This window comes from Myroides sp. C6-3, assembly GCF_050522425.1.
In the GTDB taxonomy this organism is placed as follows: domain Bacteria; phylum Bacteroidota; class Bacteroidia; order Flavobacteriales; family Flavobacteriaceae; genus Flavobacterium.
Genome location: NZ_JBMVQP010000002.1, coordinates 56,604 through 171,946, shown reverse-complemented (window position 1 = coordinate 171,946; position 115,343 = coordinate 56,604). Strand labels below are relative to the sequence as shown.

The 115,343-nt window shown below is 37.3% G+C and carries 97 protein-coding genes, 6 tRNA genes and 1 pseudogene (1 of these 104 only partly in view); 68 read left to right on the top strand and 36 right to left on the bottom strand.

What is annotated here, in order from left to right; translation table 11 throughout:
• Positions 1–2,036: the 3' portion of a polyribonucleotide nucleotidyltransferase gene (locus tag ACPDG9_RS01860; RefSeq protein WP_430526121.1), read on the top strand. The gene continues 145 nt to the left of window position 1, outside the view; only the last 2,036 of its 2,181 coding nucleotides appear in the window; its start codon lies off the left edge, out of view; its stop codon occupies positions 2,034–2,036.
• Between the two features lie 115 nt (positions 2,037–2,151).
• Entirely contained in the window at positions 2,152–3,090 is a 939-nt protein-coding gene (locus ACPDG9_RS01855) for a ketopantoate reductase family protein (RefSeq protein WP_430526120.1), read from the top strand.
• A 32-nt stretch (positions 3,091–3,122) separates the two neighbouring features.
• On the opposite strand, the gene ACPDG9_RS01850 is transcribed toward ACPDG9_RS01855, so the two are convergent.
• Complete coding sequence (locus ACPDG9_RS01850; RefSeq protein ID WP_430526119.1) at positions 3,123–3,413, bottom strand: hypothetical protein; 291 nt, start codon at positions 3,411–3,413, stop codon at positions 3,123–3,125.
• 396 nt (positions 3,414–3,809) lie between these two features.
• Here ACPDG9_RS01850 and ACPDG9_RS01845 point away from each other — a divergent pair, with 396 nt between their 5' ends.
• The 3 genes from ACPDG9_RS01845 (at position 3,810) to ACPDG9_RS01835 (ending at position 6,906) form a co-directional block, all read left to right on the top strand.
• Complete coding sequence (locus tag ACPDG9_RS01845; protein ID WP_430526118.1) at positions 3,810–5,195, top strand: NAD(P)-binding domain-containing protein; 1,386 nt, start codon at positions 3,810–3,812, stop codon at positions 5,193–5,195.
• Between the two features lie 188 nt (positions 5,196–5,383).
• Positions 5,384–6,247 (top strand): sigma-70 family RNA polymerase sigma factor, encoded by an 864-nt coding sequence (locus ACPDG9_RS01840; protein ID WP_002987652.1) that lies wholly within the window; start codon positions 5,384–5,386, stop codon positions 6,245–6,247.
• A gap of 134 nt (positions 6,248–6,381) precedes the next feature.
• Positions 6,382–6,906, top strand: coding sequence for a hypothetical protein (locus ACPDG9_RS01835; RefSeq protein ID WP_430526117.1), 525 nt, complete (start codon positions 6,382–6,384; stop codon positions 6,904–6,906).
• Between the two features lie 128 nt (positions 6,907–7,034).
• Here the strand turns inward: ACPDG9_RS01835 and lysS are convergent, their stop codons facing one another.
• Complete coding sequence (gene lysS / locus ACPDG9_RS01830; protein ID WP_430526116.1) at positions 7,035–8,735, bottom strand: lysine--tRNA ligase; 1,701 nt, start codon at positions 8,733–8,735, stop codon at positions 7,035–7,037.
• A gap of 197 nt (positions 8,736–8,932) precedes the next feature.
• Between lysS and ACPDG9_RS01825 the strand changes: the two genes are divergently transcribed.
• From ACPDG9_RS01825 to rpe, 3 genes are all read left to right on the top strand, one after another.
• Positions 8,933–9,097 (top strand): YqaE/Pmp3 family membrane protein, encoded by a 165-nt coding sequence (locus ACPDG9_RS01825; protein ID WP_182626851.1) that lies wholly within the window; start codon positions 8,933–8,935, stop codon positions 9,095–9,097.
• A gap of 12 nt (positions 9,098–9,109) precedes the next feature.
• Positions 9,110–9,814, top strand: coding sequence for a lipoyl(octanoyl) transferase LipB (lipB, locus tag ACPDG9_RS01820; RefSeq protein WP_430526115.1), 705 nt, complete (start codon positions 9,110–9,112; stop codon positions 9,812–9,814).
• 70 nt (positions 9,815–9,884) lie between these two features.
• Complete coding sequence (gene rpe, locus ACPDG9_RS01815; RefSeq protein ID WP_430526114.1) at positions 9,885–10,544, top strand: ribulose-phosphate 3-epimerase; 660 nt, start codon at positions 9,885–9,887, stop codon at positions 10,542–10,544.
• A 158-nt stretch (positions 10,545–10,702) separates the two neighbouring features.
• On the opposite strand, the gene groL is transcribed toward rpe, so the two are convergent.
• The 7 genes from groL to miaB form a co-directional block, all read right to left on the bottom strand.
• Entirely contained in the window at positions 10,703–12,331 is a 1,629-nt protein-coding gene (gene groL, locus ACPDG9_RS01810; RefSeq protein ID WP_430526113.1) for a chaperonin GroEL, read from the bottom strand.
• Between the two features lie 37 nt (positions 12,332–12,368).
• Complete coding sequence (locus ACPDG9_RS01805) at positions 12,369–12,644, bottom strand: co-chaperone GroES (RefSeq protein WP_060873958.1); 276 nt, start codon at positions 12,642–12,644, stop codon at positions 12,369–12,371.
• A 154-nt stretch (positions 12,645–12,798) separates the two neighbouring features.
• Positions 12,799–13,170: a preprotein translocase subunit SecG gene (secG, locus tag ACPDG9_RS01800; RefSeq protein WP_430526112.1), complete on the bottom strand. Its 372-nt coding sequence runs from the start codon at positions 13,168–13,170 to the stop codon at positions 12,799–12,801.
• Positions 13,171–13,172: 2 nt separating this feature from the next.
• Positions 13,173–14,183: a tetratricopeptide repeat protein gene (locus tag ACPDG9_RS01795; protein WP_430526111.1), complete on the bottom strand. Its 1,011-nt coding sequence runs from the start codon at positions 14,181–14,183 to the stop codon at positions 13,173–13,175.
• Positions 14,184–14,196: 13 nt separating this feature from the next.
• Positions 14,197–14,700, bottom strand: a complete 504-nt coding sequence (locus tag ACPDG9_RS01790; RefSeq protein ID WP_430526110.1) for an LptE family protein — start codon at positions 14,698–14,700, stop codon at positions 14,197–14,199.
• A gap of 3 nt (positions 14,701–14,703) precedes the next feature.
• Positions 14,704–15,996, bottom strand: a complete 1,293-nt coding sequence (locus ACPDG9_RS01785) for a sigma-54 interaction domain-containing protein (RefSeq protein ID WP_430526109.1) — start codon at positions 15,994–15,996, stop codon at positions 14,704–14,706.
• Positions 15,997–16,035: 39 nt separating this feature from the next.
• The gene (gene miaB / locus ACPDG9_RS01780; RefSeq protein WP_430526108.1) at positions 16,036–17,484 is read right to left on the bottom strand and encodes a tRNA (N6-isopentenyl adenosine(37)-C2)-methylthiotransferase MiaB; all 1,449 of its coding nucleotides are present in this window, start codon (positions 17,482–17,484) and stop codon (positions 16,036–16,038) included.
• A 513-nt stretch (positions 17,485–17,997) separates the two neighbouring features.
• Here miaB and topA point away from each other — a divergent pair.
• The 9 genes from topA to ACPDG9_RS01735 all read left to right on the top strand — a co-directional run bounded on the left by topA (position 17,998) and on the right by ACPDG9_RS01735 (position 30,176).
• The gene (topA, locus tag ACPDG9_RS01775; protein ID WP_430526107.1) at positions 17,998–20,517 is read left to right on the top strand and encodes a type I DNA topoisomerase; all 2,520 of its coding nucleotides are present in this window, start codon (positions 17,998–18,000) and stop codon (positions 20,515–20,517) included.
• Between the two features lie 9 nt (positions 20,518–20,526).
• Positions 20,527–21,675 carry a formimidoylglutamase gene (locus ACPDG9_RS01770; protein WP_430526106.1) on the top strand — a complete coding sequence of 383 codons (1,149 nt, stop codon included), beginning with the start codon at positions 20,527–20,529 and terminating at the stop codon, positions 21,673–21,675.
• 128 nt (positions 21,676–21,803) lie between these two features.
• Complete coding sequence (gene gldK / locus ACPDG9_RS01765; protein WP_430526105.1) at positions 21,804–23,204, top strand: gliding motility lipoprotein GldK; 1,401 nt, start codon at positions 21,804–21,806, stop codon at positions 23,202–23,204.
• Positions 23,205–23,259: 55 nt separating this feature from the next.
• Positions 23,260–23,931 carry a gliding motility protein GldL gene (gene gldL, locus ACPDG9_RS01760; protein WP_430526104.1) on the top strand — a complete coding sequence of 224 codons (672 nt, stop codon included), beginning with the start codon at positions 23,260–23,262 and terminating at the stop codon, positions 23,929–23,931.
• Positions 23,932–23,958: 27 nt separating this feature from the next.
• Complete coding sequence (gldM, locus tag ACPDG9_RS01755) at positions 23,959–25,524, top strand: gliding motility protein GldM (protein ID WP_430526103.1); 1,566 nt, start codon at positions 23,959–23,961, stop codon at positions 25,522–25,524.
• Positions 25,525–25,560: 36 nt separating this feature from the next.
• Positions 25,561–26,448 carry a gliding motility protein GldN gene (gene gldN, locus ACPDG9_RS01750; protein WP_430526102.1) on the top strand — a complete coding sequence of 296 codons (888 nt, stop codon included), beginning with the start codon at positions 25,561–25,563 and terminating at the stop codon, positions 26,446–26,448.
• 66 nt (positions 26,449–26,514) lie between these two features.
• Positions 26,515–27,570, top strand: coding sequence for an NAD(P)/FAD-dependent oxidoreductase (locus tag ACPDG9_RS01745; protein ID WP_430526101.1), 1,056 nt, complete (start codon positions 26,515–26,517; stop codon positions 27,568–27,570).
• A 5-nt stretch (positions 27,571–27,575) separates the two neighbouring features.
• Positions 27,576–29,492 (top strand): ABC-F family ATP-binding cassette domain-containing protein, encoded by a 1,917-nt coding sequence (locus ACPDG9_RS01740; RefSeq protein ID WP_430526100.1) that lies wholly within the window; start codon positions 27,576–27,578, stop codon positions 29,490–29,492.
• A gap of 96 nt (positions 29,493–29,588) precedes the next feature.
• The gene (locus tag ACPDG9_RS01735; protein ID WP_430526099.1) at positions 29,589–30,176 is read left to right on the top strand and encodes a hypothetical protein; all 588 of its coding nucleotides are present in this window, start codon (positions 29,589–29,591) and stop codon (positions 30,174–30,176) included.
• A 119-nt stretch (positions 30,177–30,295) separates the two neighbouring features.
• Here ACPDG9_RS01735 and ACPDG9_RS01730 read toward each other — a convergent pair.
• The 4 genes from ACPDG9_RS01730 to ACPDG9_RS01715 all read right to left on the bottom strand — a co-directional run bounded on the left by ACPDG9_RS01730 (position 30,296) and on the right by ACPDG9_RS01715 (position 33,013).
• Positions 30,296–30,368, bottom strand: a tRNA-Met gene (locus ACPDG9_RS01730).
• Between the two features lie 138 nt (positions 30,369–30,506).
• The gene (locus ACPDG9_RS01725; protein ID WP_430526098.1) at positions 30,507–31,106 is read right to left on the bottom strand and encodes an NAD(P)H-dependent oxidoreductase; all 600 of its coding nucleotides are present in this window, start codon (positions 31,104–31,106) and stop codon (positions 30,507–30,509) included.
• A 4-nt stretch (positions 31,107–31,110) separates the two neighbouring features.
• Positions 31,111–32,064: an alpha/beta hydrolase gene (locus tag ACPDG9_RS01720; RefSeq protein ID WP_430526097.1), complete on the bottom strand. Its 954-nt coding sequence runs from the start codon at positions 32,062–32,064 to the stop codon at positions 31,111–31,113.
• 1 nt (position 32,065) lies between these two features.
• Complete coding sequence (locus tag ACPDG9_RS01715; protein WP_430526134.1) at positions 32,066–33,013, bottom strand: NADP-dependent oxidoreductase; 948 nt, start codon at positions 33,011–33,013, stop codon at positions 32,066–32,068.
• An 87-nt stretch (positions 33,014–33,100) separates the two neighbouring features.
• Between ACPDG9_RS01715 and ACPDG9_RS01710 the strand changes: the two genes are divergently transcribed.
• Entirely contained in the window at positions 33,101–33,931 is an 831-nt protein-coding gene (locus tag ACPDG9_RS01710; protein ID WP_430526096.1) for a helix-turn-helix domain-containing protein, read from the top strand.
• A 73-nt stretch (positions 33,932–34,004) separates the two neighbouring features.
• Here ACPDG9_RS01710 and ACPDG9_RS01705 read toward each other — a convergent pair whose 3' ends face one another.
• From ACPDG9_RS01705 to fabF, 6 genes are all read right to left on the bottom strand, one after another.
• Entirely contained in the window at positions 34,005–34,655 is a 651-nt protein-coding gene (locus tag ACPDG9_RS01705; RefSeq protein ID WP_430526095.1) for a peroxiredoxin-like family protein, read from the bottom strand.
• Positions 34,656–35,132: 477 nt separating this feature from the next.
• Positions 35,133–35,978, bottom strand: coding sequence for an RteC domain-containing protein (locus ACPDG9_RS01700; RefSeq protein WP_055131121.1), 846 nt, complete (start codon positions 35,976–35,978; stop codon positions 35,133–35,135).
• Positions 35,979–36,120: 142 nt separating this feature from the next.
• Positions 36,121–36,981, bottom strand: a complete 861-nt coding sequence (gene estT, locus ACPDG9_RS01695) for a macrolide hydrolase EstT (protein WP_077782102.1) — start codon at positions 36,979–36,981, stop codon at positions 36,121–36,123.
• 17 nt (positions 36,982–36,998) lie between these two features.
• Complete coding sequence (gene tet(X), locus ACPDG9_RS01690) at positions 36,999–38,135, bottom strand: tetracycline-inactivating monooxygenase Tet(X) (protein WP_044502094.1); 1,137 nt, start codon at positions 38,133–38,135, stop codon at positions 36,999–37,001.
• Between the two features lie 23 nt (positions 38,136–38,158).
• Positions 38,159–38,536 carry a hypothetical protein gene (locus tag ACPDG9_RS01685; RefSeq protein ID WP_044502095.1) on the bottom strand — a complete coding sequence of 126 codons (378 nt, stop codon included), beginning with the start codon at positions 38,534–38,536 and terminating at the stop codon, positions 38,159–38,161.
• A gap of 154 nt (positions 38,537–38,690) precedes the next feature.
• Entirely contained in the window at positions 38,691–39,935 is a 1,245-nt protein-coding gene (gene fabF / locus ACPDG9_RS01680) for a beta-ketoacyl-ACP synthase II (protein ID WP_294964881.1), read from the bottom strand.
• A gap of 96 nt (positions 39,936–40,031) precedes the next feature.
• Here fabF and ACPDG9_RS01675 point away from each other — a divergent pair, with 96 nt between their 5' ends.
• A complete protein-coding gene (locus ACPDG9_RS01675) occupies positions 40,032–40,856 on the top strand; it encodes an IS5 family transposase (protein WP_280571830.1) in 825 nt (274 codons plus the stop codon).
• On the opposite strand, the gene ACPDG9_RS01670 is transcribed toward ACPDG9_RS01675, so the two are convergent.
• The 3 genes from ACPDG9_RS01670 to mobA form a co-directional block, all read right to left on the bottom strand.
• Entirely contained in the window at positions 40,853–41,407 is a 555-nt protein-coding gene (locus ACPDG9_RS01670; RefSeq protein ID WP_294964888.1) for a TetR/AcrR family transcriptional regulator, read from the bottom strand. The genes ACPDG9_RS01675 and ACPDG9_RS01670 overlap by 4 nt on opposite strands.
• A 74-nt stretch (positions 41,408–41,481) precedes the next feature.
• A complete protein-coding gene (gene mobB / locus ACPDG9_RS01665; RefSeq protein ID WP_055131133.1) occupies positions 41,482–42,744 on the bottom strand; it encodes a conjugal transfer protein MobB in 1,263 nt (420 codons plus the stop codon).
• Between the two features lie 4 nt (positions 42,745–42,748).
• Complete coding sequence (mobA, locus tag ACPDG9_RS01660) at positions 42,749–43,183, bottom strand: conjugal transfer protein MobA (protein WP_055131134.1); 435 nt, start codon at positions 43,181–43,183, stop codon at positions 42,749–42,751.
• Positions 43,184–43,710: 527 nt separating this feature from the next.
• Between mobA and ACPDG9_RS01655 the strand changes: the two genes are divergently transcribed.
• Complete coding sequence (locus tag ACPDG9_RS01655) at positions 43,711–44,157, top strand: DUF3408 domain-containing protein (protein ID WP_055131135.1); 447 nt, start codon at positions 43,711–43,713, stop codon at positions 44,155–44,157.
• 225 nt (positions 44,158–44,382) lie between these two features.
• On the opposite strand, the gene ACPDG9_RS01650 is transcribed toward ACPDG9_RS01655, so the two are convergent.
• The gene (locus ACPDG9_RS01650) at positions 44,383–45,615 is read right to left on the bottom strand and encodes a TCR/Tet family MFS transporter (RefSeq protein ID WP_055131136.1); all 1,233 of its coding nucleotides are present in this window, start codon (positions 45,613–45,615) and stop codon (positions 44,383–44,385) included.
• A gap of 346 nt (positions 45,616–45,961) precedes the next feature.
• Here ACPDG9_RS01650 and ACPDG9_RS01645 point away from each other — a divergent pair, with 346 nt between their 5' ends.
• Both ACPDG9_RS01645 and ACPDG9_RS01640 read left to right on the top strand, forming a co-directional pair.
• The gene (locus ACPDG9_RS01645; RefSeq protein WP_165353002.1) at positions 45,962–46,123 is read left to right on the top strand and encodes a hypothetical protein; all 162 of its coding nucleotides are present in this window, start codon (positions 45,962–45,964) and stop codon (positions 46,121–46,123) included.
• A gap of 59 nt (positions 46,124–46,182) precedes the next feature.
• A pseudogene (locus ACPDG9_RS01640) lies at positions 46,183–46,578 on the top strand (recombinase family protein); the annotation flags it as partial.
• 26 nt (positions 46,579–46,604) lie between these two features.
• Here the strand turns inward: ACPDG9_RS01640 and ACPDG9_RS01635 are convergent.
• Entirely contained in the window at positions 46,605–46,844 is a 240-nt protein-coding gene (locus ACPDG9_RS01635) for a hypothetical protein (RefSeq protein WP_430526094.1), read from the bottom strand.
• Here ACPDG9_RS01635 and ACPDG9_RS01630 point away from each other — a divergent pair.
• Entirely contained in the window at positions 46,729–47,748 is a 1,020-nt protein-coding gene (locus ACPDG9_RS01630) for a recombinase family protein (RefSeq protein WP_430526133.1), read from the top strand. The two genes, ACPDG9_RS01635 and ACPDG9_RS01630, sit on opposite strands and share 116 nt — an antisense overlap.
• On the opposite strand, the gene ACPDG9_RS01625 is transcribed toward ACPDG9_RS01630, so the two are convergent.
• Positions 47,708–47,780, bottom strand: a tRNA-Met gene (locus tag ACPDG9_RS01625). The two genes, ACPDG9_RS01630 and ACPDG9_RS01625, sit on opposite strands and share 41 nt — an antisense overlap.
• A gap of 142 nt (positions 47,781–47,922) precedes the next feature.
• Positions 47,923–48,582, bottom strand: coding sequence for a CatB-related O-acetyltransferase (locus ACPDG9_RS01620; RefSeq protein WP_430526093.1), 660 nt, complete (start codon positions 48,580–48,582; stop codon positions 47,923–47,925).
• 163 nt (positions 48,583–48,745) lie between these two features.
• Between ACPDG9_RS01620 and era the strand changes: the two genes are divergently transcribed.
• The 3 genes from era to ACPDG9_RS01605 all read left to right on the top strand — a co-directional run bounded on the left by era (position 48,746) and on the right by ACPDG9_RS01605 (position 53,819).
• On the top strand, positions 48,746–49,633 hold the full coding sequence (era, locus tag ACPDG9_RS01615; protein ID WP_430526092.1) for a GTPase Era: 888 nt from the start codon (positions 48,746–48,748) through the stop codon (positions 49,631–49,633).
• A 66-nt stretch (positions 49,634–49,699) separates the two neighbouring features.
• On the top strand, positions 49,700–51,013 hold the full coding sequence (gene der, locus ACPDG9_RS01610; protein ID WP_430526091.1) for a ribosome biogenesis GTPase Der: 1,314 nt from the start codon (positions 49,700–49,702) through the stop codon (positions 51,011–51,013).
• A 61-nt stretch (positions 51,014–51,074) separates the two neighbouring features.
• Positions 51,075–53,819, top strand: a complete 2,745-nt coding sequence (locus ACPDG9_RS01605; RefSeq protein WP_430526090.1) for an outer membrane beta-barrel protein — start codon at positions 51,075–51,077, stop codon at positions 53,817–53,819.
• A 50-nt stretch (positions 53,820–53,869) separates the two neighbouring features.
• Here ACPDG9_RS01605 and ACPDG9_RS01600 read toward each other — a convergent pair whose 3' ends face one another.
• From ACPDG9_RS01600 to ACPDG9_RS01580, 5 genes are read right to left on the bottom strand one after another with little or no spacing between them, the layout of a single operon-like run.
• The gene (locus tag ACPDG9_RS01600) at positions 53,870–54,688 is read right to left on the bottom strand and encodes a TPM domain-containing protein (protein ID WP_430526089.1); all 819 of its coding nucleotides are present in this window, start codon (positions 54,686–54,688) and stop codon (positions 53,870–53,872) included.
• Between the two features lie 6 nt (positions 54,689–54,694).
• Positions 54,695–55,135, bottom strand: a complete 441-nt coding sequence (locus ACPDG9_RS01595; protein ID WP_430526132.1) for a TPM domain-containing protein — start codon at positions 55,133–55,135, stop codon at positions 54,695–54,697.
• 6 nt (positions 55,136–55,141) lie between these two features.
• A complete protein-coding gene (locus tag ACPDG9_RS01590; protein WP_430526088.1) occupies positions 55,142–55,726 on the bottom strand; it encodes a LemA family protein in 585 nt (194 codons plus the stop codon).
• Between the two features lie 14 nt (positions 55,727–55,740).
• Positions 55,741–56,070: a MerR family transcriptional regulator gene (locus ACPDG9_RS01585; RefSeq protein WP_430526087.1), complete on the bottom strand. Its 330-nt coding sequence runs from the start codon at positions 56,068–56,070 to the stop codon at positions 55,741–55,743.
• Positions 56,070–57,047, bottom strand: a complete 978-nt coding sequence (locus ACPDG9_RS01580) for a M23 family metallopeptidase (RefSeq protein ID WP_430526086.1) — start codon at positions 57,045–57,047, stop codon at positions 56,070–56,072. Before ACPDG9_RS01580 ends, ACPDG9_RS01585 begins: the two co-directional genes overlap by 1 nt.
• Positions 57,048–57,266: 219 nt before the next feature.
• Here ACPDG9_RS01580 and alaS point away from each other — a divergent pair, with 219 nt between their 5' ends.
• The 3 genes from alaS to ACPDG9_RS01565 all read left to right on the top strand — a co-directional run bounded on the left by alaS (position 57,267) and on the right by ACPDG9_RS01565 (position 61,568).
• Positions 57,267–59,903, top strand: a complete 2,637-nt coding sequence (alaS, locus tag ACPDG9_RS01575) for an alanine--tRNA ligase (protein WP_430526085.1) — start codon at positions 57,267–57,269, stop codon at positions 59,901–59,903.
• Between the two features lie 61 nt (positions 59,904–59,964).
• Positions 59,965–60,921, top strand: a complete 957-nt coding sequence (locus ACPDG9_RS01570; RefSeq protein WP_430526084.1) for a GSCFA domain-containing protein — start codon at positions 59,965–59,967, stop codon at positions 60,919–60,921.
• A 14-nt stretch (positions 60,922–60,935) separates the two neighbouring features.
• Positions 60,936–61,568 carry a DUF4230 domain-containing protein gene (locus tag ACPDG9_RS01565; RefSeq protein ID WP_430526083.1) on the top strand — a complete coding sequence of 211 codons (633 nt, stop codon included), beginning with the start codon at positions 60,936–60,938 and terminating at the stop codon, positions 61,566–61,568.
• Here the strand turns inward: ACPDG9_RS01565 and ACPDG9_RS01560 are convergent, their stop codons facing one another.
• Complete coding sequence (locus ACPDG9_RS01560; protein WP_430526082.1) at positions 61,569–63,317, bottom strand: aromatic amino acid hydroxylase; 1,749 nt, start codon at positions 63,315–63,317, stop codon at positions 61,569–61,571.
• Between the two features lie 345 nt (positions 63,318–63,662).
• Here ACPDG9_RS01560 and ACPDG9_RS01555 point away from each other — a divergent pair, with 345 nt between their 5' ends.
• Complete coding sequence (locus tag ACPDG9_RS01555) at positions 63,663–64,862, top strand: hypothetical protein (protein ID WP_430526081.1); 1,200 nt, start codon at positions 63,663–63,665, stop codon at positions 64,860–64,862.
• Positions 64,863–65,276: 414 nt separating this feature from the next.
• Here ACPDG9_RS01555 and ACPDG9_RS01550 read toward each other — a convergent pair whose 3' ends face one another.
• Both ACPDG9_RS01550 and ACPDG9_RS01545 read right to left on the bottom strand, forming a co-directional pair.
• Positions 65,277–65,837: a DUF4136 domain-containing protein gene (locus ACPDG9_RS01550; protein WP_430526080.1), complete on the bottom strand. Its 561-nt coding sequence runs from the start codon at positions 65,835–65,837 to the stop codon at positions 65,277–65,279.
• A 23-nt stretch (positions 65,838–65,860) separates the two neighbouring features.
• Positions 65,861–67,849, bottom strand: coding sequence for a urocanate hydratase (locus ACPDG9_RS01545; protein ID WP_430526079.1), 1,989 nt, complete (start codon positions 67,847–67,849; stop codon positions 65,861–65,863).
• A gap of 216 nt (positions 67,850–68,065) precedes the next feature.
• Here ACPDG9_RS01545 and ACPDG9_RS01540 point away from each other — a divergent pair, with 216 nt between their 5' ends.
• The 3 genes from ACPDG9_RS01540 to hemL are packed head-to-tail and all read left to right on the top strand — an operon-like array spanning position 68,066 to position 71,159.
• Positions 68,066–68,950: a 1-aminocyclopropane-1-carboxylate deaminase/D-cysteine desulfhydrase gene (locus ACPDG9_RS01540; protein ID WP_430526078.1), complete on the top strand. Its 885-nt coding sequence runs from the start codon at positions 68,066–68,068 to the stop codon at positions 68,948–68,950.
• Positions 68,951–68,975: 25 nt separating this feature from the next.
• Positions 68,976–69,872, top strand: coding sequence for a glucosaminidase domain-containing protein (locus ACPDG9_RS01535; RefSeq protein ID WP_430526077.1), 897 nt, complete (start codon positions 68,976–68,978; stop codon positions 69,870–69,872).
• 6 nt (positions 69,873–69,878) lie between these two features.
• On the top strand, positions 69,879–71,159 hold the full coding sequence (gene hemL / locus ACPDG9_RS01530) for a glutamate-1-semialdehyde 2,1-aminomutase (RefSeq protein WP_430526076.1): 1,281 nt from the start codon (positions 69,879–69,881) through the stop codon (positions 71,157–71,159).
• 63 nt (positions 71,160–71,222) lie between these two features.
• Here the strand turns inward: hemL and ACPDG9_RS01525 are convergent, their stop codons facing one another.
• On the bottom strand, positions 71,223–71,822 hold the full coding sequence (locus ACPDG9_RS01525) for a ribonuclease HII (RefSeq protein ID WP_430526075.1): 600 nt from the start codon (positions 71,820–71,822) through the stop codon (positions 71,223–71,225).
• A 445-nt stretch (positions 71,823–72,267) separates the two neighbouring features.
• On the opposite strand from ACPDG9_RS01525, the gene ACPDG9_RS01520 reads away from it, so the two are divergent.
• The 9 genes from ACPDG9_RS01520 (at position 72,268) to ACPDG9_RS01480 (ending at position 88,044) form a co-directional block, all read left to right on the top strand.
• On the top strand, positions 72,268–75,321 hold the full coding sequence (locus tag ACPDG9_RS01520) for a SusC/RagA family TonB-linked outer membrane protein (protein ID WP_430526074.1): 3,054 nt from the start codon (positions 72,268–72,270) through the stop codon (positions 75,319–75,321).
• 6 nt (positions 75,322–75,327) lie between these two features.
• A complete protein-coding gene (locus ACPDG9_RS01515; RefSeq protein ID WP_430526073.1) occupies positions 75,328–76,848 on the top strand; it encodes a RagB/SusD family nutrient uptake outer membrane protein in 1,521 nt (506 codons plus the stop codon).
• A 606-nt stretch (positions 76,849–77,454) separates the two neighbouring features.
• On the top strand, positions 77,455–80,502 hold the full coding sequence (locus ACPDG9_RS01510) for a SusC/RagA family TonB-linked outer membrane protein (protein WP_430526072.1): 3,048 nt from the start codon (positions 77,455–77,457) through the stop codon (positions 80,500–80,502).
• Positions 80,503–80,507: 5 nt separating this feature from the next.
• Entirely contained in the window at positions 80,508–81,938 is a 1,431-nt protein-coding gene (locus ACPDG9_RS01505; RefSeq protein WP_430526071.1) for a RagB/SusD family nutrient uptake outer membrane protein, read from the top strand.
• Between the two features lie 337 nt (positions 81,939–82,275).
• Entirely contained in the window at positions 82,276–84,306 is a 2,031-nt protein-coding gene (locus tag ACPDG9_RS01500) for a putative porin (protein WP_430526070.1), read from the top strand.
• A 101-nt stretch (positions 84,307–84,407) separates the two neighbouring features.
• The gene (locus ACPDG9_RS01495) at positions 84,408–85,694 is read left to right on the top strand and encodes a DUF2851 family protein (protein WP_430526069.1); all 1,287 of its coding nucleotides are present in this window, start codon (positions 84,408–84,410) and stop codon (positions 85,692–85,694) included.
• Positions 85,695–85,721: 27 nt separating this feature from the next.
• Positions 85,722–85,943: a PspC domain-containing protein gene (locus tag ACPDG9_RS01490; protein ID WP_430526068.1), complete on the top strand. Its 222-nt coding sequence runs from the start codon at positions 85,722–85,724 to the stop codon at positions 85,941–85,943.
• A 44-nt stretch (positions 85,944–85,987) separates the two neighbouring features.
• On the top strand, positions 85,988–86,890 hold the full coding sequence (locus ACPDG9_RS01485) for a ComEA family DNA-binding protein (RefSeq protein ID WP_430526067.1): 903 nt from the start codon (positions 85,988–85,990) through the stop codon (positions 86,888–86,890).
• Between the two features lie 11 nt (positions 86,891–86,901).
• The gene (locus ACPDG9_RS01480) at positions 86,902–88,044 is read left to right on the top strand and encodes an acyl-CoA dehydrogenase family protein (protein WP_182647172.1); all 1,143 of its coding nucleotides are present in this window, start codon (positions 86,902–86,904) and stop codon (positions 88,042–88,044) included.
• A gap of 72 nt (positions 88,045–88,116) precedes the next feature.
• On the opposite strand, the gene ACPDG9_RS01475 is transcribed toward ACPDG9_RS01480, so the two are convergent.
• Entirely contained in the window at positions 88,117–89,331 is a 1,215-nt protein-coding gene (locus tag ACPDG9_RS01475) for a dicarboxylate/amino acid:cation symporter (RefSeq protein WP_430526066.1), read from the bottom strand.
• A gap of 340 nt (positions 89,332–89,671) precedes the next feature.
• Between ACPDG9_RS01475 and ACPDG9_RS01470 the strand changes: the two genes are divergently transcribed.
• The 26 genes from ACPDG9_RS01470 (at position 89,672) to ACPDG9_RS01345 (ending at position 115,334) form a co-directional block, all read left to right on the top strand.
• Entirely contained in the window at positions 89,672–91,804 is a 2,133-nt protein-coding gene (locus ACPDG9_RS01470) for a TonB-dependent receptor (protein WP_430526065.1), read from the top strand.
• Between the two features lie 79 nt (positions 91,805–91,883).
• Positions 91,884–92,525 carry a tetratricopeptide repeat protein gene (locus tag ACPDG9_RS01465; protein ID WP_430526064.1) on the top strand — a complete coding sequence of 214 codons (642 nt, stop codon included), beginning with the start codon at positions 91,884–91,886 and terminating at the stop codon, positions 92,523–92,525.
• A 36-nt stretch (positions 92,526–92,561) separates the two neighbouring features.
• Complete coding sequence (locus tag ACPDG9_RS01460) at positions 92,562–93,638, top strand: sensor histidine kinase (RefSeq protein ID WP_430526063.1); 1,077 nt, start codon at positions 92,562–92,564, stop codon at positions 93,636–93,638.
• Positions 93,639–93,643: 5 nt separating this feature from the next.
• The gene (locus ACPDG9_RS01455) at positions 93,644–94,390 is read left to right on the top strand and encodes a LytR/AlgR family response regulator transcription factor (protein WP_430526062.1); all 747 of its coding nucleotides are present in this window, start codon (positions 93,644–93,646) and stop codon (positions 94,388–94,390) included.
• A gap of 159 nt (positions 94,391–94,549) precedes the next feature.
• Positions 94,550–94,744, top strand: a complete 195-nt coding sequence (gene rpsU, locus ACPDG9_RS01450) for a 30S ribosomal protein S21 (protein ID WP_430526061.1) — start codon at positions 94,550–94,552, stop codon at positions 94,742–94,744.
• A 68-nt stretch (positions 94,745–94,812) separates the two neighbouring features.
• Positions 94,813–95,712, top strand: coding sequence for a tyrosine-type recombinase/integrase (locus ACPDG9_RS01445; RefSeq protein ID WP_430526060.1), 900 nt, complete (start codon positions 94,813–94,815; stop codon positions 95,710–95,712).
• A gap of 22 nt (positions 95,713–95,734) precedes the next feature.
• Positions 95,735–96,034 (top strand): ribosome hibernation-promoting factor, HPF/YfiA family, encoded by a 300-nt coding sequence (hpf, locus tag ACPDG9_RS01440; RefSeq protein ID WP_182647165.1) that lies wholly within the window; start codon positions 95,735–95,737, stop codon positions 96,032–96,034.
• 93 nt (positions 96,035–96,127) lie between these two features.
• Positions 96,128–96,201, top strand: a tRNA-Thr gene (locus ACPDG9_RS01435).
• A gap of 31 nt (positions 96,202–96,232) precedes the next feature.
• Positions 96,233–96,313, top strand: a tRNA-Tyr gene (locus tag ACPDG9_RS01430).
• 23 nt (positions 96,314–96,336) lie between these two features.
• A tRNA-Thr gene (locus ACPDG9_RS01425) sits at positions 96,337–96,408 on the top strand.
• 58 nt (positions 96,409–96,466) lie between these two features.
• The gene (gene tuf, locus ACPDG9_RS01420; protein ID WP_131540232.1) at positions 96,467–97,654 is read left to right on the top strand and encodes an elongation factor Tu; all 1,188 of its coding nucleotides are present in this window, start codon (positions 96,467–96,469) and stop codon (positions 97,652–97,654) included.
• Positions 97,655–97,711: 57 nt separating this feature from the next.
• A tRNA-Trp gene (locus tag ACPDG9_RS01415) sits at positions 97,712–97,782 on the top strand.
• A gap of 15 nt (positions 97,783–97,797) precedes the next feature.
• Positions 97,798–97,995, top strand: coding sequence for a preprotein translocase subunit SecE (secE, locus tag ACPDG9_RS01410; protein WP_430526059.1), 198 nt, complete (start codon positions 97,798–97,800; stop codon positions 97,993–97,995).
• Between the two features lie 13 nt (positions 97,996–98,008).
• Positions 98,009–98,563 (top strand): transcription termination/antitermination protein NusG, encoded by a 555-nt coding sequence (gene nusG / locus ACPDG9_RS01405; RefSeq protein ID WP_002987569.1) that lies wholly within the window; start codon positions 98,009–98,011, stop codon positions 98,561–98,563.
• Positions 98,564–98,617: 54 nt separating this feature from the next.
• On the top strand, positions 98,618–99,055 hold the full coding sequence (gene rplK / locus ACPDG9_RS01400; RefSeq protein WP_182626779.1) for a 50S ribosomal protein L11: 438 nt from the start codon (positions 98,618–98,620) through the stop codon (positions 99,053–99,055).
• Positions 99,056–99,073: 18 nt separating this feature from the next.
• Positions 99,074–99,763 carry a 50S ribosomal protein L1 gene (gene rplA, locus ACPDG9_RS01395; RefSeq protein WP_002987567.1) on the top strand — a complete coding sequence of 230 codons (690 nt, stop codon included), beginning with the start codon at positions 99,074–99,076 and terminating at the stop codon, positions 99,761–99,763.
• A 22-nt stretch (positions 99,764–99,785) separates the two neighbouring features.
• Complete coding sequence (rplJ, locus tag ACPDG9_RS01390; RefSeq protein ID WP_430526058.1) at positions 99,786–100,274, top strand: 50S ribosomal protein L10; 489 nt, start codon at positions 99,786–99,788, stop codon at positions 100,272–100,274.
• Between the two features lie 85 nt (positions 100,275–100,359).
• Positions 100,360–100,728 carry a 50S ribosomal protein L7/L12 gene (gene rplL / locus ACPDG9_RS01385; protein WP_430526057.1) on the top strand — a complete coding sequence of 123 codons (369 nt, stop codon included), beginning with the start codon at positions 100,360–100,362 and terminating at the stop codon, positions 100,726–100,728.
• Positions 100,729–100,855: 127 nt separating this feature from the next.
• On the top strand, positions 100,856–104,668 hold the full coding sequence (gene rpoB / locus ACPDG9_RS01380; RefSeq protein ID WP_430526056.1) for a DNA-directed RNA polymerase subunit beta: 3,813 nt from the start codon (positions 100,856–100,858) through the stop codon (positions 104,666–104,668).
• 70 nt (positions 104,669–104,738) lie between these two features.
• The gene (gene rpoC, locus ACPDG9_RS01375) at positions 104,739–109,034 is read left to right on the top strand and encodes a DNA-directed RNA polymerase subunit beta' (RefSeq protein WP_430526055.1); all 4,296 of its coding nucleotides are present in this window, start codon (positions 104,739–104,741) and stop codon (positions 109,032–109,034) included.
• A 3-nt stretch (positions 109,035–109,037) separates the two neighbouring features.
• Positions 109,038–109,349, top strand: coding sequence for a DUF3467 domain-containing protein (locus tag ACPDG9_RS01370; RefSeq protein ID WP_430526054.1), 312 nt, complete (start codon positions 109,038–109,040; stop codon positions 109,347–109,349).
• A 975-nt stretch (positions 109,350–110,324) separates the two neighbouring features.
• Positions 110,325–111,323: a pyruvate dehydrogenase (acetyl-transferring) E1 component subunit alpha gene (gene pdhA / locus ACPDG9_RS01365; RefSeq protein WP_430526053.1), complete on the top strand. Its 999-nt coding sequence runs from the start codon at positions 110,325–110,327 to the stop codon at positions 111,321–111,323.
• 9 nt (positions 111,324–111,332) lie between these two features.
• Positions 111,333–112,958, top strand: a complete 1,626-nt coding sequence (locus ACPDG9_RS01360; protein ID WP_430526052.1) for a pyruvate dehydrogenase complex dihydrolipoamide acetyltransferase — start codon at positions 111,333–111,335, stop codon at positions 112,956–112,958.
• 117 nt (positions 112,959–113,075) lie between these two features.
• Positions 113,076–114,023: a M28 family metallopeptidase gene (locus tag ACPDG9_RS01355; RefSeq protein WP_430526051.1), complete on the top strand. Its 948-nt coding sequence runs from the start codon at positions 113,076–113,078 to the stop codon at positions 114,021–114,023.
• 1 nt (position 114,024) lies between these two features.
• Entirely contained in the window at positions 114,025–114,702 is a 678-nt protein-coding gene (locus ACPDG9_RS01350) for an SDR family NAD(P)-dependent oxidoreductase (RefSeq protein WP_430526050.1), read from the top strand.
• 11 nt (positions 114,703–114,713) lie between these two features.
• Positions 114,714–115,334 carry a SprT-like domain-containing protein gene (locus ACPDG9_RS01345; RefSeq protein ID WP_430526049.1) on the top strand — a complete coding sequence of 207 codons (621 nt, stop codon included), beginning with the start codon at positions 114,714–114,716 and terminating at the stop codon, positions 115,332–115,334.
• Positions 115,335–115,343 lie beyond the last annotated feature (9 nt).

The following is a 115,343-nucleotide window of genomic DNA, read 5'->3' as shown; positions in this document are numbered from 1 at the left end:
CAAGAACAGCAAACCCTGGTGTAGACTTCCTTCCTTTAACTGTAGATTACAGAGAAAAATTCGCTGCTGCTGGACGTTTTCCAGGAGGCTTTTTTAAACGCGAAGCGCGTCCTAGTGATCAAGAGGTATTAACCATGCGTCTAGTTGACCGTTGTTTACGCCCATTGTTCCCAGACGATTATCACGCGGAAACACAAGTGATGATTCAGTTAATGTCTCATGACGAAAACGTAATGCCTGATGCATTAGCTGGTTTAGCTGCTTCTGCAGCATTAGCTGTATCAGATATTCCTTTTTACAATTCAATCTCTGAGGTAAGAGTTGGACGTATCAACGGACAATTCATTATCAACCCTTCAAGAGAACAATTAGATCAATCGGATATCGATATGATGATCGGAGCGTCTAAAGATTCTGTTTGTATGGTAGAGGGTGAAATGAGAGAAATCTCAGAACAAGAAATGATCGATGCAATTAAGTTTGCGCATGATGCTATCAAAGTTCAAATCGAAGCACAAGAGAAAATGCGTGCAGCTTTAGGTCTTACTTTCCGCGAGTACGAACCAGAAGTTACAGATGCTGAGGTAGAGAAAATCGTTCATGATGCAGCTTATGCTAAATTGTATGATATCGCTTCACATGCAAGTGCTAAAAACGAACGTGGAGAGAAATTTGCTGAAGTATACGAAGAAGTTAAAGCGTTGTTTTCTGAAGAAGATTTAGAAGAAAAAGCGGAATTAATCAGTACGTATTTCAAGAAAACACAAAAAGAAGCGGTACGCAACTTGATTTTAGATCAAAATATCCGTTTGGATGGTCGTAAAACAACAGAAATTCGTCCAATTTGGAGTGAAGTAGATTATTTACCTTCTGTACACGGATCGTCTATCTTTACACGTGGTGAAACGCAAGCTTTAGCAACAGTTACACTAGGTACATCAAGAGACGCAAACATCATCGACTTACCAAGTGAACAAGGTGAAGAAAGATTCTATTTGCACTATAACTTCCCACCATTCTCAACAGGTGAAGCAAAACCTTTAAGAGGTACTTCACGTCGCGAGGTTGGACATGGAAACTTGGCACAACGCGCATTGAAAAACATGATTCCTGCGGATTGTCCTTATACAATTCGTTTAGTATCTGAAGTGTTAGAATCAAACGGTTCGTCTTCAATGGCAACGGTTTGTGCGGGTACTTTAGCGCTAATGGATGCAGGTATTCAAATGGTAAAACCCGTTTCTGGTATTGCAATGGGATTAATTTCTGATGCTAAAACAGGACGTTGGGCTGTATTGTCTGATATCTTAGGAGATGAAGATCACTTAGGAGATATGGACTTTAAAGTTACGGGAACAAAAGACGGTATCACTGCTTGTCAAATGGATATTAAAATCGATGGACTAGCTTATGAAATCATGGAACAAGCATTAAAGCAAGCTCTTGATGGTCGTTTACACATCTTAGGATTGTTAGAAGAGACCATTGCTGCTCCTAATGCTACAGTGAAACCTAAAGCTCCAAAAATTGTTACGGTTACAATCCCTAAAGATTTTATCGGTGCAGTTATCGGACCTGGTGGTAAAAACATTCAAGCACTTCAAGCAGATACAGGTACGACTATCGTTATTAACGAAGAGGGGGACTTTGGTTTAATTGAAGTATTGGGTACTGATCAAGCAGGTATGGATAGAGCTTTAGCTACAATTAGCAATACGATCTTCTCTCCAGTTGAAGGAGAAGTGTATAAAGTGAAAGTAGTGAAAATGCTAGATTTTGGTGCGGTTGTAGAATTCGTACCAGGAAAAGAAACCTTACTTCATGTATCTGAATTTGATTGGAAACGTATTGAAAATCCTTCAGATGTATTGAAAATTGGAGATGAGTTAGAGGTGAAATACTTGGGTATTGATCCGAAAACGAAAAAACCAAAAGTTTCTAAAAAAGCGCTTATGCCGCGTCCTCCAAGAGAAAATAAACCAGAAGGCAACAAGCCAGAAGGAACACAAGGAGCAAAAAAAGAAGAGAAGAAATAATTCTGATCATCATATAAAAACACCTCAATTGAGGTGTTTTTTTGTTTTATTCCCTTTGAAAATAACGGGTTTTCTGGGTTTTTGAGTATCTTTAAAAATCAATACATAATACAGGATGAGTAAAGTAAATATAGGAGTTATAGGTCTAGGAGGTGTAGGTGGTTTTTATGGCGGGTTATTGGCACATTATTATGAAAGTGACGAGCAAGTAGATATTCATTTTGTTGCTAGAGGGGAACACGGGACCCAGATCAAAAAAGAAGGACTAACGGTGTTGTCTAAAGATCGCGTTATCGTTGGAAAACCAACTCGCGTAGTTGAACACGTACAAGAGTTGGGGAGAATGAATTTTATCTTGCTTTGCACGAAGGAATATGATTTGAATGAGGTAATTGTAGACTTAAAGAAGAACGTCTCTAAAAACACGGTTATTTTACCGCTGCTGAATGGGGTAGAGGCTTTTGAAAAGCTCGATTTCGAATTGGAGGCTGAGGTGTGGCAAGGATGTACGTATATGGTGTCTCGTCTGAAAGATCCTGGAGTAATTGACAATCCAAGTGGAAGACAAAAAATTGTGTTTGGTCGAACGGAGGGAGTAACTCCTTTAATGATTCAAGTCAATCACTTTTTACAAGCTGCTGGGATTACTTCTTTTTGTACCCAAGATATCGCTAGAGAAGTATGGGAAAAGTATATCTTAGTTTCTTCTTCTGCTGTCGCTACTACATTTTATAACAGCTCTTTTGGTGTAGTGATGCGTGATCATGCGCCTACTATATATGCATTAGTAACAGAAGCTAGTGTTGTAGCTAAGGCGAAAGGCGTTCCTTTAGCGGAAGATGTTGTTGAGGTAATTATGCAGCGTTTGGCAGCGATTCCCTTTGACTCTACTACATCGATGCACAGTGATTTCATAAGTAATAAGCCCCAAACAGAACTGGAAGTGATGGCAGGTTATTTACTTCGAGAAGGAGAACGTTTACAAACAGAAGTTCATACCTATCAAAAAATGTATACGGTGTTGAAAGACAAGCAAGGTAATTATAAGATATAATAAATAGAAAGAGCCGTTTACGGCTCTTTTTTTTATTGTGATACTATGAGATACAATATCGTTATTCCTGATAAAATACAAGGTAGAATTAATTTACTCCAGGCTGTTTTTTTCTGTATGGCTAATACAAGCCATACCAAAGGAATTCCCAATAAGAATGCAAGTAGTGGTAACCATAGGAGTTCGTATGCTACACCGATAAGCGTATACGTGTAGATTCCGTTCGTTCCCATGTGACTTAAAAGGGCGAAGCCTATAATCAACAAGGTGCTAAGAAGAGAAAGGCTGTAGAGTGCAAGGGTAAGTTTCGGTTTTTGATTCATTTATTTTTGATTAAATTAGGATAAAGATACACTTTTTTATAAGACGTCCCCCTTTTTTTTGAGGAGTAAGAGTTGATTTTTAGCTAGTTAAAAACAAATCGATTTGGCAATGTCTAAAAAAATGCTTATATTTGCTCTATCAGCTGTAAAGTGATTGATTCAAATCACTTGCAATTAGGCAGTAATATATAGAGGCTTTTCCTCTTTGTCTAGTAAGAACCCGCTATGGGTTCTCCTATTAGTAGGTTGTTCTTCGTGATGACCTATCAAATCACTCAGCAAGAGTGTCTGTAAGAATCTGTATACAGGATTCTTTCTTTGATGAAATCTAAAATATCGTTTATTAATTAGCTCCATTTCGCAAGAAAGTTAGGGGCCTAAAAATAGTAATATATAATGACTAATTTTAAAGTAGGAATTATTGGAGCAGGTCCAAGTGGGCTTGCTATGTTAAGAGCTTTCGAATCAGAACAGAAAAAAGGGAATCCAATTCCAGAAATTAAGTGTTACGAAAAACAAGATAATTGGGGTGGAATGTGGAACTATACTTGGCGTACAGGTGTAGGGAAATACGGAGAGCCTTTGCACGGGAGTATGTATAAGTACTTATGGTCTAACGGACCTAAAGAGTGCTTGGAGTTTGCGGATTACACCTTTATGGATCACTTTAAACAACCTATTTCTTCTTATCCTCCAAGAGAAGTGCTTTTTGATTATATCGAAGGACGTATCAAACAAAGTAATGCTCGTGACTATATTAAATTTAATACTGTTGCTCGTTGGGTAGACTATTTAGAAGATAAAAAGCAATTCCGCGTTATTTTTGATGACTTGGTTGCTAATAAGACGTTTGAAGAATTTTTTGATTATCTCGTTGTAGGTACAGGACATTTCTCAACTCCTAATATGCCATTCTTTAAAGGAATTGACAACTTCCCAGGAACAGTTATGCACGCCCATGACTTCCGTGGAGCGGATCAATTTATTGACAAAGATATTCTGTTGATTGGAAGTAGTTATTCAGCGGAAGATATTGGAGTACAGTGTTTTAAGCACGGAAGTAAATCCGTGACTATTTCGTATCGTACCAACCCAATTGGTGTGAAATGGCCTAAGGGAATCGAAGAAAAGCCGATCGTGACTCACTTCGAAGACAATGTAGCCTTTTTTAAAGATGGTACAACAAAAGAATACGATGCTGTAGTTTTATGTACAGGTTATCAACATAAATTCCCTTTCTTACCTGATAATTTGCGTTTAAAAACAAAAAACTGCCTCTATCCAGACAATCTGTATAAAGGAGTAGTGTTTAATGAAAATGAGCGTTTAATTTTCTTAGGTATGCAAGATCAATATTATACGTTTAATATGTTTGATGCACAAGCTTGGTTTGCGCGTGATTATATGTTAGGCCATATTGCGCTTCCTAATAAGGAAGAGCGTGAAGCTGATATTGCTAAATGGCTTGCGGCTGAAGAGCGCACAGAAACAGGTAATGATCATGTGGACTTCCAAACGGCTTATATTAAAGAACTTATTGACTTGACAGATTATCCAAGTTTTAATATTGATAAGGTTTCTGAAATGTTTAAGACGTGGTTAAATTCAAAAGAAGATAATATTTTAGCTTATCGAGATAAAGTTTATACTTCAGTGATGACGAATGTCTGTGCAGAAGAACACCATACTCCTTGGATAAAGGAGTTAGACGATAGTTTAGAACGCTACTTGGATGAAGTAGAAGTAGATGAAAAGGAATTGAGTAAAACAAACTATTACTAAGAGATATTTATTTATTCCTAGTATAAAAGATTCGCATAAAGCCTTGAAAACACTGTTTTTAAGGCTTTATATTTTTCAATTAGATGTGTGAGAAAAATTATTTTTTCAAATATTGTAACTTTTTGGGTAAAGGATACGTATAACTAATGTAGACCATAAGAACAAAGACAAATAAGGAGTAAAATAATATGAGACAACTTAAAATTACCAAGCAAGTTACGAATCGTGAAACTGCTTCACTTGATAAGTACTTGCAAGAAATTGGTAAAGTAGATTTGATTACTGCAGATGAAGAGGTAGAATTAGCACAGCGAATTAAGGCCGGTGATCAAAGAGCGTTAGAAAAGTTAACTAAGGCGAACTTGAGATTCGTGGTTTCGGTAGCAAAACAGTACCAAAACCAAGGATTGACTCTTCCGGATTTAATTAATGAAGGAAACTTAGGTTTGATCAAAGCTGCACAGCGTTTTGATGAAACTCGTGGATTTAAATTTATTTCTTACGCAGTTTGGTGGATTAGACAATCTATTTTATCCGCTTTAGCTGAGCAATCGAGAATTGTACGTTTACCATTAAACAAAATTGGTTCGATTAATAAAATTAATAAGATGTACGCGTTATTAGAACAGTCAAACGAGCGTCCGCCTTCTGCAGAAGAGATTGCTGTTGAGCTGGATATGACTGTCAATGACGTAAAAGAGAGTATGAAAAACTCTGGTCGTCACTTATCTATGGATGCGCCTTTAGTTGAAGGGGAAGACTCTAACTTATACGATGTCTTGCGTTCTGGTGAATCACCAAATCCAGATCGTGAATTAATCCATGAATCGCTGCGTACTGAAATTGAAAGAGCATTAGAAACTTTGACTCCGCGTGAGGCTGATGTGGTTCGTTTGTATTTTGGCTTGGGCGATCAACACCCAATGACGCTTGAAGAAATAGGAGAAACGTTTGATTTGACAAGAGAACGCGTCAGACAAATTAAAGAAAAAGCAATCCGTAGATTGAAACATACATCAAGAAGTAAAATACTGAAAACGTATTTAGGATAATAAAAAAGCACTGCAAAATTAGCAGTGCTTTTTTTATTTGCATGGAGAGTAAAAAAGTGAAAATGTTTTTTTGTTTTTATCTACAAATAAAATTAACTTAATTTTTATTAGTTTTACGCAGAAATTTTAGCGCAATGAAACAAGGGTATAGAGGAATAAAAACTATAGTTGGATGTATTGCATGTTTGAGTATGTTATCTTCCGCCTATGCACAATCAAAAGAAGATGTGAAGCTTGGGCTAGGTCTTCACGGAATTGAATTATCAGCAAACAAAAATATTTATGGTAAATTTTACGCAGAAGGGGCTGTTGGATACGGTGTGGGATATGATGTATTTGACGGTTTTACCATGACCTTAGATTACAAGCATTTGATCCCCTATACGAAGGGAATTGTTAAATGGAATTACGTAGATCTTGATCGAAAGAGAAATTTCGTCTCCCTACAAGCGAAATACTCTTTTGGAGATTCTTCCTTTTACAATTTGAACCGCGTGCTCTTAACGGAGATTAATTGGGGAATTGAACGCCATTTTTCGAACAGATTCCTTTTTGATTTACACTTGGGAATTGGCCATGTAAGCGATTTTGATGTAAAAGAGTCGCAGGTTATTCCCACAATCGGATTTAGTCTGAAATATCGCTTGTTTGAGCTGTAAGAAGAGAGCTCGTTATTTCGAAGTAGTTTGTGCTATTTCTATAGGCAATAAAAAAAGCAGTAGAAAAATTCCTACTGCTTTTTTATTTTATGATTTTCGATAAGACAATGTTGCTTATCAGTCATCTCTTATTGTTGATAAACAACGTATTTTGTTTCTTCTTCAGTAACTACTTTTGTCAAGTTATGTGAAGAAAGTGCTTTCATTGCTTTATCCCATTTTTTGCCACTCAAAGCCGCTTGTTCTTTTAACGAACCTAGTTCTACTTTGTTTTCGTTGTTTTCTAGAATTTGGATGATGATTTTTTCTTCTTCTGATAATTCTACCGTTGGTGCTGTTTTCTCTGGTCTCATTTGAGGGAAAAACAACACTTCTTGAATTGATGGATTGTTTGTTAAGAACATGGCTAAACGATCCATTCCAATTCCCATTCCAGACGTAGGAGGCATTCCGTATTCTAAAGCACGCAAGAAGTCTTGATCAATAAACATCGCTTCGTCATCTCCGCGATCTGCCAAAGCCATTTGAGCTTCAAAACGCTCTCTTTGATCAATCGGGTCATTTAACTCCGAGTAGGCATTTGCAATCTCTTTTCCGCAAACCATTAACTCAAAACGCTCCGTTAACTCTGGATTATCTCTATGTGCTTTGGTTAAAGGCGACATCTCTTTTGGATAATCTGTGATAAACGTTGGTTGGATGTAGTTCCCTTCACATTTTTCACCGAAAATCTCATCAATTAATTTTCCTTTACCCATAGTTGCATCCACTGGAATTCCCATGCCTAAAGCCGCTTGGCGAATTTCGTCTTCCGTTTTTCCTGTAATGTCAAAACCAGTGAATTCTTTAATCGAATCTGCCATCGTGATTCGTTTATAAGGGGCTTTAAAATCAATTTCATGTTCGCCAAAAATAGCTTTTGAAGAACCGTTTACTGCAATTGCACAGTACTCTAATAAGCGTTCTGTGAAGTCCATCATCCAGTTGTAGTCTTTGTACGCTACATAGATTTCCATTACGGTAAATTCCGGATTGTGGGTTCTGTCCATTCCTTCATTGCGGAAGTTTTTAGCAAACTCATAGACTCCGTCAAAACCACCTACAATTAAACGTTTTAAATACAATTCGTTTGCGATGCGCAAATACAATGGAATATCCAAGGCGTTATGATGCGTCATGAAGGGGCGTGCAGCGGCTCCGCCAGGGATAGACTGTAGTACAGGTGTTTCAACCTCCATATAGCCAGACTCATTGAAGAACTGACGCATGGCGTTAAACAATTTCGTACGTTTGATAAATGTTTCCTTGATTGAAGGATTAACAACTAAATCTACATAACGCATTCTGTAGCGCAATTCTGGATCAGTAAAAGCATCAAACGTATTCCCTTCTGCATCCGTTTTAGGTAAAGGTAGTGGACGCAAGGCTTTGCTCAATAAAGAAAGTCCTTGTACGCGTACCGTTTTTTCTCCAACTTGCGTTGTGAATAACTCTCCTTCGATACCAATGATATCTCCTAAGTCAATTAGTTTTTTGTAAACTTCGTTATATAAATCTTTGTTCTCACCTGGGCAAAGTTCGTCTCTGTTGATGTATAATTGAATCTTTCCTTCACTGTCTTGAATGGTTGCGAAAGAAGCTTTTCCTTGAATACGGGAAGACATTAATCTCCCTGCCACAATTACCTTCTTACCTTCTTCAAAACCGTTCTTTATCTGCTTGGATGTATGATTTACTGGAAATAAGTTAGCAGGATAAGGATTCACACCAAGCTCTTGCAATTTTGCGAGCTTCTCTCTTCTGATGATTTCTTGTTCTGAAAGTTGCATAATAATTGTGAATTATGAATTAATTTATAAAGTGCAAATATAGGTAATCTTTAAAAATTAGGGGCAATTCTATTGCTCCAAATGTCAGTTAATTAGTCATTTGATGATTTATAGGCAGTTCTAAACAAGGCTTTAGCTGAAATTTTTGTGGTTATTGATAAAAAATGACGAAATTTGTCTTTTATAAATATGTGATTATGAGTGTTTGGAGAGTTATTCTATCGATTATTTTTCCGCCTATAGCTGTTTATGACAAAGGGTGTGGTTCTATACTAATTGTGTTGTTATTAACCCTTGCTGGGTGGATTCCTGGGGTTATAGGTGCATTAGTCATCCTCAATAATCCAAAATACAACCGCTAAGTTTTTCGAAAAATGAATAAAGAAGTAACCTTAATTGATCTAGGTGAGAAAGATTATCAAGATACGTGGACGTATCAAGAGGAGCTTTTTCAGTCAATCTTAGACATTAAAATTAACAATAGACGCGAAGAAAAAGAGGAGGCAACACCGAATTACTTTTTGTTTGTCGAACACCCCCATGTTTATACGTTGGGAAAAAGTGGACATATAGAAAATCTATTGCTCAATGAAGAACAATTAGAAGCAAAAGGAGCTACCTTTTACAAGATCAATAGAGGAGGAGATATTACCTATCATGGCCCTGGGCAGATTGTAGGTTATCCAATTTTGGATTTGGAAAATTTCTTCACTGATATTCACAAGTATTTGCGTTTGCTAGAGGAAACGATGATTCTCGTGTTGAAAGACTACGGAATCGAAGCAACGCGTAGTGAAGGGGAAACGGGAGTTTGGTTAGATGTAGGTACGCCATTTGCGAGAAAAATTTGCGCAATGGGCGTGCGTGCTTCTCGTTGGGTAACGATGCATGGTTTTGCTTTAAATGTCAATTCTGATTTAGGGTATTTTGACAATATTATTCCTTGTGGAATTCGCGGTAAAGGTGTCACGTCTTTGCATGTTGAGCTTGGTGTAAACTATGTTGATGAAGATGAGGTGCGCGCTAAGATTATCACGTATTTTGCTGCGCTTTTTGAAGCTACAATAAAAGAACAATAATAGAATTATAAAATCCTGAGCGGAATTTCCTCTTAGGATTTTTTTATCTTTGTACAAACAACACGATAGTATGAAAAATATAAAAATTGCACCTTCCGTTTTGGCAGCGGATTTTGCAAACCTACAACGCGATATTGAAATGGTGAATGAAAGCCAAGCAGATTGGTTCCACATCGATATTATGGATGGAGTTTTTGTTCCTAATATTTCATTCGGTATGCCGGTATTGGCTGCAATTAACAAATATGCAAAGAAAACATTAGACGTGCATTTGATGATCGTAGACCCTGATCGCTATATCAAAACGTTTAAAGACTTGGGAGCTGATATTTTAACGGTACACTATGAAGCGTGTACGCATTTACACCGTACTATACAAGCAATTAAAGCTGAGGGAATGCAAGCTGGAGTTGCTTTAAATCCACATACGCCCGTTTCTGTTTTGGAAGATATAATACAGGATTTAGATCTAGTTTTGATTATGAGTGTAAACCCTGGCTTCGGTGGACAAAGCTTCATTGAAAATACATACGATAAAGTGCGTAAATTAAAAACAATGATCGATGCGAAGGGTGCGAATGTTATTATTGAAATCGATGGTGGTGTAAACAGTAAAAATGCAAAAGCTTTAGTGGAGGCTGGTGCTGAAGCATTAGTAGCAGGTAATTTTGTGTTTAGTGCAGCAGATCCTATGGCAACAATTGCTGATTTAAAGGAAATTGTAAAATAGTTAACAGTGATCAGTTGGGGGGATGAGAAGATTAGGGGTTGGAAAACAATTTGTTTTTTAATTCAATAAATCGACAACTGCACAACGTACAAACCTATTATAAAAAAAAACGGCTTGAAGAATTCTTCAAGCCGTTTTTTTTATAATAGGGTGTGATTTTACATCATACCTGGCATTCCGCCTCCCATTGGCATTCCACCACCGTTTTCGTCTTTAATATCAACCAAAGCGCATTCTGTGATAAGGATCATACCTGCAACTGAAGCTGCATTTTCTAAAGCAACTCTAGTTACTTTTTTAGGATCGATTACACCTGCTTGTAACATATCGATGTATTCGTTTGTTTTTGCGTTGTATCCGAAGTTATTACTTCCTTCTAATACTTTAGCTACAACAACAGAACCTTCTAAACCTGCATTTTCTACGATAGTTCTCAATGGAGATTCTATCGCTTTAGCAATGATTTGGATTCCTGTTTCTTCGTCTGCGTTTACTGCTTTAATTGAATTAAGGTTCGCCTTTGCACGAAGTAAAGCAACTCCACCTCCAGCAACGATTCCTTCTTCAATTGCCGCTCTAGTAGCGTGTAAAGCGTCATCTACTCTGTCTTTTTTCTCTTTCATCTCTACTTCCGTAGCAGCACCTACATACAATACAGCGACACCACCCGCTAATTTAGCTAAGCGCTCTTGTAATTTTTCTCTATCATAGTCAGATGTAGTTGTTTCCATCTGAGCTTTGATTTGGTTTACGCGGTTTTGAATCATATCTGAAGCTCCACTTCCGCTAACAATTGTTGTATTGTCTTTGTCGATGTTTACACGTTTACACGTACCTAACATTTCTAATGAAGTGTTTTCTAACGTGTACCCTTGTTCTTCAGAGATTACTACACCACCAGTTAAGATAGCGATATCTTCTAACATTGCTTTTCTTCGATCTCCAAATCCTGGTGCTTTTACAGCAGCAATTTTTAAAGCTCCTCTCAATTTGTTTACTACCAAAGTAGACAAAGCTTCCCCGTCAACATCTTCAGCTATGATTAATAAAGGTTTCCCTGATTGAGCCACTGGCTCTAGTACTGGAAGTAATTCTTTTAGAGAAGATACTTTTTTGTCATATAGTAAAATGTAAGGAGAATCTAATTCTACTTCCATTTTCTCTGAATTGGTCACGAAATAAGGAGATAAGTATCCTCTGTCAAATTGCATTCCTTCTACAACATCAACAAATGTTTCTGTTCCTTTTGCTTCTTCAACAGTGATTACACCTTCTTTTCCTACTTTTTCGAAAGCTTGTGCAATTAATTCTCCAATAAATTCGTCGTTGTTCGCTGAAATAGAAGCAATCTGTTGGATTTTATCCATGGATCCACCTACTTCTTGTGCTTGATCTTTTAAATGGTTCACGATTACTTCAACCGCTTTGTCCATTCCGCGTTTTAAATCCATTGGATTTGCCCCAGCAGCCACGTTTTTCAATCCTTCTTTAACAATAGCTTGTGCTAGTACAGTAGCGGTAGTTGTTCCGTCTCCTGCTAAGTCATTGGTTTTAGAAGCAACTTCTTTTACCATTTGAGCACCCATATTCTCAAGTGCATCTTCTAACTCTACTTCTTTTGCTACAGAAACACCATCTTTGGTTACTGTTGGTGCACCAAATGATTTTCCAATAATTACGTTTCTTCCTTTTGGTCCTAACGTTACTTTAACAGCATTTGCTAAAGCATCAACACCGCGTTTTAAGCCTTCGCGTGCTTCAATGTCGAATTTAATATCTTTTGCCATGATCTAGTCTTGTTTTACTTTGTTATTATTCAATTTATTAAACAATCGCTAAGATGTCATCTTCACGCATGATAAGGTAATCTTTACCTTCTAATTTTAGCTCTGTTCCTGCATATTTACCATAAAGTACTGTATCACCTACTTGTACTGTCATGTTGTGGTCCTTTGTACCGTTTCCTACAGCGACTACTGTCCCTTTTTGTGGTTTCTCTTTCGCTGTATCAGGAATGAAAATACCAGAAGCAGTTTTTGTTTCTGCTGGTTGAGGTTCAATAAGAACTCTATCCGCAAGTGGTTTAATGTTTAATGCCATAGTGTTATAGTTTATGAAATTGAATTATTTATATTAGTTCTAAACGATATAGAACTAGTCATAAAGTGTGCCAAACCTTGTATTGGCACCTATCGAGCAAAAAAAAATGCCAACTTGACAGCTGGCATTTTTGTATTTTAAAAAAACTGATTTTTTATTCTTGTGTAGTTTCTGGTGTTGATGTCTCAGAAGTTACCGGTGCTTCCGTTGTGTCTTCTGTACTAGCAGCAGGAACAACTGTTTGCTGTACTGGAATTTCTGCATTTGGATCTAAAAGTTTAGAATCTCCAATTGCACCACCACTAAAGCTAATGCTTGACATTAAAATAAGGATGATTAACACCGCTCCTAAAGTCCAAGTACTCTTATCTAAGAAGTCATTCGTGTTTTTTACACCTCCTGCAACAGTAGATCCTCCAAAAGAGGAGTCTAAACCTCCACCTTTAGGATTTTGTACCATAATAACCACAATTAATAAAAAACATACGATAGCAATCAATACTAAAAATACTGTAAATGTGTTCATGCTTATAAACTATTATGTTGTTGTAACGCTTTTATATCTAATATTTGGTTTGCAAAGAAACTACTTTTTTCTGGATATTTCAAAATTAAAATCTCATAAGCTTGTATTGCTTTTTGATATTTTTTTTGCTCCAAATAAATTTTGGCTAAAGTCTCCGTCATTAAACTTGTGTTCTCTTGTACGGATAATTCAATATTGATAGGACTTGCCGTGGCTTTTTTTGTTGGGATAATTTTAGGATTTGCCTCGATGAATTTGTCAATTAACGCTTGTTTTTTTTCTAAAGTTTCTTGAAATTTTTTTTCATCTTCTGTAAATTCTTTCTTTTTTTCTTCCTGTTCTTGCGGTGTATCGTCGCTTTTTATATTCGATTCTCTGAGAATTGGCTGTTGTTTGGACAATTGTAACCACTCGTGGAAAGAGTATTTTTCACCAGTTTCAAATGCTAAAGGTTTGCCAATTTCTAGTTTGTTCTCTAAGGATTCAACTGTGTTATCGATGGAATTTGTCTCCGCTGTTAAATTTGAATCATCTATCTCTAGAAGAAGGTCAGCTTCGGTAGCTGTTTCTTTCTTGATTTGTTTTTCTTCTTCGAGCTGTTCTGCTGACGTAGATCTGTCTTCTTGTGTTATGGCGTATGCTACTTTAGAAATGTTTTCCAGTAGTGCACTGATGTTTTGTTCTACGACCTTTTCTTTGGGTATTACAACAGGGTCTTCTTGCGTTTCCGTTATTTCTTCCCCTTCAGAAGCTAACGGTAACGGACGATATGCCGTAAAGTCGTCCGAAACAATGAAGTTAAACAACATATCGCGATCTAGCGTATAGGCTGCTGTTTTCTTGAGTTCCTGATTATAAGAGGTGCTTTCGTTTGAATATAAAGCTTTGAGATATAAACTTCTTATCGCTTGTACATAGGGATACTGTTCCAATAATTGTTTCAATTCATGGATATCTGATCGCTGTAATAGTGTGGGATCAGCTAAGTAGGTATGTAGTGTGTTTATATTCAATTTGATTTGTTTTTTACCATTTCGCTAAGGACTCATTGAAAACATCTTGTGTAATGCGTTCAAAAATCTCGTCTAAAGCAGTGTTTAATGTACCTCCAACTAATTGTGCATTAGCATCGTAGTCGTAGTAAAAAGAGAAGCGCTTTTCAAAATCGTCATCTGGATTTCTTTTGTTTGTAAAGCGTACATTTACTGCAATATACAAACGGTTCTGCGCAGCTCTCTGATCTGCTGTTGCCGTCATTGGGCTAATTCTATAATCGACAATTTCTCCTTCATATAGGAGATCCGCATCCGAATTGGTCAATGTCAAACTCGTTTGTCCTTGGATAAGATCTTGTAAAGCCAAGGTAAACGTACGCTCAATACCGGGTTCAACTAATGGAGCATTATTTTGAAAGTAATTCACTTGAAATGAATCAGCGTCAATTTTTCCTGTACCTGTAAAGTTATAATATTTACAGCTTTGTAAGCCTAATGCGATAAAAAGAATCGCAATGATCGGTTTTAACTTCATTTTCTATAAGTTATATTGTTTGATCTTTCGATATAGTGTTCGCTCGGAAATCCCCAGTTCTTCTGCAGCGGCTTTGCGCTTGCCTTTGTTTCGATCTAAGGCTTTTCGAATTAATTCTACCTCTTGCTCTTCTAAATTTAAAGGTTCGTCCTCTATTGTTTCTGCAATGAGGTAATCCTCTTCGTCGTCATCGTCTTCGATAAGGGTCGGATGAAACGTTGAATGTGCAGGTTGACTAGGGTGCAAGTTGTTGTTCTCCAGCTGTAAAATATCCGAAGCACTTGTAGTATAGTCTGTTGGTTCATTCGATTTGCTTCCGTAAATACGCTGAATCAAGAGCTGATTACTTTCCTGTACTTGTCCTTTATCCTGTTTTAAAAGCTCTAAGGTAAGCTTTTTTAAATCTGTGATGTCATTGCGCATGTCAAAGAGAATTTTATATAAAATCTCTCGCTCTGTACTAAAATCGCTTTCTGCCTTTTTACCTTGTACGACAGAAGGTAATTGCCTGTCGTGATTGGGTAAGTATGACTGCAAGATGGGAAGTGTGATTTCGCGATTGGTTTCCAATACGGAAATCTCCTCCGCTACATTTCGCAGCTGTCGGATGTTCCCATCCCAACGGTATCGAATTAAAAAATTAGCGGCGTTAGCATCTAAGCGAACAGGAGGCATTTTGTATTTATGAGCAAAGTCAGAAGCGAATTTTCGAAACAACAAGTGAATGTCTTCCCCTCGTTCTCGAAGAGGAGGGAGTGCAATTTCTACTGTGCTTAGTCGATAGTATAAATCTTCTCTAAATTTGCCTTTCTGAATAGCGTCAATCATATTGACATTTGTAGCTGCAATAATGCGGATATCTGTTTTTTGAACACGAGAAGAACCTACTTTGATAAATTCCCCATTTTCTAGTACACGCAGTAAACGCACTTGCGTGGTTAGGGGTAATTCTCCTACTTCATCTAAAAAGATGGTTCCTCCATTTGCTTCTTCAAAATACCCTTCACGTGTACCAATGGCCCCTGTAAAGGCTCCTTTTTCGTGACCAAAAAGTTCGCTGTCAATGGTTCCTTCCGGAATAGCGCCACAATTGACAGCAATGTACTTCCCGTGCTTGCGATGCGAAAGGGAATGGATGATCTTGGGAACACTTTCTTTCCCAACCCCACTTTCTCCTGTTACTAAAACTGAAATATCAGTTGGAGCAACTTGAATTGCCTTCTGAATCGCACGGTTTAGTTTAGGATCATTTCCTATAATTTCAAATCGTTGTTTTATCGCTTGAACGTTTTCCATGTAGTAAACTTTTTGAGAGAGCTATTTCAACAAGAGGGATTAAGCTTGCATTGGAGAGTAGCCTACTGCTTTTCCAATAAGCGTTGCAGAAGTGCAATCTTCAATGTACACTTCGACAAAGTCTCCCACTTTATAATTTTCTTTCGGGAACACAACTGTTGTGTTTTGCGAGTTTCTACCGCTCCATTCTAAATCTGAACGCTTCGATGACTTTTCGATTAACACTTCAACGGTTTGACCAACAAAGCGCTTTGTGCGTTCTAAACTGATCTTACCTTGAACAGCAATGATCTCGCTTAAACGACGTTTTTTAGTTTCTTCAGGAACGTCGTCTTTTAATTTACGAGCCGCTAAAGTACCTGGTCGCTCCGAATAAGCAAACATAAAACCAAAGTCATAACGCACGTGTTCCATTAAAGAAAGCGTGTCTTGATGATCTTCTTCGGTCTCTGTAGGGAATCCCGTAATCATATCTTGTGACAAGGAGATATCTGGAATTAACGCGTAGATTTTGTCAATTAATTCGATGTATTCTTCTCTTGTGTGTTGGCGATTCATCTCTTGCAAAATACGAGTACTTCCCGATTGTACAGGTAAGTGAATGTATTTGCAAATATTGTCATGACGGGCAATAACCTCTATTACTTCCATATGCATGTCTTGCGGGTTGGAAGTCGAAAAACGAAATCTCATTTTCGGAAATTTAGTTGCACATAGCTCTAATAATTGAGCAAAATCAACCGCAGTAGCTTTTTGAATTTCAGTTGCCTTATCAAAGTCTTTTTTCAATCCACCCCCATACCACAGGTAGCTATCTACATTTTGACCTAATAAGGTAATTTCTTTAAAACCTCTTTCGTATAGGTCTTGGATTTCAGAGATAATACTATGGGGTTCTCTACTGCGTTCGCGTCCTCTAGTAAAAGGAACAACACAAAAGGTACACATATTATCACAGCCTCTTGTAATTGATACAAAAGCAGTAACGCCATTACTTTGTAAGCGAACCGGTGAAATGTCTCCATAGGTTTCATCTTTCGATAAAATTACGTTGATCGCATCTCTTCCTTCGTCTACTTCTTTTAACAAGTTTGGTAAATCTTTGTATGCATCAGGACCTACCACCATGTCTACAATTTTTTCCTCCTCTAAGAATTTGCTCTTTAAGCGTTCTGCCATACAACCCAATACCCCAACTTTCATTCCTGGGTTTTTTCTTTTAATACGGTTGTATTGATCTAAGCGTTTGCGCACTGTTTGTTCGGCCTTATCTCGAATCGAGCAAGTATTTACTAAAACTAAATCAGCTTCTTCTAGGTTATTGGTTGTGTTGTATCCTGCGTCAGATAAAATTGAGGCAACAATCTCGCTATCAGAAAAGTTCATTTGACAACCGTAACTTTCAATAAAAAGCTTCTTCGTATTGTCTTTATTCTGTGTTAGCTGTAAGCTTGTTCCTTGTTTATTTTCGTCAATTACCTTTTCCATATGATTATTTAAAAGGGAGTTTTATTTTAAGCCACAAAGATAGTTTAAATTTATTTACTGACAAGTTGACAGCTTTATATTTAATAGTATTTTGAGAATAGGACCAAAAGAAAAGAAGAGCTTTGTTTACAGGTAAAAAAGACCATGTATTGACCTATTCTTAACAGGTGATAAAGCTTTTTTTTGAGAATAATGTGTGAATATTTCTAAAAAAGTTGGATGTTTGCAGTCTAAAGTGAGAAATGAATTGCTAAGATAGGAGCTGTTTATAAGTGTATACTTGCTAAAATACGACCTTGGTACAACTAAATTGCTTTTGTTTCTTTACTTTTGAGCAATTTTTCTTAGTGAATGTTGTTTGGTTATAAAAGAGGATCTTTTGATAATCAACGTTAAAAAAATGTGTATTTTTTAAAGCATTGTAGGGGAATTTAAGAGAAAGTGTGAATTATATCGGTTGGAGTGGAAATATTAAGAAAAAACGCATATTTTTGCTTCACAAAATAATGAAGTATGGCAAAGAATTTAGTGATCGTGGAGTCGCCTGCAAAGGCAAAAACAATTGAAAAATTTTTAGGAAAAGATTATCAGGTGGAATCTAGTTATGGACATATAGCGGATTTGCCTTCTAAAGAGATAGGAGTAAACGTAGAGGATAATTTCAAACCCAAGTATGAGGTTTCTAGTGATAAAAAAGCAGTAGTTAAAAAGTTAAAAGACCTTTCTAAAAACGCAGAGGTTGTTTGGTTAGCTTCCGATGAGGACCGAGAGGGGGAGGCTATTGCATGGCATTTAGCTGAAGAATTGAAATTAGATCAGACGAAGACAAAGCGAATTGTTTTTCACGAAATTACTAAGTCAGCGATATTAAAAGCAATTGAAAACCCAAGAGGGATTAATTATAATTTAGTAAATGCTCAACAAGCTAGACGTGTGTTAGACCGTTTGGTAGGGTATGAGTTATCTCCTGTCTTGTGGAAAAAGGTCAAAGGGGGATTGTCGGCAGGACGTGTTCAATCGGTTGCTGTTCGATTAATCGTGGAAAGGGAAAAAGAGATTAATGAATTTAACGTGGAATCCTCTTATGTGATTACGGCCGAGTTTAAAACAGGAGAAGGCAAGGTAGTGAAAGCGCGTTTGTCGAAAAGTTTTGCTAGTGAACAAGAAGCTAAAGATTTTTTAACGCTTAATATAGGAGCAGCCTATGCGATTAAGGATCTTGAAACAAAACCGGCAAAGAAATCTCCGGCTGCACCTTTCACGACATCTACATTACAACAAGAGGCGGCGCGTAAGCTTTACTATTCGGTTGGACAGACCATGATGTTAGCGCAGCGATTATACGAGGAAGGGTTTATTACTTATATGAGAACGGATAGTGTAAACTTGTCCGAGGAAGCAACTAAAGCAGCAGCAGCAGAGATTGCAAAATCCTACGGTGCGGAATATGTTCAGTCGAGAAGCTATGTGACCAAGAGCAAGGGGGCGCAAGAAGCGCACGAAGCTATTCGTCCGACTAATATGGCTTTGCATAGCGTACCTTTAGATAGGGATCAGGCGCGTTTATACGACTTGATTTGGAAGCGTACTTTAGCTTCTCAAATGAGTGATGCAAAACTAGAGCGTACCAATGTGAAAATTGGGGCGAATAAATACAGTGAGTTATTCGTTGCAACAGGTGAAGTGCTTTTGTTTGATGGATTTTTAAAAGTGTATCTGGAAGGACATGATGATGAAGAGGAGGAAGTAGAAGGAATTTTGCCCCACTTGAAAGTAGGGGAGTCACTTTTGTCTAACGGGATCGTGGCAACACAGCGTTTTAGTAAACCTGCCGCTCGTTATACGGAGGCGTCCTTAGTTAAGAAATTAGAAGAACTAGGAATCGGAAGACCGTCTACCTATGCACCGACCATTTCGACTATTATTGCGCGAAATTATGTTGAGAAAGGGACAACAGAAGGAAAAGAACGTCCATATAAAGTAATGACACTTGCGCAGGAAGCGCTAACCGAAAAGGTATTAGTCGAGAAGACAGGTTCAGATAAAGGCAAGATGATTCCAACTGATATTGGGATTATTGTGAATGACTTCTTGGTTAAGAATTTTAAAACCATCTTAGATTATAACTTCACGGCAAAGGTGGAAGAAGACTTTGATGCAATTGCTGCAGGAGAAGAAGATTGGGCGAAGATGATGCGTGAGTTTTACGATCATTTTCATCCAACCGTAAAAGATGTAGAGGAGAATGCTGAGCGCGAATCAGGAGAGCGTATCTTAGGAACGGATCCGGCTTCTGGAAAACCAGTATTGGTGCGTTTGGGTAAGTTTGGGCCAATGGCACAAATTGGAGATGCAGAAGATGAAAACAAACAGTTTGCCAGTTTGGCACCTGATCAAAATATTGGAACAATCACGCTAGAGGAAGCGCTGAAACTGTTTTTATTACCTAAAATGTTAGGTGAGTATAAGGGAGAGGATGTAGAAGTGAATAACGGACGCTTTGGACCTTATGTTCGCGTAGGTAAAACGTTTATTTCACTTCCTAAAGGATTGGAGCCGTTGGATGTCTCTTTTGAAAAAGCAGTAGAGTTTATTCAAGAAAAAGAAGAAGCTGATCGTCCTATTGCAACGTATCAAGATCTACCAGTACAAAAAGGTGTGGGGCGATTTGGTCCTTACTTAAAGTGGAATAATATTTTTATCAACGTCAATAAGAAGTATAATTTTGACAATCTCTCTCATCAAGACATAATTGAATTGATTGAGGATAAAATTCAGAAAGAAAAAGATAAGGTTATTCACGATTGGATTGAAGAGGGAATTCGCGTAGAAAAAGCAAGATGGGGTAGATCTGTTATTTTAAAAGGGAAAACTAAGATTGAGCTTTCGAAAGAGGTAGATGCACAGGCGTTGACCTTAGAGGAAGTAAAGGCGATGATTGAGGTAAAGGCACCGGCTAAAAAGACAAAAACGGCGGCTAAAAAACCAGCGGCTAAGAAAACAACGACAAAAAAAACGACGACTAAGAAATAATAGAGTAGTATGTTAGAACTTTTACGTCCAGTTAGTGTTGAATTCAGAAATTATATCGATGGATTGCCTAGTCAGAGTCTAGGAAAAAAGGTTCATTTTCACTCCGGAGGTGACTTTGATAAGTATAGCCAATATAAAATTGCACTTATCGGGGTTACGGACAACAGAGGGTTAGAGTCGGAAGTCGATACGGTAGATTTACTGAAGGTCAGAAAGTCCTTTTATACGTTGTTTCCTGGAAATTGGCATGTTCGAATCGTGGACTTAGGGGATATTATGCCTGGGGACACTATGGAAGATACTTATTTTTTGCTTGGTGCAGTTGTAGAGGATTTAGTTAAGAATGGCGTAATTCCAGTTGTTATAGGAGGAAGTCAAGATTTGACCTATGCGATGTATCGAGGTTATGACAAACTCGAACAAATGGTAAATTTAGTTTGTATTGATCATAAATTAGATGTCGCAAAAGATGGGGGATGTGCTGCAGAAAGTTTCATATCGCGAATTATTCTGGAAGAACCCAATAATTTGTTTAATTTTTCAAATTTAGGCTACCAAACGTATTATAATTCTCAAGAAGAAATCGATTTAATTGAAAATTTATTCTTCGAAGCCTATAGAGTTGGAGAAATTATTAATAATATTGCATTGTCGGAGCCGGTGTTGCGAGATGCTGATATTGTGAGTGTTGATATCAACGCGGTAAAGTCTAGTGATTCGGGTAATTTTTCGACTTTTAATCCCAATGGCTTTGATGGACGAGAAATTTGTTCTTTAGCAAGGTATAGCGGTTTAAGTGATAAAGTTAGTACATTTGGTATATTTAATTACAATAATCAAATAAACGAAACGTTATTATTGGGACAGGTTTTATGGTATTTTATAGAGGGCGTAAATTATCGCTATAATGAATATCCATTTGCCTGTAAGGAGAATTATATCAAATATATCGTGCCATTTGATGATTATGAGAATTTAGTTTTTTACAAGAGTGATATCTCAGGAAGATGGTGGATAGAGGTGAATGTTGGGGCGAGTGTTAATGAAAAGTTAACAAAAAGAACGTTGTTGCCTTGTAGCTATGAAGATTACGAAAATGCTACTGCACAGCAATTACCCGACAGGTGGTGGAGGGCATTTAAAAAGAGTTTAGTATAGGTGAAAAAAATTTAACATTTTTATATGTTAAATATAAACTAAATTTTTTTTAGCTTTGTTTTTGAAAATTAAAAATAATTGAATACGTTTACATTTTTAAGAAGTATATAAGAAAACCTAAATAATATATGAAGAAGATCATTACGTTAGGAGCAGTTTTAGCTTTGGTATGCAGCTGTGGTACTGGAGATCGAGGTGAGTTGTTAGGAGGAGTAGAAGGAAAGAGATGGTCAACTACGAAGCCTCATGGTATGTCTTTAGTTCCTGGTGGGACTTTTACAATGGGACAGTCGAATGAAGATTTCCTTGGTGCACAGGATGCTCCAACAAAAACAGTAACAGTTGGTTCGTTCTATATGGATGAGACGGCAGTTACAAACAACCAGTATAGAAAATTCGTTGAATGGGTAAAGGATTCGGTTATCCGAACACGTTTAGCTATTGCAGCTGATGATATGGGGTTAACTCCCGATGGTGGTGGTATTGGGGCTTATGCGTTTTTAGATAATGAAGAAAATCTAGATCGTATGACACCTTATCAAAGATACATGTATGAGAACTACTACAGCATGGATAGTAGTGATGATATGTACGCTGGAAGAAGATTGAATAAAAAAGTAAACTTGCCTACATCTGTAGATCGTTATCCAGATGAATACTATGTTGAAGTGATGGATTCATTGTATATTCCAGCTTCTGAAACGTACAATGGATTAGGTATGTTCGACGCTTCTAAAATTAAATTCAAGTACACATATGTGGATTTAGAAGGAGCAATGAAAGATAAAGGAGCGGATCCTCGTGGAAAACGCAACAGACATTTAAAAACTGAAACGTTGTTGATTTATCCTGATACAACGCGTTGGATTAAAGAATTCCAATATTCGTACAACGAGCCAATGCACAACGATTACTTCTGGCATGAAGCGTTTGGTGAATACCCAGTAGTAGGTGTAAACTGGCATCAAGCTAGAGCGTTTGCTGCATGGAGAACCTTGTATAAAAACACGTTCTTACGTTCAAAAAATATGCCGTCAGAAGTACATGAGTATAGATTGCCAATGGAGAGCGAATGGGAATTTGCTGCTAGAGGAGGTTTAGAAGGAGCAATGTATCCTTGGGGTGGTCCTTACACAACAGATGAAAAAGGATGTTTCATGGCTAACTTCAAACCAAGTCGTTTTGATTATGCAGCAGATGGAGCTACTTATACAGCTGAAGCACGTGCTTATCCACCAAACGGATATAACTTATACAATATGTCTGGAAACGTAGCAGAGTGGACAAGCTCACCATATGATTCATCATCTTATGACTTCATGTCAAGTTTAAAACCAAAAAATAGAAGATCAGATACGCCATTAAAAGTAATCAGAGGAGGTTCTTGGAGAGACCCTGCTTATATGTTACAAGTTGCTACACGTGATTCAGAGTATGCAGATTCTGCTAGATCTTACATCGGATTTAGATTAGTACAATCTGTTTCGGGATCGATGTCAAGAAGTAACATGACCAAAATGGCTAAATAAACAGAACCAAAACAATTATAGATTATAGACAAACAATTAAAACATTTAAAAAATTATGGCAATACCTAAAAAAGTAATGAACTTCTGTTATGGAATGGGGGCTTCAGTTGTAATTATCGGTGCATTATTTAAAATTACGCACATGGAGTTAGGTCCAATTAATGGAAATAATATGCTAACTTTAGGATTGGTTGTAGAAGCTCTTATTTTTGCGATATCTGCTTTTGAACCAGTTGATGACGAGTTAGACTGGGCAAAGGTCTATCCTGAATTAAAAGGAGGAGAACCAACACAAGTTAGAGGTGGTGGTAGTGCTGTAGGGTTTGTTGGTGGTGGATCAACAGAAGAAGAAGGTATGTTATCTAAAAAATTAGATGATTTATTAAAAGAAGCAAAAATTGATGGAGAATTAATGAGTAGCTTAAGTAGAAGCATCAGAAACTTCGAAGCAGCATCTAAAGAAATTGCTCCAACAGTTGACTCTGTTGCATCTACTAAAAAATATGCTGAAGAAATGTCAATGGCTGCAGCTCAATTAGAATCTTTAAACTCAATGTATAAAGTTCAGTTGGAGAGTGCTACTCGCAATGCTGAAATCAACAAAGAGGTTGCTGAAAATAACATCAAACTAAAAGAGCAAATGTCTGCTTTAACAAGCAACTTATCTTCTTTAAACACGGTTTATGGAGGTATGCTTTCTGCAATGGGTAACCGCGGTGCTAATTAATTTATAATCCAGATAAAGTTATAAATAATGGCAGGAGGAGCAAAATTGACGCCTAGGCAAAGGATGATTAACCTTATGTATCTTGTGTTCATCGCGATGATGGCACTTCAGATGTCAAAGGAGGTTTTATCAGCTTTTGGTATGGTAAACGATAAATTTGAATCGGCGAATACTTCGGCGGTTGAAAATAATGACAGGTTATTAGGAGGATTAGAGGCTAAATCAGCAGATGATCCAACTCGTTTCGGCGAGCCTTATAAGAAAGCGAAGCAAGTAGCAACAGTTACAAAAGAGTTTTATGATTTTGTGGCAGGTGTTAAAAAGCAAATTACAGATCCTTTAGAAGCACAACGTATCGATGGTAAATTACCTGCAGAGCGTATGGAAAAAGGAGATGTAATTGATCAAGCTTGGTTTAATGGCGATAAATATTCTGCAGAAGGAGAAGAATTTATCGGTGCAATTGAAAAATATAAAAGTGAAATCTTAGGGATTGTTGGAGAAGACGTTAAGTTTCAACCAATTGTTGTAGATTTGCAAAAAAGATTTGATATCTCTGATGTAAAAGACGGAGAAGGTGTTGTAAAACCATATTTGAATTACAACTTCCAAGGTTTTCCCGCAATTGCGTCTTTGACTAAATTATCTACAATGCAAAATGACGCTATGGTTATTGAGCATGAGATCTACAATAGCTTATTAGGGAATACATTAAGTCAAGCGGCTTCTATGCGTAACTATGCGGCAATTGTTATTCCTGAGAAATCAGCTTTCTTTGCTGGAGAACAGTTTAAAGGAAAAGTTGTATTAGGACGTTATGACAAATCAACAGTACCTACGGAAGTGGTAGTGAACGGTCAAAAAGTAGATTTAACAAAAGCGTTAGAAGATGGTCAAGTTAACTTGAGCTTTGGTACAGGTAACGTTGGTGAACATGATGTAAAAGGTAAATTTACATTTATGGAAGACGGAAAACCTGTCGAAATCGACATCAAAGGAAACTATGTTGTTGTGCCAAAACCAAATTCAGCGAATATCTCTGCAGACAAAATGAACGTTGTATACCGTGGGGTGATGAACCCAATGACAATTTCATTTGCTGGTATCTCTGACGATAAGGTAGTAGCTTCTGCTCCTGGTTTATCTAAAGGAGGAAAAGCAGGGCAATATAATATGCGTCCTCAAGCTGGTAGAGAAGTTACGATTAACGTAACAGGTAAATTACCTGACGGAACATCGGTAAGTGACAAAAAAGTATTTAGAATTAAAGATATTCCTGCACCTCGTGGTACAGTTCGTGGAGAATACGCTGCGAAAGGTCCTAAGTCTAACTTAGAGATTGTAACAATTGGTGCAAAATTAGAGGATTTTGATTTTGAATTAGGGTTAACAGTTACAGGATTTGTATTGCAAGTTCCAGGACAACCTTCAGTGGTCGTTCAAGGAAATAGAATGAACGAAAGAGCAAAAGCTGCGATTTCAAAAGCAAGACTAGGAGATGTAGTTGTTATTTCTGATATCAAGGTACGTTTAGACGGTGCGGGTGATTATGCACTGAAGAAAACAGCACCTTGTACATTCGAAATCATGTAATTTCGAAATAAATAAAAGAAGAAAACTTTGAATAATATGAACTGGAAAAAAATTTCACTATTTGTAGCATTTTCGATATTCTCAGTGCAATCATTTGCACAAAGCAACTTATTAAACGCTAAGTCTGCTGAGGAAATTGGAATGAAAAGTATTCAAGAAATATACGTACAAAGCGAAGGACCAATTCCATACGGGTATGTAGCAGATAAGGACATCTTATTTGGTATTAAAGTATGGGAAAATATTTCTCTAGAAGAGAAAGCTAATGAGTCTTATTACTATCCAATTGAAGAAGTTTCTGGAGATGGAAGAAAATCTATGTTCCAAGCTTTAATTGACGGTATTAAGTCTGGAGCTATCACAGAAGTATATGATGATAGCGACTTTAAAAGAAAAAGATCGTTAAAGGAGCTTGAAACATCTTTCGTTAAAATTGATACTACAGATGCTGGTATTGAATACTATAATGCTGGTGAGAAAATTCCAGAAGAATATATTCAACGTGTAGAGTTACGTCCATCGGATGTGAAATCTTATCACGTAATGGGTATGTGGTATTTTGACCGTAATGAAGGTCAATTAAAATACCGCTTATTGGGAATAGCACCAGTAGTAGTAGATTTATATACGAAAGGGGCTGAAGTTGAAAACGCGGTTGAACTTTTCTGGATATTCTTCCCGGATGCTAGAGGTACACTGTTTGAAGCGCAAGTTTTCAACTCGAAAAATCCAATGAATCCTATGAACTTTGATCATCTGTTAAACGCTAGAAGATTTAGTTCTACGATTTACAAAGCAGATAATCAATATGGTGATACTCGTATTAACGATTATATTAAAGGTGGAGAGTTAAGTCAATTATTTGAAGGCGAACGCATCAAAGAATTGATCAGAAACCTTGAAGATGATTTATGGAATTACTAATTTTGTAATTACTAATTTATAAAGCTCTTATCTAAATTAGATAAGAGCTTTTTTTATGGATTGATTATGGTGGATTATATCGTTGTAGGGACTGGTTTAGCGGGTATTGCTTTTACTGAGAAATTAGCGCAGGAAGGAAAGACGTTTATTGTTATTGATGCAGAACAACGCTCATCCTCTTTGATTGCTGGTGGAATGTATAATCCGGTCGTTCTAAAGCGCTTTACGGATGTTTGGAAAATTAAAGAACAACTAGCTATAGCTGAAGTTTTTTATCCAGCATTAGAGGCAAAATTACAAGTTAAATGCTGGTATCCCATGGATCTCTATCGTCGTTTAGCCTCTGTTGAAGAACAAAATAATTGGTTTCAAGCGGCAGATCGACCTAATTTACAGGAATTTTTAGCTCCGGAAATAGAAAAGAAAAAAATAGATGGAGTAGATTTGTCTTTTGGTTTAGGAAAGGTTCGCTCAACAGGATATTTGGAAACAGATGAATTAATTCCGGCTTACCGACAATACCTTACTCAATTGGGATGTTATAAAGTTGAATCTTTCGATTACGAGGCTTTAGCATATGATGAGGATGGTGTTTCTTATAAAGGAATCCGCGCTAAGCGTATTGTTTTTGCAGAAGGCTTTGGCCTGTTGCGCAATCCGTTTTTCAATCAATTGCCACTCGATGGTACTAAAGGAGAGCTAATGATTGTAAAAATACCGCACTTAGCTTGTGATTTTATGCTGAAAGCAGGTGTCTTTTTGATTCCCATTGGTGAGGATTGTTACAAATTGGGAGCAACGTATAATTGGGAGGATAAAACAGATGAGCCAACTAAAGCTGGAGGAGAAGAGTTGCTAGATGGCTTGCGCAGTTTTGTGTCTCTCGATTTCGAAGTGGTGAAACACTTGGCGGGTGTGCGTCCGACGGTTAAAGATAGACGGCCTTTGCTCGGAAGAAGTTTAGAGTCAGCTCGTATTTTGGTGCTCAATGGTTTGGGAACACGAGGTGTTTTATTAGCCCCTTACTTAGCCGAACAACTCTATAATTATGCAGAAAATAATAGAGCATTGGATGAAAATGTATCTATCCACCGCTACAAAAAGTTTAAATTAAAGAAGTAATATTTATGTTGAATATACATAATTTGTCTGTTTCATTTTCTGGAGAGTTTCTCTTTGAAAGTGTGACATTCAGAATTGGAGCTGGCGATCGCGTAGGATTAGTAGGGAAGAATGGTGCAGGAAAGTCGACCATGCTGAAGCTTTTATCTAGAGATATGGAACCCGATACGGGAAGTATCGCAATGGAAAAAGAGTTGAAAATAGGTTTTTTGCGTCAAGATATTGATTTTATCCCTGGTCGTACAGTTTTAGAAGAAGCCTATCAAGCGTTCGTTGAAATTAAAGAAGTCGAGGCTGCTTTAGATAAGGTAAATAAAGAATTAACCGAACGCACCGATTATGAGTCAGAATCGTATAGTGAATTGATCGAAAAATTAAGTGATCTAACCCATCGGTTTGAAATTATTGGCGGGTATAATTACGTCGGTAATACAGAACGTGTTTTACAAGGTCTTGGATTTAAACGAGAGGATTTTGATAATTTGACAGATACTTTTTCTGGAGGGTGGCGTATGCGTATCGAATTAGCGAAGTTGTTATTGCAGGATAATGATGTGTTATTACTTGATGAGCCGACGAACCACTTAGATATTGAGAGTATTATTTGGTTAGAAAATTTCTTAAAAGGATATCCTGGAGCAGTCGTGATTATTTCACACGATAAAATGTTCTTGGATAATGTGACAAATCGTACCATAGAGATTTCTTTGGGTAAGATTTACGACTTTGATAAACCTTATTCGGAGTACCTTGTGTTGCGTGAAGAATTGCGAGAAATGCAATTAGCTGCACAAAAGAACCAAGCAAAGAAAATAGAGGAAACCGAAAAGTTAATCGAGCGTTTTCGCTATAAAGCAACAAAAGCCTCTATGGCGCAATCCCTGATCAAGAAATTAGATAAAGTAGAGCGAATTGAGGTTGATGAAGATGACAATGCTGTTATGAATATTTCCTTTCCTGTGAGTATTGATCCGGGTAAAGTGGTATTGGAAATGGAACAAGTAACCAAGCGATTTGGCGATAAGGTTATTTTTAAAGATGTCAATTTCTTAATTGAACGCGGTAGTAAAATTGCTTTTGTCGGTCAAAACGGTCAAGGAAAGTCAACGTTGATTAAAGCAGTAATGAAAGAATTTGAATTTGAGGGAACTATTAAGTTAGGACACAATGTTCAGATTGGGTACTTTGCTCAGAATCAAGCGGATTATCTAGACGGTGAAAAAACGCTTTTAGATACTATGTTGGATGCTGCTACGGATGCAAATCGCGTAAAAGTTCGCGATATGTTGGGTGCCTTTTTATTTAGAGGCGATGACGTAGAGAAAAAAGTGAAAGTACTATCAGGTGGTGAGCGAAATCGCTTGGCTTTGTGTCGTATGTTATTGTCGCCGATTAATGTATTGCTGATGGATGAGCCGACCAACCACTTGGATATTAAGTCGAAGAATGTGTTGAAACAGGCTTTACTTAACTTTAAAGGGACGTTGGTTTTAGTTTCTCACGACCGTGATTTTTTACAGGGATTAACGAATTTAGTTTACGAATTCAAAGATCAAAAAATCAAGGAATATCTCGGTGATATCAATTATTTCTTAGAAGAACGCAAAGCGCAAAATATGCGTGAAATTGAAAAGAAGAGCGTGAAGCAAGAAGCGCCTGCTGCTAAAGTAGAGGAGAAAAAAACGGTAGTACTTTCGTATGAAGATCAGAAAAAACAGAAGACATTACAGAATCGATTGAGTAAAATTGAAAGTGAGATCAGTACATTAGAAAAGAAAATAGCAAAAGACGATGAACGCTTGGCTGTAGACTATGAAAAGTTAATGCAGGACGAAGCTTTTTTTAAGACCTATGAGCAAAATAAAAAGAAAGTAGAGTCGTTGATGCAAGAATGGGAAGATGTGGCTGCAGAGCTAATGTAAATAGATTAAGAAAAAGGTTTGTGTGATTTACACAAACCTTTTTTATTGATTAAGGTTAAGGATACGCCGTTTTTGTTTACATTTAATAAAAAAAACATGAAGATACATCGATCATTTTGGCTCTTAGGGGCAATCTGTTTTGGATTAACAAGTACACCGGCAATTGCACAAAATAAGCAGAAGGTAGATGTATCTGCGGCAATGCCATCACAAGTCAAACCAAAGGATCTAGATAAATTGAGTTATACTTACGCAATTGAGGTAGAAAATAAATTGTACAGTGGCTATAGTTTACTCGGGATTAATCCCAAGAGCATAGAAGAGACACAAGTAGATACTGGTTTATTTCAGGTTGGTACAATGAACTTTGATAAAAAAATAGCGTTGACCTTTAAAGAAGGATATAAGTCAGATTTAGTGCCTTTAGATCAATGGGAAAAGGGAAATATTAGTTTTAAAGGCAATTTAATTTACATGATTGATGGCGTTATTGTAAATGCATTGGCTAGCACTATATTGTTAGATAAATATTATATTATTGACTATACCGTAATTCCCTTGGATAAAATTGGATTTGCAGAAACAACCGCAGTTGTTCAATTGAGAATGAAATCAGCCGCGAATTTCAAAACTGTCGTTGGAGAAAAAAAGAAAAAACGTGAACAAGAGCGAGATGTTAAGTAGGTTTTGTTCAATTACAGATCTAGAAAGTGAATAATGATGAATTTATAGAATAAGGCGAATGACAATTCGCTTATAGCATAAAAAAAGACTTAATCGTTGGATTAAGTCTTTTGGCTTAGTAGCGGGAACAGGACTCGAACCTGTGACCTTCGGGTTATGAGCCCGACGAGCTGCCTACTGCTCTATCCCGCGCTATTGTGGTGCAAATATACAAACTAATAATGATATAAAACAAATAAAGATAGGTGAAAAAGTAAATTAAAATGGTTTTATATAATTAATAGGTTGTTTATGAGTTAGTTGTGTTGTTTTTTTATTTTGCCTTTTACCTTAGATTTCCTTTTTTATATGCTTTTCAACATCGTTTTGAGCTTTTTTCTTTACTTCTTCTTTGAGTTGTTCAAAATCAGATGTGGCGTAATCATTTAATGGACCCACTACTTCTGCATTTTCAATTTGTACTCCACAGTAGGATAAGATACCTTCTTTCAAGGGGATTAATCCACTAGATTGATAGCTCGATTGATGTACTTCGGGGGATAAGTCCCCCATGGTTACTAGAATACGTGCTGTTTTACCTTGTAATAAACCTTCAGTATGTGTAGTGGAATGATGTTTAAAAACAAATCCGGGTAGAAATAGACGGTCAAAGAATCCTTTCATAACTGCAGGCATGCCTACCCACCACATCGGGTGAATCCAGACTTGATGCGTGCTCCAGTAAAGATCTTCTAAAGCATCTAGTAAATCAGGTTCTAATTCCATGCGTTGCGCATAACCATGTTGTAAGTTGGGATTAAAGTTCAATTCACCAATAGCGAGATAACGCACGGTTGCTCCCAAAGCTTGTGCGGTTTCAATGTATACTTGTGCTATTGTTGCATTGAGACTAGTTGGATTGGGATGTCCGTTAATAACTAAAATATTCATATTATTATCGAGTAAAAATGGTTTTTAAATACGTGATTTGTGTTTGCCAAAATTCTCTAGCCATTTGGATAGGAAAAAAATCAAAGACATGGGTAGCTCCTTTTACTTCAAAAATAGTTGTTGAAATTTTGGCTCGTTGCAGACGTTGACCATATTGCAAAGCTTCATCTTTGAGCGGATCAAATTCGGCAACGACAATTGTCGTTGGCGGAAGTTGGCTTAAATCTCCTTGTAACGCGGGTACCGCATAGGGCAGAGGAGCACTTCTATTTTCTCCTAAATAATGGTGCCACATCCAAGTCGCCGCTCGTTTGCTCTGCATGGGAGCATCACCTAATAATTCCATAGAAGACGTTTGTAAACGATGATCTAATGGTGGGTAAATCAAATACTGATGGCGGATAGTAATTTCTTTTTGATCTAAGGTATATTGAGCAAGAGAAGCAGCAATCGTTCCTCCCGCGCTACTGCCTCCAACACTGAGGTTGTTGTTATTTCCACCTAAAGTATGCGCTTGTGTGGACAACCAGCGCAATGCATCATATCCATCGTGTAAAGCTGCAGGAAAAGGATGTTCAGGTGCTAGGCGATAGTCCACCGATACAACAATAAGTTGAAGGGCGGATGCTAACTCGTAAAAAATAAAGTCATATTGTTCGGGTGTACCATAAATAAAGGCTCCTCCGTGAAAATACAAAAGTACGGGTAGTTCTGTTTGATCCGTTGGACAATAGGTTCTTAAACGTATGTTTCGCTCCACATGACGAGAGGGGATTTCTATATTGGCAACCGTTAACCCCACTGGAATAGGGAGTGGTTCTTCTGTTTTTGCTATCTTTTGTTCTTCTAAGCGAATTTGTGTTGGATTAAACGCTAATAAATAATCGTAATCTATTTCGCTGTAAGGACTTTCGTTGATTGCCTGTATTAATTCTAAGGGAATGTCTTGGTGTATCATATTAAAATTCAATTACTATTTTTCCCACAGTATGTCCACTTTCTTGTTGTAGATGAGCTTGAGGTATAGTTTCAAACGAATAAATATGTGACAGATGTGGTTTGATATGACCTGCGGCTAATAGTTGAGCAATCTGCTTCATATCTTCCTGACTAGAATACACCGACATAAAATAGCAAGCGTGTAAAAATTTTGCTTGTGCTTTTTGTTCATCTTCTTTTGTATGTCCAGAAGGCAAGGTAACAATGGTTCCAAAAGGCTTAAGAACCGAAATGGATTTTTGAAAATTGGTTCCTCCTATGGATTCTAAAACAAAATCAAGGGAACTCAATTTTTTTTCAAAGTCAACTTTGCGGTAATCTAGATGTTCGTTTGCCCCTAAAGAAAGTACAAAATCTTTGTTAGACGATGAGGACGTAGCAATGACGTATGCCCCAAGGTATTTTGTGATTTGTACGGCGAAATGTCCCACACCACCAGCGGCGGCATGTATGAGCAAACGATCATGAGGACGTAATTTTCCATAAGATGTAAAAGCTTGCCAAGCTGTAAGAGCAGCTAGTGTACTTGCCGCTGCCGCTGCATGCGAAATATTTTTAGGCTTTAATGCTACATGATGGGCGGGTGCAGCTACGTATTCCGCATAGGTTTGTCCGTGTCCTACAAAGTTGACCATACCAAATACTTCATCTCCAACAGAAAAATCACTCACTGTATCTCCTACTTGTACTATAATTCCTGAAATGTCCCATCCTAAGATTAAGGGATGATGTTGAAGAAGCTGTTCTGCTAGAGGAGCTTGACGGGTGCGCACTTTAATATCTACAGGATTTATACTAATCGCTTTGGTCCGAATGAGCACTTCATTCGCTTTGGGTTGGGGAATAGGAATCTCTTTATAATGGAGGTGTTCAACTCCTCCAAATCCTTCTAATGTAATGGCTTTCATCATTCTTTATTTTGTTTTAGGTAAAAATAGACTGATATAATAAGGTTTGTTGGGTATAAAACGGGTGTTTTTCGGTATCTTTACAGTATGGCAAAAGAAAATATGTACCAAGCCCTTGAGGTGTATTATGAAAAAGTAGAGGTTTGCCCTTTGCGAGACAGGCAGTTTAATTTTTTTGAATTAGTCTATGTGCTTTCTGGTAGTGGAAGCTATGGTATTAATGGCAATTGCATTTCATTTACTCCAGGTGATTTATTTTTGATTACCCCTCATGATTGTCATGAATTTGATTTAGAGGGTATGTGTGAGTTTATGGTGATTCGCTTTGGTGAATCCTATGTCAAAGAATATCAGTGGAAGAGTATTGATCATATTGAATGTTTGCTCCATTATGCCTCTCAGTTAGCAGCTTCTGTTTTGGTAAATGAAGAGGATAAACGTTTTGTGCAACAACTCATGCAAACGTTGAAAGAGATCATCGCTGTAAAAACCATGTATAATGAAGATTTGGTTCGCCATTTGGTTAATGCTCTTTTAGTAATAGCTGCAAGAAACATTGCTATGATTCAATTGAAGCCTTTGTCAGACAAGGCAGATACGAAGATGGTGTCTATTTTAAACTACATTCAGGAACATATTCGTAAGCCTGAACAGTTAAAGGTAGCAGTGGTAGCCAAGCAATTTGATATGTCTCCGACTTATTTAGGGAGCTATTTTAGAAAGCATTGCGGAGAATCTTTCCAATCTTATATTTCAGCCTATAAAATCCGATTAATAGAACATCGCTTGTTGTTTAGCGAATATCGCATTAATGAAATTGTCGATGAATTTGGTTTTGCAGATGAAAGTCACGGTAATAAATTTTTTAAACGCCACAAAGGAATGAGTATGTCTGCTTTTCGCAAGGGAAAGGTGTGAGGGTTTTTGGATGATTGTCATTTTCTTTAAAAAGATAGGAGGGGTATGGGGCGGATAGCCATCCGCCCTTACTTTAAACGTTGTGGGATATGAGTTTTGATAATTCATTGATATCCATTCGGTTCATATAGTTTGCGTCTACAAATTTATACGTTACACACCCTGTTGAATCTAGTGCGAAAACAGCTGGAATTGGCAATTCTTGTTGTGTAGTACCATTGTAACTAGTTAGATCAATTCCTAGGTTTTGGTAGATGGGGATAACATAATCTTGTAGTTCAAAAGCAATTCCAATTTGTTTCGCTAAACGATTGTCTTGATCTGTTAAAAGTTCAAATGTTAAGTCCAGGTTTTCTTTTACTAAAGCACTATGCGAAGGGAGTTGAGGAGCAATGGCTATAAGTGTAACAGCCTTTGCTTCTAGTGCATATAGCTCTTGCTGTAAGGCTCGTAATTCTAAATTGCAATACGGACACCAAGAGCCGCGAAAGAAGCTAATAATTACAGGTCCTTTTTGTAGCAAGTCATTTAATTCAATACATTGATCGCTTGTGTTTTGAAGTTTGAAATTGGGAAAAGTCTCTCCTAGCTTAATACAGTGATTTTCGAGTTGTAAATGTTTAACCTCTTCAATGGATTGGCTGAAGCTGTTCAAAACTTCAGGAGGAACTTGTTGTACTAAATTCTTGTTTAATTCGTCAATTTGTTGTGCTAATGTATTCATGTTTACTGTGTTTTGTGGCAAAGATTTTAAATTAAACGCACAGAAACAATACCGCATATTTTTGTCTCTAAGGGATAAAAAAGTCACTATTGGATAAATACGGAGACGAAGTGGCAAAAAATATTTTACTGTAGAAGTAAAAAAACTTCTTAGTGGAAAAGTAAAAAAATAGAGCAAAAAAAAGACTTAATCGTTAGATTAAGTCTTTGGGCTTAGTAGCCGAAACCGAACAAATCTCGAAACATTTTCTTGAGGATTTAGAAAGGCTAACCTCCCTAAGTGCGGAAGTTACTGCTATGGAATATTAAAAACTAAAATTCATTCCAAAAGAAAAAAACAGAAAAAAAAGAAAGCCTTTATGCTAACGGATATAAGATAACGAAGCACTGTAAGTCCCGAAGGGTGGCGAAGCCATTATGCGTGCGCAGTTATCGTTATCCATTATCTTTGCTTCCCTTTTTGTTTGTTTTGATAACTCTATAAATCCTTGTCCATATATTCCTCCAAAGAAGATTTCAGTTGGTCTAAAAATGCGGTTCGTGAATTGGCACGATATTTCATTCGATGGAAAGCATTATGTAAATCCCCTAAGGTAATCTGAAACAGTTTTTCTAAAACCAAACTGATTTTTCGTATTCCTACTTTACCGTATGAAAGAGAGCCGTTCGCATACAGAGCATAAATCAGTTCTATCAAGGCATTTTTACTGTCCGTCCAAAGAATACCATCGGATGAAATATCCCTTGCAGAAAGAGAGCCTGCTATTTCATCATTATTGATTTTTTGGAGTATGTAGGTATAGAGTAGCTCATTTGCTATTATCCGAGCCACTTTGTAATCATAGTAGGTTGAAAACAGAGGGTCAATTTCAAAGACGAAGCTATTCAGTCCATCGTGGAAATTAATGTTGCCCAACCTAAAGTAAGTTTCATCACGGTCTGTTCTTCCTGAACGGTAATATCTGTAAAAATCGGAATTATAGATATGCTCCCTGTATTCCTGTTTTAATTCCCTTAATTGTTCTGAAAAATAACTTGCGTACATCTTTCCTCCATCAACAGGACAAGCTGTCTGTATGCGAAATATTTTATTGTGGTAAATGAGTTTGGAGAGAATGTATGGCTTAATGTTGCGAAAGAAATTGATTTCCTCCCAATGGTTTTTAAAGCCCTGCTGGGTAATATCCTCTCTTATTGACCATAAGTATTCTTGCAGGTATATCGTCGTTTGATATGCTTCATCAATTTCATTAGATGCAGACAGCGAAATAGCATTTTCTTTTCGCTGTATCTCCGAGATGATATGATTTAATGAAGATACCATTTCGTATTTAGTTTACAATATTTCCTTTTATAAAAGAAAATTGCGTAGTATGATTATTAAAAAACACCAAAAGATGTTATTCAAAGAACACATTGATATTAGCTTCAATCTCTAAACCGTTGATTTGGAAATACATAATACCCTATTTGTTCATTCTTTTGTTATTTGTTGTATGTTGCGTTATTCCATCAATAATTTTATTCCAATCTTCGAAATGTAGTTCGTGTCCGGTTCCATCAAGCGTTATTAGTTTTGAGCCGTTTATCTTTTCAAGTAAAACTGCTGAATTCTTAAAATGCCATATTTTATCGTCCGTTCCGTGTACAATTAAGGTTGGTTGATTGATTTCGCTCAATCTGTTCCAGTATTCTTCACCACCTTGCAGTGCCGCATGATTGAACATACTTATATAGTTATTAGCTCTTTTAAATTCGGCTCTAATCAGTTTTTCACTTCTTTGTTTGTCAAATTGTTTCCTGCCGCTCATCAATTCAGCACCTTGAATTAAATAATTTGCCACACTGTCTTCATTTGTCCAATCTACGGTTTCAGCTTTTCCGTGAAAATCTAAAATACGCGTATCCATTTCAGGAATTGTGGGGTCTGAGTCGCCCCAAGGACCTGATGAGATTAGTGTTATTGAACTTACCCTGTCGGCATATTTTATTGATGCTATTTGAGAAATCAGTCCGCCCAGTGAAATTCCCACAAAATTGGCTTTGACTATTTTATAGCCGTCCAAAATTGAAATAGCATCATGGGTTAAGTCAACAATATCATAGGGGGTTGAACCCGGTTCGTAATTAGTAGATTTTCCTACGTCCCTATTGTCGTAGCGAATAACAAAAAATCCCTTTTCAGATAGTTTCTGGCAAAATTCAGCATCCCAATACAACATGGATACCGTTGCTCCCGCAATCAAGAGTATTGCCGGATCTTTTTCACATCCAAAACTTTCGGTAAAAAGTCTTATTCCGTTTTTTTTAACTATTTTCTCTTTCATTTCCTCGCCTTTCTGTTTTATAGATTCATTAGTTTTTGGAAAGAAAAGTCGAGGCTGAACATTTCCGTTTCGTTTATTATTGATTCTGCCTGTGCTTCTCTTCCATAAGCAAACATTTGCTGTTCATAATTTTCAATAGCCTCTTCAATGCTGTTAAATTTCCCATTGGTCAGATTATCCGACAATATCAAGGCATCCATCAACCCACTGTTTACGCCTTGTCCTGCAAAAGGAGGCATCAAATGAGCAGCATCTCCAATCATCGTTATGGGTAATGGACGCTTACTTTTCCAAGACTTATCTAAGGGAAATATTCGTGTCGCTAACCCTACAAAAGATGATGTCAAACGAATCAGTTCTTTGTAGCGTTCGTCCCAATCGGAAAATTTTTTCAGGAGAAAATCAACGACACTATTTCTGTCTTGAAAATCTACCCGCGTTTTGCTTTTCCATTCATCAGGTGTTTTAAAACTTATTCCAAAATGCAATGCACCATTATTATTAGGATTCGCAAATAATAAATTACCTTGATGAGCAGCCATTAGCCGGTTTCCATTGCAAAGCTGAAAAAATCCAGGACAGTTCACCTCCGGTTGATGAATATCGGCTTGTATATTGAAAGTACCTGTTTCTTCAACTTCCGTGTCGGTAACAAATTTTCTTACTTTAGACATTCCACCATTGGCAATAATAACCAGATCTGCTGTTTCACTCGATTTATCCTCAAAAGTTAGTATCCACTTCTCCTTATCAGGTTCAAGGGTAACAAGTTTTCTATCCCAAATGACGGTATCATTTTGTAAACTATTTAATAGGATAGTCCTTAAGTCATTTCTGTTTATTTCAGGATTGTCAAAACGATTTTCGGGTCTTACATTTTTTGTGGTTAAAATATTGCCCTTTTCATCAACAATATTTACACCCATTGGTAAAGCTAAGTCATAATAAGTTTGTAACAATCCCGCTCTTTTCATTGCTTCCTGTCCCGAATCCCTGTGCAGATCAAGTGTCCCACCAAAAATCCTTGCATCTTGGTCTTTGTCTCTCTCGTAAACTGTAATGTCCACGCCGTTTTGCTGTAACAATCTCGCCATTGTTAATCCAACAGGCCCGGCACCAATTATTGTAATTTTTTTATGTTTTAGTAAAGTCATATTCTTGTTCGCTGGTTTTAATGTCAACTAATGTCTGTCAATTTAATCACTTTGTTTTTTTTAAATTCAAACACGGATTTTCCTGATAACTTTAGCTTTTGCCCTTTTTTTAAGCCGTTCGGAAAGTCAATTGCTAAAATTGCTGTATAATCAATTTCTATTTCAGTGCTGTTGTCAAAATGCCTAAACGATTTAACTGTCTGTGTTCTCTTTGCAAAGTATGTTTTTGCTGTTTCTGCCTGTTGTTTAAACGCTGTTAACCCTTTCAGCGATAAACTTATATCATTATTTTGAATGTTTTCAAAAACAATATTATCGTCAAGGTCTGCAACCATTTTTTTGATATCAAATTGGTTGTATCCATCGATGTAGTTATTGATGATGTTTACTCTGTCGGTCATATTTTGTAATTATTTATCGGTTACATATTGGTGTTGTCTGTAGGTTGTTCTACGATAATTGCCAACTTTTAACTTCTATACGAAGGAACATGTTGGGATACTTGAACTTTCGATTTAGCGCCAACACGAGCAAACCGAAGTTAGCACCTACTCTCTATTCAGCATATTTTTTAAAAATACTTGTGGCAATGTGTCCGCCAAAACCAAAAGTATTACTCATTGCGTAATTCACTTGCCGTTGTTGTGATTGGTGTAACGTCAAGTTAAATATATCCCTATATTCAGGTTCAATATCTACCGAATTGATTGTTGGCGGAACAATGTTATTCTGAACAGCTTTAATACAAGCGATTGCTTCGATAGCCCCCGCAGCACCTAACAGATGTCCTGTCATTGATTTTGTCGCACTAATATTTAATTTGCCTTGTCTGCCGAAAAGTCTTGCTATTGCTTTTAATTCGCTCATATCGCCTTGTGGTGTTGATGTAGCGTGTGTGTTCAGATAATCTATTTCATTGGCGGAAATATTTGCGTCTTCCAATGCTAAAACCATACCTAAATATGCCCCTTCTCCCTCTGGGTGCGTACCAGTTAAATGATATGCGTCTGAAGCCATGCCACCGCCTGCAATCTCGGCAATAATCGGAGCATTTCGTTTTATAGCGTGTTCATAGTTTTCCAAAATAATTGCACCTGCTCCCTCGCCCATAACAAAACCGTCTCTGTTGATGTCAAAAGGACGTGATGCCATTTGCGGATTTTCATTTAAGGTTGACAATGCTTTTGACGCGTTGAAACCACCAACGGCACTTTCGTTAATAGGCGCTTCCGAACCGCCTGTTATTATCATATCTGCTTTGCCCCAACGGATATAATTAAAGGCATCAATGATTGCGGTATTGGAAGTTGCACAAGCTGAAACAGTTGTAAAATTTATGCCCCGAAGCCCGTATTTTATCGAGATGATGCCCGAAGCAATATCGACTATCATCTTCGGGATGAAGAAAGGGCTAAAACGTGGTGTTCCGTCCCCTTGCGCAAATTCAGTTACCTGCTGTTGAAATGTGCCGATACCACCATTTCCCGACCCCCAAATAACGCCAATACGGTTTTTGTTCAGCGTTTCAAAATTAATGTTGGCATTTTTAACGGCTTCTTCAACGGAAATTAAAGCATACTGCGTAAACAAATCGTATTTTCTTGCTTCTGCTTTTTCAATATGGTTTAATGGGTCAAAGCCTTTGAGTTCGCAAGCAAATGTTGTTTTGAATTTTGATGTGTCAAATTTTGTAATGGGGTTAGTTCCGTTAACGCCTGTTAAAAGCGACTGCCAAAAATCGTCTACATTATTTCCAATGGGCGTTAATGCTCCAAGCCCTGTAACTACTACTCTTTTCATTATTTTTTCTCTATGAAGTGATTTAAACTTTTTTTGAAAAAAACAAGCAGTTCAAAATTAGTAATTTAGAGTTGACAACCAATAAATTACAATTCGGTGAACTGCAAGTACACAAATTTACAAAAAGAGCTAATAGAAAACTGCATTTTATGCTTTATTCCGAAAAATAAAAGAGGATTTTCCAGTCAGTTTGATATGGCGGATATTTTCAAATGTATCGTCCATAAACTCAAAACGGGCTGTCAGTGGAGTTTCTTATTTGTTGATATAGAATGTTGTAAGCCACCATTTTCTTGGCAAACGGTTTATTATTACTGCCGGAAATGGAGTAAAATGGGTGTTTTTAAAGAAATGTTTGAAACGTATTTGGAAATACAGAAAGATAAATTGGACACCGAGAAATTGAACCTCGATGGCACACATAGTTTGGTTAAAAAATCAGCACAGAGCGTTGCTTACCAACACAGAAAGAGAGGTCGGACTTCTAATATTTTGATTATGACCGATGGCAGAGGCATACCCATTGCCAATGGTGGAATCATCAGTGGAAATCACAATGATTTGTACCAAATAGTTCCACAATATGCACAGATGATCAAAGATTTGAAGAAAAGTGGAATATGTGTTCAAAACAGCATTCAAAATGCAGACAAAGGGTTTGATTCCAAGAAATTAAGGAGAGCTATTCACAGACGAAAGATGATTGCCAATATTGTTGAAAATAAGCGAAATAGAAAAGGAAAGAAAAGAGGAAAAAAACGATTTTTCAATCAAGATGTTTACGACCAAAGATTTGTTAACGAAAGAACTTTTGCTTGGATGGACAGCTTCAGAACGCTTCTAATCAGATTCGACACTTTGGACAATTCCTGGTTGAATTGGCATTATTTGGCTTTTGCACTTATCTTGCTAAAAGTTTAAATGAGTTCTATGTCAATTATTATTTGTCGGGCTACGTCTTCAAAATATATTTCCTTCGTTATCATCGATATTCTTGAAATAGCCAATAAATTTGTCAATATCATTAAAGCCTGAATACGTGGAGTTGCTTTATAAACGAATAAGTTTTCTTTTTCTCCTTTATTCAGAATTTGTGCTAAGTAATCTATCTCTTCTTCTATATAGTTGTTTAATATCGCTTTGATTTGAGGCTCTAAAGTGTTTATATCTGCCGCTAATGCAGCAATTACTGAGACTTTATTTTGCTCTCTTATTAAGACATGTTCATCTATATAACCCCTTAAAGCCGATTTCATATTGCTGTAATTGTTTCGTTTTCTGTCTTCTTTATTTTTTTGAATAACATGTTCTAAAACAGCTACAATCAAATCATTTTTCGTCGGAAAATAATAATGGATGGAAGAAGTTTTAATGCCAATTTCTTTAGATATATCCTTGTAACTAAAAGCATTTGTCCCTCTTGTCGTGATAAATGTTATGGCTTCGGTTACTATTTTTTCTTTTGTTTCCATAAAGCAAAGATATAAATTTCTATCTACTAATAGGTAGATTAACTTTTTTTGTTCAAACAAATTTTCCATTGTACTTACAACCTCCTGCGTTTCTTCTTTTTCTTCATTCGTTTGGCAAACTGTTCTTCCTCATAATCCACACCCTGTGCATCGGGTAACAGACTGAACAATCCCAAATCGAAATTAGGCGAGTGTTTCTGTGGGATAAACTCAAAGAAGTCTTTCGTTGGTTGGTTGTCCATTGTATTCGTTTTGGAAACAGGGTTATCCTGTGTTTTCAGTTCAGGTTTGTTGCCGTTGTTCCACCAATCGTTAAATACGTTTGCCGAGAGATTTCTATCCAATTGCGAACCGTTCCAAACGCTACGGCTTTCGTGGTCGATAAACGTTATACCGTAAATCCGTCCTTCACTATTACGTCTTACAACTGTATTAATACCCTGTTCGGTCAATTGTTTTCTAAATTCACTTTCGTTGGTTGTGGTGTGTATTGCTAATTCAACGGTGTTCTTTAATACAGACCTTGCAGGGCTGGTTTTCATTTTATCTTTGGACTGCTCGAAGTGCTTTTGCAATCCCAAAATCCCTGCATCTTTTTCGAAAAGCGATGCTTTGAACGGATTGTTTGCCTTGTTCCCGTTCTCGTCCAATGCCATATAGACCAATCCGTTTACGGTCTGACCGTTCCGTTCGCCTTTGACTTCCTCTGCTGTGATATTGAAAAGAGAAAGTAACGCATTGTACGTTCCCAAATTGGTGTATTGATAATACTTCGGCAAATGACGTATTACTGAAGCCATTTGACTTTTAATATCGCCTTTCTGCTGTTCTACCTTTTTGAAAATCTTGTCGGCTTGTTTCTGTTCCTGCTCGGTGGCTTTGTGCAGGTTGTATTTCTGCTCCAAATCCCGACAGATTGCCATTGAACGTGGGTGGTCGTAATCATCGGGGATTTTCCGGCCGTCAATGCCCACGCAGGTTGAAACGATATGGATATGCGTTCGGTCAATGTCCGTATGTTTGAAAACAATATAAGGCTGATTGCCATAGCCCATACGTTCCATATATTCCTGTGCCATTTCCGTAAACTGTTCATCGCTAACCTTGTCTTTCGGGTCAGGGTTCAATGAAATATGCCGTACTGTCTTTTCCGTTTTGATGTTTGCCGACAAATAAGGCTCAAAACATTTATTGAAATACGCTACAGAATACCTGCCATTCATTGTGTCGGGTATCTTGTTCAGCAACAAAATCGCTCCGTTTTCCGTTTCCACTTTCTGCTGATTGTACAAAATCGCTCCGTACATATTGCTCCCTTTTCCGATTTTTGCAATCATAATTTCACTCTTTATTTAGATATTTCTTTTCAAATCTGTCGGTAAGAATTAAAACCTTTAGCAATAGTTCTTTCATTTCTGCTGTCTGCTTTTCCAATTTATAGAGATATGCAGATGCTTTTTTCTCCGAAAAATTGGCGTTCAATAATCTTACAATCTGATTGTAATTGGTTGCTATTCCCCGAAACTGACCGAAAAATTTGGTCAATCCTGTGTGGTATTCTACCGCATTCATATCAATTTTTACGGTCTTTACCGTCTTCTGAAAGATACAGGCTGTAATGAAATGTGCCTTTACGTTCATTCCTGATTGGTCAAACAGGGCAAGGAACTTGGTGTTTTCCTCTGCATTCAGGTTAATGGAATACCGATGTACGGCAGGGTCGTTCTTCGGTTTTCTACCTGTTTTCCTAATCTGCTTACTGTTCTTTTCTTCCATAATAAATCCATTTTAATGTTAAACCAAAACTGCGACTTCGGAGCGGTTTTCAGCCCCCTGCAAGGGCAAGTGCTTTTGAGGTACTGAAATTCATTTCGAGTACCTCAAAAGATAACTTGCTCTGAACAGGAGTTCAGAAAAATCCGTTTTGCAAACGGATTGGAGTTAGCCGAAAAAAACAACCGCTTCCGTTTACAAAGTTCGACAAGACTATTTGAATAACAGCGATTTACAACCACGACAATGAACGCCAAATAGTGCCACTGACTGCCACGTTTATGCGGATTGGGATTGCTTTTATTTCCTTTGTATGGTTAGCTGGCTGATTGGTTAGAGTCTTAATGAAGTAACTAATCAGCATAAATCCCGACAGCAAATTTGCGTGATTGATTGCAGATGAATTACGGATTTTTCAGCTAATGAAACAGTTAATTAAGAGTATGCAGATGCATAGGTACAACAGTATATGCAACTGACTGTTCAGGTAACCAAACAGCTAATTTGAGATAACATTAAAATTAAATGATATGATACACGAAAACGACAAAAAACCGCAACCCGAAGAACAGGATTTTATGGAAATGATTATCGGTAACGACAAGAAAAATCCCCAACAGGAACAGCAAACCGTAACACCTCGGGACGACTTTACCGCAGACGAAAAATCCGTAGAAACGGAAGATACAAAACCGACTGCAAGTAATACCAAAAGAACGACCTCAAAGCCAAAGAAGCTGACCAAAGAGGATTATTGCGGACAGTTCTTTAAAATCCCTACGACAACGGCAAGCAAAGGCAAATCGGTCTATGTTCGGCAGGAACACCACGATACGTTCAACAGGCTTACCAATATTATGGGCATTGACAAACTGACGATTTATGCGTATCTGGACAACATTATCGAATACCATTTTCAGGAGTTCGGGGAGTTGATTAAGGAAATCTATAACCAAAAGCACAAGCCGTTGTTTTGATAGCGGTGCGTTGGTGGGTGGTGCGTTTCTTCTTCTTAAAATTGTTTCCAAAAGAAAAAAACAGAAAAAAAAGAAAGCCGTTCAATCAAGGCGGACAGGCGGAAAAACCAAAAGGAAACGGAATAAGTCCCGAAGGGTGGCAGGGTAACCTTCTTTGCCGTGCCATTATGCCGTAGTCTTTTGGTTGGGTGGTGCGGTGGGTGTCGCCTTACCTTTGCTACCTTTTTATTCTTTTTTGGGGATAGTTTTTCTGCTTTTGTAATTTGTAAGCATTATAATCAAACTTATTATTGTCAAAAACAATGCAATCAAATACGGTACTCCTGCAAAATAAATGTCTGAATTTTTATCTTTTGTGAAATATGTAAAAACCATTGTCAATAATGGTGGGGCAATAATGGTAGCCAAACCAAGAAGACTGCTTAAACCTCCTTGCAATTCCCCTTGTTCGCTTTTTGATACTTGGGAAGAAATGATACTTTGAAATCCCGTTCTCTGTACACTTCCAATCACATTGATAACCATTGCCGGAAAAAGAAGCCATTCCACATTTGAAAATGCGATAAGTAAGTATCCTATGATTGAGAATAACAATCCAAAAATGGTCATTTTATCATCGCCAAGTCTTTTGGCTAATATTCCCACAAACCAAGATTGAACGATAATTGAAAGTAAGCCTAAAAAGGCTAATGAATAACCTATTAACTCCGCATTCCAATCAAATTTTTCAATAGTAAAATATGCCCAAATACTTGGCATACTATGCCCTGCAATTGCCATTAAGAACATTGCTACAATAAGCGACATTATTGTTGGAAACTTGCTTAAATGCTTAAAAGCTCCAAAAGGATTGGCACGTTTTAATTCAAATTTTCTTCTATCGGATTTTTCCAATGTATCAGGAAATACAAAATAGCCAAAAACAAAATTTCCAAAACTTAAAATAGCCGCCGCAATAAAAGGAATATGTGTGCCAAATTGCCCGAGCAATCCACCGATTACTGGTCCGATGATTAAGCCCGAACTGTAAGCGGCGTTTATATATCCAAAATTTTTCGTTCTATTTTCATCGGTGCTTATATCTGCGATTGAAGCCGCTGCAACCGAATAACTTGCTCCTGTTATTCCTGCAATTATTCGACCTATGAAAAGCCAAATTATATTTTGTGCGAATGCGAGAAATAGGTAATCAATCGTAAAACCTAATAAAGAAACCAGCAAAACCGACCTCCTGCCATATCTATCGCTCAAATTTCCTAAAACAGGTGCAAAAAAGAACTGCATTAACGCATATGCAAAAGTTAGCCAACCTCCATACGTTGCCGCTTTACTGATATCCGTATTTGCTAAATCTTCTATAAGTTGTGGTAAAACGGGATAGATAATTCCTAATCCTGTCGTATCCAAGGCGGTAACGATTAGGACAAATATTATACTTTTTCTTTGGGGTTTTACCATTTAAAAATTGAAATTATCTTTTGCGGTTTAATGAAAAAAAACAGACTTTTTCATTCACAAAATTAAACAATTATTTCTATTGCCGTCCGTTTTTGCGTGAGGGATAGAAGCGGAAAGCCCACAGCGAAGTGCAACGGAGCGAGGACTTGTAGCGGATAGCCCGACAGCGATTGCATTTTTGCGTTGGGGTTTTGGAGCGTTGTGAAAATGCAATCGGTGGCACGCCCAAAATAAAACCAAAAACCCGAGTATTTGGCAACTGCACGCCAAATGCAACCTTTGACTACAACATTGGAAGCCTGACTTGCTTACCCGACTAATTTAGCTGGGACAAAAAAGTTAGGCGATGCAGGAGAGAAAAGAAATAGATAAAATACCTATCGAAGAAGCAATGGTACTTCTCCGTGAGGTCGGTATTGATGTGGAACAGGAAAAAGCCGAACTGATTATGGAGTTTCTGTACAACCTCACAATGATAATTATCCGTGAATGCTTTGATACCGAATGATTTATTTCGTACTTTAGCTAATCCCACAAAACATTAATACCCACTCAAAAAGATTAGCTATGAAAAGAGCCGATTTATATATACGAGTTTCCACGGACGAACAGGCAGACAAGGGATATTCACAGCGTGACCAAGAGGAACGTCTGAAAAGGTACTGTGCGACCAATAAGATTGCTGTTGGACAGGTTATCTACGAAGACCATTCCGCCAAAACCTTTAACCGACCCGAATGGACAAGATTATTGAACAGTCTTAAAAAGAGAAGTTCAAAGACCAACCTTATCCTGTTTACCAAATGGGATAGGTTTAGCCGTAATGCAGGTGATGCCTATCAGATGATTAGCACACTTAACAAACTTGGCATAGAACCACAAGCGGTAGAACAGCCTTTAGACCTTTCCATTCCTGAAAACAAGATGATGCTTGCGATATATCTGTCCGCTCCCGAAGTGGAAAATGACCGCAGGGCATTGAATACGTTTTACGGTATGCGTAGGGCAAGGAAAGAAGGGCGTTTAATGGGTAGAGCACCTTTTGGATATATCAACAGAAGCAAAGAGGACGGACGAAAATACATTGCCCCAAAAGAACCTGAAGCATCAGCTATGCGTTGGGCTTTCAACGAAATAGCAAAAGGCGTGTTTGCCTGTGACCAAGTACGACAAAAAATGAATATGTTGTACAATACAACTATAAGCCGAAGTGCTTTCCACGTAGCCATACGTAATCCTCTGTACTATGGAAAGATATTCATTGCCAAATTCAAGGACGAAGAAGCACATTTGGTACAGGGTCAGCACGAACCGCTTATATCCAAAGAACTTTTTGACAGGGTGCAACTGATATTGGACGGAAACAAAAGGGTGGAACGTCCCAATACCAAAATACTTTCAGATGAGAACCTGCCCCTGCGGGGTTTCTTGGTATGTCCCGAATGTGGTCGCAACCTGACAGGAAGTGCTTCCAAAGGAAGGACAAGCCGATATTACTACTATCATTGTGTTTCTTCCTGTGGTTTCCGTCAGAAAGCCGAAGTTGCCAACGATATTTTTGAAAAAGGAATGCGACAGTTTGCTTTAAACGGTTCTGCCCAAATAGTGAAAAGACTGCTGTTAGATAACTACAAGAAATTTGTAAAGAATCCGTTTGACGAAAAGAAACAGATTGTACAGGAAATAGATAAATTGAATGCAAGGTTATCAGTAGCACGCAACAAACTGCTATCTGAAATTATTGATGATGAGGAATACCTTGAAATTAAAGATGAGTGCAAGACACGACTTGAAAGTCTGGAAGAACAGTTGAGCAAGGACGGTTCTGATGCCAAGAAAATCAATATAGAAAAGTCTTTGGACAGGGCTTTAAAGTATATAGAAAACATTCCTAAAATGTACAGCGAAGGCGAAATCAATACAAGGAGAGGTATAATTGGTTCGATATTCCCCGAAAAATTGGAGTTTGACGGAAAAACTTATCGAACCGCCCGAATGAACATAATCGCAAACTATATCTTTCAGATAAACAACGAATTAGCCCTAAAAAAGAACAGGACAAATGAAAATCAATTTCATTTGTCCTGTTTAGTAGCGGGAACAGGACTCGAACCTGTGACCTTCGGGTTATGAGCCCGACGAGCTGCCTACTGCTCTATCCCGCGCTATTGTGGTACAAAGATACAAACTAATATCAGTACAAAACAAGTAAATGAAACAAAATCTTTTGATTGTTCGAGGTTGAGACAGTTAATTTGGTTGTAATGTGCTGTGCGGTAGGAGTATGTCTAGGTTATTTTTTTTACTTTATTTAGTCGATGGATTCAATTGATCGTATAATTGACTTTGTTCTTCTAATAGATTTATGTTATTGGCGGTAATATAAGACTGTAATGCCTTGAACTTTGCTTCTTCCCAATTGTATAGGTTTAATTGAAGTAATCGTGTTATGGTCTTTTCGTCAAATCTCGTTTTAATGGGTTTGGCTGGATTTCCTGCAACAAGGGTATAAGGGGCAACATCTTTTGTTACTATTGCTCCTGAGGCTATAATCGCTCCTTCACCAATTGCAATGCCAGGCATGATCATGGCGCGCATTCCAATCCATGCACCATCACCAATAATTGTATCACCTTTCCCTTCATAAGAATCTACAATTGTTTCTATAAAAGGATATAGGCTAAACCAATCGGTGCGATGTGTATTATTTCCACCCATTAGAATTACAGCTTCAGCTGCAATACAGGCATAGGATCCTATATGCAACTGATCAATAGGCCAGGCAGGTTCCCACTGATTGCTACTATAAGAGTCTCCATATAAGTAACGCACAACACTCTCTTCAAAGGATCCACTCCAAGCCGGACTGTAATAACTCGTTTTACCTTTGACATGTATATTGGGATTTGTTACGGTTTCGTGTAAATACTCTACTTTAGACCAGTGTTTTTGGTTTTCATTTATCATGCTCTATATTCACTTTAAAAAGCATAAAGCTAGTAAAATTGGATATAAATCAAAATTTACTGCTGTATAAAAACGAAGGAAGAAGGAATTACGTCGAGTTCTTTCTTTTTTTTACAACTATCTCATTGATAAAAACTACCTTTGTAGTGAAAAATATATTTTTATGGCACATAAAGCTGGATTTGTGAATATTATAGGTAATCCCAATGTAGGGAAATCAACCCTAATGAATGCATTAGTGGGAGAGCGATTATCAATAATAACTTCAAAAGCGCAAACAACAAGACATCGTATTTTGGGAATTGTAAATGAAGAGGATTATCAAATTGTATTTTCTGATACACCTGGTATTATTAAACCAGCTTATGAGTTACAAGCGTCGATGATGGATTTTGTTAAATCTGCTTTTGAAGACGCGGATGTACTGATCTATATGGTTGAAGTGGGGGAAAAAGAATTGAAAGACGAGGCTTTTTTTAATCGAATTATCCACTCTAAAGTGCCAATTTTGCTGTTGTTGAATAAAATCGATAAATCGAATCAACAACAATTAGAAGAACAAGTGGAATTGTGGAAGTCTAAGGTGCCTAATGCAGAGATTTTTCCTATTTCTGCATTAGAGAAATTCAATACACAAGCAGTTTACGATCGCATTATTGAATTACTACCTGAATCTCCACCATTTTATGCGAAAGATGCTTTGACAGATAAATCAGAGCGCTTCTTTGTCAATGAAATTATACGAGAGAAGATCTTATTGAATTACGAAAAAGAGATTCCTTACGCTGTAGAAGTAGAAACAGAGGAATTTAAAGAAGAAGAGGAAATTATTCGCATCAAAGCCATTATCATGGTTGAGCGCGACACACAAAAGGGAATCTTGATTGGCCATAAAGGTGCTGCTTTGAAAAAAGTAGGTATCGCTGCCCGTGAAGAGATGGAAAAATTCTTCGCCAAAAAAGTTCACCTAGAATTGTTTGTCAAGGTGAATAAAGATTGGAGGTCGAGCGATTATCAATTGAAACGTTTCGGATACAATCAAAAAAAATAGAGAAATTAAATAATACCGTCAAATATTGCATTGAAATTGTAACTTTGCGACATATTTAAATAGTTTATGAGTAGTATAGTAGCCATAGTTGGGAGACCAAACGTAGGAAAATCCACTTTCTTTAATCGATTGATTCAAAGGAGAGAGGCAATTGTAGATTCGGTTAGCGGGGTGACTCGTGATAGAAACTACGGCAAATCGGAATGGAACGGAAGAGAGTTCTCTGTGATTGATACTGGAGGATATATCAAAGGTTCGGATGATGTTTTTGAAGAAGAAATCAGACGCCAAGTAGCTTTAGCTATTGACGAGGCGGATGTTATTATATTTGTCGTTGATGTAGAAGAAGGAATTACGCCAATGGATGCGGAAGTCGCTAAGCTATTACACCGTGAGACAAAACCTGTTTTTGTAGCTGTCAATAAAGTTGATAGTGGAAAACGCATGGAAGACACCTATGAATTCTATAATTTAGGATTGGGTGAAATTTATCCAATTGCAGGAATGAGTGGTAGTGGAACAGGTGACTTATTGGATGAGGTTATTAAAGTATTACCCGAAGAAGAGGTAAGAGAAGAAAGTGAAGATGGTGAATTACCTCGTTTTGCCGTCGTAGGACGACCAAATGCTGGAAAATCAAGTTTTATCAATGCTTTGATTGGAGAGGATCGCTATATCGTAACGGATATAGCAGGAACAACGAGAGATGCTATCGATACGCGTTTTACTCAGTTTGGATTTGACTTTAACTTAGTGGATACAGCGGGTATCCGTAGAAAAACAAAAGTAAAAGAAGATTTAGAATTCTATTCTGTTATGCGCTCTATTCGCGCCATTGAACACAGTGATGTTTGTATTTTGATGGTTGATGCAACAAGAGGATTTGAAGGACAAGATCAAAATATTTTCTGGTTAGCAGAGAAAAATAGAAAAGGAATTGTTATTTTAGTGAATAAGTGGGACTTGATTGATAAGGAAACACTAACGTCAAAGCAATTTGAGGATAAAATACGCGAAAGTATTGCTCCATTTACGGATGTACCTATTGTATTTACATCTACAATAACAAAACAGCGTTTATTGAAAGCATTAGAAACAGCAGTTCAAGTTTATGAAAATAGAAAGAACAGAATTTCTACTTCGAAGTTTAATGAAACAATGTTACCAATCATTGAGCATACACCCCCACCTGCGATAAAAGGTAAGTATATCAAGATTAAATATTGTATGCAGCTGCCGACGCCATCACCTCAATTTGTGTTTTTTGCGAATTTACCTCAATACATTAAAGATCCTTACAAAAGGTTTGTTGAGAATAAATTACGTGAAATATATGACTTTAGTGGTGTGCCTATTGACATCTATTTTAGACAAAAATAATTGTAATTATACTAAAATATACGGTCTTTGTTTGGAAGAACAAAGACCGTTTTTTGTTACTATGAAAAAAATAATTTGCTGGTTAACCGTCTTGTTTGTTCAGGCTGTATTCAGTCAAGCTACGGTTAGTATTCAAGGAAAACTTACTGATAGCGTGAAAAATCCTTTAGAGGCTGTGACGGTCTATATCGTCAAAGAAAAAGACAACGCTGTGTTAGAGTATAGTATGTCTAATGCAGAGGGTAATTTTGAGCTAAAGGTAAAACTGCCTGAAGAAAAAGTGCTTTTTAAAGCGAGTATGGTTGGATTTAATCCCTATAGTAAGCCTATTGAAAACACTGGGGAATCAACCTATCACTTAGGGACAATCCAATTGCAGGAGTTGATTACAAGTCTAGAAGAATTAGTAATCACTGCTGATATCCCTCCAATTCGCGTAAAAAGAGACACCCTTGAATTTAATGCTTCTTCTTTTGCAGTTCGTCCGGATGCCAACCTAGAGCAACTGTTAAAGCAATTACCCGGACTTCAAATTGATGAGAATAAAAAAATTACGGTTAATGGGAAGCAAGTAAATGAAATATTAGTGAATGGAAAACCCTTTTTTGGTGAAGATGGAAAAATCGCTTTAGAAAATCTTCCAGCAGAAATTATCAATAAAATTCAAGTAACGGATAAGAAAACTAAAAAGGAAAAATTTACAGGCGAACGTGCGAAATCAGATGATGCCAGTATTAATATAACGATTGATGAGGCAAACAATAAAGGGTATTTTGGAAAGATAACTGGTGGATATGGGTCGGATGAACGCTATGAAGGAAGTTTGTTCTTCAATACCTTTTTTGATAAAACCCAGCTTAACGTTATCGGATCTGCCAATAATATTAATGCCATGGGGTTTTCTATGGATGAAGTCTTCGACAATATGCGCATGGGGAAAAGTTCGGGTGGTATTACTGAATCGAGAATGTTAGGGGTTAATTTTGTACAGGATTTTTCGGATAAACTAAAGGTAAATGGCAGTTACAACTATAATTTTTCTGATACAGACAGTAAAAATCGATCCACAGTAACTCAATTTTTACCTTCAGGTGAGTTTACAACTAATTCTGATTCGGGTTCTACTAACGATTCAGAAGGGCATTCAGCGAATATGTCTATTGATTATATTGGAGAAAAAGATTCCTTTTATATCACGCCAACTTTTCAAACAAACTATTCGAGTTCGGTGACAAGTTCGTCCTCTCAAGCGCTCGATGAGGTTGGGGAGTTATTAAACGATAGTCAATCTCATGCTCGAAGTAAAGGGGATAGTAATAGTTTTGCGAATGCAATGCGGTATATGCGCAAGCTAAAAAGAGATCGACAGTTTTTTACGCTGGAGTTCAGAAATGCAAACAGCATGAACACAAGCGATATCTTGCAAGAATCGGTCACTCGTTTTTACAAATCAGAACAAGAGGAAGATATACGTCGTCAATACCAGCAACAACATAACGCTAATGATTCTTATGCTATCACTTTCGAATACAGTCAGCCGATAACGGATTCCCTAACCATGTTACTCGGAACTAGTTGGGATCGAAATCAAACCATTACAGATGCCAAAGTATTTGATTACAACGAGTCAACCCAAGATTATACGGATCTGAATAGTTTACAAACTAATCGCTATGTCACTGTACGTACAACGGTGAACCCTTATGTTGGCTTTAATTTTACACATAAGAAATTTTACGCCGATTTTAATACGTCAACTCAGCTGGTTAAAAACAGCGTAGAGGCGCTGTATAATAAAGAAAATTACGCCCTAGATAAAAAGTATATCGATCCCAATATACTATTGAACCTGCGATATACACGATCAAAAGGGAAAATGTTTTGGTTGATGTACAATTACAACGTCACCTATCAACGTGCGACAGAGCTTTTGGATATCGTAGATGTCAGCAATCCCTTGCATACGTTTGTGGGGAATCCAGACTTGCGACCGACAGGTAGTCATGCCATGACCTTGAGTTATAGATCCTATGATTTTCAAACGCGTTCAGGCTATTCTATTTATGGAAATGTCAACATCTTAAATAATAGCATTGTCCATGCTGTTGATTACGACGAAGATCGCAAGAGTATATCCACCTACAAAAACCTATCAGGAGCCTATAGTTGGTCTTTAAATGGGTCGTGGTATCGCTCAGCTAAATGGGAGGAACTGAACTTGCGTTATGGGCTGAACCTGCGCTACAATCAAAGTGTACAAAAGGGGTATATTGATGGAGTGATTTACGATGCAATCTCCAATAGTCTTAGTCCACGCGTGTATGTTAATGTTGATTATGGCGAGTTGTTTAGAATTTCACCCTCCTATAATTACAACACAAATTGGTCGAGTTACAAGAACTTCAATGTTGATCGAGCAAGTAATTATATTCACAATGCTTCATTGGAAACTATACTATATTGGCCGCGTAAATTTACGATAGGGAATGATTTTAATTATACTTACAATTCACAGATTGCCAGTGGTTATAACCGTGATTTTTATATGTGGAATGTCAGCTTGGCCTATGAATTTTTTCACGATCGATTCAAGGCAAAAGTAAAAATTTATGATGTATTGAATCAGAATACAAGTTCAAGACGTACGATTGATGCTACTTCTATTGTAGATTCAGAAAGCTTGGTTTTAAAGCGCTATGTTATGTTTTCTTTGACTTATAGTCTAAAGGGGTTTGGCGGAAAAGAAATGCGAGGAAATAGAGGAGGAAATAGAGGTGGAGGGATGATGCGAATGGGGAGAAGATAAAAAAAGCGGTTGTTTGACTCAAACAACCGCTTTTTTTATCATGTATGGAATTACCAGCTTCCACTAGATCCACCCCCAGAGAAACCTCCGCCCCCGAAGCCACCGCCAAAACCGCCGCCGCCTCCGAAGCTTCCTCCTCCGCCAAAGCCACCTCCACCTGAGCTTCTGCCTAGGTTGCTGAGTATGACCATGCTGGTTAGATCATCTAAGAAGCCGCGATGACTAGAATTGCCACCGGAACCTCCATTGTTGTTTTTATTTTTGAATAAAATCGTCCCAATAATTAAAGCAAGAATGACGAAAACGCAAAGTAATCCACCGATTTCATTATCTCCATCCATACGAGCATCCGATTGATACGTTCCCGCGAGCATTTCTGTGATCCCGGTCACCCCTTCATTTAATCCAGCGTAGTAATCTCCTTTCTTGAATTCCGGAATGATTCGATTGCGTATCAATTCTCCCCCTTGTCCTGCTGTTATTTGAACTTCTGCACCATAACCTGGATAGATGCCAATTTGTCTTTCCTGTGCTGCAAGCAAGATTAATACCCCATTGCCTTTGTCTTTCTGTCCAATACCCCAGGTTTGCCCCCATTTAGGACCTAAAATACCAATACTCTCCCCTTGCAAAGAAGGAATCGTAATCACGACAATTTGCGTTGAGGTTTCCTTGCTGTAAGCAACTAGCCTTTGTTCTAAGGCCGTGCTTTGTTGACTACTTAGAATTTGAGCGTAATCATAAACAGACGTTTGCTCGCTTTTCTTAGGTTTATCGGGAATAGTAAATTGCGCATAATTGATTTGCGAACAAAGGAAAATGAAAGCAAATACTACAAATGATAAGACGTTGTTTCTTCGTTTTTGCATGTTGAGTTAAGCTTTTGATATTTCGTTTGATAGTTCATTTTTACTTTCCCCTTGAGAAGGAAAATTTACTTTTAGTTGACTACCTGCTTTGAGTATGCCGTAAATCAAACCTTGTTTGTATAACCCCTGTTTAAAGTGGTTAATGACAAGCTCTTTAGTGCCTTCCCAAAATTGTTCTGCTTTTACACGTTGATCAATTCCCTTGTCTCCCAAGATAACAAAAGCTTTAGATTTTAAACAGATATAAAACAGAACGCCATTAGCATGCGTGGTTTTATCCATAGCTAATTCAAAAAAAACTTCTTGAGCTCTCGTATAAGGCTCTTTGGTTGACGTTGTCTCGATGTGAACGCGAATCTCTCCTGTCGTGTTCTTCTCCGCTTGCGCAATGGCTTCTATAATTTCCTGTTCATCCGAAGGACTTAGAAATTGACGAATTAGTTGCATCATCAATTAGAATTTTACTTTAGGCGCTTGTTCTGCTCCAGCTTCTGCTTTAAAGAAAGGCTTTTCAGCATAACCACTTAAAAAGAATTTATTCGGTACTTTTAAAATGTAACCGTTGTACCCTTGTACGGCTTCATTAAAACGAGAACGTTGAGTGAAGATCTGATTTTCTGTGCTCGCCAATTCATCTTGTAGTTTTAAGAAGTTTTGGTTGGCTTTTAAATCAGGGTATTTTTCAACAGTAACCAATAAACGACCTAATGCACTAGAAACACCTGATTGTGATTGTTGGAAATTAGCTAATTGTGATTCTGTCATATTTGTTGGATCAATAGAAACAGAAGTTGCTTTTGCTCTAGCGCTTACAACAGCTTCTAATGTGGATTTTTCAAAATCGGCAGCCCCTTTTACCGTTTCAACTAAGTTTCCAATAAGGTCGTTTCTTCGTTGATAGGCACCTTCTACATCCGCCCATGATTTGTCAACGGCTTGTTTGTAACCTAAGGCAGTGTTTTGATAATTCATCGATAATAAAAAGTATCCACCAATAAGGACAACTAATACGATGATGATAGGTAAGACTTTTTTCATTTGTTTCTTTTTTTTTAGAGTTCGTTTTTAATATTTATTAAGGTTTCTTTTATGTATTCCAATTTTTTGATAATCTCTAGGTTGTCAACGGCTTCTTTCGGCTTCAGCTTTAATTGATCCTTCGCGCCATCTAAGGTAAAACCTCGCTCTTTCACCAAGTGATAAATGAGCTCAAAGTTCTTGACATCCTGTTGGGAGAACATGCGATTGCCTTTCGCATTTTTTTTAGGTTTAATAATGTCAAATTCTTTTTCCCAAAAGCGGATCAAAGACGTATTGACGTCAAAAGCTTTGGCTAATTCGCCAATGCTGTAGTATCTCTTTTCAGGTAAATTAACTTTCATTAGTCTAAAGATTGATTTTCGTGGTTCGCTTCTTGTAATAATAACTCAAATTCTTTGGCTGAAATATCGCCATAGTAATAATTCAACGGATTAACAGGATTGCCTTTGTAGTGCACCTCGTAGTGTAAGTGTGGACCGGAGCTTCGGCCAGTACTACCCGCATAACCAATAATATCTCCTCTTTTTACCGTTTGTCCCTCCTTGACATTGTACTTGCTTAAGTGTGCGTAACGCGTTTGATATCCATAACCGTGTTCTACTTCAATTAAATTACCATAGCCGGACAGCTGATTATTTGCTCTAGTTACTCTTCCATCTCCCGTTGCGTAAATCGGAGTTCCGATGTTAACGGAGAAATCCATTCCTGAGTGAAACTTTTTGATCTTTGTAAAAGGGTCACTTCGGTATCCATAACCAGATGCCATGTGTTTTAAACTTTCGTTTTTTACTGGTTGAATAGCCGGAATGGCTGATAAAAGTTTCTCCTTCCCTTTGGCCAGGTTGATGATATCATCTAAAGAACGCGATTGTATTGCCGTTTGTTTGGCAATGATGTCTATTTTTTCGGTCGTTAAACGAAGAAGCTTTTCATTTTGTAAATTTTTAAACTCCTTGTACCGGTTTAATCCCCCTAATCCCGCTTTGCGTTGTTCTTCTGGAATAGGAGCCGTATTGAAATAGGCTCTGTATATTTCGTTATCTCTCGCTTCTAATTCATCCAATACTTCCGCTATTAGATCAATTTTTTTGTTGAGTAAGGTATAATTGGTCTTAAATTCGGCAACTTCTCTTTCCAATGTTTTTTCTTTAGGTGTGGCTAGAATATTCGAGTTGATTAAGATAAATAAACCCAATAAACCAAATGCCGCCGCAGATAGCATGAATAACAATACGTTTACGATTCGCTTCGAAGATTTGGGACGTATTCTGTGAAACGCTAACTTTTCAGAATCGTAATAATATTTTACCTTAGCCATAATTTAAAAAACACTATTTTTGCACTAATTTTGTAAACACCTTGAATTGATTTTAAAAGGCATTAAACAACAAATTTAAACAATGTTTTGGTTTAATGTTGGATTAAAGGTCAAATGGAAATAAAAAATTAACACATTTTGTTTCTAAACGAGGTTTTTTTTAAAAAACAAATAGTTCGATATTTAGATGTTGAATAAAAAATATTAGTTTCCGAAAATATGAAATCACAAGAAATTCGTCAGAAGTTTTTAAACTTTTTTGAAGAAAAAGGACATTTAATTGTTCCTTCCGCACCGATTGTTTTGAAAGACGATCCGACTTTAATGTTTAACAACTCTGGGATGGCCCAGTTTAAAGAATATTTTTTAGGAAACGCCACACCGAAAAGCAAGCGTATTGCAGATACTCAAAAATGTTTACGCGTTTCTGGAAAGCACAACGATTTAGAGGATGTGGGGTTTGATACATATCACCACACCATGTTTGAAATGTTGGGTAACTGGTCATTTGGTGATTACTTTAAAAAAGAAGCAATCGCTTGGGCATGGGAGTTCTTAACGGATGTGTTGAAATTAGAAAAAGATCGTTTATATGTTTCTGTTTTTGAGGGTAACCCATCGGAAAACGTACCTTTTGATCAAGAAGCTTTTGATCTTTGGAAGCAATATGTATCTGAAGATCGCATCATCTTAGGAAATAAAAAAGATAATTTCTGGGAGATGGGAGATCAAGGGCCTTGTGGACCTTGTTCTGAAATTCACATTGACTTGCGCACTGATGCGGAAAGAGCCGCTGTTTCTGGTTTTTCTTTGGTTAATGCGGATCACCCACAAGTAGTGGAGATTTGGAATAACGTATTCATGGAATTCAACCGCAAAGCAGATGGATCTTTGGAAAAATTACCTGCACAACACGTAGATACGGGAATGGGCTTTGAGCGTTTGTGTATGGCTATGCAAGGGGTGACTTCTAATTATGATACGGATGTATTCACACCGTTGATCCGAAAAGTAGAAGAAATTACAGGATTAAAGTATACGGATAATACCGTAAAAGATATAACTGAACAACAAAATAAAGTAAATATTGCGATTCGTGTTGTTGTAGATCACGTACGTGCTGTTGCTTTTGCTATTGCAGACGGACAGTTGCCATCAAACAATGGCGCTGGGTATGTAATCCGACGTATTTTGCGTCGTGCGATTCGCTACGGATTTACCTTTTTAGGAACAAAAGAACCTTTTATTTATCAATTGGTTGAGGTGCTATCGGTACAGATGGGGGCTTTCTTCCCAGAAATTGTATCTCAAAAAACACTAGTTGAGAACGTAATCAAAGAAGAAGAGGCATCGTTCTTGCGTACCTTGGAACAAGGGTTGCATTTGTTGGATCAAGTAATTGAGAAAACGAATGGAAAAGTTGTAGACGGTGCAAAAGCTTTTGAATTATACGATACTTTCGGATTTCCAATTGACTTAACAGCGTTAATTCTTAGAGAAAAAGGATTCGAATTAGATGAGAAAGGATTCGAAGCAGCAATGAATGAGCAAAAAACGCGCTCAAGAGCTGCTTCAGAGGTTTCTACAGATGATTGGACGGTATTGATAGGTGGAAATGTAGAGCAATTTGTTGGATATGATCAGTTGGAAAATCAAGTCAAAATCACGCGTTATAGAAAAGTAGATAGCAAGAAGGACGGAAAATTATTCCAGTTAGTGCTTGATGCTACACCATTCTATCCAGAAGGAGGAGGACAAGTAGGAGATTGTGGTGCAATTGTATCTGCTAATGAATCTGTTCAAGTGATTGATACCAAAAAAGAAAATAATTTAATTTTACATATTGTAAAAACCTTACCGGCTAATGTAGAGGGAACATTTACGGCAAAAGTAGATGTAGAAGCGCGCAAGCAATCGATGGCAAACCACTCGGCTACCCACTTATTGCACCAAGCATTACGTACGATTTTAGGTACACATGTGGAGCAAAAGGGATCTTTAGTGTCGCCAACGCATTTGCGTTTTGACTTCTCGCATTTCTCAAAAGTAACAGAAGAGGAGTTACAGGCAGTTGAAGAATTTGTAAATGCTCGTATTCACGAACAATTACCACTAATCGAAAGACGTAGCATTCCTTTTGCACAAGCGGTAGCTGAAGGGGCAATGGCTTTGTTTGGTGAGAAATATGGCGATGAGGTACGCGCGATTCGATTTGGTGAGAGTATGGAGCTTTGTGGAGGAACTCACGTGCAAAATACAGCCGATATTTGGCAGTTTAAGATTGTTAGTGAAGGAGCTGTGGCAGCGGGTATTCGCCGTATTGAAGCTATTACAAATAAAGCAGCAAGAGCGTTCTATACAGAACAAGAGAATACATTAAAAGAGCTAAAGACGGTATTGAAAAATCCTCAAGATACCTTGAAAGCAGTAGTTTCTCTTCAGGATGAAAATGCTAAACTTAAAAAACAAGTAGAGCAATTGTTGAAAGAGAAAGCAAAGAATTTGAAAGGTGAGCTCAAAGCGCAAATTCAAATGATTAATGAAGTAGCTTTCTTAGCGGTTGAGGTTGATTTAGATGCAAATGGAGCAAAAGACTTAGCTTATGAACTAGGAAGCGAGTTGACTAATCTCTATGTGGTATTGGGATCTAATGCAAATGACAAACCAATGCTGACCTGTTATGTTTCCAAAGAAATAGTAGAAACAAAGGGATTGAATGCAGGGCAAATTGTTCGCGAATTAGGAAAATACATCCAAGGAGGTGGAGGAGGACAAGCGTTCTTCGCTACTGCAGGAGGTAAAAATCCAGAGGGAATGAAAGAGGCAATCAGTCACGCTATTGATTATTTAAACTAATTTAGATGTATAAAAAGATTCCTATTCGTAGGAATCTTTTTTCTTTAATAAGCTATTGGATATGAATTTTAGTACCGTTGTACCTTTAATGCATACTGGAAAAAAGATCACGTATGACGACAAAATTTTGTGTTTAGGTTCGTGTTTCGCTGTCAATATGGGAGAAAAGTTTCAAACGTATCAATTTCAACAGATGAGTAATCCTTTTGGGATTTTATTTCATCCAAAGGCGATTGAAAAAGTTGTTGAGTATGCAGTGAAAGGGTATGAATTTACTGAGGCGGATGTTTTTGAACACCAAGAAATATGGAGCTGTTTTGCAGCGCATTCTGATTTAAATGAATTGGAACAAGAAGATATTGTAACGAAATTAAACGTAAAACTATTTGATTTACAATTGGCGTTAAAGGAAAGTAGTTTCATAACGCTCACTTTTGGTACAGCATGGGTCTATGTATTCAAGGAAACAGGCGAAATAGTTGCCAATTGCCATAAAATTCCCAACACCCAATTCGAAAAGCGATTGCTTTCTTACGAAGAGGTTATAGCGAGTTATACTGCTATTGTGCAGCTGATTCGTTCAGTTAATGTGGAAGCACAAATTTGGTGTTCTATATCGCCTGTGCGACATACAAAAGATGGATTTACAGCCAATCAACGCAGTAAAAGTATCTTATGTGGTGCTTTACATCAAGCCTTAGATGAGTTACAAGATGCGAATGTAAGCTATATTCCCGTATACGAAATCGTCATGGACGAGTTGCGCGATTATCGATTTTATAAAGCAGATTTGATTCATCCAAATGAAATTGCCATTCAGTATATTTGGGAGCGTTTTGCAGCACATTATATCGATGAGTCTATGTATGGAGTAATGAAGAAAGTCGATGAGGTACAGAAAGGATTAAATCATCGTCCGTTTAATCCAACCGCAGAGCAACATCTGAAGTTTTTAGATACGTTGATTGAAAAAATCGACGACTTATTAGAGCAGTATCCTTTTATGAATTTTAGATAATTCGCTATAGAGTTATGAGAACAATCTTTAAAGTGATCTTTTCTTTTTTTATCGCACTATTCTTTATGTTTATGGGAGTAGTAGTCTATCAATACACCTTTGGTAAATCGAAGAGTACAGTCGAGTACAATTCGAATTTGATCCAGGAACAAGTAAAAAACGTGAGTAAATTGATTGTGACTGAAGCGAATTATACCCAAGTGATGACCTATGAAGACCAGCAAAAGTATTTATTGAATTTAGTTTCTTTTACAAAGAAGGCCGTGGTAATTGTCAATGCGAAGGCGATGGTTGAGTACGATTTGACACAATTGCAATACCAAATCGATGAAGAACACAAGGTTGTTCAATTGGTACATATTCCTGAGCCAGAGATCCATATCTATCCCGATTATAAGCTGTATGATGTAGAAACGAGTACGTTTAATCCTTTTACAGGTGCGGATTACAATAAAATCAATGCAAAAATTAAGGAAGATTTACAAAAGAAGATTGAAGCTTCTACTTTAAAATCAAACGCAGAGAATCGCTTGATGAGTGAGTTGGGTAAGCTGTTGGTCGTAACTAACATGTTAGGATGGACGTTAGAATACCAAGGAAATACCATAAAAAAAGAAAGTGACTTATTCGTCACTTTCCCTTTGTAATTATGCTTGTTGTATAATAGCTACACCATCTTGAATTAAATGGGCAACTTTTGGGCGATCTACTTTAAGTTGTTCTAATCGCTGCATGGCCTTTTGGAATAAAGCTTCCTCTTGGTTGCTTTTTGATAGCTCTAGAATTTCTACAGTCAACAACCAATCGGTTGGATAGTGTTGAATTAATGCATCTAGAATGGCATGTAAGTCCGCTGTTTTGCTTTCTTCGCGCATCAAACGCACGGTTTGATATAACCCTTCTAATTTAATTTTATTTTCATCGCGCACTGCTTTGATTGTTTTTGATGAAGGTACGTGATTCACTAGATCAAAACTTCTGTAATCTGCCGGACCTGAGAAAGCCGAAATTACTTCTGCACCAACAGCCATGTCATACGTACCCCATTCCGGTTGGAATAGTACCGTATCACCGTGTTGAACCGTACAGTCTTTAAAGCTGATCAAAATAATTTTTCCGTGAATATTTCTAATTCCTGTGATGATCGTACCTGAAACAGTGATTCCGCCTTTAAACTCCAAAGTAACGGGTTTCCCTTCGGATATATTGTACGCTTTTAAGTCTCGTGGACTCATGTCTTCAATGGCTAGATTAATACCTTTTAAACAACCCAAAGCCGTACCAAAGCCATGAGGATGTGTTTGGATTCCATGCCCAACTAATTCCTTTTCTCTATAGGATAAAGCCGTCGCTCCTGTCGTTTGTACATAAACAGGTTTGCCATTATGATCAAGTACATGAGTAAAGTGACCAGAAATTTGAATGCCTGTATTTAGCTCTATTGTACCTAGTGCTTTTGAACCAATTAATTTTTGAATTCCCTCTAAGCCACCTTTGCGCAGAGCCATTTTGTTGGCAAAGTTTTCTAACACTTCACTTAAATAAGCAAAATCCGGCGTTACATAGAGTTGAGGTTGAGGTTTGGTAATATCAAACCCTTGGTTTGCTGCTTCTAGGGTATAAGGAAGTTTCTCGACGTTATCGGTCATACACCAAGCACTTTCTCCAATCGAAGATAATAAACCAGCTCCATAGATCTTAGGATTGTCTACTGTTCCGATTAAGCCGTATTCTACCGTCCACCAATGTAAATTTCGAATTAAAGCCATTTCTGAAGGAGCTGTAGTGATCGCTTGTAAGCGATCTACCTCGTCTTCTGCTTTTTTAATATCCGCTTCAGCTACACCTTCTGCTTCTTTTAAGATGGACAACAAGCGAATGGCTTCGTAAATTTCGTAATCATGAGCAGAAGAAATTGCTTTACAGCCGATTTCACCAAAGCGTCTCAAGTATTCCGCATATTCTGGGTTAGCAATAATCGGTGCATGACCAGCTCCTTCGTGAATAATATCCGGAGCAGGTGTGTATTCTATATTTTCTAATTGTCTGATATCAGAGGCAATTACCAATACTTTATAGGCTTGAAACTCCATAAAGGCATTAGGGGGGATGAAACCATCTACAGCTACTGCAGCCCAACCAATTTCCTTTAAAATTCTATTCATCCCATACATACTCGGAATAGACTCGATAGAGATTCCCGTCTTGTTTAATCCTTCTAAATAGGAGTCGTGTGCAACTTTCGATAGATAATCGACGTTTTTGCGCATAACATATCGCCATACCGCTTGGTTTATCGGGGTGTAATCCTCATAGTCTTGAGGCTTGATAAATTGTTTTAAATGAGGCGGTAAGCGGTCTATTAGTTCATTACTTTCGTATTCTTTTGCGTCCATAGTATTCAAATAGTAGTTTGGTTGCGGTAAATATAAGGAAAAAGATGAATGAATAAAAAGCTCTTATTTTTTGAAGTGAATAGTATATAATAATGAAAAAAGGTTGTGTTTAATAGAAGTGTGAAATGTTAAAATGGTGATTTAATATTTTTAAGGTTAAATATTTTTTTATAATGCAATTTTAATGTTAATTATTTCGATCAGTTGTCGGGTATATTATATAAGATTTGTTTTATACTTTAGAATGTTAGGGAACATTAAAGATAATATTAACTTATTTTTTTTTTAGTTTCAAAAATGTTTTTATATTGCAACACAATTATTAACTAATTAAAGCAAATATTTATGAAAAAATTATTTATGTTTTTGGCTGTAGCGGGCTTGGCTACATTCGGAGCTTCTTGTAGCAGTGATGATAGCAAAGGCGGAGATGAGGTAAAACAACTTACAATCTCTTCTGATGCAAAAGACAACACTGTAGAAGAAGGAACTAGTGTTAAGTTTACTGCTAAAGTTGACGGGAAAGAAGAAGCTGGAGCTGCATTTTATGTAGACGGTACTAAAGTAACTAACCCTTATAAGTTTGACAAAAAAGGAACTTATAAAGTAGTTGCTAAAAAAGATAAGTTTAAAGACAGTGAAGCTTTAACTATCACAGTTAAAGAGACTGGAACTCCACCAGTTGAAAAAAGAACATTAGTTTTAACAGCTACTCCTTTAGAAGTAACTAAAGGAGGGAATGTTACATTCACAGTAAAAGATGACAAAGGTGACACTGTAGCAGGTGCTGTAATTAAAAAAGCAGACGGAACTGTAGTTACTTCTCCTTGGAAATCTGACGCTGTTGGAACAGTTATATTTACGGCTACTAAAGACGACTACATCGCTAGTAATGAGGTTTCTGTAGTTGTTAAAGAAGAAGCAGCTTTAGGAAATAATCAAGTATCATTTGAAGGAGTATTACATGATGTTAATATTTCAGTATATGAATTAGCAGTTAGAACTTGGAATGCAGGAACTGAAAATGCTTTCCAAGGGCCTGGAATCTACAATTTCCCTGGTGGAGGATATGCATATTTATACTATGTAAATATATATGACTTTGATGGTTCTGCAATTGGAAACCAAGGTTGGGTAGCAGTTTTAGTTAAAAATCCTACTATTACTGTTGAAGGTGATACAATTACAAACTTAGGAGAGATGGTTTATCCAGGAGCAAATGCTAATACTAAAGCAATGAATGGATTTTTCCTTTTAGGTGAAGATCAATTAGTTATCGAAAATGGAGATGTTGAAACTTTTGCAGTTACTCAAATTGAATTTAATGAAGAAGGTGAAGGAACATCTAAGTTTAATTTAGTTGCTTCAGTTGAGGGTTCTGCATTAAAACTTAATTTCGATGGTCCAGCGGTTTTTGATTTATATGATACAGAAGCGCAAGGAAATGGTGCACAAGCTAGCGCTAGAGGAATCAAATCTAACAGATCTGCTGCTAAAGCTGCTGTAGCTAGTAAAGGACTTAAATTTTCTGCAGTTAAGAAATAATTTAAAACTTATAACAAAAAAAAGAGCGACTTAGTCGCTCTTTTTTTTGTTATAATAATAATGAAATAGCCTTCAAAATAACTGTTGTTAATAGAACTGTGACAGGGAAGTTTCAAAAACTAAGGTTAAAGAAAAAAATTTTATCTTTATGTATTCTCAGTTTCTTTTCTCTACAATTTTTGTATTAATTCGCTTATTAAAATGCATAGAATAGAGTTTAATTTTGTCGAAATCCTTTGCTTTGGCTGTTATAACCAGGGTAATTTTATACTATATTAAATTTTAACTAGTTAAATTTATAAGCTTGTGTGCTTTTTAAAAGGATAAAAAATAAAAGGAATATTTTTTCTTTAATAAAAAAACGAACCTAACAAAAATGTTAGATTCGTTTTCTATGAATTTGTTGTTAATAAATTATTCCTTCACTTGAGGAGGATACGTACTCAAGATCTTCTGTACAAACCCCTGAATCTTCGCCTCTTTCTTTTCTGGTGTATTGGCATTGTCAATATAGCCTGTTCCAATTCCTTGCCAGATTAAAGCCTTTTTGTTTGTATCGATGAAATCGATGTACAATTTCCCTTCAATTGAAGTAGATACTGTTGTTGTAGGTGTTCCCCAATAAGGTGCATATCCCCAACCGTAATATCCGTATCTTGAGTAGAAGTAGTCGTTATTGGTTGTAACATTTACTTGCTGTTGTGATTTAGTGAAGATATTCACTAATAGCTGAGGATTACTATCCGTTTTAGTAAAGCCTTTCGCTGCCATCTCTTGGTCAATTGCGTTTAGAATGCGCTTCTTGTCCAAGTCATTTAATTTTACGTTGTCAATTCCCTCTTTGAAAAAAGCATAGGTTTGATAGGATGTAAAATTCGTGTTTTTGTCGTAATCAGCAGAAACACGCACACTACTACAAGAGGCTGAAAAAATACTAACAGCCGCAAGAATGAGAAATTTAGATACTGTTTTCATCGCTTACTTATTTTGTTTGTGAGTTAATTTAATAAATCTTCATCAACGATATTAGGAAGGGTTACCTTTAGTAAAGGTTCTACTTCCATAGCGCGTTTGATCGCAAAAGTAGCTTCTTTGTTTCGAGCCCAGTTGCGTCGTGCAATACCGTTGTTTACATCCCAGAATAGCATCGATTTTAATTTATCGTCTGCTTCTTTAGAACCGTCTAAAAGCATACCAAAACCGCCGTTGATTACTTCGCCCCATCCAACACCACCACCGTTGTGAATTGAAACCCAAGTAGCTCCTCTAAAGCTGTCTCCGATCACGTTGTGAATAGCCATATCTGCTGTAAAGCGAGATCCATCGTAAATGTTTGAGGTTTCACGGTATGGAGAGTCAGTTCCTGATACATCGTGGTGGTCACGACCTAATACTACAGGACCAATAATTCCTTCTTTAATTGCTTTGTTAAAGGCTTCTGCAATCTTGATCCTACCTTCTGCATCAGCGTATAAAATTCGCGCTTGTGAACCAACGACAAGTTTGTTTTCTTGAGCCCCTTTGATCCAACGAATGTTATCTGCCATCTGTTGTTGGATTTCAACTGGAGAGTTTTGCATGATCTCTTCTAATACACGACAAGCAATTTCGTCCGTTTTAGCTAAATCTTCTGCTTTCCCCGAAGCACATACCCAACGGAATGGTCCGAAACCGTAGTCAAAACACATCGGTCCCATGATATCTTGTACATAACTAGGGTATTTGAAGTCAATACCGTTGCTCGCCATAATATCTGCTCCAGCTCGTGAAGCTTCTAGTAAGAAGGCATTTCCATAATCAAAGAAATAAGTTCCTTTGGCGGTGTGTTTATTGATTGCTGTCGCTTGTCTGCGAAGTGATTCTTGTACTTTTTCCTTAAATAAGGTCGGGTTGTTTGCCATCATGTCGTTAGCTTCTTCAAAAGATAATCCAACAGGATAATATCCTCCAGCCCATGGATTGTGTAGAGACGTTTGATCTGAACCTAAATGAACGAATACATCGTCATCTGCGAATTTTTCCCAAACTTCTACTGCATTTCCTTGGTAAGCAATCGACACAATTTCTTTATTTGTTTGCGCTTGTTGTACGCGTTGTACTAAGGCATCTAAATCAGTGATTACTTCGTCTACCCACCCTTGTGAATGTCTAGTGTGTACTGCCTTTGGGTTAACCTCTGCACAGACAGTAATACAGCCAGCGATGTTTCCTGCTTTTGGCTGAGCACCACTCATTCCTCCTAAACCAGAGGTAACAAATAGTTTTCCTGTTAAGTCTTCACCGTTTTTAGCTATTTTTCTTCCACCATTAAGTACAGTGATTGTCGTTCCGTGTACAATACCTTGTGGACCGATGTACATATAACTACCCGCAGTCATCTGTCCGTATTGTGTAACGCCTAAAGCATTGAATTTTTCCCAATCATCCGGTTTAGAGTAATTCGGAATCATCATTCCATTCGTTACTACCACGCGAGGTGCTTTTGCATGGGAAGGGAATAAGCCCATAGGGTGTCCGGAATACATCACTAACGTTTGCTCATCGGTCATTTGTGCTAGATATTGCATCGTCAGTAAATATTGAGCCCAGTTAGAGAACACAGCTCCGTTTCCACCATAGGTAATCAATTCATGCGGGTGTTGGGCTACGGCGTAATCCAAATTGTTTTGAATCATCAACATAATAGCTTTCGCCTGTATTGAATTTCCGGGATATTCTTCTATTGGTCTTGCGTACATGGTGTAATCCGGTCTAAATCGGTACATGTAGATGCGACCATACGTATCTAACTCTTCTTTAAACTCTTGGATTAACTCAGCATGATGCTTGGCATCAAAATAACGTAAAGCGTTTTTTAAGGCAAGTTTCTTTTCCTCCTCTGTCAGTATTTCTTTGCGTTTTGGGGCGTGATTAATTGCCGGATCATACGCTTTTTTTGCTGGTAGCTCATTTGGAATCCCTTGTAAAATTTGTTCCTTAAAAGTCATTGTATGCGTTTTATGTGGTTAATTATTTATGTGTTTTTTAAGTCAAAACCTTAAAACTATTAGCTAGTTTTGCGAGGTTATTCAATCTTAGTTTCTCCTTTGTTTTTTCGAAGGTAAGTTACTAAAAACTCTCGTATTATTTGTTTTAATCTTTTCACAAATATATAGGCGTAATAGACTGTAAATTTGAGAGAAAACAGTTAAATGTGATTTAAAATGCTTGATTTGTTTTTAAACGATCGTGTGCCTACAGTAAAAGTAAAGCTACCATTTGCCCAGGGTATTGAGCTTTTTATTCGAAGAGAAGATCTGCTGCATCCTGAAATCTCTGGAAATAAATTCAGAAAGTTAAAATACAATATGCAAGCGGCTTTACAAGCTAATGTTAAGCAAGTTTTAACTTTCGGTGGAGCCTATTCCAATCATATTGCTGCAACTGCCGCAGCAGGACGGATACTAGGAGTGGATACCCTTGGTGTAATTCGAGGAGAAGAAATTGCACAAGTGTACCTTGAAAATCCTACCTTAAAAAAAGCTGAAGCGGATGGAATGCGTTTTAAATTCATTACTCGTACTGCTTATCGCTTTAAAGAGGATCCTGCTTTCTTAGCTGACTTAAGGAGGGAGTTTGGCGATTTTTATTTAGTTCCAGAAGGGGGAACCAACGAAGAAGCAATCAGAGGAACCGAAGAAATTATACAAGATCAAGATGTGCAATACGATTATATTTGTTGTGCTGTAGGTACGGGAGGTACTATTGCTGGACTAATAAATCGCTCCTGGGATCACCAACAAGTGTACGGATTTCCTGTACTAAAAGGAGATTTTTTAGCAGAGACCATTAGTCGCTATACGCAGAAGAAAAATTGGACGTTGCAACTTGAGTATCACTTTGGGGGATATGCGAAATACAATGCGGAATTATTGCAGTTTATTGCGGATTTTGAACGAAATACTGGAATTCTTTTGGATCCAATTTATACAGGTAAACTACTTTTTGGTATCTTTGATTTAATTGAGCAAAATAAGTTCGCACAAAACAGTAAGATTCTCGCTATTCACACAGGAGGGTTACAAGGTTGGAATGAAAAAATAAAATAGCTATATGTACAGAAAAATCCTTTTAATGTTTTGCCTACTTACGCTTGTGAGTTGTGGAGTTAAAAACAATTCAAAGCTGACAGGAAAGAAAGTCAAGTCGAAAGAGTTGGTCTCCAAAGAGCAATATAGAGCTCAGCAACGAAAGGCTGAGGAGCTGCGTCGCGTCCAAGAAGAGGCAAGGAGTGAAAAAGAAAAAGAGCGAAAGGCAGCAAGTAAAGCAAGTGAGACTTTAGTGGCTACGTCTAGTATATCTGTGACAACAGATATGATTAAAGATTATATTTTACAATATAAAGATATTGCGAAAGACAATATGTCAACGTATGGGATTCCTGCAAGTATTACGTTGGCACAAGGAGTTTTGGAATCAGGTTCTGGTCAAGGAACTCTGAGTAGAAATGCCAATAATCACTTTGGTATTAAATGTCATAAAGAGTGGGATGGACCTTCGGTTCGCCATACAGATGATGCACCAGATGAGTGTTTTAGAAAATATGAAGCGCCAGAAGAATCTTATCGCGATCACTCACAGTTTTTAGTTTCTCGTAGTCGCTATAAAGATTTGTTTTTATTGGATCAAGACGATTATGAAGGATGGGCACACGGATTGAAAAAAGCTGGGTATGCTACAGATCCGAAGTATGCGAATAAGTTAATTAGTCTGATTGAACGCTATACCTTGGATCAATATGATCGTGAGGTTTTGGGAGATCGACCTGCGAGAGTGAAGAAAGAAGTACAAAAAGAAGTAGATAACAGAAAAACAGAAACCCGAGTAGCGTCAGCTAAAACCCATACGGTACAAAAGGGAGATACGCTGTATTCTATTTCAAAAAAATACAATACAACGGTAGCGAAGTTACAGAAGACGAATAAGCTCAATGGAACGAATTTATCGATTGGTCAACGTTTAAAATTATAAAACACCATGTTATATCAAAGAAGTAGTCAGCTTTTTGCTGAAGCTGAAAAAGTTATTCCTGGAGGAGTTAATTCTCCAGTTAGAGCATTTAAATCTGTAGGAGGAACACCCATTTTTGTCCAACAAGCAAAAGGAGCTTATCTGTATGATGTGGATGGAAACCGCTTAGTAGATTATATCAATTCTTGGGGGCCTATGTTATTAGGACATGCCTATCCTCCAGTTGTTGAAGCAGTGATCGAAAAAGCTAAAAAGGGGACTTCTTTTGGTATGCCAACGGAAATAGAGACGGAAATTGCTGCGTTAGCTGTATCCATGGTGCCAAATGTAGATAAAATACGTTTTGTGAACTCGGGTACAGAAGCGTGTATGAGTGCAATTCGCTTAGCGAGAGGGTATACAGATCGTGAGAAAATTATTAAGTTTAAAGGATGTTACCACGGGCATTCTGATTCATTTTTGATTCAAGCAGGGAGCGGTGCGGTAACTTTTGGATCACCTAATAGTCCTGGAGTAACACAAGGAACAGCAAAGGATACCCTGTTAGCAACGTACAACGACTTAGCTAATGTAGCAGCTATTCTTGAAGCGAATAAAGGAGAGGTAGCAGCAATCATAATCGAACCTGTTGCTGGAAATATGGGATGTGTACCTCCAAAAGAAGGATTCTTAGCAGGTTTGCGTCAGTTGTGTGATGCACATGGAACGCTGTTGATCTTTGACGAAGTGATGACGGGATTCCGCCTGGCAAAAGGCGGAGCGCAAGAGTTATTTGACGTAAAAGCTGATTTGGTGACTTTTGGAAAAGTAATTGGAGGAGGATTACCCGTAGGTGCCTTCGCAGGTTCTGCCAAAGTAATGGATTATTTAGCTCCTATAGGTCCTGTATATCAAGCTGGTACGCTTTCTGGTAATCCATTAGCTATGGCTGCGGGATTAGCGATGCTGAAAGCGATCAAGGAAGATGAAGGTCTATTTATGCGTTTAGAAGAAAAAACAGCGTATCTGGAAAAAGGGTTGCGCAAGGTTTTGGAAACAAAGCAAATTAAGCATACGATTAATCGTGTAGGATCGATGATTTCTGTATTTTTTGACGATAGAGAAGTTGTGGATTTTGAAACAGCTGGTTATGGAAATAATGAAACATTCAATACTTTTTTCCACGGTTTGCTCAAAGAAGGCGTGTATATCGCACCTTCTTCCTACGAAACTTGGTTCATTACAGATGCCTTGACGTATGAAGATCTAGATTTTACCATTCAAGCCGTTGCAGCCGTATTTTCATAAAACAATACTCTATGATCTTACTATAAAAAGAGCCTTTTACCGCGGTAAAAGGCTCTTTTTTATTTATAAGTCTAATTTCAATTGATCTGGTAAAAGTTTAAAAGATTTTCGGTGGTACTTACAAGGACCGTATTCTAAAATCGCTGCCCGATGCTCTTGTGTAGGATATCCCTTATTCTTCTTCCAGTTATACATGGGGAATTCTTCGTGAATCTGATCCATATAATCGTCTCGATACGTTTTAGCTAAAACAGAAGCGGCAGCTAAGCTCAAATATTTAGCATCTCCCTTGACAATGCATTGATGGGGGATATTCGGGATAGGGGTGAATTTATTTCCATCGACGAGTAAAAAATCGGGAATAGGACTCAATTTAGCTACACTTTCGTGCATCGCTTTTATAGCAGCGTGTAAAATGTTCAATTCTTCAATTACCGCTTCGTGTAAATGGGTTACGCCAAAACTTAAAGCCTGTTCTTCAATAAGTGTACGGAGGGCATAGCGATTTTTTGCAGATAATTGCTTGGAGTCATTTAAAATTTCATTCGAAAAATCAGGTGGGAGTATGACAGCCGCCGCCGTTACAGGACCAGCGATACAGCCTCTTCCTGCTTCGTCCGTTCCCGCTTCGTATAATGCCTCTGAATAGTGATGTAGTAACATAATGAAATAATAGAAGACAAAGGTAGTATTCTCTATTAGAATCTGTAGCTGTAAAAAGTAATATTAATGAATTAATCCATTAAAGAAATCCTAACAATCTAAAATTTAACATTAAATGTTTTTTTTTCTCTATTGAAGCTTTTTTAGTGCTGTTGTTTGATTAATAGCTTGTTATGCTTTTAAATCGTATTGTTGTGTTTTATTTCTGTGTTAAATGTTAGGGATCGAATAAGTATTTGTTAAGTTTTTTAGCTTTTGGTATGGTGTGTTTTATGTTATTTTTTAATTGTTTTTTTTACGGCTTTCGTTTTTTTTGTATAATTTATTTAAGATAATCTTTATTTATTAGTAATTCGTTGTTTAGTTTCTCGTTAATGCTAGGTAAAGTTAACGAGGTTTTAGATTAGTTTTTTATGTTTGTGGACTAACTAATTCAATTTAAATAATGAGATCAAAGGTAAAATGGACTTTAGTGCTATTTATGGCGCTATTTGTGCAATTTTCATTCGCTCAAGAAAAAACACTTAAAGGAGTGGTTTCTGAGGAAGGATTCCCTTTACCTGGGGCAACGGTTGTTATAAAAGGAACAACAATGGGTACGCAAACCGACTTAGATGGAAATTATTCGATCAAAGTAAAAGAAGGAGATGTAGTGTCTTTCTCTTTTATCGGATTGCAAGATGTTACATATAAAGTAGGTGCAGCTAACACGTACAATGTAACGATGAAAGCAGTAGAAGATATGTTAGAAGAGGTTGTTGTTTTGGCTTATGGACAGGTGAAAACAAAAAACCAAGTAACAGGAAACGCTGTGGCGATTAAAGGAGAAGCTGTGGCTGCTACACCGATGGCTTCAGCAGATCAAGCCTTACAAGGGCGTGTTGCTGGTTTACAAATGTCTGCTTCTTCTGGATCTCCAGGTGCAAAGCAAAACATTCGTATTCGTGGACGTAACTCTATGACTGCAACGAATGAGCCTTTGTACGTAATTGATGGTATTCCAATGTACGATGGGGATTTCTCAGGAGGGAACCAAGGAACAGATACCCCTTCTACATCTTTGTCTTTGTTAGCGACGATTAATCCGGCGGATATTGAATCGATGACAGTATTAAAAGATGCAGGTGCAACTGCTGTGTATGGTGCACGTGGTACAAATGGTGTAATTTTAATTACAACAAAAAGAGGAAAATCAGGAGCTACTAAATTTAATTTTAGCACACGTGTAGGTTTTCAAAACAATGCAGTAAAAGGTCCACGTTTGTTGACTTCAAATGAAAAAGAGGAAATCTTTTTAGACGGTTTATACAATACTTTTGGAGCTGCTGATGGATTTAGTCGTGAAGAAGCTGGGGCTTATGCAATGGCTAATTACGCTAAATCGGGTAACTATGGAAATTGGGTAGCTGCAGGTCGTCCTAACAACGATTGGGGTGAATATGTGAAAAATGCAGATGCGCCTTTGACAAGTATTAACTTCTCGGCAACTGGAGGAAGTGATCGTCATAATTTTTATGCTTCTCTCTCTCATGACAAAATAGAGAGTACCGTAATTGGTTCTGATTTTAGACGTGTTGGAGCTTCTTTGAGCTTTATGCAAAAAATTACAGATAAAATTGAATTCAATACAAGTATCAAAGTAACCAATACCAAACAAAATGGTATTTCTGAAGGTGGGGCTTATTTCTCTAACCCGAACTACACGAAATTGGTTATGAATCCATGGAATCCATTATACAACGCGGATGGTTCATACTACTTGCCAAATTCAGGATACCACAACGTGGTTTACACAACGAAAAACAATCAAACGCTTAACGATGTAACACGTGTAATTAATTCAAACTCGATTAGTTATGCTATTACGGATGATTTGAAGTTCACTTCGTCTATGGCGGTTGATTATACCTTAGCTGATTTCTCTGAATACAGAAACCCAGTACATGGAGATGGTAAAAATTACGGGGGAACAGCAGCGAAAGCGGTTCGAAGTAACTTTAACTATGTAGCGCAAAACGGATTAGATTACAAATTCTATTTGGGAGATAACCACCAATTCAACGCAAAACTATTGGTAGAGTATCAAAAATCGAAACGTCGCTTCTTAGAGGGATCAGGGCAAATTGTCTTAGAAGGATTTAGTTCATTAGCAGCGGCGGCAGCAAATAAAGACGCAGCATACGAGTTTTTAGATGATGCTAACTTAGGTTATGTAGGGATCATCAACTACAACTATCAAAATAGATTCTTAGTAGATGTAACAGGTAGACGTGAGGGTTCTTCTAAGTTTACAGATCGCATCGGATATTTCTATTCTGTGGGTGGTGCGTGGAATATGCATTTAGAAGACTGGATGGCTTATCAAGAAGTAGTTTCAACGATGCGTTTCAGAGGATCTTATGGAACAAATGGTAACTCTCAAATTAGTCCGAATCAATATGTACGTCGTGCCGATATCGTTTCTTATGACGGAGAGGCAGCAATCGTGCCGGTTCAAATTGGTGGACCAATCGGATGGGAAAAACAACAAAAAATGGATTTCGGTTTTATGTTGGGAATGTTTGAAGACCGTTTTACGTTAGGAGCTACTTATTTTGAAAGTAAAACAAGTGACTTGTTGTACAAGAAAACACTTTCAAAAATGTCAGGATTCGAATCTCAAATGATGAATATGGGGGCGATGAATAACCGTGGTGTTGAGTTAGAAGTAAACGCGGATATCGTTCGTTCTAAAGATTTCAATATTTCAGTAGGAGCGAACTTCGGAACAGTTCGCAACAGAATTACAGAAATGCCTGTTATCAACGGAGTAGAAATGGAAGATTATAAATCTTATACAGCGGATGTTAGAGGACATGCGGTGTCTGAATGGTATATGCCAACTTGGGCAGGAGTTGATCCTCAAACAGGTCAACCGATGTGGTTTGATAAAGACAATAAGGCTACCTCTAACTACTCAAAAGCTGAATCTCGATTCCAAGGCGCAAGTGCTTTGCCAAAATTCACAGGAGGAGCTAATCTACATGTGGATTACAAAGGGTTTTACTTAGACGGAATGTTCACGTTTGCTGGTGGTCATAAAATCTATGAACAATATGCGTTTAAAACTGCTGGAACAACAAGTGCAATTATCTCTTCTAACGCTTCAGCAGATATGTTAGACAGATGGCAAAAGCCAGGAGATATTACAGATGTGCCACTTGTTCAATTTGAGGCAACTGGAGGGAATGTTAACTTCACTAGTCCATCTACGAAATTCTTACACGATGGTGATTATATTCGATTGAGAAACGTAACCTTAGGATACAACTTCAATTCAACTATTACAAAAGCCTTGAATGTTGATGGAGTAACACTTGCTGTGATTGGTACGAACCTATGGACTTGGGTTAAAGACAAAGGATTGAAATACGATCCAGAAGTTGATGCTTTAGGATATGTTAATGTGGCAACTCCACCAGTGAAATCAATTGTTTTCTCTTTAAATGTTAAGTTTTAAAAAGTTATGAAAAAGATTATATTCTCAATTTTAGCAGTAACGTTGCTTTCATCTGGACTAACAAGTTGTTCTGATGATCGTCTAGACGCTACTTTAGAAGGGGCTCGCGATATTGAAGCGAAACCAATAGAAACTGTAACGGATCTACGTGCCACGGTATCTGGTGCTTATTATAGAATGGTTAATGTAGCATACTATGGTCGTGATATCATTATTTACAGTGAGGTTAGAGGGGATAATGCTTATGCAGCAGCAGGATTTTCTAACCGTTTCCAAAATGTATCAGGATTTAATTTAACAGCTACACATGCTTATCCTGCTGATACGTGGAAGAAAATTTACGAAGTAATTAGTTCGGCTAACTTAGCCATTGGTGCAGATATCAAAACGGGAAATGAAAAAGATGTGAAGCAAGGAAAAGCTGAAGCTTATGCTATTCGCGCTTTGGCTCACTTTGACTTGTTGCGTATCTACGGTCAACAATATGTAGGCGACAGTGGATTGGATGGATTAGGAGTTCCTTATATCACGCGTTTTGGAGAATTAGATAGTAAAAACTACAATCGTCTTTCGGTACGCGAAGTCAGAGATAATATCTATAAAGATTTAGATACAGCTTTGACGTTGATCGATAAAACAGCAGCTAATAAAAAGCGATTCACGGAGCAAGCGATCTACGGTGTGAAATCGAGAGTAGCGTTATTCTTCGGAGGTTTTGATCAAAGCGATTACGACATCGCTTTAGAAAGTGCTAAAGCCGCTATGGACTTAGGAGGAAGTATTGTTCAAAGAAGTGCTTATGTTGCTTCATTTAGAGCAGAAGAACCTCAAAGTAACGCTGTATTTGAATTAGCGCAAGACAATATCAATAATCCAGGAAACAACTCCTTACATAATATCTATTCTTACAGTGGATATGGAGACGTTGTAGGATTAGGTGGGAATTTACAAGACTTGTTTGAAGATCAAACGGATATCCGCTCTTCTTTAGAAATGCAAGGGTATAATAACTTAGTGCAAAACGAAGAAGGAAACTACAAAAAAGTAGGAGAGAACAAGTACATCAAATTAACGGATAAAGAGTTAGATGGAACGGTTCCTGTAGATCCTGCGATTCGTTATAACTTTGAACATTACCGTAATTTTGGTAAGTATACTGTGATTAGTGCTAATATTAAAGTAATGCGTTATGAAGAGTTAGTCTTTAACTTTATTGAAGCTGCTACTCGTTTGAAAAAAGAAGAGGGAACTGCATTGGCCTTGTTGAATCAAATAGCAGCAGAGCGCTATGAAGGAAATCCTTCTGCAAAATACAGTACGCTTCTTTTAGCAGACGTATTAAAAGAAAGACGCAAAGAATTAATTTTTGAAGGTTTCCGTTTCGAAGATCAAATGCGTAATAAAGAAAATTTAGCAAGTACACCACAATCCAAAGATGGAATGAAATATGGAGCAGCTAAATTGGCGTTCCCTATTCCTCGTAATGAGATTAACGCTAGTAAAATTGATCAAAACGAAGGATATTAATATTCTTGTTGTGAATACAAGTAAGAGGTGATCTCTTGCAATTAACCCCGTTTCAAGAAAGAAACGGGGTTTTCTATTTATAGAGGTAAAGTGGATTAGCCAGCTTTTATCCGTGCTACTAGTTAAGGCTTACTGCCTTAGGGTTAACGAACAAAATTGCGAAAGGGGGTGAAACAATGGAAATACTGCTTTGTTTGATGTTTTAGGTGCGAGGTGTTACTTCTTTTAACATTAGTTAGGTATCGTTGTTGATTTGGGAGTTGGAATTGTTATTTAGGTTGTTTTTTGTTGTTTTTATTCATTTAATTGTTTGCTTTTAATATTTATTGTGAAGTAAAATTTAGTTTAGAATCGTTAATGAAAAATGGTGGATTATGCTAAAAATATATTAAATAATGGATTAGTCTAATATTTAGAGTCTTACATATCCTATTTGATTTAATCGAATAGAGTTGAGATAATCCTTTTAAATTAGTAATAAAACTAATTATATTTTATGTTTTATCTTTTTGTAACTGTTTTTTTATCTTGATTTAGTGAAAATGATTTAGGAGGTATGGGAAAAAATGTTTAGATTTGTTTAACTAACTAATCAATTTTTTAAGAATGAGATCGAAGATTAAGTGGATTTATGCGTGCATAATGATCCTACTTGTACAAGTGGGGTTTGCACAAGAGAAAACACTTTCTGGGGTGGTGACTGAAGATGGTATGCCACTACCAGGAGTAACGGTTGTGATTCAAGGAACCCAGGAGGGTACACAAACCGATTTAGATGGAAAGTATTCCTTAAAAACAAAACCAGGACAAGTGCTTGTGTTTTCTTTTATTGGAATGAAAGAAGTGAAACACACGGTTGGAAATGCCAATGTGTTTAATGCAGTTCTTCAAGCAGAAGGAAGTGAGCTGGATGAAGTTATTGTATTAGCTTATGGTCAGGTAAAAAGCAAAAACGAAGTTACGGGTAACGTTGTAGCGGTAAAAGGAGAAGTGATTGCGGGTACACCAGTTGTTTCTGCGGATCAAGCTCTACAAGGACGTGTTGCTGGTTTACAAATGGCTACTACTTCTGGATCACCTGGGGCAGTACAAAACATCCGTATTCGTGGACGTAATTCTGTTTCTGCAACTAACGAACCTTTGTACGTTATTGATGGGATTCCGGTGATTAACTCTAACTTGTCAAATAGTGATGACATGACGAGTTTATCTCCATTGGCAGCGATTAATCCTGAAGACATTGAGTCTATGACAGTATTAAAAGATGCTGGTGCTACTTCAGTATATGGAGCGAGAGGATCAAACGGGGTAATTTTGATTACAACCAAAAAAGGGAAACGCGGTGAACCAAGCTATAGCTTCAGATCTTCAGTTGGTTTCCAAAACAAAGCAGTAAAAGGACCTAAATCATTAACATCTAATCAAAAAGGGGATTTATGGATTGAAGCGCTTTACAATACTTTAGGTGGTGAAGAAGCTGGAATTACCAAGCAGTGGGTGTATGATAATTACGAGACGGAAGATGTAATGAATCGCTATGACCTTTATATGTATTGGAGAGACAATGGGAAGCAAAACTATGATTGGGCTGACTTAGTTAAAGTTAAAAACGCGCCAATGTCAAGTTTAAACTTCTCTGTAACTGGTGGAGATGAAAAAGGAACGTATATGGCGTCTGTTGGACACGAGAAAACGGAAGGAACAGTAATTGGAACTGATTTCAGAAGGGTAACAGGGTCATTTAATTTTACACGTAATTTAAGTGATAAAATCGATATCCGAATTGGAGCCAATGTTTCGAATATCAAACAAAACGGTATTTTAGAAGGAGGAGCTTTCTTTAGTAATCCAAACTTGTCTTCTACGTTTATGAACCCGTGGGCAAATCCTTATAATGAGGACGGATCGTATAATACTACGAATTCGTTGTTAGGTGGTTTACCTAATATTTTATACACGACTAAACAAAACTTGAATCAAAATGATTTTACCAGAGTTATTTCAAATAACGCTTTTGGATATAAAATCTTAGATAATTTAAAGTTTGAGTCTGCAATCGGTTTAGATTATACGTTGGCAAACTACCAAGGGTACTATAATCAAGAACATGGAGATGGTAAAGCTACAGAGGGGTATACAGCTCAATCTGACCGTAAAGTATTTAACTACGTATGGCAAAACTCATTGAATTACAATTTCTATTTAGGGGAGAATCATCGTTTTGATGTGAAAGCCTTAATGGAATTTCAAAAAAATAAATACAATAGACTTAGTGGAACGGGAGAGGTTTTACCTCCGGGATTAGCTACGTTAGGCGGGGCTGCAGCGAATTATACAGCAGAATCCCAGTATTATGATTGGATGCAGTTGAGTTATTTAGGATTAGTAAACTATTCCTACGCAAACAAGTACTTGGTGGACTTAACGATCAGACAAGAAGGTTCTTCTCGTTTTTCAAGCAGCAATCGTTGGGGTACTTTCTGGGCAGTTGGTGCTGCATGGAATATGCATCAAGAAGATTTCTTAATTGATTCTAATACAATTAGTACGTTGCGCTTAAGAGGATCCTATGGTTCTACAGGTAACTCATCCATTAATCCAAACTTATACCAACATTTATTGTCAAAAGCTTCTTACAATAATGAGGCTGGTTTAATCAGTACGCAAATTGGAGGAGAGTTAGGTTGGGAAAAACAAAATAAACTTGATTTCGGATTAGAGTTTGGATTGATCGACAATCGCATTACAGGTAGTTTTGCTTATTACCAAAGTAAAACTAGAGACTTATTATACAGCTTACCTTTATCAATGACATCTGGTTTTTCTCAAAAGTGGATTAACCAAGGAAAATTAGAGAATAATGGGGTTGAGGCTGAATTAAATGTTGAGATTATTCGTTCAAAAGACTTTAATTGGTCAATTGGTGCAAATATAGGAACGGTTCGCAACAGACTAACAGAGATGCCTACTGCTATTAAATCATATACAGCAGATAAAGAAGGAAGATTGATCAATGAATGGTATATGCCTACGTATGCTGGTGTAGATCCTCAAACAGGTGCTGCTCAATGGTATGCGGCTGATGGTACTAAAACAAATGTATATGGAAAAGCAGAGAAACGCTTCCAAGGAGCGAGTGCTTTACCAAAAGTTACTGGTGGTTTCAATACGCATGTTGATTTTAAAGGATTTTACTTAGACGCTTTATTTACATTCGCAACAGGATATAAAGTATATGATACATGGTCTCAAATTACACATCAAACAACGAGTACTTCATTGTATTCATACAACGCAAATAGCGAGTTGTTAGATCGTTGGCAAAAACCAGGGGATATTACTGATGTTCCTAAGTTAACATTATCTCCACAACGAGATGTGAATAATAACTATACACAGCCGTCTACGAGATTTTTATATGACGGTGATCACCTCCGTTTGAGACAAATTACATTTGGATATAATTTCACTAAACAAGCGGCTAAATCAATTGGGGTAGATGGAATTAATTTATCTGTATCAGCTTTAAATCCATTAACGTGGGTGAAAGATGGTCGTTTGAAATATGATCCAGAAGTAGATGCTACAGGATATATTGAATTAGCATCTCCGCCATTGAAATCAGTAGTATTTTCACTTAACGTTAAATTTTAATTACGATGAAAAGAACACTTAAAAAAGTTTGGATTTTTGTTGCTATGGCAAGTATTTCTTTAGCATCATGTTCATTAGATCCAAAATTGACTGAAAATATAGATTACGGTACAACACCAATATCTACAGTAGAAGAATTGAGAGCTAATTTAATAGGAACATATGCCTTAATGGCTCGACCTGAATACTATGGAAATAATGTAATTGCTTTCTCAGATGTTAGATCAGAGAATGCTTTTTCAGACGGTAGAAGTAATAGATTAGGAAATGTCTCTTCTTTTGGTTTAACTACTTCCGCGAGGTATACAGCGGATACTTGGAAACAGATTTATTTGGTAGTTTCTGAAGCAAATCGTGCGATTGCAGCGGAGTTAACAGACAATGCAACAGTGAAAAGTTTGAAAGGACAAGCTTATGCGCTACGTGCATTGGCACATTTTGATGTATTGCGTATCTATGGTCAACAGTATGTCGATAATAAAGGATTAGAAGCAGTAGGGATTCCGTATATTACACAATATGCAGCGATCGAAGCAAAAGTTACTCGTCCTACAGTTGCTGCAAATAGAGCTTCGATTTATGCTGATTTAGATAAAGCTATTGAATTGTTAGAAAATAATGATTCTAAAGAGCAAGTAAAAATATCATTAGCTGCAGCTTATGGGTTAAAAGCTAGAGTTGCCTTGTTTTTTTCCAATTGGGATAATGCTGATTTAATCGTTGCAAAAGAAAATGCGCAAAAAGCAATGGAAAGTACTGCAGCTCGTACACTCCCACGTTTCGCTTTTGTAAGTTCATATTCTGCTGATGATGCACAGTCTAATTCAATTTTAGAATTGAAGCAATCGGGCGTTGATAACTCAGGTACGGATTCTTTGTTCTATGTGTATGCAGATGAAGAAAATGGATATGGTGACATATTGGTTAACTTTAAAGTTGAAGACTTATTTGGTGCTGATGCTCCAAAAGAAGTAATTGATGAAGAAGGAAACAAAACAATCGTGGCGAATGATATTCGCGCTGATAAAAATATGATTGATTTTCGTTATGATGAATTGCGCAACGTAGGGAAGTATCCTAAAATGGCTTCGAATCTTAAATTAATGCGTTTTGAAGAGTTGTTGTTAATTTATGTAGAAGCTGATTTCCGTATCAATAATGCAGTTACGGCTGATGCTTTAGCTCTTTTCAATACATTAAAGAAGAATCGATTAGCAACATTTACTAACTTGACAACCTATACGTTAGAGGATATCCGTATCGAAAGACAAAAAGAGTTGTTATTTGAAGGATTTGGATTTGAAGATTTAATGCGTTTCCATTTACCAGTTAAAAATGTTTATGGAACATTTAATTATGGAGAGGATATTTTAGCTTTCCCAATTCCACAGTCAGAAATTAATGCAAGTGGAATTTCACAAAATGCAGGATATTAGTCGTTGAGCTGAAAAGCGAATGACTTTGTTATACTAGTAGAGGGTGTCCTAAAAGGATACCCTCTATTTTTTTGTTTTTAAGAAAATGCTCGAATTTTACAAGAAAGAATCGTCCTTTTGTACTTTGTTTTATTGTGATTAATGAAGCACTAGGGTTATGTTACTTAATGTTTTTATCTTTTTATTGATGAAAAGAGAAGAGAATTCTATTGTTCATCGATGTGATGTGGACTAATTCGATCAAAGCCTTCCATTGAAGTCATTTTATTCCCTTAAATTGACACAGTATCACCATTATAATAAAAATAAATTTACCTTTGCTTAAATTTAGATTTTTATGCGAAAGTGTCTTTACTTGTTTTTTTGTTTGCTGTGCTTTAGCTCTGTAGCTCATGCTCAATTTCAACCAGCAAGATTAGATCGAGGTAATACAACAAATTTTGGTGATCCAAATGATCCAAACTATAATTTTGGCGACCCAAACGACCAAAACCCTCAAGAGGGACCAAAGGAAAAAAGAAGTTTACGTGAAAAGGTAAAGAAAGATTCTATAGCACCTATGAAGGATTATAAAATCATTACGATTCTCCGTGATACGATTGCTGTGGATACCACTTTAGCGCTCAAAAGTTACTACAAGTTTAACTATTTGAGAAAAGACAATTTTGGATTATTGCCTTTTGCAAACGAAGGGCAAACCTATAATACATTAAAATACAATCTAAAACCAAATGCGGTATTACCTGATTTTGGGTTTGAAGCCAAACAGTTTAATTACCTCAAAGCTGAAGATATTACCTACCATTCTAGTCCAACCCCACGTACAGAGCTATACTATAAAACCGTGATGAAGCAAGGACAGAGCTTGGATGCGTTTATTACCTTAAACACAAGTGAGCACCTCAATATGTTTGTAGCATATAAAGGATTGCGTTCTCTAGGGAAATACATGAGTCAGTTGTCTTCAACTGGAAACTTTCGAATTGGTGGAAGTTACTTTTCTCCCAATAAGCGCTATGTGTTATTTACACACTTTGTTGCGCAAGATATCCTCAACCAAGAAAATGGAGGAATCACCGATTTAGACCTATTCGAATCGAGCGAAAAACCCTATAATAAGAGAGAGCGTTTGAATGTATACTTCCGCGATGGAGAAACGATGCTAAAAGGAAAACGCTTGTTTTTGCATCACGAGTATCAATTGAATAGTTCATTAGCTAATGGGATTCTATTGACGCATGAATTTACTTATGAAGATAAATTCTTTCAGTATACCCAACAGGACTTGAATAGCAACTATACCGATAAAGAGCGCTTTGGGACTTCTTTTCAATCGACGATTGATAATAAAACAAGATATTATACGATGTCTAATAAAGTGGGGGCAGCATTTCAATCGGGCTTGTTAGGGCGCGTAGAAGTATATGCAGATTTCTATAAATACAATTACAACTATAGAAGCATTGCTTTTATTAACAATGCCACGATTCCCAATTTACTGGAAAAAAACATAACGCTGATTGGTGGAAAGTATACCTATAAAAAGGAGAATTGGAAAGCCTTCCTGTTAGTGTATAATTCATTGGGAAGTGACAATACAAGCAATATACAGGCTAATATCGATTATTCATTAGCAGAGAATATCGGATTACAAGCGGGATATCAAAAGCTGAACCGCATGGGGAATCTCAACTACTATTTGTATCAAAGTGACTACTTACACTACAACTGGAATAATAGTTTTAACAATGAAAAAATCAATCAATTTGACGCGAAGTTGACTACACCTTGGGTGACTTTAGAAGGTAGCTATCAAGTGATCAAAGATAAGTTGTACTTCTCTAACGACAATCCTGATTACAATGAATTTGGAATTGCCAAACAGTTGTTGATTACCCCAAAACAGTATGGAAATACAATCAACTATTTGTCTTTGCAAGCCTCTAAAGAAATTAAGTTTGGACGATTTGGGTTAGATAATACTATCCTTTACCAAGAAGTAGACCAAACAGATGCAATTCTCAATGTGCCCAAGTTACTAACGCGTAATACGTTTTATTACAACGGAGCTATGTTTAATAAGGCGTTGAAGTTTCAAACGGGAATTACATTCACCTATTTTAGCAAGTTCTACGGTAATGATTACAATCCCGTTATAGGTGATTTCTATGTACAAGACAAAGTGAAAATCGGTGACTACCCCGTGTTCGACTTTTTTATTGATATGAAAGTTCGTACGGCGCGTATTTATTTCATTCTGGAACACTTTAATAGTAGCATGTCTGGATACAAATATTATACAGCACCCAATTACCCTTACAAGGATTTTACCTTTAGATTCGGGTTGGTATGGAACTTCTTTAGTTAAAAAGATAAGGTTAGCAATGAGCTAACCTTTTTTTATGCGCATTGCTTCAGTTTGGATAGGTTTTTGTTTGAGTATGTGATAATCGTTCTAAAACCGTGATGATGAAAGAAGCCTTTGTACAATATGTGTGGGAGAAACAATTGTTTGTGACGTTAACGATGCATACAGAACAGAAACATACCCTCTCTGTTATTCATGCGGGGCAATGGTCTACACTTGCTGGTCCTGATTTTTTCTATGCGCAAATACTACTTGACGGTCAACGATGGGCAGGTAATGTGGAAGTTCATCTCCATTCTTCGGATTGGTATCGGCATCATCACGAAAAAGATTCCCGCTATGACAATGTAATCTTACACGTGGTATGGGAATACGATACACCAGTATACAATTCTAGAGGAAGTGAAATACCAACTTTGGTAGTGGCAAAGTATGTTCAAAGAGATGTGGTACAGCGAGCCGAACACCTTTTTAAGCCTAAATCAACCATCAATTGCCAACGTCTTTTAAATGAGGCTTTATCTCCTATCTATTGGCACAAGTGGAAAGAAACACTTTATGTTGAGCGATTGCAAGACAAAACCCTGCAGATTGAACAACTCTTGCAAGAGACGACGCACAATTGGAATCAAGTTTTGCTGTGTTTAGTTGCCAAGAGTTTTGGATTGAACTTAAATGGAGACGCTTTTTTCGACGTAGCAAAAGCATTGCCCATTCAGCTCTTGTTGAAAGAAGGGGATGAGTTGATCAATATAGAAGCGTTGTTTTTTGGTATGGCCGGTTTTTTGAATGACGGTAACGCTAGTTTAGATCGGTATTACCTAGAGCTCGTTAAACGATGGGCGTTTTATCAACATAAATATCAACTGCGTCCACGCAATGAAAAGGCAATGCATTTTTTTAAACTTCGACCTGCTAATTCTCCTACAATCCGATTAGCGCAGTTGTCATCTTGGTTCTTTCATCAAAAGTACAACCTCCATCAATTGTGGGAGTGCAGAGATCAGTCTACGTTGTTGCAAGTAGTTGATGCTACAGTTAGTCCTTATTGGGAAACGCATTATACCTTTCACAAGGAAAGTAAATATCATAAAAAAAGAGTAACCATAGCTTTTAAAGAGTTGCTTCTACTCAATACCATTATCCCTTTGCAATATGTATGGGCAAGCTATAAAAATGCAGTAGACGATGTTGAAAAGATTGTTGAGATGAGTTCTTTCTTACAAGCAGAATCGAACGCTATTACAGCCCTGTTTAAGCGAGAAGGAGTGGAAATTCAAAATGCAGGTGACAGTCAAGCGATTATTCAACTAAAAAAGAAATATTGCGATTTTAATCGGTGCTTGTCTTGTGCAATCGGTATCGCAATATTAAATAAAAAGAATTAAATTTGTACTGCAATCAAAAATGAAAAGATGATCACTAATTTGCGTTACTTTCTTGAGAAACACGGATTCAAAGTATCTACCCGTTTGGGAGATCGCTTGGGCATTCGCGTAACTAATATACGCTTGTTCTTCATCTATCTGTCTTTTTTTACTTTAGGACTAGCTTTTGCTTTATACCTAACACTAGCTTTTGTTGTTCGCCTAAAAGATTTGGTGTACACAAAAAGAAGCTCTGTTTTTGATCTTTAATCGTTCTAAAGTTTAGCTGTAGTACACAATAAGAATAGCTGTGTATGAAATCAAATCCCTATTTCTATCAATGGTATTATTATACGCAATCACAAAAACGCGGGTTTATGGCGCTTTTGATTTGCGTACTACTAATCCACGTGATTTTGTGTTGGGTGGCATATGATCAATCTCAAGTGCAACCCCAAGATGGAATAACCTCGAAAGAACTACGAGAACTTCAAGCAGAAGTCGATTGCTTGCGTCTTCAAGCTTTAACGAAGAAAGATACGATTTACCCATTTAACCCGAATTATATTACGGATTTTAAGGGATATGTTTTAGAACTATCAGTCGAAGAAATTGATCGATTATTAGCGTTTAGAAAAAAGCAACAGTATGTCAATTCCAAAGAAGACTTTCAACGCATAACAGCTGTTTCTGATGAATGGATAGCCAAGTACAGTCCGTATTTTGTTTTTCATTCATCCTCGAGCACCTCAAGACAACAAAAGAGTAAATCTTATCCCCAAGTTACTAGAGAAACAAAGTCTAAGCCTATCGTCTTACAAGACATCAACCAAGCAACACAGCAGCGTTTACAAGAAATTTACGGTATCGGGCCAGTATTAGCCAAGCGCATTATTGAAGATAGAGATCGATGGGGAGGCTATGTGCATCAAGATCAGTTGAAGTGGGTGTATGGTTTATCAGAAGAAGTGATTGAAAAACTAGGGGAATACTATGCTGTTCTCTCTCCCCCAACAATAAAGCAAATAGATCTAAACGAGGCAGGGGTAAATGAACTGAAAAATATCCCCTATTTGAATTATTATCTCGCAAGAGAGATTGTGAAATACAGAAGTTTGCACGGTGATTTTGTTAATAAAGAACAATTAAGAGAAATTGAAAAAATTCCACTTGACAAGATTCATATAATTAGTTTATATTTGGAAATTAGGAATTAAATTAAACAACCATGAATTTTGAATACAATGAAACTCAAGCAATGATTGCTGAGTCTATTAGAGATTTTGCAGAACAGAATATACGTCCATACATTATGGAGTGGGATGAAGCGCAGATTTTTCCAGTTGATTTATTTAAGAAATTGGGAGAAATGGGGTATATGGGAGTGCTTGTTCCAGAAGAATATGGAGGATCAGGATTGAACTATCACGAATACATTACAATTGTAGAAGAGATTTCAAAAGTAGATTCATCTATTGGTTTATCTGTTGCAGCTCACAATTCATTATGTACAAATCACATTTTGACTTTCGGTAATGAAGAGCAAAAGAAAAAATGGTTGCCAAAATTAGCTACTGCAGAGTGGATCGGTGCTTGGGGATTAACAGAGCACAACACAGGATCTGATGCTGGAGGAATGAGTACTACAGCTGTAAAAGATGGAGATTATTGGGTGTTAAACGGAGCAAAAAACTTCATTACACACGCAATTTCTGGGAATGTTGCTGTAGTTATTGCACGTACTGGAGAAAAAGGAGATTCACGTGGGATGACTGCATTTGTAATTGAAAAGGGAACACCAGGATTTTCAAGTGGAAAAAAAGAGAATAAATTGGGAATGCGCGCTTCTGAAACAGCAGAGTTGATTTTTGACAACTGTCGTGTTTCTGATGCAAATCGTTTAGGAGAAGTTGGGGAAGGATTTATTCAAGCAATGAAAGTATTAGACGGAGGACGTATCTCAATCGGAGCTTTGTCTTTAGGAATTGCTAAAGGAGCTTATGAAGCAGCATTGAAATACTCAAAAGAAAGAGTACAGTTTGGAAAACCAATTAGCGATTTCCAAGCAATCGGATTCAAGTTAGCAGATATGGCTACAGAAATTGAAGCTTCTGAATTGTTGTTACACAAAGCAGCTTTCTTGAAAAACAACAATAAGCCGATGACAAAAATAGGAGCAATGGCAAAAATGTATGCTTCTGAAGTATGTGTAAAGGTTTCTACAGATGCAATCCAAATCCACGGTGGATACGGATATACGAAAGATTTCCCAGTGGAAAAATTCTTCCGCGATTCTAAATTGTGTACAATTGGAGAAGGAACAACAGAAATCCAAAAATTAGTTATTTCTAGAAACATCTTGAAAGACTAGTTTCTTTAATGATATAAATAAAAAGGTCAGCCGAAGGGTTGACCTTTTTTTGTATTTCACGGAGCTATTATTTTATTTTGATGTTGGATAAATGTCGGCCTCGCTCTGATCTTTGCTATCGTCTTTACTCTTGCTACTTTCACTAAATTTAGTAACCATTAAGCTTAAAGCACCATCGCCAGTAATATTACAAGCGGTACCAAAACTGTCTTGTAACGCAAAAATAGTTAAGGTGAGAGCAATTCCCGCATCGTCAAAACCAAGTACCGAAGTGATAATTCCCAAAGAAGCCATCACAGTCCCACCTGGTACCCCAGGAGCGCCAACTGCAAAAATTCCCAACAGCAGTATAAAGAGAATCATGGTTCCAAGATCAGGTAAAGAACCATATAGAACTTGAGAAACAGTCATGACAAAAAACACTTCCGTTAACACCGAACCACACAAGTGGATATTGGAGAAAAAGGGAATGGTGAAATTGGTGATGGATGGGTTGAGTACCTTGCTTTTGTGAGCAGAATGAAGCGCTACACCTAAAGTAGCGGCAGAAGACATTGTCCCTACTGCTGTTAGGTAGGCAGGTCCGTAGTGTTTTAAAACTTCCCATGGATTCTTTTTACTGTAAATTCCCGCAAGTGTATACAATACAGTTAGCCATACGAAGTGAGCTAGTATAACGATTAGTATCACAGTTAGGAATATGGGTAATTGCGATTGTATCGATCCTTCGTAGCTCAGTAAGGCGAAATTACTCATAATGTAGAAGGGTAAGATAGGAATCAACACGCGATTGACTAATAGCAAGACGATATCTTTAAATTGATCAAAAGCCTGTTCTAAGGGCTTTGATTCTGTCCATAAAATGCCAATACCAAGCATTAACGCTAATGTAAGTGCTGTCATTACACCAAAAACAGGGGGAATGTCTAAAGTAAAGAGCATGGTTGGAATCTCGTTGAGTTCTTTGGTAGTACTGGCAATCTCAAGTTTAGGAATCAATTTATACCCCAAAGTTGAGCTGAAAAAACCAGCCCCTATACTCGATAGATATGCAATTAAAACGGAAAAACTAATAATCTTAACCGAATCCTTATTGAGTTTGGTAATGGATGAAACCACAAATCCCAAAATGATTAAAGGAACTAAAAACAGAATGAGCTGGCCTAGAATATGTCGTGTTGATAAAATAATTTGTAACCCTGTATCATTTAAGTATCCCCCTAGGATCAAGCCTAGGATTACGCCTAATAATAATCTGAATATGGTGTTGTTTAGGATCTTTCTCATTCGTACAATCTTTTAGAATTTGATGTAAAAATAAAGAGGAAGTTTTATTTTTTACATGATTTAATCGTAAAATACCATATAGATGGTAGACGTAGGCTTAATAGAGGGGAAAAGAACTTTGGTAATTAAATATTTCAATTCAATTTGTTTATTAATCAAATATAAAAGAGAAAACAAAGTAAGGTATATACAGAGAAAAAAATAGATGAATGACTGTTGTATGGTGTTTAACTACTCCTAATTTACCGTTCGCGCATCTATACTTGCCGTTCACGCATCCTTTTTTTGGGAGGAGTAAGTTCTAAACTACGTTTACATTGTAATTCATAATGGATAAAAGATGAAAACACTGTTTGGCTTGTTGTTGGTTTTAGGTTGGTTCACGGTACAAGCTCAGCATAGGCAGCTATCGGGAATCGTACGAGACAAGAAAAACAAACCAATTGAACAGGTTAATGTATACCTGGAAGGGAGTTTTGATGGAGCGCTGTCTAATGCTCAGGGGTATTTTTCATTTGATGTAGCGGATAGTCTTGTGGAAGGGGTATTGAAATTGAAACACCCACACTATCTTAGTTTATCTGTTCCTATGCAACTCCAACAAAAGGAGCTATATGAATTTGTTCTGGAGGAGGGAGAAGATGTATTGGGAGAGATTGTAATAAAAGTAGTTGGTAGTTCTAAAAGAGGACGTACAGAGGCTCTTGCTTTTACAGCTATGGATGTAGTGAGTACTGCTGGGAGTCCAGGTAATATTATAGGAGCCATGAGTACACTGCCAGGTGCTCAAGTCAATGGAGAAGATGGGAGATTGTTAATTCGCGGTGGAAGAGCAGATGAAAGCGCTATTTACGTGAATGGCAATAAGGTCGCTCAACCCTATACTGCCACTATCGGTACTATGCCAGTGCGTTCAAAATTTAATCCCTTTCTGTTTAAAGGCATGTCTTTCTCAGCTGGAGGATACAGTGCAGAATTTGGGGATGCTTTATCGGGAATTTTACAACTAGATATTGCAGAGGATATAGATCCTTCGCGTAAAGACAGCTCAATATCCACAGTTGGAGTGAGTTTTGGGGAAACGCACCAATGGAAGAAAAATTCATTATCCTATCATTTGAATTACCTTAATTTAGGTGCTTATACTGCCGTGGTTAAACAGCGATACAAGAGTAAAAAACCTTTTTCAACAAGTTCAGGGGAGGTGGTATATAAACGAGAGATTCAAGATGGAGGATATGTGTTGTATGCAGCTGCGGATTATACAACAATGGCATATGAGCAAATGGTCAAGCCAAGTTATCGCGTGGATACCCTTGCTCTTCGAACAAATACAATAGAGGTAAATAGTTTGTATTTTAAAAAACTCTCGCCCTTTATGCGACTAGATGTCGGTACAGGGTTTGGATATTCCAATTATAGAGGAGAAAGGAATGAAGGGTACCTCCATAGTGAACGATGGCACCTCAATCAAAAGATTAAGATGTCTTATCAATGGAGGGGAGATTGGCAATCCATAGGGGGTATTGATATCCAAGTGGGTCAAGTGAATTTTGCACAAGGGATAAAAAGCAAAAAAGAGCTCGATGAAAAACAAACCAATCAATTTGCTTTTTTTTTCGAGAATCAATGGCGTGTCAGTACTGATTTGACTTGGAGGGTAGGCGTGCGTTTCAATAAGTCGAGTTCAATTTCAAAAGGAGTAATTGAGCCTCGAACGCTGTTGACGTATCAAGTTAATCCCAAGAAGCAAATCGCCTTTTCTTATGGTATTTTTCATCAAGCGTTGAATGCAGAACAAGTGCGGTATACCGTACAAGAGGATTGGATGCAAGCCCATCATTATATCCTAAACTATACTTATGCTTTTAGAAAGCGCATGTTGAGGGCAGAGGTATTTTATAAAGACTACCGCAAATTATTACTGACTTCGGCAACTGGAACAGGTGCTTATACGCAAGAAGGAATAGGGTATGTTAGAGGATTTGACCTTTTCTGGAAAGATAATACGACATTTAAAAATTTCAATTATTGGATTACGTATACCTACTTAGATGCTCAGCGAAAGGAAATGCAAAGGAGGGAGTGGAGACAACCTTCTTATGTGGTCAAGCACAATCTCGCTGTGGTAACGAAGTACTGGATAAACGCTTGGAAGTCTCAATGGAGCGTGACGTATAACTATAGTTCACCACGCTATTTTTATAGCGGAGATACAAACCTAACTTCATCCTATACTAGTAGTTCTATTCACAATGTAAGCATGAGTTGGGCCTATGTTCTGCAAGCACAAAAGATCGTGTTTGTCTCTGTGGATAATATAGTAGGACGCAATCCGACTTATGCATACCAATTCAATGTGAAAGGAGAACAACCAGATGTAGTACAACCTTCTGCAAAGCGATTTGTCTATGTTGGATTTATGTGGACAATTAGCGCAGATAAGAAAGCGAATCAAATAGAAAATTTATAACAATGACTTAGGGGGCGATTAAAGTTTCAATGAACCCGACTACCGTCGAATTTATTTTACATCTTAAATTTATATATATATGAAAAAGGTTTTACTTTTAATTTTTAGTTGCTGTAGTTTGATGTCCTTTGGGCAAACGACGTATGAAAGAGGAATGCACAAGGCCATGGAAGAATGGCAAGAAGGAAATAGTCAAGAAGCCTTGGCGATTTTAGAGCGAATTGCAGATGCTAACTCAACGAATTGGATTCCGGCATATTACCAAGTGTTTATTGCGATAACCCAAGGATTTCAGGATCCCCAAAATGAAGCGATAGAAGAAAAGGTAAGAAACAATCGCTTGATGATTGAACGATGGTTAGCTCAAGGAGGTGAGGAATGGTATATATTGCAAGGAATGAATGAGACGCTGGATCTTATGACAGACCCAATGAATAAAGGAATGAAACAAAGTGAAGTAATTATCAAAGCCTATGAAAAGGCGTTGGAACTGAATCCTACTAACCCTAGAGCACTTTATAGTCTAGCAAGTTTCTATTTAAATAGTTCTAAATTTAGGAAGGTAGATACAACATATTGTATGAACTTGTTGAATCGAGCGATAGAACAATTCAATAAACAAAAAAGTGAAGTGCCTTATTATCCTAAATGGGGTAAAGAATGGGCGCTCAAGACACAAGCATTATTTGCAAATCAGATTGACAAAGTGTCAAGTAAATAAAACAAAAGTCACTGTGATTTAGAACAAGAAAGACCTATGAAAATCAATTGGTATAGACATTTAGTATTAGTCGTTGTTTTTGGAGTAATAACAAGTTTGTCGACTTCTTATTATTACTATACAAAGACAAAAGATATTACCGAAGCTTCGTTCTCTGATTATCTTTTTTCCAAAAACGCAATGCTGTCTTTTGTGATTACACTGTGTATTTACGGAACTAATGTGTTATCTAGTTTTTTATTAGGTTTACTGTTGGACAGAAAGGAAAGGGAAAATCAAACTCCCTTGAATCGTAGAGTAAAAAACAGTCTGTTTTTTATCAATGGATTGATTGTTTCTATAGTGTCATATTATTTCTTTTTAAGCGTGTTGTTATGGGGGATGTATCATGTGCCTTTTCGATCGTTTTACGCTAGAGAAAATCTTCACTTTAGTGATTTCTTAGGCGTATTATTGGTTAGCTTTTTTATTATTTTGATTGTGTTTGTCTTTTCTTACAGTGATCAATTGAGAATATTGGAAATAAAAAACAAAGAAATGGAAATTGAGCTACAGAAAGGACAGATTGCACACCTGAAGGAACAGTTATCCCCTCATTTTTTATTTAATAACCTCAATGTACTCATTAGTACGATTCAGGAAGATTCAGTCAAGGCAGAGCAATTTGCCCGTTCTTTTTCTAAAATCTATCGCTATGTGTTGGAGCGATTGGATTCCGCTTCTTGTACCTTGGAAGAAGAAGTAGCTTTTATTCAAGATTATATCTATCTTTTAAATGTGAGATATGATCAGGCTATTGATTTTCAACTTAGTGATGAAGTAGCCCAATGGGGAGGAGTGCAAATACCTACGTTGAGTCTGCAATTGCTCATAGAAAATGTAATCAAGCATAATGCAATCCCATCTCAGGGTAAAATATTGGTAACATTGAGTGTTGTTGATGGAAATCTAGTCATGAGCAATGAAAAATATGCAAAGCCCAAACCAGAAGATTCTACGGGATTGGGATTGCTAAATTTATCTAATCGTTGCCAATTGTTATTCCATAAAAAAGTAGAAATAGAAGATGAAGCACATCATTTTACAGTGCGTATTCCACTGTATAGCAAGTAAAGTATATGAACATAGTAATTATAGAAGACGAAAAACCAGCGGCAAGATTGTTGATGCGAGAGTTGGCTAAAATAGGGTTTGATGTACAAGCAACACTGTATTCGGTTAGTGAAGCGATTCCTTGGTTAATGCAACAGAAAGAACCAGACTTAATCTTCGCTGATATCCAATTAACAGATGGATTGTCTTTGGAAATATTTGAACAAATTGAATTTAAACATGCGGCTATTATTTTCGTCACGAGTTTTGATCATTATGTCATCAAGGCATTTAAATTAAATAGTATTGACTATTTGTTGAAACCTATTGAACCTACTGAATTAGTAAGGGCTATTGGGAAGTATAAAGCGCAATACGATAAAATTGGGCAACAAGTAGAGGTGTTGAAGCAGGCGTTACATGGAACGAGTTATCCCAAGCGATTAATTGTCAAGTTGGGGATGCAGTTAAAAGTTATTTTAGTGGATGAGGTTGTTTGTTTTTATAGAGAAGACCGAGGCGTGTATAGCGTAACGAGAGAGGGAAAAACGCATCTTCTGGAAGAACCTTCTATTGAAGCTGTTTTAAAGATGGTGGATCCTTCTAAATTTTTTCGTGTGAATCGCTATCAGGTTGTAGGAATTGATTGCATTGAACAAATCATTCAATTATCGTCGGCTCGACTCAAATTAGTTTTGCTGAATTATAACGAAGAGGTGATTGTTAGTAGGGAACGCGTGTCTGATTTTAAACTATGGTTAGGAGAGAATTAGCGGTTGTAAAGCAAGGAAGGGTGTTGTTGTTGAGTGAGTTAAATCAAATCTATAAATAAGAAAAAATAGATAAAGTAGAATAAAAAAGTATTTTTTTGTTGTGTTGTATAAAAAAAGCCTTACTTTTGCATCACCAAATGAGAGGAGGTGTATGAAAACATGTTGATCATTCCAATTAAAGACGGAGAAAATATTGATAGAGCACTAAAGCGCTACAAAAGAAAATTTGACAGAACAGGTACGTTACGTCAATTAAGATCTCGTCAGCACTTTACAAAACCGTCTGTTTTAAAAAGAGACAAAATGCAAAAAGCTGCATATATCCAACACTTAAGAGACGCAGTAGAAATCTAGTCTTAAACGTAGGATTAAAGTATAAGGCCGTTGTAATAAAGTATTATCTTTGTTACAACGGTTTTTTTATGGACAAAAATTTAGAAAAGTTTTTAGAGTACTTGGCAAAAGAGAAGAATTACTCGTTGCATACCATAGAGGCATATCAAAATGATATTGCTTCTTTTCTGGGTTATTTGGAAGAAAGTGAAAAGAATTATTTGTTGATTCAATACGATGCAGTTCGTTTGTGGATTGTCGTGTTGATGGAAACGGGAATGAGTAAACGATCCATTAATCGCAAGATGAGTGCTTTAAAAGCGTTTTACAAATTCTTGATGAAAATTAGCGAGGTAGAGGTGAGTCCTTTGCAGCAACACAAGACTTTAAAAGTGGAGAAGAAGCTACAGTTGCCTTTTTCGATGGCGGAAGTTGATGCAGTTCGCAATGACTTAGAAGGGCAAGAGGGTTTTGATGCTTTGCGTGATCTGGTTATAGTTGAGATGTTGTATTGTTTGGGGTTGCGTCGAAGTGAGCTTTGTGGTGTACAAGTAGCGGATGTCGACTTTTACACTAAAGTGATTCGCATTACAGGGAAGGGTAGTAAGGTGCGTTATGTACCTATGATTGATGCTTTGCTTGTGCTTTTAAAGCGCTATTTGGTTGAACGTGCGAACGTTTTGAAGGATTTTCAGGAAATTAACTATTTTTTAATAGATAGTAGGGGTGCTAAAGTTGACGAAATATTTGTTTATCGAGTGATTAATTTATATTTTAGTAAGACAACAACCAAGGAGAAAAATAGTCCTCATATGTTGAGGCATGCATTTGCTACTCATCTTTTAGAAAACGGGGCTGATATCAATTCAATTAAGGAGTTGATGGGGCATCAAAGCTTAGCTTCTACAGAAGTTTATGCGCATGTAAATCTAAAAGAATTGAAAGATACTTATATGAAGACACATCCGCGGTTGAGGAAAAACAAATAAAGAACCTTAAAAACAAAACGTTATGAAAGTAAACATTCAAGCAGTTAATTTTAATGTGGATCGTAAGCTAGTTGACTTTATCAACGAGAGAATGCTAAAAGTAGGTAAGTTTTACGATAAAGTGATTTCTGTCGACGTATTTTTAAAATTAGAAAATACAAATGAGAAAGAAAACAAAACAGTTGAGGTTAAATTATTAGTTCCAGGTGATGATATTCTTGCAAAAAAAACGTGTAAAACATTTGAAGAGGGAGTTGATTTAGGTGCGGATGCTATCGAACGCATGGTGGTGAAGTACAAAGAGAAAATGAAAGCACATTAATGGAAAAAAATCAGTAAATTGTTTTTTTTAATCAATAAAATATATACATTTGCAGTCCGTTAGAAATAGCGGACTTTTTCTATTGAGTAAAATGCCGGTGTAGCTCAGTTGGCTAGAGCAGCTGATTTGTAATCAGCAGGTCGTGGGTTCGAGTCCCTCCATCGGCTCAAAAGAAACAAGAAAAAACCAAAGGTTTGAGGGGAGATACTCAAGCGGCCAACGAGGACGGACTGTAAATCCGTTGGGAAACCTTCGCAGGTTCGAATCCTGCTCTCCCCACGACTAAATATAAAAATGCATAAGCCGGTGTAGCTCAGGGGTAGAGTGCTTCCTTGGTAAGGAAGAGGTCACGGGTTCAAATCCCGTCATTGGCTCAGGTTTTTTTATTATATTTGAACACTAATTATATAACTAAGATTAAATTATTAGATCATGGCAAAGGAAACTTTTGATCGTTCGAAACCGCACTTAAACATCGGTACTATCGGACACGTTGACCACGGTAAAACTACTACTACTGCTGCTATTACTAAAGTTTTAGCTGACGCAGGATTCTCAGAAGCTCGTTCATTTGATTCAATTGATAATGCTCCAGAAGAAAAAGAGCGTGGTATTACAATTAATACTTCTCACGTAGAGTACCAAACTAAAAACCGTCACTATGCACACGTTGACTGTCCAGGTCACGCGGATTACGTGAAAAACATGGTTACTGGTGCTGCTCAGATGGATGGTGCTATCTTAGTAGTTGCTGCTACTGATGGACCAATGCCACAAACTCGTGAGCACATCTTATTAGGACGCCAAGTAGGTATTCCTAGAATTGTTGTTTTCTTAAACAAAGTTGACTTAGTAGATGACGCTGAGTTATTAGAGCTTGTTGAAATGGAAGTTAGAGATTTATTATCTTTCTACCAATACGACGGTGATAATGGACCAGTAGTTCAAGGTTCTGCTTTAGGAGCTTTAAACGGAGAGCAAAAATGGGTTGACGCATTATTACACTTAATGGAAGAAGTTGACAACTGGATCGAAGAGCCAGTACGTGACAACGAAAAACCATTCTTAATGCCAGTAGAAGATGTATTTACAATTACAGGACGTGGAACTGTTGCTACAGGACGTATCGAAACTGGAGTTGCTAATACAGGAGATGCTGTTGAAATCATCGGTATGGGTGCTGACAAATTAACTTCTACTATTACAGGAGTTGAGATGTTCCGTAAAATCTTAGACCGTGGAGAAGCTGGAGATAACGTAGGTTTATTATTGAGAGGTATTGACAAAACTGATATCCGTCGTGGTATGGTTATTTGTAAGCCAGGTTCAGTAAAACCACACGCTAAATTCAAAGCTGAGGTTTATATCTTGAAAAAAGAAGAAGGTGGACGTCACACTCCATTCCATAACAACTACCGTCCACAGTTCTACGTTCGTACAACTGACGTAACTGGAACAATCCAATTACCAGAAGGAACGGAAATGGTTATGCCTGGAGATAACTTAACAATCACTGTTGAGTTGTTAAGCCCGATCGCTTTATCAGTAGGTTTACGTTTCGCTATCCGTGAAGGTGGTAGAACAGTAGGTGCTGGTCAGGTAACTGAAATTATTGACTAATTTATTAGTATAAATAAATTTTTAAAGTCAGCGGGAAACCGCTGACTTTTATAACAAACGGGTGTAGTTCAAGGGTAGAATAGCGGTCTCCAAAACCGTTGATGGGGGTTCGAATCCCTCCACCCGTGCAAAAACAATATAACATGGCAAAGGTATTTAATTACATATCAGAAGCTTTTACAGAACTTAAATCAAACGTAACTTGGTCTCCTTGGGCTGAGGTGCAAAAGTATACAATCATTATTGCAATTTTTGCAATCGTATTGTCACTTGCAACTTGGGGAGTAGATAGTTTGTTTGGGGACTTGTTAGGGAAGTTTTATAATTGGATAAGATCATAAGGAGAAAAATATTATGGCTGATACAAATGTCAAAAAATGGTATGTGGTTCGTGCGGTAAGTGGACAGGAGAATAAAGTTAAGAATTATATCGAAACTGAAATTTCTCGTTTAGGGTTGTCAGATTATCTTTCGCAAGTTTTAGTACCAACTGAAAAAGTGGTTTCTGAAGATAAGAACGGTAAGAAGAAAACAACAGAACGCGTTTACTTTCCAGGCTATGTGATGATTGAGGCTAACTTGACAGGAGAGGTTCCGCATGCTATTAAATCAATAACAGGAGTTATTGGTTTTCTTGGAGAAACAAGAGGAGGTGATCCCGTGCCTTTAAGAGAATCAGAAGTTAATCGTATGTTAGGAAAAGTCGATGAATTAGCAGTGAAAGTTGATTCAGGTGCAATTCCGTATGAAGTTGGTGAATCAGTAAAAGTGACTGATGGTCCGTTTAAAGGTTTCGATGCAACCATCGAAAACATAAATGAAGATAAGCGTAAGCTAGAGGTAATGGTGAAGATTTTTGGAAGAAAGACACCTTTGGAATTAAGCTTTACACAAGTAGAAAAAATATAATGTTACATAGACGCATCTTTGCTTCCAAAAGAGATGTGCTAAATTTTTTTAGAAATGGCAAAAGAAATTAGTAAAGTAGTTAAACTACAAGTTAAGGGAGGTGCTGCGAATCCTTCGCCACCGGTTGGACCTGCTTTGGGGGCTGCTGGAGTTAATATCATGGAGTTCTGTAAGCAATTTAACGCTAGAACACAAGATAAACCCGGTAAAGTTTTACCAGTACAAATTACTGTGTACAAAGACAAATCATTCGAATTTGTTGTTAAAACGCCACCTGCTGCTGTTCAATTATTAGAGGCTGCAAAAGTGAAATCTGGATCTGGTGAGCCTAATAGAAAAAAAGTAGCTAGCGTAACTTGGGAACAAGTACGTGCTATCGCAGAAGACAAAATGCCGGATTTAAACGCATTTACTGTTGAATCAGCGATGTCAATGATCGCGGGTACTGCAAGATCTATGGGTATATCAGTAACGGGAACAGCTCCTTTTTAATTGTAAAAGAAAAAAGAAATGGCAAAATTAACAAAAAAGCAAAAGGAAGCTGCTGCTAAAATTGAGAAAGGTAGATTTTATTCTTTAAAAGAAGGTTCTGCTTTAATTAAAGAGGTTGCTTCTGCAAAATTTGACGAATCTGTTGATATCGCTGTACGTTTGGGTGTAGATCCACGTAAAGCTAATCAAATGGTGCGTGGGGTAGTTACTTTACCACACGGAACTGGAAAAGATGTTAGAGTGTTAGCATTAGTTACTCCGGATAAAGAAGCTGAAGCTACAGCTGCTGGAGCAGACTATGTTGGATTAGATGAGTACCTACAAAAAATCAAAGACGGTTGGACAGATGTTGATGTTATCATCACTATGCCTGCTGTTATGGGTAAATTAGGACCATTAGGACGTATTTTAGGTCCTAGAGGATTAATGCCAAACCCTAAAACTGGTACTGTAACTATGGACGTAGCGAAAGCAGTTCAAGAAGTGAAAGCTGGTAAAATCGATTTTAAAGTTGATAAAACGGGAATCGTTCACGCAGGTATTGGAAAAGTATCGTTTAGTGCTGATATGATTCAAGAAAACGCAGCTGAATTGATTCAAACATTAATCAAATTAAAACCAACAGCAGCTAAAGGTACGTATGTTAAGTCTATTCATATATCTAGTACTATGAGCCCTGCTATTGCTTTAGATCCTAAAGCAGTATAATTGGTAGAAAAAATTTTTACGTATGACTAGAGAACAAAAAGCAGTAGCGATAGAAGAAATTAAAGGACAGTTAGCAGATGCTAATATCTTTTATATTGCTGATATTTCAGGATTAAACGCAGAGGTTACTACAAACTTAAGAAGAGCTTGTAACAAAGCTGGAATCAAAGTTGAAGTAGTTAAGAATACGTTGCTTGCTAAAGCAATGGAAGCTTCTGAGAAAAACTATGAGGATTTAGCTTCAGTATTAAAAGGAAACAGCGCTATCTTTATTTCGGACGTGGCTAACGGACCGGCTAAAATTATCAAAGATTTCAGAAAGAAAAGCGATAAGCCTTTATTGAAAGGAGCTTATATTAACGAAGAAGTTTATATCGGTGACAACCAATTAGACTCGTTAGTAGCTATTAAATCTAAAGAGGAAGTTATTGGAGAAATCATCGGATTACTACAATCACCTGCTCAAAGAGTTATCTCAGCTCTACAAAATCAATTCAAAGACGAAGAATAAAAAAAGATTCTTGTGTTTGAATGTTCCATAAAAGAACGCACATTAATAAATTATATTTTTACAAATCATTTAAACGATAGAAAAAATGGCAGATTTGAAACAATTCGCAGAACAATTAGTTAACTTAACAGTTAAAGAAGTTAACGAATTAGCAACTATATTAAAAGACGAATACGGAATTGAGCCTGCAGCTGCTGCTGTAGTTGTAGCTGGTGGTGGAGACGCTGGAGCTGCTGAAGAGCAAACTGAATTCACTGTAGTATTAAAAGAAGCTGGTGCTTCTAAATTAGCAGTAGTTAAAGCAGTTAAAGAATTAACTGGTTTAGGTCTTAAAGAAGCTAAAGATATGGTTGATTCAGTTCCTGCAAACATCAAAGAAGGTGTTTCTAAAGATGAGGCTGAAGGTCTTAAAAAAGCATTGGAAGAAGCTGGAGCTGTTGTTGAGCTTAAATAAGCTTTTTAACCAAAATATTTTAGGTTTAGGTCTTGGGAGCAATCCCAAAGGCCTAAACCATTTTGCGTATAAATCGATTTGTGCGTAAATCTTATTAAACATTATAAACAAAATTTATTGTCCATTGATGATCACAAATCAGAATGAAAGATTAAATTTTGCCTCTACAAAGAATATTCCTGCATATCCAGATTTCTTGGATATTCAGGTTAAGTCTTTTAAGGATTTCTTTCAGTTAGAAACGAAATCAGAAGAAAGAGGTAATGAAGGTTTATATAATACCTTCATGGAGAACTTCCCGATCACTGATACGAGAAATCAGTTTGTATTGGAGTTTCTTGATTACTTTGTTGATCCTCCTCGCTATTCAATTGAAGAATGTATTGATAGAGGACTAACGTATAGCGTTCCGTTAAAAGCGCGTTTAAAACTGTACTGTACAGACCCAGAACACGAAGACTTCGAAACTATCGTTCAAGATGTGTATTTGGGAACTATACCGTATATGACGCCTAGCGGTACATTTGTAATCAATGGAGCTGAGCGTGTGGTAGTGTCTCAATTGCACCGCTCACCTGGTGTGTTCTTTGGACAGTCATTCCATGCTAATGGAACTAAATTGTATTCGGCGAGAGTTATTCCTTTCAAAGGATCATGGATTGAGTTTGCTACTGATATCAATAGCGTGATGTACGCCTATATTGATAGAAAGAAAAAATTACCTGTTACTACCTTATTCCGTGCTATTGGATTCGAAAGAGACAAGGATATCCTAGAGATTTTCGACCTTGCAGAGGAGGTAAAAGTATCAAAAACAGGATTAAAAAAATACATCGGTCGTCGACTTGCTGCACGTGTGTTAAACACTTGGCATGAAGACTTCGTGGATGAAGATACAGGAGAAGTAGTTTCAATTGAGAGAAATGAGATTATCTTAGACCGTGATACAGTCCTAGATAAAGATAATGTCGAAGAAATCATTGAGGCGAACGTTAAGAATATCCTCCTACATAAAGAAGACAATAATCAGGCAGATTATGCCATCATTCATAATACGTTACAGAAGGACCCTACCAACTCTGAAAAAGAGGCAGTAGAGCACATCTACCGTCAGTTGCGTAATGCAGAACCGCCTGATGAGGAAACTGCACGCGGTATTATTGATAAATTATTCTTCTCCGACCAACGTTACAATCTAGGTGAGGTAGGTCGTTACAGAATGAATAAAAAACTTAATCTTGATACCCCAATTGACAAACAGGTATTGACAAAAGAAGATATTATCACTATTGTTAAATACTTGATTGAATTGATTAACTCAAAAGCTGAGATTGATGATATTGACCACTTATCAAACCGTCGTGTACGTACGGTAGGTGAGCAGTTATCAGCTCAATTTGGTGTTGGTTTAGCGCGTATGGCTAGAACAATTCGCGAGCGTATGAACGTACGTGACAACGAAGTGTTTACTCCAATCGACTTAATTAACGCGAAGACGTTGTCTTCAGTGATTAATTCATTTTTCGGAACGAACCAGTTATCTCAGTTCATGGATCAAACGAATCCATTGGCAGAGATTACACATAAACGTCGTTTATCAGCTTTAGGACCTGGAGGTTTATCTAGAGAAAGAGCCGGTTTCGAGGTACGTGACGTTCACTATACACACTATGGACGTTTATGTCCGATCGAAACGCCAGAGGGACCAAACATTGGTTTGATCTCTTCTCTTGCGGTGTATGCTAAAGTGAATAACATGGGATTCATTGAAACTCCATACCGTCCAGTAGTGGAAGGAAAAGTGGATATCGTGAACGATCCAGTATATTTAAGTGCAGAAGAGGAAGAAGGAATGTTAATCGCTCAAGCGAACGTTCCAATGGATAGCGAAGGAAACATTACAGAAGATCGTGTAGTTGTAAAAGAAGAAGGGGATTTCCCAGTGGTTGAACCGAAAGAATTACACTATACGGACGTTTCTCCTAACCAGATTGCTTCAATTTCAGCTTCATTGATTCCGTTCTTAGAACACGATGACGCCAACCGTGCGTTGATGGGATCAAACATGATGCGTCAAGCTGTGCCTTTATTACGTGCGGATTCTCCAATCGTAGGTACAGGTTTAGAAAGACAAGTGGCTTCAGATTCTCGTGTTTTAATTAATGCAGAAGGTGAAGGGGTTGTTGAGTATGTAGACGCTCAGAAAATTATTATTAAATACGATCGTACGGATGAAGAGCGTTTAATCAGCTTTGATCCAGACGAGAAAGTATACAATCTAATTAAGTTTAGAAAAACCAACCAAAGTACTTGTATCAACTTGAAACCTATTGTTCGCAAAGGGGATAGAGTAACAAGAGGACAAGTATTATGTGAGGGATATGCTACACAAAACGGAGAGTTAGCTCTTGGACGTAACTTACAAGTGGCTTTCATGCCATGGAAAGGATACAACTTCGAGGATGCTATCGTTATCTCTGAAAAAGTAGTGCGTGAAGATATCTTTACTTCTATCCACATTGATGACTATACACTTGAAGTACGTGATACTAAATTAGGAAACGAAGAGTTGACTAATGATATCCCGAACGTAAGTGAAGAGGCAACAAAAGATTTAGATGAAAACGGTATGATCCGCATCGGTGCTGAAGTGAAGCCTGGTGATATCCTTATTGGTAAAATTACACCGAAAGGTGAATCTGATCCAACACCAGAAGAGAAGTTATTACGCGCAATCTTCGGTGATAAAGCAGGGGATGTTAAAGATGCATCGTTAAAAGCTTCGCCTTCATTGAGAGGAGTTGTGTTGGATAAAAAATTATTTGCAAGAGCTGTAAAAGACAAACGCAAACGCTCAAAAGATAAAGATGATTTAGCTTTACTAGAAACAAAATTTGAAGTGAAGTTTAATGAGTTGAAAGATCGTTTGGTTGAAAAATTATTCTTCATCGTGAATGGTAAAACATCACAAGGTGTATTGAATGATTTAGGAGAGGAAATCTTACCAAAAGGAAAGAAATTCACTCAAAAAATGTTACATGCTGTAGATGATTTCGCTCACTTGACGAAAGGGCAATGGACCGTAGATGAAGAAACAAATAGTATGATTACTGATTTGATTCACAACTACAAAATTAAGTTGAACGACTTACAAGGTGCTTTACGTAGAGAGAAATTTATGATTACGGTTGGGGATGAATTACCATCTGGAATCTTAAAACTTGCAAAAGTTTATATTGCTAAAAAACGTAAGTTAAAAGTTGGGGATAAGATGGCAGGACGTCACGGTAACAAAGGTATTGTTGCTAGAATCGTTAGAGATGAAGACATGCCATTCTTAGAAGACGGTACGCCAGTGGATATCGTGTTAAACCCATTAGGGGTACCATCTCGTATGAACATTGGTCAGATCTATGAAACTGTATTAGGATGGGCTGGACAAAAATTGGGTACAAAATACGCTACTCCAATTTTCGACGGTGCTGAATTAGATCAAATCAATGCGCTTACAGATGAAGCTGGTATTCCTAGATTTGGACATACTTATTTGTACGATGGAGGAACAGGAGAACGTTTCCACCAAAGAGCAACAGTAGGAGTTATTTACATGTTGAAATTAGGACACATGGTTGATGATAAGATGCACGCGCGTTCAATCGGACCATACTCTTTAATTACGCAACAACCATTAGGAGGTAAAGCTCAATTTGGAGGTCAGCGTTTTGGAGAGATGGAGGTTTGGGCTCTAGAAGCATACGGAGCATCAAGTACATTACGTGAGATTTTGACGGTAAAATCGGATGACGTTATTGGTAGAGCGAAAACTTACGAAGCTATCGTTAAAGGTGAAACTATGCCAGAACCAGGATTGCCTGAATCATTCAATGTATTAATGCATGAATTAAAAGGTCTTGGATTAGACATCAGATTAGAAGAATAAACTATAGATTTTAGAGTAAGCAGTTTTTGCTGCTTACTCTTTATCATACACTTTAACAAGTAAGTTTACCATGAATAGAAATAAAGAGAAAAATACCGTAAAAAGGTTTAATAAAATCTCAATTGGTTTGGCTTCACCTGAATCGATTCTTGCAGAATCTAGAGGGGAAGTTTTAAAGCCAGAAACAATTAACTATCGTACGCATAAACCAGAACGTGATGGTTTATTCTGCGAGCGTATTTTTGGTCCTGTAAAAGATTATGAGTGTGCTTGTGGTAAGTATAAAAGAATTCGCTACAAAGGTATCGTTTGTGATCGTTGTGGTGTAGAAGTTACTGAAAAGAAAGTACGTCGAGATAGAGTTGGGCATATCAATCTTGTTGTGCCTATTGCACATATTTGGTATTTCCGTTCTTTGCCTAATAAAATTGGTTATATCCTAGGGCTTCCGTCTAAGAAGCTAGATATGATTATCTACTATGAGCGTTATGTAGTAATTCAGCCTGGTATTGCTAAAAATGCGGAGGGTGAAGTGCTAAATCGCCTTGATTTCTTAACTGAAGAAGAATATCTGAATATCGCAGATTCTCTTCCGATGGAAAATCAATTCTTAGATGATAGTGATCCAAATAAATTCATCGCCAAAATGGGGGCTGAATGTATTATGGATTTATTAGCGACAACTGACCTAGATCAATTGTCTTATACATTGCGTCATGCAGCGAATAACGAAACATCTAAACAAAGAAAAACAGAAGCATTAAAACGTCTTCAAGTGGTAGAGGCTTTCCGTGAATCAAACGAGAATCGCGAGAATAGACCGGAGTGGATGATCTTAAAAGTAATTCCTGTTATCCCACCTGAATTGCGTCCATTAGTGCCATTGGATGGAGGTCGTTTCGCAACGTCGGATTTGAATGACTTGTATCGTCGTGTGATTATCCGTAACAACCGTTTAAAACGATTAATGGAAATTAAAGCTCCTGAAGTAATCTTGCGTAACGAAAAACGTATGCTTCAAGAAGCTGTAGATTCACTATTTGACAACACAAGAAAATCTTCTGCTGTTAAGACTGAATCGAACCGTCCATTAAAATCATTATCTGATTCATTAAAAGGTAAACAAGGGCGTTTCCGTCAAAACTTACTTGGTAAGCGTGTGGATTATTCTGCTCGTTCGGTAATTGTCGTTGGACCTGAATTAAAATTATACGAGTGTGGATTGCCAAAAGATATGGCTGCTGAACTTTACAAACCGTTCGTAATCCGTAAATTGATTGAGAGAGGTATTGTGAAAACAGTAAAATCTGCGAAGAAAATTATTGATAAAAGAGAGCCTGTAGTTTGGGATATCTTAGAAAACGTAATTAAAGGACACCCTGTTCTATTGAACCGTGCTCCTACGTTACACCGTTTAGGTATTCAAGCATTCCAACCGAAATTAATTGAAGGTAAAGCGATTCAGTTGCACCCATTAGTGTGTACGGCGTTTAACGCGGATTTCGATGGTGACCAGATGGCAGTGCACTTGCCATTAGGACCAGAGGCAATCTTAGAAGCTCAATTGTTAATGTTGGCTTCACACAATATCTTGAACCCAGCGAATGGTGCACCTATTACAGTACCTTCTCAAGACATGGTACTTGGTCTTTACTATATGACTAAGTTGCGTAAGTCTACACCAGAAGAAGTTGTAAAAGGAGAAGGACTGACATTCTACTCTGTGGAGGAAGTACACATTGCTATCAACGAAGGGAAACTTGACTTGAACGCTGGTGTTAAAGTACGTGCGAAAGATTATAACGAAAAAGGTGAATTAGCGTATAGAATCATTGAAACAACTGCTGGACGTATCTTGTTTAACGAGGTAGTTCCTGAGAAAGCAGGGTTTATCAATGAGGTATTAACGAAAAAATCACTTCGTGATATTATTGGAGGTATTTTAGCTACTACTGATGTACCTACTACAGCTGCATTCTTAGATGATATCAAAGGAATGGGGTATGGTTACGCTTTCCGCGGAGGATTATCATTCAGTTTAGGTGATATTATCGTTCCAGAGAAGAAACAAGATTTGATTGATGATGCCAATGAACAAGTAGATCATATTACCATGAACTACAACATGGGACTTATCACAAATAACGAGCGTTACAACCAAGTTATTGACGTTTGGACATCGACAAACGCTATGTTGACTGAATTAGCGATGAAGAACATCCGCGAAGACAAGCAAGGATTTAACTCTGTATACATGATGTTGGATTCTGGAGCGAGGGGTTCTAAGGAGCAGATTCGTCAGTTAACAGGTATGCGTGGTTTGATGGCTAAACCGAAAAAATCAACAGCAGGTGGTGGTGAGATTATCGAAAACCCGATTCTTTCTAACTTTAAAGAAGGTCTATCGATTTTAGAGTATTTCATTTCTACGCACGGTGCTCGTAAAGGTCTTGCGGATACGGCGTTAAAAACAGCGGATGCTGGATACTTAACGCGTCGTCTACATGACGTTGCACAAGATGTTATCGTTAACTCTGTGGATTGTGGAACTTTAAGAGGTATTGATGTAATGCCATTAAAGAAAAACGAAGAGGTAATCGAAACATTAGGAGAAAGAGTGTTAGGACGTGTTGCGTTAAACAACGTAGTGAATCCATTAAACTCTGAAGTAATCGTTGGTGCAGGTGAGGAAATCACGGAAGCAATTGCTAAAGCAATCAACGCGGCTCCTATCGAATCGGTTGAAGTTCGTTCTCCATTGACTTGTGAAGCTAAAGTTGGAATCTGTGCGAAATGTTACGGACGTAACCTTGCTACAGCGAGAATGGTTCAAAAAGGAGAAGCTGTTGGTGTTGTTGCTGCTCAGTCAATTGGGGAGCCTGGTACACAGTTAACATTGAGAACGTTCCACGTAGGGGGTACTGCTGGAAATATTTCTGAAACTTCTACAATCAACGCTAAGTTTAAAGGTCGTTTAGAGATCGAAGAACTTAGAACAGTTGAAGGAGAAGACCATGAAGGAAAGAAAATCAACATCGTTATCTCTCGTTCTACAGAGGTGAAATTGTATGATCCAAATACAGGAATCTTGTTGACAACAAACAATATCCCTTATGGTTCTACAATCTATGTAAACGATGGTGATGTAGTTGAAGAAGGAGCTACAATCTGTAAATGGGACCCTTATAACGGTGTAATCGTTTCTGAGTTCACAGGTAAAGTTGCTTATGAAGATATCGAGCAAGGACAAACGTTCATGGTTGAAATCGATGAGCAAACAGGTTTCCAAGAAAAGGTAATTAGCGAATCTAGAAACAAAAAATTAATTCCTACTTTATTAATTTACGGTAAAGATGGTGAGTTAATTCGTTCATACAACTTACCAGTAGGTTCACACTTAATGGTAAATGACGGAGAGAAAATTAAAGCAGGTAAAGTTTTAGTTAAGATTCCTCGTCATACCTCAAAAGCAGGGGATATTACAGGAGGTTTACCTCGTATTACAGAGCTTTTAGAAGCGCGTAATCCGTCGAATCCAGCTGTGGTTTCTGAAATTGATGGGGTAGTATCTTTCGGTAAAGTGAAGAGAGGTAACAGAGAGATCGTTGTTGAATCAAGAACTGGAGATGTAAGAAAGTATTTAGTTAAACTTTCTAACCAAATCTTAGTTCAAGAGAATGACTTCGTGAGAGCTGGTTTACCTTTGTCTGACGGAGCAATTACGCCAGATGATATTTTACGTATCCAAGGACCTTCAGCTGTTCAACAGTACTTAGTAAACGAAATTCAAGAAGTTTACCGTTTACAAGGGGTAAAAATTAATGACAAACACTTCGAGGTTGTTATTAGACAAATGATGCGTAAAGTTCAAATTCAAGATCCAGGAGATACCCTGTTCTTAGAAGATCAGTTAGTACACACTAGCGACTTTATCGTTGAAAACGATCGTTTATTCGGTATGAAAGTTGTTGTTGATGCTGGTGAATCTGAGAACTTAAAAGAAGGACAAATTGTTTCAATGCGTGAATTACGCGATGAGAATTCGTTGTTAAAACGCGAAGATAAAAACTTAGTAATCTCTAGAGATGTTATGCCAGCTACTGGTACTCCAATTCTACAAGGTATTACTAGAGCTTCGTTGCAAACGAAATCGTTTATCTCTGCAGCATCGTTCCAGGAAACAACAAAAGTGTTAAACGAAGCAGCAGTTGCTGGTAAGATTGATACTTTAATGGGATTAAAAGAAAACGTAATTGTTGGACATAGAATCCCTGCGGGTACTGGTATGCGTGAGTATGAAAGTATCATTGTTTCCTCTAATGAAAATGGAGATTTATTAACGCAAGAACAAGAATTAAACTTCTAAGACATGACTGAAGATCAAAACAACTTCAATATCGAATTGGATGAAGTAACGGCAGAAGGAACTTATTCAAATCTGGCAATAATCAATCATTCAAACACTGAATTTGTTGTCGATTTTGTGAACATCATGCCAGGTGTGCCAAAAGCAAAAGTGAAATCGAGAATTATCTTGACGCCACAACATGCTAAAAGATTATTGAGAGCTCTGCAAGATAATATCAGTAGATTCGAAGAGTCTAATGGAGAAATTAAAGATTACGATTCTAGTAATACTGCAATGCCTCCTATTAACTTTGGTCCGAAAGGAGAAGCTTAATTAGCGCTATATAAGAAAAGGCCTCGCACGCAAGTGTGAGGCTTTTTTTATGCCTTTTGCTTTGTCTTAGTTTGTGTTATCTCAGTATTAATCTTTTGACGTATGCTTAGTATTGTAGGTTTATCTAGTTCTGTGTTGTTTTATTGCTAAATCTGTGTTTTTTGTAGTCGAATTGAATAGAGCGTTACATTATTGATGGTATTTGACGATATCAAGGATGCGCGATACATCTAATCTGCGAGTTATAGTAATATCAATTGTATCATTTGATAACTTAAAATTGATATCGGTTAACTATACCTTAATTTGAATTAATAGGAATTCGCATTGAAATTGATTTGCTTTGTCTCACGAAAATGAAAGAACTACGCAACACAACAAAAATGGAGAAGTAAGTGTATAAGAATCCAGTACGCAAACAATAGGTGAGCGACCGTGTATTTCTTTTAATCTTACAATAAAACCAAAATTAGGATAGTCGTTGTTACCACTCGTTTGATCACAAGCAGTAAAAGTAATGACCTAATTTATATTTTATTTTAAGCGTGAATCGAGCCCTTGAAGAGAACTTCTCTAAAAGGGCTTATTTTTTTGGGATAATAGATAGCGAATCACAGATGAAGAGACGATTTAAGGGGGCTTGATAAAAAAGTGATTTCAAGTAGAATTTTTAGGAAATGAATGTCACATGAGAATAGGAGTACAAGTTTCGTATCAAAAGGATAAAATGAATGTGAATAATGATAACAAAGTTTAGACTTCGAGATAGATTAATACTATTGTTAAGAGGGGAAGTTCGATAAAAATGAAATGTTTTCTTAAAAAATATAAAGAATAATACCCGTAATTTAAAATACATCAAATAAATTTTTCAATCTAAAGTAGATGTGCTATTTTTGCCTTTCCACAGTATAGTGGGTATTTAGCAAAGTCTGTATTTAGAGTAGGTTTGCTACTCATGAAAAGTAAAGTCATATGAAAGAAATTACAAAAGAAGTTTATCTAAAGTGGTATGAAGACATGCTATTTTGGAGAAAGTTTGAAGACAAGCTTGCAGCTTTATATATTCAACAAAAAGTAAGAGGATTCTTACATTTGTATAATGGGCAAGAAGCGGTTTTGGCTGGAGCTTTACACGCAATGGATTTGTCAAAAGACAAAATGATTACAGCATACAGAAATCACGTACAACCAATCGGACTGGGTGTTGATCCACGAAGAATCATGGCTGAATTGTTAGGAAAAGGAACAGGTACTTCTCAAGGTTTGGGAGGTTCAATGCACATTTTTTCCAAAGAACATAACTTCTATGGAGGACATGGAATTGTAGGTGGACAAATTCCTCTAGGAGCTGGATTGGCATTTGCAGATAAATATTTTGATAGAAAAGCAGTAACGATGTGTTACTTTGGTGATGGCGCGGCGCGTCAAGGATCATTGCATGAGACCTTCAATATGGCAATGAACTGGAAGTTACCAGTAGTGTTTATTATTGAGAATAATGGATATGCAATGGGAACTTCTGTTGAACGTACGGCAAATCACTCGGAGATCTGGAAATTGGGATTAGGATACGAAATGCCTAGTGGACCAGTGGATGGAATGAATCCTGTAAAAGTAGCAGAGGCGATGTATGAAGCAATCGAAAGAGCGCGTCGTGGAGATGGACCTACGTTACTTGAAATGAAAACATACCGTTATAGAGGGCACTCGATGTCAGATGCGCAACATTACCGTACAAAAGAAGAGGTTGAAGAATACAAAAAAATAGATCCAATTACACAAGTATTAGATGTAATTAAAGCAAATGGTTATGCAACAGAAAGCGAAATCGAAGCGATGGATCAACGCGTAAAAGACTTAGTTGCTGAGTGTGAGAAATTCGCTGAAGAATCTCCATTCCCAGAACTTAACGTTATGTACGACGTAGTATACGACCAAGAGAATTACCCTTTTTTACCTCATAGATTATAATAAAATAATATGGCAGAAGTAATTACAATGCCACGCTTAAGCGACACCATGACAGAAGGTGTTGTTGCAGCTTGGTTAAAGAAAGTTGGAGATAAGATTTCTGAAGGAGATATCCTTGCTGAAATTGAAACAGACAAAGCAACAATGGAATTTGAATCTTTTTATGAAGGTACATTGTTATACATTGGATTACAAGAAGGGGAAGCTGCTCCAGTTGACTCGCTTCTTGCTATTATTGGAAAAGAAGGTGAGGACATTACTGCTTTAATCGGTGGAGGTGTAACTCCTGCTGCTGAGAAAGTTGTAGAAGTAGAAGCTCCTAAAGCAGAAAAAAACACTACTGCAGCACCAGCTATTCCGGCAGGTGTGAAAGTGATTACTATGCCTCGTTTGAGTGATACGATGACAGAAGGTACAGTAGCTAGTTGGATTAAAAAAGTAGGAGATAAAATTGAGGAAGGCGATATTTTAGCTGAGATTGAAACAGATAAAGCGACAATGGAATTTGAAGCTTTTGAATCAGGAACGCTTTTATACGTTGGAATACAAGAAGGTGAATCAGCGCCTATTGATAGCGTTTTAGCTATTTTAGGACCTGCTGGGACGGATGTTACTGCATTAGTAGAAAGTGCTAAGAATGGTGGGGCTGTTACTGAAACCGCAGAAGTAGCAGTAGAAGCACCAAAGGCCGTTGAATCAACTACAGTAGCAGCTGTGACTGAAACGGCTACAGGAGGAAGAGTATTCGTTTCGCCTTTAGCTAAGAAAATAGCGGAAGAGAAAGGAATTAACTTGAATCAAGTAAAAGGAAGTGGTGAAAATGGGCGTATTATTAAACGCGACGTTGAAAACTTCGTGCCTAGTGCTGTTCAAGCTCCTACCGCGACGGCTGCGCCGGTGGCTCAAGCTACTGCAAGTGTACCAGAGGTGAAACCTTTTATTCCTGCAGGAGAAGTAAGCTTCGAAGAAGTGAAAAACTCTCAAATGCGCAAAACAATTGCACGTCGTTTAGCGGAATCTAAATTTACTGCTCCTCACTATTATTTGACAATCGAAATTGACATGGATAACGCTATGGCTTCTCGTAAGTTGATCAATGAGATGCCAGATACAAAAGTGTCGTTTAACGATATGGTTGTGAAAGCATGTGCTATGGCTTTGCGTAAGCACCCACAAGTAAATACACAATGGACAGATAATGCTACAATTTACAACAACCACATTGCGGTTGGGGTTGCGGTAGCAGTTGAGGATGGGTTAGTTGTACCTGTATTGCCTTTTACAGATCAAATGTCATTAACACACATTGGAGCTAAAGTGAAAGAATTGGCAGGGAAAGCAAAGACCAAAAAATTGACACCAGCGGAGATGGAAGGAAGTACATTTACGGTTTCAAACTTGGGAATGTTCGGAATTCAGTCGTTTACGTCAATCATTAATCAACCAAACTCTGCTATTTTATCTGTTGGTGCTATTGTAGAGAAACCGGTAGTGAAAAACGGACAAATTGTTGTTGGTAATACGATGACTGTTACGTTAGCTTGTGACCATAGAACAGTTGATGGTGCAACAGGTGCGCAATTCTTACAAACGCTAAAAAGCTATATTGAAAACCCAGTTACTATGCTGGCGTAGTCAACGTACATAGGATAAATTTAAAAAGCTTGCATATTGCAAGCTTTTTTTGTTTTTTTAATACAAACTAAAGCTAAATTACTGTAAAATAACAAGTGTATTTTGTATTTTTGAGGCATGTTTAAAGTGAAATATTTTAGTTTTTTAGTCGCGATTGTCGCTACCTCTTGTAGCGTATCATCCAATTTGTCGAATGAATCCCAACAAGAGGTTTCTTCGGTAAAAATTAACACAACCTTGAATTATTTGGCCTCTGATGAACTATTGGGAAGGGATTCAGGACATGAAGGCAATGTGAAGGCTGCTGCTTACTTGACAAAGGAGTTAAAGGAGTACGGGATCCTGCCTTATTATGAAAGCTATGAGGACAAGTTAACCGCTGTTGAAAATACGTGGAATGTGGTGGGGGTAATTCCAGGATCAGATTCGAAATTAAAAAATGAAATCGTTGTTCTTGGAGCACATTATGATCACATTGGTATTCAGAAACCCGTTGAAGGTGACTCTATTGCCAATGGAGCAAATGACAATGCTTCAGGCGTGAGTATTCTGTTGGAATTAGCGCGTAATTTGGCTCAAAAAGACGTAAAACGCACTGTTCTTGTCTGCTTTTTTACTGCAGAAGAATTAGGGCTTTTAGGTTCTGAACACTTAGCAAAGCGGTTGAAAAATGAAAATGCAAATGTTGTGCTCATGCTGAATTTTGAAATGCTTGGAGTACCGATGCAACGGGAGTATACTACGTTTATTACGGGCTATGATCAAAGTAATTTGGCAGAGAAAATAAATACAATAGCAGGAGAGAATCTCGCAGGACGATTTGAAGATGCTGAAGAAATGCAGCTATTTATGCGTTCGGATAACTATCCGTTTTATCAGGCTTATAAAATACCAAGTCAAACATTTAGTTCCTCTGACTTTGAAAATTTCATATACTACCATCATGTCAAGGACGAAGCCCATTTGATGAATGTGCCTTTTATGACGGAACTAACAAAGAAATTTGTTCCAGTCGTAGAAAAATTGATTAACTTACCTTCTGGTGAAATTAGATTGAAAAACTAAAATGAAACATATTATTGTTACAGGAACAAGCCGTGGTATCGGTTTAGAAACTGTTAAACTCTTAGCAGCTAAAGGACATAAGGTGTTAGCTGTTTCTCGTAAAAAATCTGCTGAATTAGCAGTGCTAGAAAATGTAACTTGTTTGGAAATGGACCTTACCGTTGAAGCTGATTTACAACAGGTAAAAGAGTATATCGCTACACAGTGGGGGCATATTGATATTTTGATCAACAATGCAGGTGCTTTGGTAAACAAACCCTTTGAAGAGATCACGCAAGATGAATTTGAATGGGTGTATAAAGTAAATGTATTCGGACTGGCTCGTTTGGTTCAGTTGTGTATTCCTTATTTTGTAGTGAATAGTCATGTTGTTACGATTAGCAGTATGGGAGGTGTTCAAGGAACAATGAAGTTTGGCGGCTTAGCGGCCTATAGTTCAAGCAAAGGAGCAGTGATTATCCTAAGTGAACTCTTGGCAGAGGAATACAAAGAGAAAGGGATTGCCTTTAACATAATTGCATTAGGTGCAGTTCAAACAGAAATGTTGGAAGAAGCGTTTCCTGGCTATCAAGCACCTTTGATGCCAGAAGAAATCGCTGAATATATAAGTGAATTTGCACTTACGGGAAATAAATATTTTAATGGAAAAGTACTACAAGCATCTAGTACCACCCCTTAAAAAAAAGTATATTGATTAAGATACTCAAGCCTTATTTACCAGAAGCAGCGCTAGAGGCAGCCTTTGAATTAATTAAGCATTACCATATTCATTTAAAAATTGTAAATGAAAGGGTAACGCGTCATGGGGATTATACTCGAGGATTGGATGGGAAACATTTAATTACTATTAATTCCAATCTGAATCCCTATCGTTTTTTAATGACATTAATTCACGAGATTGCTCATTTAGTGGCTTTTCAAAAATATGGACGCCATATCAAACCCCATGGAGTAGAGTGGAAACAAACGTTTCGCTTGCTGATGTTGCCCTTTTTAAGACCAGAGGTTTTTCCTGATCGATTATTGCCACTTTTGGCTAATCACTTTCGAAATCCTTCTGCAAGTAGCGATACAGACGAACGCTTATCTATAGCGATGAAGATGTACGACACTGTTGTGAAAGGGAGTAATCATTGTTTTGTGTATGAAATTCCCTTGGGGAGTCATTTCAAAACATACAATGGTAAGGTGTTTAAACGAGGTCCATTGCGTGTAAAAAGATTTGAGTGCTTGGAAGTAGCAACTGGGCGATTATTTGTATTTAAAGCAAATGCCGAAGTTGAAATGATGACACATTATGTTGTAAAATAAGAAGAAGAA

Bases quoted from the DNA above. Each gene is read 5' to 3' on its own strand.
- ACPDG9_RS01855 (WP_430526120.1), top strand. From the start codon at position 2,152: ATGAGTAAAGTAAATATAGGAGTTATAGGTCTAGGAGGTGTAGGTGGT.
- ACPDG9_RS01850 (WP_430526119.1), bottom strand. From the start codon at position 3,413: ATGAATCAAAAACCGAAACTTACCCTTGCACTCTACAGCCTTTCTCTT.
- ACPDG9_RS01845 (WP_430526118.1), top strand. From the start codon at position 3,810: ATGACTAATTTTAAAGTAGGAATTATTGGAGCAGGTCCAAGTGGGCTT.
- ACPDG9_RS01840 (WP_002987652.1), top strand. From the start codon at position 5,384: ATGAGACAACTTAAAATTACCAAGCAAGTTACGAATCGTGAAACTGCT.
- ACPDG9_RS01835 (WP_430526117.1), top strand. From the start codon at position 6,382: ATGAAACAAGGGTATAGAGGAATAAAAACTATAGTTGGATGTATTGCA.
- lysS (WP_430526116.1), bottom strand. From the start codon at position 8,735: ATGCAACTTTCAGAACAAGAAATCATCAGAAGAGAGAAGCTCGCAAAA.
- ACPDG9_RS01825 (WP_182626851.1), top strand. From the start codon at position 8,933: ATGAGTGTTTGGAGAGTTATTCTATCGATTATTTTTCCGCCTATAGCT.
- lipB (WP_430526115.1), top strand. From the start codon at position 9,110: ATGAATAAAGAAGTAACCTTAATTGATCTAGGTGAGAAAGATTATCAA.
- rpe (WP_430526114.1), top strand. From the start codon at position 9,885: ATGAAAAATATAAAAATTGCACCTTCCGTTTTGGCAGCGGATTTTGCA.
- groL (WP_430526113.1), bottom strand. From the start codon at position 12,331: ATGGCAAAAGATATTAAATTCGACATTGAAGCACGCGAAGGCTTAAAA.
- ACPDG9_RS01805 (WP_060873958.1), bottom strand. From the start codon at position 12,644: ATGGCATTAAACATTAAACCACTTGCGGATAGAGTTCTTATTGAACCT.
- secG (WP_430526112.1), bottom strand. From the start codon at position 13,170: ATGAACACATTTACAGTATTTTTAGTATTGATTGCTATCGTATGTTTT.
- ACPDG9_RS01790 (WP_430526110.1), bottom strand. From the start codon at position 14,700: ATGAAGTTAAAACCGATCATTGCGATTCTTTTTATCGCATTAGGCTTA.
- ACPDG9_RS01785 (WP_430526109.1), bottom strand. From the start codon at position 15,996: ATGGAAAACGTTCAAGCGATAAAACAACGATTTGAAATTATAGGAAAT.
- miaB (WP_430526108.1), bottom strand. From the start codon at position 17,484: ATGGAAAAGGTAATTGACGAAAATAAACAAGGAACAAGCTTACAGCTA.
- topA (WP_430526107.1), top strand. From the start codon at position 17,998: ATGGCAAAGAATTTAGTGATCGTGGAGTCGCCTGCAAAGGCAAAAACA.
- ACPDG9_RS01770 (WP_430526106.1), top strand. From the start codon at position 20,527: ATGTTAGAACTTTTACGTCCAGTTAGTGTTGAATTCAGAAATTATATC.
- gldK (WP_430526105.1), top strand. From the start codon at position 21,804: ATGAAGAAGATCATTACGTTAGGAGCAGTTTTAGCTTTGGTATGCAGC.
- gldL (WP_430526104.1), top strand. From the start codon at position 23,260: ATGGCAATACCTAAAAAAGTAATGAACTTCTGTTATGGAATGGGGGCT.
- gldM (WP_430526103.1), top strand. From the start codon at position 23,959: ATGGCAGGAGGAGCAAAATTGACGCCTAGGCAAAGGATGATTAACCTT.
- gldN (WP_430526102.1), top strand. From the start codon at position 25,561: ATGAACTGGAAAAAAATTTCACTATTTGTAGCATTTTCGATATTCTCA.
- ACPDG9_RS01745 (WP_430526101.1), top strand. From the start codon at position 26,515: ATGGTGGATTATATCGTTGTAGGGACTGGTTTAGCGGGTATTGCTTTT.
- ACPDG9_RS01740 (WP_430526100.1), top strand. From the start codon at position 27,576: ATGTTGAATATACATAATTTGTCTGTTTCATTTTCTGGAGAGTTTCTC.
- ACPDG9_RS01735 (WP_430526099.1), top strand. From the start codon at position 29,589: ATGAAGATACATCGATCATTTTGGCTCTTAGGGGCAATCTGTTTTGGA.
- ACPDG9_RS01725 (WP_430526098.1), bottom strand. From the start codon at position 31,106: ATGAATATTTTAGTTATTAACGGACATCCCAATCCAACTAGTCTCAAT.
- ACPDG9_RS01720 (WP_430526097.1), bottom strand. From the start codon at position 32,064: ATGATACACCAAGACATTCCCTTAGAATTAATACAGGCAATCAACGAA.
- ACPDG9_RS01715 (WP_430526134.1), bottom strand. From the start codon at position 33,013: ATGAAAGCCATTACATTAGAAGGATTTGGAGGAGTTGAACACCTCCAT.
- ACPDG9_RS01710 (WP_430526096.1), top strand. From the start codon at position 33,101: ATGGCAAAAGAAAATATGTACCAAGCCCTTGAGGTGTATTATGAAAAA.
- ACPDG9_RS01705 (WP_430526095.1), bottom strand. From the start codon at position 34,655: ATGAATACATTAGCACAACAAATTGACGAATTAAACAAGAATTTAGTA.
- ACPDG9_RS01700 (WP_055131121.1), bottom strand. From the start codon at position 35,978: ATGGTATCTTCATTAAATCATATCATCTCGGAGATACAGCGAAAAGAA.
- estT (WP_077782102.1), bottom strand. From the start codon at position 36,981: ATGAAAGAGAAAATAGTTAAAAAAAACGGAATAAGACTTTTTACCGAA.
- ACPDG9_RS01685 (WP_044502095.1), bottom strand. From the start codon at position 38,536: ATGACCGACAGAGTAAACATCATCAATAACTACATCGATGGATACAAC.
- fabF (WP_294964881.1), bottom strand. From the start codon at position 39,935: ATGAAAAGAGTAGTAGTTACAGGGCTTGGAGCATTAACGCCCATTGGA.
- ACPDG9_RS01670 (WP_294964888.1), bottom strand. From the start codon at position 41,407: ATGGAAACAAAAGAAAAAATAGTAACCGAAGCCATAACATTTATCACG.
- mobB (WP_055131133.1), bottom strand. From the start codon at position 42,744: ATGATTGCAAAAATCGGAAAAGGGAGCAATATGTACGGAGCGATTTTG.
- mobA (WP_055131134.1), bottom strand. From the start codon at position 43,183: ATGGAAGAAAAGAACAGTAAGCAGATTAGGAAAACAGGTAGAAAACCG.
- ACPDG9_RS01655 (WP_055131135.1), top strand. From the start codon at position 43,711: ATGATACACGAAAACGACAAAAAACCGCAACCCGAAGAACAGGATTTT.
- ACPDG9_RS01650 (WP_055131136.1), bottom strand. From the start codon at position 45,615: ATGGTAAAACCCCAAAGAAAAAGTATAATATTTGTCCTAATCGTTACC.
- ACPDG9_RS01645 (WP_165353002.1), top strand. From the start codon at position 45,962: ATGCAGGAGAGAAAAGAAATAGATAAAATACCTATCGAAGAAGCAATG.
- ACPDG9_RS01630 (WP_430526133.1), top strand. From the start codon at position 46,729: ATGCGTTGGGCTTTCAACGAAATAGCAAAAGGCGTGTTTGCCTGTGAC.
- ACPDG9_RS01635 (WP_430526094.1), bottom strand. From the start codon at position 46,844: ATGGCTACGTGGAAAGCACTTCGGCTTATAGTTGTATTGTACAACATA.
- ACPDG9_RS01620 (WP_430526093.1), bottom strand. From the start codon at position 48,582: ATGATAAATGAAAACCAAAAACACTGGTCTAAAGTAGAGTATTTACAC.
- era (WP_430526092.1), top strand. From the start codon at position 48,746: ATGGCACATAAAGCTGGATTTGTGAATATTATAGGTAATCCCAATGTA.
- der (WP_430526091.1), top strand. From the start codon at position 49,700: ATGAGTAGTATAGTAGCCATAGTTGGGAGACCAAACGTAGGAAAATCC.
- ACPDG9_RS01605 (WP_430526090.1), top strand. From the start codon at position 51,075: ATGAAAAAAATAATTTGCTGGTTAACCGTCTTGTTTGTTCAGGCTGTA.
- ACPDG9_RS01600 (WP_430526089.1), bottom strand. From the start codon at position 54,688: ATGCAAAAACGAAGAAACAACGTCTTATCATTTGTAGTATTTGCTTTC.
- ACPDG9_RS01595 (WP_430526132.1), bottom strand. From the start codon at position 55,135: ATGCAACTAATTCGTCAATTTCTAAGTCCTTCGGATGAACAGGAAATT.
- ACPDG9_RS01590 (WP_430526088.1), bottom strand. From the start codon at position 55,726: ATGAAAAAAGTCTTACCTATCATCATCGTATTAGTTGTCCTTATTGGT.
- ACPDG9_RS01585 (WP_430526087.1), bottom strand. From the start codon at position 56,070: ATGAAAGTTAATTTACCTGAAAAGAGATACTACAGCATTGGCGAATTA.
- ACPDG9_RS01580 (WP_430526086.1), bottom strand. From the start codon at position 57,047: ATGGCTAAGGTAAAATATTATTACGATTCTGAAAAGTTAGCGTTTCAC.
- alaS (WP_430526085.1), top strand. From the start codon at position 57,267: ATGAAATCACAAGAAATTCGTCAGAAGTTTTTAAACTTTTTTGAAGAA.
- ACPDG9_RS01570 (WP_430526084.1), top strand. From the start codon at position 59,965: ATGAATTTTAGTACCGTTGTACCTTTAATGCATACTGGAAAAAAGATC.
- ACPDG9_RS01565 (WP_430526083.1), top strand. From the start codon at position 60,936: ATGAGAACAATCTTTAAAGTGATCTTTTCTTTTTTTATCGCACTATTC.
- ACPDG9_RS01560 (WP_430526082.1), bottom strand. From the start codon at position 63,317: ATGGACGCAAAAGAATACGAAAGTAATGAACTAATAGACCGCTTACCG.
- ACPDG9_RS01555 (WP_430526081.1), top strand. From the start codon at position 63,663: ATGAAAAAATTATTTATGTTTTTGGCTGTAGCGGGCTTGGCTACATTC.
- ACPDG9_RS01550 (WP_430526080.1), bottom strand. From the start codon at position 65,837: ATGAAAACAGTATCTAAATTTCTCATTCTTGCGGCTGTTAGTATTTTT.
- ACPDG9_RS01545 (WP_430526079.1), bottom strand. From the start codon at position 67,849: ATGACTTTTAAGGAACAAATTTTACAAGGGATTCCAAATGAGCTACCA.
- ACPDG9_RS01540 (WP_430526078.1), top strand. From the start codon at position 68,066: ATGCTTGATTTGTTTTTAAACGATCGTGTGCCTACAGTAAAAGTAAAG.
- ACPDG9_RS01535 (WP_430526077.1), top strand. From the start codon at position 68,976: ATGTTTTGCCTACTTACGCTTGTGAGTTGTGGAGTTAAAAACAATTCA.
- hemL (WP_430526076.1), top strand. From the start codon at position 69,879: ATGTTATATCAAAGAAGTAGTCAGCTTTTTGCTGAAGCTGAAAAAGTT.
- ACPDG9_RS01525 (WP_430526075.1), bottom strand. From the start codon at position 71,822: ATGTTACTACATCACTATTCAGAGGCATTATACGAAGCGGGAACGGAC.
- ACPDG9_RS01520 (WP_430526074.1), top strand. From the start codon at position 72,268: ATGAGATCAAAGGTAAAATGGACTTTAGTGCTATTTATGGCGCTATTT.
- ACPDG9_RS01515 (WP_430526073.1), top strand. From the start codon at position 75,328: ATGAAAAAGATTATATTCTCAATTTTAGCAGTAACGTTGCTTTCATCT.
- ACPDG9_RS01510 (WP_430526072.1), top strand. From the start codon at position 77,455: ATGAGATCGAAGATTAAGTGGATTTATGCGTGCATAATGATCCTACTT.
- ACPDG9_RS01505 (WP_430526071.1), top strand. From the start codon at position 80,508: ATGAAAAGAACACTTAAAAAAGTTTGGATTTTTGTTGCTATGGCAAGT.
- ACPDG9_RS01500 (WP_430526070.1), top strand. From the start codon at position 82,276: ATGCGAAAGTGTCTTTACTTGTTTTTTTGTTTGCTGTGCTTTAGCTCT.
- ACPDG9_RS01495 (WP_430526069.1), top strand. From the start codon at position 84,408: ATGAAAGAAGCCTTTGTACAATATGTGTGGGAGAAACAATTGTTTGTG.
- ACPDG9_RS01490 (WP_430526068.1), top strand. From the start codon at position 85,722: ATGATCACTAATTTGCGTTACTTTCTTGAGAAACACGGATTCAAAGTA.
- ACPDG9_RS01485 (WP_430526067.1), top strand. From the start codon at position 85,988: ATGAAATCAAATCCCTATTTCTATCAATGGTATTATTATACGCAATCA.
- ACPDG9_RS01480 (WP_182647172.1), top strand. From the start codon at position 86,902: ATGAATTTTGAATACAATGAAACTCAAGCAATGATTGCTGAGTCTATT.
- ACPDG9_RS01475 (WP_430526066.1), bottom strand. From the start codon at position 89,331: ATGAGAAAGATCCTAAACAACACCATATTCAGATTATTATTAGGCGTA.
- ACPDG9_RS01470 (WP_430526065.1), top strand. From the start codon at position 89,672: ATGAAAACACTGTTTGGCTTGTTGTTGGTTTTAGGTTGGTTCACGGTA.
- ACPDG9_RS01465 (WP_430526064.1), top strand. From the start codon at position 91,884: ATGAAAAAGGTTTTACTTTTAATTTTTAGTTGCTGTAGTTTGATGTCC.
- ACPDG9_RS01460 (WP_430526063.1), top strand. From the start codon at position 92,562: ATGAAAATCAATTGGTATAGACATTTAGTATTAGTCGTTGTTTTTGGA.
- ACPDG9_RS01455 (WP_430526062.1), top strand. From the start codon at position 93,644: ATGAACATAGTAATTATAGAAGACGAAAAACCAGCGGCAAGATTGTTG.
- rpsU (WP_430526061.1), top strand. From the start codon at position 94,550: ATGTTGATCATTCCAATTAAAGACGGAGAAAATATTGATAGAGCACTA.
- ACPDG9_RS01445 (WP_430526060.1), top strand. From the start codon at position 94,813: ATGGACAAAAATTTAGAAAAGTTTTTAGAGTACTTGGCAAAAGAGAAG.
- hpf (WP_182647165.1), top strand. From the start codon at position 95,735: ATGAAAGTAAACATTCAAGCAGTTAATTTTAATGTGGATCGTAAGCTA.
- tuf (WP_131540232.1), top strand. From the start codon at position 96,467: ATGGCAAAGGAAACTTTTGATCGTTCGAAACCGCACTTAAACATCGGT.
- secE (WP_430526059.1), top strand. From the start codon at position 97,798: ATGGCAAAGGTATTTAATTACATATCAGAAGCTTTTACAGAACTTAAA.
- nusG (WP_002987569.1), top strand. From the start codon at position 98,009: ATGGCTGATACAAATGTCAAAAAATGGTATGTGGTTCGTGCGGTAAGT.
- rplK (WP_182626779.1), top strand. From the start codon at position 98,618: ATGGCAAAAGAAATTAGTAAAGTAGTTAAACTACAAGTTAAGGGAGGT.
- rplA (WP_002987567.1), top strand. From the start codon at position 99,074: ATGGCAAAATTAACAAAAAAGCAAAAGGAAGCTGCTGCTAAAATTGAG.
- rplJ (WP_430526058.1), top strand. From the start codon at position 99,786: ATGACTAGAGAACAAAAAGCAGTAGCGATAGAAGAAATTAAAGGACAG.
- rplL (WP_430526057.1), top strand. From the start codon at position 100,360: ATGGCAGATTTGAAACAATTCGCAGAACAATTAGTTAACTTAACAGTT.
- rpoB (WP_430526056.1), top strand. From the start codon at position 100,856: ATGATCACAAATCAGAATGAAAGATTAAATTTTGCCTCTACAAAGAAT.
- rpoC (WP_430526055.1), top strand. From the start codon at position 104,739: ATGAATAGAAATAAAGAGAAAAATACCGTAAAAAGGTTTAATAAAATC.
- ACPDG9_RS01370 (WP_430526054.1), top strand. From the start codon at position 109,038: ATGACTGAAGATCAAAACAACTTCAATATCGAATTGGATGAAGTAACG.
- pdhA (WP_430526053.1), top strand. From the start codon at position 110,325: ATGAAAGAAATTACAAAAGAAGTTTATCTAAAGTGGTATGAAGACATG.
- ACPDG9_RS01360 (WP_430526052.1), top strand. From the start codon at position 111,333: ATGGCAGAAGTAATTACAATGCCACGCTTAAGCGACACCATGACAGAA.
- ACPDG9_RS01355 (WP_430526051.1), top strand. From the start codon at position 113,076: ATGTTTAAAGTGAAATATTTTAGTTTTTTAGTCGCGATTGTCGCTACC.
- ACPDG9_RS01350 (WP_430526050.1), top strand. From the start codon at position 114,025: ATGAAACATATTATTGTTACAGGAACAAGCCGTGGTATCGGTTTAGAA.